This window comes from Tritonibacter sp. SIMBA_163 (assembly GCF_046535935.1).
Taxonomy (GTDB): domain Bacteria; phylum Pseudomonadota; class Alphaproteobacteria; order Rhodobacterales; family Rhodobacteraceae; genus Epibacterium; species Epibacterium scottomollicae.
Genome location: NZ_JAWJBP010000003.1, coordinates 1 through 110868, shown reverse-complemented (window position 1 = coordinate 110868; position 110868 = coordinate 1). Strand labels below are relative to the sequence as shown.

The window sequence follows — 110868 nt, the reverse complement described above, 5'->3', positions numbered from 1 at the left end:
CGTTGGTACGGGGCCGAGATGGTCTCGCGTCTGGCGCGGCACCTGCTGGTCGACCCCGGCGGGCGGGAACAGCGGGCATATTCCACCTTCGCCCCACCCCGTCAGCACGGGGACGCGGCGGTGCTGCTGGCGCAGCGGCATATGGATCAACAGTTTGGCACCGCGCTCACGGTGCCAGTGCTGGCGACTGTGGCCGGCCTGTCGGAACGCTCCTTCGTGCGGCGGTTCACTGCCGCCACCGGCACCCCGCCCGCGAGCTACCTGCAAGCGTTGCGCGTCGAGAAGGCACGCGGCGCGCTGGAGCGCAGCCAGGCCAGCATCGCCCAGATCGCCTGGGACGTGGGCTACCGCGATGTGCCCGCCTTTGCCCGCGCCTTCAAATCCATCACCGGCCTCACCCCCGGGGCGTATCGCAGCCGGTTTCGCACGCCCATGAGCTGAACCGGCCCAATTGGACTGCGTTTGCAGCCTGCATTTGGGCTTTGCCCTTGCCTGCGCGGGGTGGCGCACGTATCTAACAGGGCAGACCTGACATCAGGAGTGATAGGATATGTTCAAAGGCCTAGGTGGCCTCGGCGATATGGCCGGGATGATGAAAAAAGCCCAGGAAATGCAATCCAAGATGGGTGAAATGCAGGACGAGCTGCATAACATCATGGTGGTGGGCGAAGCGGGCGCGGGCCTTGTGAAGGCAACCGCATCCGCAAAGGGCGATCTGAAATCGCTCGACATCGACCCGTCGATCTTCAACGGCGACGACAAGGAAGTGGTCGAGGACCTGATCCTCGCCGCGGTGAAGGACGCGCAGGCCAAGGCGGCCGAACGCGCGCAGGATGAGATGACCAAGCTGTCCGAAGGCCTCGGCCTGCCCAAAGACATGAAGCTGCCGTTCTGATCCGCTGCGCTCAGACGGACGAAAGGCGGCCTTTGGGTCGCCTTTTTTCATGTGATAGGCCCATGTGATCCGCGGGGCGCATGCGACATGGGGCTTGCACTGCGGCGGATGATGCGCACTACTCGAACATAAGAAGAACAGGGCAATTCCATGGCCGAGCATGACGTGAGTGATATCGAGGCGTTGATCGCCCTGATGGCAAAGATGCCGGGGCTGGGGCCGCGTTCCGCCCGGCGCGCGGTACTGCATCTTATCCGCAAGCGCGCGCTGGTGCTGACACCGCTGGCAGACGCCATGAGCCGGGTGGCGGAGACCGCGCGCGAGTGTCTGAACTGCGGCAACGTGGGCACCAGCGACATCTGTGCGCTCTGCGAGGATGAGACCCGCGCCAATGGCGAGCTGTGCGTGGTGGAGGATGTGGCCGATCTCTGGGCGATGGAGCGCGCCGGCGTGTTCAAGGGTCGCTACCACGTGCTTGGCGGCACGCTCTCGGCGCTGGACGCGGTGGGGCCGGAAGATCTGCGCATCCCGCGGCTGGTGGACAGGGTGGCAACCGAAGCGGTGAGCGAGGTGATCCTGGCGCTCAATGCCACCATCGACGGTCAGACCACGGCGCATTACATAGTCGACCAGCTGGAAGGACGGGTGAAGCTGACCTCGCTGGCGCAGGGCGTGCCGATCGGCGGCGAGCTGGACTACCTCGATGACGGAACGATTTCCGCAGCCCTTAGGGCGCGCAAAGAGATCTAGGCAACTGCCCCCGGGCCGTATGTGGCTCAGGCTGAGGAGACGCTCCCGCGCGTTTTCGATCTGGCGATCTCACCTCCTTGGGGGTGGCATCGCGTGCCCAAGGGGCACGCGATGCGCGCCGCGCCACAGGCGCGGCGCCCGGCCCAACGCCGGGCGGGGCAGCTGTGCTGCATCAACCGGGGGCGGGAGACCCTCCCCATCACAGCTCGCACAACCTCAGCTGAGATGCGCCTTGAGCCCTGCAAGAGTGGCGGCAAACCCGTCGTCGGTGACATCCTTGTGCAGCACCATGCGGATTGCCCCCGTGCCCCCGGCGGAGATCACCACGCCCTGTTTGGCCAGCGCCATGCCAAGCGCGGCATTCTCGCCCGTTGCGGGCGTGAAGAACACCATGTTGGTATCCTGCTCCACAGATCCTGCCCCGAGGTCGCGCAGGGCGGAGGCCAGGGCCTCCGCCCGGGCATGGTCTTCGGCCAGTCGCGCCACGTTGTGATCCAACGCATGCAGCCCCGCTGCGGCCAGAACACCCGCCTGCCGCATGCCGCCGCCGACCATCTTGCGCCAGCGGCGGGCCCGGTCGATCAGATCCGCAGGCCCAACTAGAACCGAGCCCACCGGAGCACCCAGCCCTTTGGAGAGACAGATCGAGACCGTATCAAAGCGCCCGGCGATCTCCGTCAGCTCACAGCCCAATGCTGTCGCCGCGTTGAACACCCGCGCACCGTCCAGATGCACCGACAGCCCGGCAGCCCGTGCCGGTGCGATGCACTCATCCAGCCGCGCCAGAGACACCGCCTTGCCGTTGTGGGTGTTTTCCAGCGACAGCAGGCGGGTGATCGGATGATGGGAATCATCCTCTTTCACCGCCGCAGCAATCTCTGCCGGACGCAGGCCGCCATCCTCGGACACTCCAAGAGGATCCAGCACGATCCCGCCCAGCGCCGAGGCGCCGCCGGCCTCGTATTTGTAGACATGATAGCCGCGCCCGGTGAGGATCTCCTCGCCGCGCCCGCAATGGGCCAGCAGGGCGACAAGGTTGCTCTGGGTGCCGGTGGGCAGGAACAGCGCCGCCTCCTTGCCGGAGCGTTCGGCCAGAGCTGCCTCCAGCCGATTGACGTTTGGATCCTCGCCATAAACGTCATCACCGACCTCTGCCGCCGCCATCGCCGCGCGCATGGCAGCATCCGGGCGGGTCACGGTGTCGCTGCGCAGATCACAGATCACCTCTGCAATATTTGCTCCGGGCGTTTGTGAATATTGGCTCATGGTCATCGTCCTTTTGCTCTCGCCCCGACCGTGACCGGTGGCGTATTCCGCTTTGGCCGCATATTGAAACCAAGGCCCGCCAAGGTGCAATGGTTGCCAGCGTTGCAAGTACAATCCAGCCCTGCCTTCACCTGCGCACTTCGCCCTCCCTGCTCAGAGGTCGCACAACGGCCTCACCCTGCTGACAAGGCCCGACCAAGCGCATCTGACAGTTTATCGGTCAATTCGCCGACCTGCGCCTCACTGAGAATGAACGGCGGCGCCAGGAGGATATGATCCCCGTTGCGACCATCCCGCGTGCCAGCCATCGGATAACAGATCAAACCGGCTTCCAGCGCTGCGTGTTTCACTCGCGCGGCCAAGCCCCGCGCAGGATCAAACGGGGTCTTGTCGTCGCGATCCGCCACCAGTTCCAAACCACGGAACAGGCCGCGGCCCCGGATGTCCCCAACATGCGGGTGCTGACCAAACCGGTCGACCAGAGCCGCCTGCAGCACCTCGCCCATGCGGGCGCAGCGGGCAACCAGATCGCGTTCCTGCATCTGGGTCACCACCGCCAGCCCGGCCGCAGTCGCCACCGGATGACCGATATAGGTGTGACCATGCTGGAAGAACCCCGAGCCACTCGCGATGGCATCGTAGATCTCCGCCGAACACAGCATCGCCCCGATGGGCTGGTAGCCCGCGCCAAGCCCCTTGGCGATGCAGAGGATATCTGGCGCGACCCCATCCGCCTCGCAGGCAAACAGATGCCCGGTGCGTCCCATGCCACACATCACCTCATCCAGGATCAGCAACACGCCGTATTGATCGCAGATCTCGCGGACGCGCTTGAAATAGCCGTCGACCGCCGGCACCGCCCCCAGGGTCGCCCCGACCACCGGTTCCGCCATGAAGGCCATGACCGTCTCCGGTCCCAGCCGCAGGATTTCTGCCTCCAGTTCATTGGCCACCCGTTGACCGTAGTCAAAGCGGCTCTCGCCCTCGGTGCGGTCCACATATTCATAACAGGGCGCGATATGCGACACGCCGATCAGCAGCGGATCAAATTGCTGCCGTCGCCACGCATTGCCCCCCGCCGCCAGCGCACCAAGCGTGTTGCCATGATAGCTCTGCCGCCGCGCAATCAGATGACGGCGCTGCGGCTCCCCCCGTTCGAGATGATACTGGCGGGCAAGCTTGATCGCCGCTTCCGTGGCCTCCGACCCGCCGGAGACAAAATAGACCCGGTCCAGCGTGCCGGGCGCTTCGGAGATCAACAGATCCGCCAAAGCCTCTGCCGGCTGCGATGTCATAAATCCAGTGTGAGCGAAGGCCAGCGTCTCAACCTGCGCCTTGACCGCTTCGATCACCGCAGCATCGGAATGCCCCAGACAGGAGACCGCCGCGCCGCCAGAACCATCAAAGTAGCGTTTGCCATTGGCGTCAATGAGGTAGCAACCTTCGCCCGCGACGGCGGTGGGCAGGTCGGATGTGCTGTGACGGGGAAAGACATGGCTCATGAGAAATCTCGCAGGGTTGTGTCCGGGGTAGCAGCCAGTGGAACAAGGCGATGACCCTGCGCCTCTGCCAAGTTGAGGAAAGCCGCGGCCGAAGCTGCATTGTCCGCCCATGGCGCGGCATCCTGTGCGCCAAGGCTGTTTTCAAAGCCGATCCTGACCTGTCCTCCCGCCGTGATGGCGGCCAGCAGGCAGGCATGTTCCTCGGGACCAAAGGCACAGAGGGTCCACCTCAGCTGCAACGGCGCGATCTCCTTTAGAAACGCTGGCAGCATCGCGGCGCGTGCGGGCTGTCTGGTGGCATATTGGCCAAGCACCAGGATCGCGTCACGCATCTGCAGCGGCACAGTTCCGTCCTTGTACCATGCCTTGAGCTGCGCCACGCAGGCGGGTGAATAGAGGATGTGCTGCACCTCAGTGCCCGCCTCGGCACAAAGCGCATAGACCCGCGCCGCCAGTCCGGCATCGCGTGCCATCTCGCGCACCGATACAGACGCTGCCGCCGGGCGCAGCGTCTCGAGGCAGGCCAGTTGTGCGGGCACGTCAAAAAGACCAGCACTCTCTGTGGTGATCTGCACGCCCATGGTGGGTGCGCTCTCTGCGACCGCCGCGATGGCCGCGCGGTAGCGCCCGGCATCCAGCGAATGCACGCCCTCACCGTCCCGCACATGCAGGTGTAGAGCCTGCACGCCAAGCACATGGCAGGCCCGCGCGGTCTCGGCGATCTCAGCCGTCGTCACCGGCAGCGCGGGATGATCCGCCTTGCCCCGTCGTGCCCCATTCGGGGCGACCATCATCGTGAATTCCACCATCGTTCCGGCCCTCTTACCGATCTGCCCCAGCCCGTCATCATCGCCAGAGCCCCTGTGTGTCGCACCGACTGTGACCCTTCGCACGTATGTGCTCAAGCCGCACAGAGCAGCACAAACGTTCTTTCCCACTCATCATCTCTGTCAGAATGGCAACCCGGACCTGTGGCCTCAAACCTCAGGGTCAACTGGACCTATTCCGAATGGCGGAATTGTCCTTTGCTGTTCAAGGACAGAGTGTGTCCGCCAGCCGGACGATTCTCACCGCTTTTCCAGAATGAAAGGAACATGTCATGCACGGCACGTTCACCGATAACGACCTCAGCCATGTGATCGACGCCGACAAGGCGCATGTCTGGCACCATCTGGTACAGCACAAGCCGTTTGAATCCTCCGATCCGCGCATCATTGTCGAGGGCAAGGGCATGCGCGTCTGGGATCAGAACGGCAAGGAATGGCTCGATGCGGTGTCCGGCGCGGTCTGGACCGTCAACGTGGGCTATGGCCGCGAAAGCATCTGCAAGGCGGTCTACGATCAGATGATGAAGATGTGCTATTTCGCACAAGCAGCGGGGTCGGTCCCCGGCGCGCTCTATGCTGAGAAGCTGATCGAAAAGATGCCCGGCATGTCGCGGGTCTATTATTGCAACTCCGGCTCGGAAGCGAACGAGAAAGCCTTCAAGATGGTGCGCCAGATCGCGCACAAGAAGTATGGTGGCAAGAAAACCAAGATCCTCTACCGCGACCGTGATTACCACGGCTCCACTCTGGCGGCAATGTCCGCGGGCGGTCAGGACGAGCGCAACGCGCAATACGGCCCCTTCGCGCCGGACTTTGTGCGCGTGCCGCATTGCATGGAATACCGCAAGCACGAGCTGGGGCTGGAACATCTGTCCGGTGAGGCGTTCGGCATCGCCGCCGCCAACCTGATCGAAGAGGTCATCCTGCGTGAAGGCCCGGACACTGTCGGTGCGCTCTGCCTGGAGCCGGTCACCGCAGGCGGTGGCGTAATCGAGGCGCCCGAGGGCTATTGGCCGCGCGTGCAGGAGATCTGCAAGCAATATGACGTGCTTCTGCACATCGACGAGGTGGTCTGCGGCATCGGTCGCACCGGCACCCATTGGTTCGGCTACCAGCATTACGGCATCAAGCCCGACTTCGTGACCATGGCCAAGGGCGTCGCCTCCGGCTACGCGGCCATCGCCTGCATGGTCGCCACCGAGGAGGTCTTTGACCTGTTCAAGGACGACCCGTCGGACAAGATGAACTATTTCCGCGACATCTCCACCTTTGGCGGCTGCACCGCAGGCCCGGCGGCGGCGCTGGAGAACATGCGCATCATCGAGGACGAGAACCTGCTGGAAAACTGCACCGCCATGGGCGCGCGCATGATGTCCAACCTGCAGGCCTTGCAGGAAAAACACGCGGTCATCGGCGATGTCCGCGGCAAGGGGCTGTTCCTCGGCGTCGAGCTGGTCTCGGATCGCGACAGCAAGGAGCCGGTGGACGAGACGCTGGCCCAAAAAGTGGTGGCCGAATGCGGCAACCACGGGGTGATCATCGGCGTCACCAACCGCTCGGTGCCGGGGCGCAACAACACGCTGTGTTTCTCCCCCGCGCTGATCGCCACCGCCGACGACATCGACCAGATCACCGATGCGGTGGACAAGGCATTGACCACGGTCTTTGGCTGATCTCGCAAATTGGATCGGCAAGAATTGCAAAAGGTGGCCCTTTAGATGGGGCCACCTTTTCTGCATCTGGACGGGAGAGATAATCTTTCGAAAGGCCAGGCCCATGTGGATGACCCCGACCGAACTGCAGAGCGAGACCGCAAGCCTCGTTCCCCTGTCCCACGATCATGCGCCGGATCTGGCCGAGGCCGCAGCCGATGGCGAGCTTCATCGCCTCTGGTACACCGCCGTACCCGCGCCCGACGGGGTCGCGGCCGAAATCCGCCGCCGTCTGGCCTTACAGGAGGCGGGCAGCATGGTCCCCTTCGCCATCCTCGACGCATCAAACCGCGCGGTGGGCATGACCACCTTCATGAACATCGACCAGGCCAATCACCGGGCAGAGATCGGCTCCACCTGGTATCGTAAATCGGTGCAGCGCACCGGCCTCAACACCGCGATCAAACAGCTGATGCTTTCCCATGCGTTTGACACAAAGGACGCCATCGCGGTCGAGTTTCGCACCCATGTGCTGAATCGCCAGAGCCGCGCCGCCATCGAACGCCTTGGCGCAAAGCTCGACGGCATTCTGCGGGCGCATAGCATCCTGCCCAATGGCACCCTCCGCGACACCGCCGTCTATTCGATCACCGCCGCCGAATGGCCCATGGTGCGCGCCAACCTTGCCCATATGGCAGCGCGCTGACAGCACATGCGGGTCAGGGAGGCCGAAAGGCCCCGCCCGTTCGGGCGGCTTGTCCTTGACGCGCTTTCCCATCCCAAAATGGAAAACGGCTCTGACGGGCAGACCTGCCCGTCAGAGCCATCTCAGCAGCTCCTGCGCCGAAGGCGCGCGGCCCAACGACTCATGCTGCACGCGCTAGTGTGCATCGTGAGTCGGCGGGAGTACCCCGCCGAGCCGTCCCGTCAGATCATCTGGAACACCACGCCCGACAGGATCGCGCCGGAGACCCCAAGCCCCAGATACATCGCAAACACCCGCGGTTTCACCAGTGACCAGACCGCCGCCATCGCCGGGATCGAGCTGACCGCGCCCGCCACCATGAAGGCCAGCGCCGCGCCAGCACTCATGCCTTGGGTCATCAGCCCCGCCAGCAGCGGCGGCGCGACATAGGAGTTCAGATAGGCCGGCATGCCCACCAACGCGGCCGTGGCGATCGGCACGATGCCCTCGCCACCCACCAGCGAGGCAATCCACTCGGGGCGAACGTAAGTCACCAGCAGCGCCTCGAGCACATAGGCAAAGGCCAACCATTTCAGCAGGAACAGCCCGTTCTCAATGAACTCCTTGCGGAAGGTCGCACGGCGATCCTCTTCCTGCCAGAACCGCCAGTTGGGCTGCTGCTCAATCTTGGGCGTGCCACTGCCGCAGCAGCTCTTGACCGGCGCTTTTTTCAACGGCTGGACAAACAGCCCACCACTGCGCAGCGCCTTGATGATGAAGCCGCCGAACAGGCCCAGCGCCACCGCGCTCACTGCCTTGGCGATCGCAAAGGGCCAGCCCAGCGCCGCAGCTGTAATCAGCAGCGTCGGCGGGTCGATCAGGGGCGAAGACAGCCAGAACGCCATCACCGCCGCAAGCGGTGCGCCCAGCGCCAGAAGCCCGGCGATGAAGGGAATGACCTCGCAGGAACAGAACGGCGCCAGCCCGCCCAGGAGCGCGGCAAAAAAGATCATCCGTGTTTCGCGCCCGACAAAGGCCCGCGCCACCAGCGCCTCGGCCCCGGTGGCCTTGAGATAGGCCAGCAGTGTCACCGCAAAGAGAATGTACTTCGAGGTCGACAGCAGTGCAGCGGCGGCAAAGCTCAGCACGGGGACAAAATTCGCCATATCCAGCACCGCCACCGCCAACAGGATCAGCGCGCCGATGGTCCAGGGGCTTTGCAGCCAGCTCCAGGCGATGCGTGCCGGACGTTGTGAAACAGATGTATCAGCCATCGTTGGCAACCCTTCCGGCAAGCCCTGCACCCGCATCCTGACAGCATTCGCTGAGGATGAAGCCCGCAAGGCGTTCGAGATGTGTGAAATTGGCGCGGCAAATAGTGCTGCGCCCGGCTTTTTCCTGCGCCACCACATCGGCGGCGGCGAGGAATTTCAGGTGATGCGCCAATGTCGAGGCGGCGATGCCCGTGCGGTCGCGGATCTCTCCGACCGTCAACCCGGCTTCCCCGGCGCGTACCAGGACACGCAGCACCTCCAGGCGGGCCTCGGACCCCATCGCAGAAAATCCCTGCGCGGCAAGTGATGGATCCATGTCGGATCTCCTCATTCGATTCGATAAAACTAGTTTTATGGTTTTATAGGGCATGTCGCAAGCGGCAATCCATACCGCGCAGGTCTGCCCGCCTACCCCGCTGTCTTTGCGGCAAGAATTGGCGCCGACGCAAAAAACTGCCCGCATCCGCACGGTCCAGATTGCTTTGCACATAAGTCCAGAATAGGCTCTGGCGATGGCTATTTCCGTCGAAACCTTTTTCCTCAACCCGGACGCACAGGGCACGCTGCAGGCGCAGATCCAAGAGATGATCGCCGCCGGCATCCTCTCGGGTCGGTTCCGCGCCGAAGAAAAGCTGCCCTCCTCGCGCAAGCTGGCCGCCCATCTCGGGGTCAGCCGCATCACCGTGACGCTGGCCTATACGGAACTGGTGGCCAACGACTACCTGACCGCGCGGGGACGGTCGGGCTTTTTTGTCTCCGGAACCGCTCCGGTGCCGCCCTCCTTTTCGCCGACCGAAAAGGGGCAGGAAACAGTCGATTGGGCCGGCACCATCACCCGCCAGTTCACCGGTGGCGACACCCCGCGCAAGCCCAAGGATTGGCGCAGCTACCGCTATCCGTTCATCTACGGGCAGGCGGATGCCACGCTGTTCGACCATGCCAACTGGCGGCTTTGTGCGCTGCGGGCACTGGGGCAAAAGGATTTTGCCGCCATGACCGGCGACTACTTCGACCAGGACGACCCGCTGCTGATCGAATATATCGCCCGCCACACCCTGCCGCGCCGCGGCATCATCGCCCGCCCGGAGGAGATCCTGATCACGCTGGGGGCGCAAAACGCGCTCTGGATCGTGGTCCAGTTGCTATTGCAGCAGGGGCGCAAGGCGGCGATCGAGGATCCCAGCTACTACACCTTGCGCGACCAGCTGGGCCACACCGGCTGCGCGCTCGATGTGATCGGGGTGGACAGCGACGGCCTGCCGCCGGAACAGATCGCGGCGGACACGGATGTGGTCTTCACCACCCCCAGCCATCAGAGCCCGACCACGGCCACCATGCCGATGGCGCGACGCAAGGCGCTGCTGAGCCGCGCCAAGGAGATCGACGCCATCGTGGTCGAGGATGACTACGAGTTCGAGATGTCCTTTCGCGCGCCGCCCTCGCCCGCGCTCAAGTCGATCGACAGCGACGGGCGGGTGATCTACCTCGGCAGTTTCTCGAAATCGCTGTTTCCGGGGCTGCGGCTGGGCTACCTCGTGGGGTCGGAGCCCTTCATCCGTCAGGCCCGCGCGCTGCGGGCCAATGTGCTGCGCCACCCGCCCGGTCATATCCAGCGCACGGTGGCCTATTTCCTATCACTGGGTCACTACGACGCGCAGATCCGCCGCATGGCGCGGGTGCTGCAGGAACGGCGCGCGGTGCTGGAGGAGGCGATCTCCAGCCACGGCTTAATACCTGCAAACCGCAGCCTCTACGGTGGCTCGTCGCTGTGGATGCAGGCGCCAGCGCATGTCGACATGGGCCGCGCCGCCGAAGACCTGCGCGCCAACAGCGTGATCATCGAACCCGGCGCGCCCTTCTTCTCTACCGAGACCCGGCGACATAATTTCTACCGGCTCGGCTACTCCTCCATCGCCAGCGAGCGCATCCCGCAAGGGGTGGCCCATGTGGCAGAGGCAATCCGCAACGCCCGCCCGTGAGTACCCGGGCAAAGGGGGAGCTCCCGCCCCTTCGACGGCGCATCACAGATGCACCGCTCAGGGTTGGGCCCGGCGCCGCGCAAAGCGCGGCGCCGGGCCCAACGGGACGATATGGTCCGCCAGGACCATGGAGGACGGGCGGGAGCCCCCCGCGATCACGCCTTTGCTCAGCCCCGATCCCGGGCAGACCAGCCGCTGGAGCTACGGCACCGGAGAACTGGCCCTAACGTCACCCTCAAGCGCCGCCTAAACCGGAATAAAGACGATCAGCGCCGGCCGCATCGGACCGCCGGGCAAACGGGAGACCGCATCATGCGCATGACCACCGAAGAAGCCTTTGTCAAAACTCTGCAGATGCATGGCATCGAACACGCCTTTGGCATCATCGGCTCTGCCATGATGCCGATCTCCGACCTGTTCCCCAAAGCCGGGATCACCTTCTGGGATTGCGCCCATGAAGGCAGCGCCGGCATGATGGCGGATGGCTACACGCGGGCGACAGGCAAGATGTCGATGATGATCGCCCAGAACGGCCCCGGCATCACCAACTTCGTCACCGCCGTCAAAACCGCCTATTGGAACCACACGCCGCTCTTGCTGGTCACCCCGCAGGCCGCCAACAAGACCATCGGTCAGGGTGGGTTCCAGGAGGTCGAGCAGATGAAACTGTTCGAGGACATGGTGGCCTATCAGGAAGAGGTTCGCGACCCGTCCCGCGTGTGCGAAGTTCTGAACCGCGTCATTATGCAGGCCAAGCGCGCCTCCGCCCCGGCACAGCTGAACATCCCACGCGATATGTGGACTCAGGTGATCGACGTGGTGATGCCCGCCATCGTCGAGTTCGAACGTCCCGCAGGCGGCGAAAGCGCCCTTGCGCAGGCCGCCGACCTGCTGTCGAACGCCAAAAACCCGGTGATCCTGAACGGCGCCGGTGTGGTGCTGTCCAAGGGCGGCATCGACGCCTCCATGGCGCTGGCGGAACGGCTCGATGCGCCGGTCTGTGTCGGCTACCAGCACAACGACGCCTTCCCCGGCTCGCACCCGCTGTTTGCCGGTCCTCTGGGCTATAACGGCTCCAAGGCGGGCATGGACCTCATCAAGGAGGCCGATGTGGTGCTCTGCCTCGGCACCCGTCTGAACCCGTTCTCGACCCTTCCCGGCTATGGCATGGACTATTGGCCCGCGGCGGCCAAGATCATCCAGGTCGACATCAACCCGGACCGCATCGGCCTGACCAAGACCGTCTCGGTCGGCATCATCGGCGATGCAGCCAAGGTGGCCACCGGCATCCTGGGCCAATTGTCCGACACTGCTGGCGACGCCGGCCGCGACGCCCGCAAGGCCAAGATCGCCGAGACCAAATCCCGCTGGGCACAGCAGCTGGCTTCTATGGATCACGAGGACGACGATCCCGGCACCAGCTGGAACCAGCGCGCCCGCGCCGACAAGCCTGACTGGATGAGCCCGCGCATGGCCTGGCGCGCGATCCAGTCCGCCCTGCCGAAAGAGGCGATCATCTCGTCGGACATCGGAAACAACTGCGCCATTGGCAACGCCTACCCGTCGTTTGAGGCGGGGCGCAAATACCTCGCACCGGGTCTTTTTGGCCCCTGCGGCTACGGCCTGCCCGCCATAATGGGGGCCAAGATCGGCTGCCCGGACACGCCGGTGGTGGGCTTTGCCGGCGACGGTGCATTCGGCATCGCGGTGAACGAGCTGACGGCGATCGGTCGCGAGGAATGGCCCGCGATCACTCAGGTGGTATTCCGCAACTACCAATGGGGGGCGGAGAAACGAAACTCCACCCTGTGGTTCGACGACAACTTTGTCGGCACCGAGCTGGACACCAAGGTCACCTACGCCGGGATCGCCAATGCCTGCGGCCTCAAGGGCGTTGTCGCCCGCAGCATGGACGAGCTGACCTCCGCCCTGCATCACGCCATCGAGGACCAGAAGAACGGCATCACCACCTTGATCGAGGCGCTGATCAACCAGGAGCTGGGCGAGCCGTTCCGTCGCGATGCGATGAAGAACCCGGTTGAGGTCGCGGGCATTTCCGCCGATGACATGCGCCCGCAGGAAGGCGCCTGACGCCAATGACGCTGGCCCTGCCCTTTGATTTGACCACTGGACAGGGCCTGTTCCTTGCGGTCGCGCTGTTTGGCGCGGCGGCGATCCGGGGCTATTCCGGCTTTGGCTTTTCCGCCATCTTCATCGTCTTGGCGGCGCTGACCACCAACCCGCTGCCACTGATCCCGGTGGTGTTTTCCTGCGAAATCGCCATGACTGCATTTCAGGCGCGCGGCATCCGCGCCCATGTGGACTGGCGCCGGGCGGGTGCGCTGTTGTTGGGCGCGGCGCTGGCGGTCGTCCCCGCCGTCGCGATCATGGCGCGACTTGATCCCGTGCAGGCGCGGCTGGCGGTGTCCGCTCTGATCCTGTTGCTCAGCCTGATCCTGCTCAGCGGCTGGCAGCTCAAACGACCCATCGGCGCGCTGGGTCACACCGGGGTCGGCGTGATCTCCGGCACCGCCAATGCCGCCGGGGTCGGCGGCTTGCCAACGGCGGCGTTCCTGTCGGCGCAAGCGATGACGCCCTCCAGCTTTCGTGCCACCATGATCGTGTTTCTGACCGGCATCGACCTGATGGCGCTACCCACCATGTCGGCGCACGGGTTGGTCACCGGCGAGACGGCAGTGGCGGCGTTGATGGCCTTTCCCATTCTCGGCGCAGGGGTCTGGCTTGGCAGCCAGGGGTTTGCCCGCGCTAATCCGGCCGGGTTCCGGCGCAAGGTGGTGATCCTGTTGGCCACGCTTGCAGCGCTGAACATTCTGAAGGTGGCGCTATGACCGCGCCATCGGATATTCTGGTGCTGAACACCGGCTCGTCGTCGGTGAAATTCGCGGTCTTCGATGCGCAGCTGCAAGAACGGCTCAGCGGTGTCGCTGATGGCATCGGCGGTGCCGGCCAGCTGCGCATTGGCGCTGAAGGCGAAGCCGTGGCCCTGCCCGATCATCGCCATGCGCTGTCGGCGGTGCTAGCGCGGCTGGCACACGACGGCATCGGCCCTGAAGCGCTGCGCGCGGTCGCCCACCGCGTGGTCCATGGCGGCACCCAATTGACCGCCCCGACACGTATCACACCCGAGGTCCGCGCGCAGATTGCCGCCTGCGTGCCACTGGCCCCTTTGCACAACCCACATGCGCTGTCCGCGATTGATGCCCTCGACCATCTCGCGCCCAAGCTGCCGCAATATGCCAGCTTCGACACCGCCTTTCACGCCACTGCGCCGGAGGTGGCGCAACGCTACGCCCTGCCGCCCGAGGCCGAGGCGCTGGGGCTGCGCCGTTACGGATTTCACGGGCTGTCCTATGCCGCGCTGTGTCGTCGCCTGCCGGAGATCTCCGGCACGCCACTGCCCACACGACTGTTGGCCTTTCACCTCGGCAATGGCGCCTCCATCTGCGCCATTGAGGGCGGTCAGTCAGTGGCCACCACCATGGGCTATTCCCCACTCGAAGGCCTGACGATGGGCACGCGGGTCGGCACGCTGGACGCCAATGCGACCCTGCGACTGGTGGAGGAGATCGGCCTCACACAGACCAGAAACCTGCTGAACAGAAAATCCGGCCTTGCGGGATTGTCCGGCGGGCTGTCCGACATGCGCGCGCTGGAGGAGGCCGACACCCCGGAGGCACGCTTTGCCATCGCGCATTTCTGCTATTGGGCGATCCGGCATGGACACAGCCTGATCGGAGCCATGGGCGGCTGTGACGCCATCGCCTTTACCGGCGGCATCGGAGAAAACGCCGACGGCATCCGGGCGCGTATCCTTGCCGGGTTCTCATGGCTCGGCTGCATCCCGGACCCGCACCGCAATGCCGAAAACGCCGCCTGCCTGACCTTCGCAGACAGTCAGCCCTCCGCTTGGATCGTGCCCGCAGAAGAGGAACGCCAGATCGCCATGCACGCGTGCGCATTGATCGCTGACACCCAATGAGAGGCGAAACAAATGTCCTCCTCTTTTCAAAAACGCAGAACAGAACTACCACTTATGGCAGGTAAATTAGCCAATTGTTTCACCTTGCGAGGGCGGCGCAAATTGCTACACAAATGATACACCAATTCCCTGCCTGTGCTTGCGCACATCACATCCCGAAGGCCATCCCTTGATCGACACCCTCCTGCCCGCCCGCCTGTCTTCCACGATCCAGACCTTTCGTATCGGCGCGAAGGCGCTTTTTCCCGGCGTTGCAGTTTCGATCATCGTCGCGGTCACCGCACAGTTTCTGGCAGAGCATTACGCGACCCCTGCGATGTTGTTGGCGCTGCTTCTGGGAATCGCGGTCAGCTTCCTGGGCGAGGAGGGGCGCACGGTGCCCGGCGTGGCGTTTTCAGCACGAACGCTGCTTAGGCTCGGCGTGGCGCTACTGGGCGTGCGGGTGTCGATGATGGTGCTGGCGGGCCTTGGCCTGCCGCTGATCCTGCTGACCGCGGGCGGCGTGGTGGCCACCATCGGCTTTGGCCTCCTGATCGCGCGGTTCTTCGGCCACGGCTGGCGTTTTGCCCTGCTGACTGCCGGGTCCGTGGCGATCTGCGGCGCGTCGGCAGCGATGGCGATCGCCGCGATCCTGCCGCGCGACGAACGCAGCGAACAGCGGCTGATCTTCACCGTCATGGGCGTCACCGTCCTGTCGACTGTTGCTATGATCGCCTACCCGATCCTCGCCCGGTTCATGGAGTTCGACCACATCCAGGCCGGGGTCTTCCTCGGCGGCACTATCCACGATGTGGCGCAGGTGGTCGGCGCGGGCTTCTCCATCTCTGAGGAGACCGGCGACACCGCAACGTTGGTCAAGCTGATCCGCGTGTCGATGCTGGCGCCGGTGGTGCTGGTGGCCTCCTTGATGATCCGCAGCCGGTTAGAGGCACCCTCGGATGGCAAGCAACCCCCGCTGCTGCCCGGGTTCGTCATCGCCTTCATCGCGCTGGCCGCACTCAATTCCTTCGGTCTCATTCCGCCCGCGCTGAGCGATTTCCTCAGCGCCTGCTCGCGTTGGCTGTTGCTGATCGCCATTGCCGCCGTCGGCATGAAGAGCAACCTCAAGCAGGTGCTCTCTGTCGGCGGTGCTGCCATCGCGCTCTTGATTGTCGAAACATTGTTTATTGCCGTGGTCATACTGACAGGGATCACGCTTTTGACCTGAGGGACGAAATTTAAGGGAGGCCAGATGACATTCCAGCAACCCGAGGTGGACACCTCGCCGCCGGTCTCGGACGAGATCCGCAAGACGACCTGCTACATGTGCGCCTGCCGCTGTGGCATCAATGTGCACATGAAGGCGGGCAAGGTCGCCTACATCGAGGGCAACCGCGACCATCCGGTCAACAAGGGCGTGCTCTGCGCCAAGGGCTCTGCCGGGATCATGCAGCACAACGCCCCCTCCCGTCTGCGCGCGCCCTTGAAACGTGTGGGCCCGCGCGGGTCCGGCGAATTTGAGGAAATCTCCTGGGACGAAGCACTCGACATCGCGCAGGGCTGGCTGGAGCCGTTGCGCAAGAATCACCCCGAAAAGCTGGCGTTCTTTACGGGGCGTGACCAGTCGCAAAGCTTCACCGGCTTCTGGGCGCAGAACTTTGGCACCTGCAACTACGCGGCGCATGGCGGGTTTTGTTCCGTCAACATGGCCACGGCGGGCATCTACACCATGGGTGGTGCCTTCTGGGAGTTCGGCCAGCCCGACTGGGATCATACCAAACTGTTCCTGCTGTTTGGCGTTGCCGAGGATCACGACAGCAACCCGATCAAGATGGGCATCGGCAAGATCAAGGCACGCGGCGCACGGGTGATCGGCGTCAACCCGATCCGCACCGGCTATAACGCGGTGGCGGATGACTGGGTCGGCATCACCCCCGGCTCCGACGGGCTGTTCATCCTGTCGCTGGTGCATGTGCTGATGAAGGCGGGCAAGATCGACCTCGACTATCTCAGCCGCTACACCAACGCGCCGGTGCTGGTGAACCAGGACAAGGACAGCGCCGACTTTGGCCTGTTCCTGCGCGATGATCACGGCGCACCCCTGGTGATCAACCGCAAGACCGGCCAGCTGGCACCCTTCGACATGCATGGCGTGCGCCCTGACCTCAATGGCAGTTTCCAGATGGGCGATGTCACCCATGTCTCGGTCTTCCGGCTGATGGCGGAGCAATATCTGTCAGACGACTACGCCCCGGAAGCGGTGGCAGAGCGCTGCGGCATCCCCGCCCCGCGTATCCGCGCCATCGCTGCCGAAATTGCCCGCGTCGCCTTTGACGAAGCGTTCGAGCTGGACCGTGAATGGACCGATTTCCGCGGAGAGACCCACAAGACCATGGTAGGCCGTCCGGTCTCCATGCATGCGATGCGCGGCGTCTCCGCCCATGCCAACGGCTTTCAGACCTGCCGGGCGCTGCATGTTCTGCAGATCATCCTCGGCACGGTGGAGGTCCCCGGCGGCTTTCGCTTCAAACCGCCCTATCCCAAACCCGCCACTGCACATCCACCGCCCCACTGCCGCGTCACGCCGGGCAAACCACTGGACGGCCCGCACTTGGGCTTCGTGCAGGGGCCGGAGCATCTGGCGCTGCTCAATGACGGCAGCCCGGCGCGCATCGACAAGGCGTTCACCTGGGAGAACCCGATGTCCAGCCACGGGCTGATGCATATGGTGATCTCCAACGCCCATGCAGGTGACCCCTACAAGATCGACACGCTGTTCCTCTACATGGCAAACATGGCGTGGAACTCCTCGATGAACACCCAGGGTGTCATGGAGATGCTGACCGACACCGACGAGAACGGCGACTATGTCATCCCGCATCTGATCTACTCGGATGCCTATAGCTCAGAAATGGTCGCCTATGCCGATCTGATCCTGCCCGACACCACCTATCTGGAACGCCACGACTGCATCTCGCTGCTTGATCGCCCGATCTGCGAGGCGGACGGCGCGGCTGACGCGATCCGCTGGCCGGTGGTGGAGCCAGACCGCGACGTCCGCGGTTTCCAGTCCGTGCTGGTCGACCTTGCCAACCGGATGAAGCTGCCCGGCTTCACCAACGAGGACGGCAGCGCGAAATACCAAGACTACGCCGATTATATCGTCAACCACCAGCGCAAGCCCGGCATCGGCCCGCTTGCGGGCTTTCGCGGCGACGGCACCGAAACGGGACGCGGCGCGCCCAACCCGGACCAGCTCGACCGCTATATCGAGAACGGCGGCTTTTTCCTCAAGCACATCCCCGAGGACGCCAGCTACTACAAACCTTGGAACATGGCCTATCAGGACTGGGCGGTGGAGCTCGGCCTGTTCGACGCGCCGCAACCCTATCTGTTCCAGCTCTATGTGGAGCCGCTGCGCAAGTTCCAGCTGGCGGCCGAAGGCCACGGCGAGCGCCAGCCCCCCGACCACCTGCGCGACCGCATCCAAGACACCATGGCGCCGCTGCCAATCTGGTACGACACCGACCAACAAGGCAACGCGGGCTTCACCGTCAACGCCCTCACCCAGCGCCCGATGGCGATGTATCATTCCTGGGGCAGCCAGAACGCCTGGCTCCGCCAGCTTCATGGCCACAACCCGCTCTATGTGCCCACCAAACTGATGCGCGACACAGGGCTTGAAGACGGCGACTGGGCCCGCGTCACCTCTCCTCATGGCGAAATCACCGTGCCCGTGATGGAAATGGCAGCCCTCAATGAAAACACCGTCTGGACCTGGAACGCCATCGGCAAGCGCAAGGGCGCCTGGGCCCTCACCGAAGACGCCCCCGAAGCCACCAAAGGCTTCCTGATGAACCACCTGATACACGAGCTGCTGCCGCCCAAGGGCGACGGGCTGCGGTGGGCCAATTCCGATCCCGTTACCGGACAGGCCGCTTGGTTCGACCTCAAGGTCAAACTGGAAAAAGCCGCCCCGCCAAAGGACCTCACCCAAAGCCAGCCCGAGACCCCTCCCCAAGCCTCCCCGGTCGGCGCAGGCCCCGGCACCCTCACATGGAAGGTCGGCAAATGACCTCCAAACCCTTTCATCTTTTTGAAAATACCTCGGGGTCCGGGGCCGCGCCCCGGTCCTGCACCCACCTCACAGACGGAGGCCCGACCCGATGACCGACCTCCCCACCGAAACCACCCGCAAGATGGGTCTGGTGATCGATCTCGACACCTGCGTCGGCTGCCATGCCTGCGTGATCTCCTGCAAGGGCTGGAACACCGAAAACTACGGCGCGCCGCTCTCCGATCAGGACGCCTATGGCGCTGATCCCTCGGGTACCTTCCTCAACCGTGTGCATTCCTACGAGGTGCAGCCAGAGGCCTGCGGCACAGACCCCGCCCCCGCCGCCCAGCTGATCCACTTCCCGAAATCCTGCCTGCACTGCGAAGACGCCCCCTGCGTCACCGTCTGCCCCACCGGCGCCAGCTACAAACGGGGGGAAGACGGCATCGTGCTGGTCAACGAGAGCGACTGCATCGGCTGTGGCCTCTGCGCCTGGTCCTGCCCCTACGGGGCGCGCGAACTCGATCTTGCCGCCGGGGTGATGAAGAAATGCACCCTATGCGTGGATCGGATCTACAACGAAAACCTCCCCGAAGAGGACCGCGTGCCCGCCTGCGTGCGCACCTGCCCCGCCGGTGCACGCCATTTCGGCGACCTCGGCGACCCGACGTCGGATGTCTCGCAATTGGTCGCGGAGCGCGGCGGCATGGACCTGATGCCCGAACAGGGCACCAAGCCGGTGAACAAATACCTGCCGCCCCGCCCCAAGGACACGCTCGCCGCGCAGGGCATGGAACAGGGCGCGGGCGACATCGACCTCCTCGCGCCCCTGCTGGCCCCCGTCACCGAGGAGGCGGGAGGCTTTCTCGGCTGGCTCGACCGTGCCTTGGACAAACTGCCCGGAGGACAGAACTGATGCATCCGGCCCCTTCCGTCATCGCCTTCACCACCCTCTCCGGGCTTGGCTTCGGCCTGTTGTTCTTCCTCGGCCTTGGGCTGCCTGCGGTCACCGGCTGGGTGGCCTTTGTGTTCTACGCCATCGCCTATGCACTGGCAGTCGGCGGGCTCTTGGCCTCCACCTTGCACCTCGGACGTCCAGAACGGGCGTGGAAGGCGTTTTCGCAATGGCGCAGCAGCTGGCTCTCGCGTGAGGGCTGTTGCGCGGTGGCCGCCCTGCTGACCATGGGCCTCTACGCTATTGGGGCGATCTTCCTCGAAACCCACTGGCCGCTCATCGGCGCGCTTGGCGCAGCGCTCAGCATCGGCACCGTCTTCACCACCTCGATGATCTACGCCCAGCTCAGGACGGTGCCGCGCTGGAACATGATCCCACTGACCCCGGCGCTGTTCCTGACCCTGTCGCTTGCCGGCGGCGCCCTGCTGGCCGGGCAAGAGAGCAAGGCAACGGGGCTTCTGGTGCTCGCCGGGCTTACCCTGCTGGCCTATTGGCATCAGGGGGATCGCGCCTTTGACACCTCCGGCACGACGATGGCCAGCGCCACCGGCCTCGGCACCGGTGGTCAGGTGCGCGCGTTTGAGCCGCCCCATACTGGCACCAATTACCTGCTGCGCGAATTTGTGCATCAGCTCGGCCGCAAACATGCCGCCCGGCTGCGGGTGATCGGCTTTGTGCTGGCGATCATGCTGCCGCTCCTGTGCCTGGCGCTGCCGGTTGGTGGACTGGCGCTGAAACACGCCCTCGCGGGCCTTGCCGTGCTGTCCCATATCATCGGTGTCGCCTGCACCCGCTGGCTGTTCTTTGCCGAAGCCGAACATGTGGTCGGGCTTTATTACGGCAAACGCTGAAAAAAATCTCCCCCCGCGTGTCACAGCGCGCGGGGCTGGCTCGTCCTGTTTGCGTCCCCTCTGACTGAGAAAGGAACAGGACCCATGACCCAACGTCTCGACCAGTTTGCCGCTGCCGGTGATCTCTTCAAACCGATGATGGAGCAGGAAGAGCTGCTGAAGGCCTCCGGCCTCGACATGACCATCATCGAACTGGTGAAGCTGCGCGCCAGCCAGATCAACGGCTGTGCCTTCTGCATCCACATGCACACCCATGACGCCCGCAAGATGGGCGAAAGCGAGGACCGCATGCATCTGCTGCCCGCCTGGCGCGAAAGCACTCTTTACTCAGCGCGCGAACAGGCCGCCCTTGCCTGGACCGAGGCGCTGACCCTGGTGGCGGCGACGGCCGCCCCCGATGAAGACTACGCGCTGGTGGAGGCGCAGTTCTCGCCGCGTGAACAGGTGGCTCTGACGCTGCTGATCGGCGCGATCAACGCGTGGAACCGCATTGCCATCGGCTTTCGCACGCCGCATCCTGTGACCAAGGAGACCAACGCCGCGTGAGCCACAAGCCACAGGATATGGGAGCCGATGTGTTCCTGACCGCGCGGCCGCGATTGTTCGCGGTCGCCTACCGCATGCTGGGCAGCGTTGCGGATGCGGAGGACGTGCTGCAGGAGGCCTTCCTGCGCTGGCAGTCCGCGCCGCAGGACGAGGTCCGCGATGCCACCGGCTATCTGGTGCGGGTGGTGACGCGGCTCTGTCTCGATCAGCTGAAATCGGCGCGGGTGAAGCGCGAGTCCTATACCGGCGCCTGGCTGCCGGAACCCTTGCTGACCGAGGATCCGACCGAGCGGCTGGACCATGATGTCTCGGTGGCGCTGCTATTGGCGCTGGAGCGGCTAACGCCGCTGGAACGCGCCGCGTTTCTGCTGCATGACGTGTTTGGCAACAGCCACGACGAGGTGGCCGCGGCGCTTGATCGCAGCCCTGCCGCCTGCCGCCAGCTGGTGTCACGCGCACGCCGCCACGTGCAGGCGGAGCGCCCCCGCACATCTGTCCCGCCCGAAGAGGGCCGCGCCCTGACCGAAGCCTTCTTTCGCGCTTCCAAGACCGGCGACATGGCAGCGCTGACACAGCTTCTGGCGCAGGATGTGGAGCTGGTCAGCGATGGCGGCGGCAAGGTTCTGGCGACCCTGAACCCAATCTACGGGCGCGCCAAGGTGATGCGATTGGCCGAGGGGCTGGCGCGCAAGTCCGGCGCCCATCTGCCGCCGCGCTGGCGCTTTGCCATGCTGAACGGGCTGCCCGCGATCCTCAGCCTGGAACCGGAAGGGTTGGTGCAGGCCACCGCGCTGGAAATTCGCGAGGGGCGGATCACGAAGGTCTATGTGATCCGCAACCCGGAGAAGACCCGACATCTGGCGGCAGCCCTGCAACTGCAAAACTGAGGACAGCGCCCTCCGGGGGAGGCTCAGGCGCTGTCCGGCCTGTCGGCCAGATGGGAGATCTGCCTAAACACCAACAGCCCCGGACGAACCGGGGCTGCTGGTATCAGACGACGAAAGAGAAGAGCTCAGAGCAGACCGGCATGCACCATGGCCGCGTCGATCTTCGCCTTGGTGCTGTCCTCAAGCCCGGTCAGCGGCGAGCGCACTTCCTCGGAACACAGACCCAGCTTCGACATGCCGTATTTCGCACCCACCAGGCCCGGCTCGATAAAGATCGCCTCATGCAGAGGCATCAGCCGGTCCTGATACTCCAACGCGGTCTTGTAGTCGCCCGCCAGCGTCGCCGCCTGGAATTCGGCGCAGAGCTTCGGCGCCACGTTTGCGGTGACCGAGATACAGCCGACGCCACCATGGGCGTTAAAGCCCAGAGCGGTGGCATCCTCGCCGGACAGCTGGATGAAATCCGCACCACAAGAAGCCCGCTGCTGGCTCACCCGCTCCAGCTTGCCGGTGGCATCCTTGACGCCGATGATGCGCGGCAGTTTTGCCAGCTCACCCATGGTGGCAGGGGTCATGTCCACCACCGAGCGCGGCGGGATGTTGTAGATGATGATCGGAATATCGGCGCAGTCATGCAGCGCGGTGAAATGCGCGATCATGCCACGTTGGGTCGGCCTGTTGTAATAGGGGGTCACGACCAATGCGCAGTCCGCACCGACTCGCTCGGCATACTCGACAAAACGAATCGCCTCGACGGTGTTATTGGACCCGGCGCCGGCAATCACCGGCACGCGACCTGCGGCGGTTTCCACCACCACCTTGATCACCAGTTCATGCTCTTCATGGCTCAGGGTGGGGCTTTCGCCAGTGGTGCCGACGGGAATCAGCCCGGTCGAACCTTCGGCAATATGCCATTCCACCAAGTGTTTGAGCGTATCCAGATCCAACTCACCATTGCGAAACGGGGTGACGAGGGCTGGCATAGAGCCTGTGAACATGGGAACGCTCCAATTCGAGATTTTCTTGCGGGCAATTCCTTGCCCGGACGCACGTGCTGGCGGGAAATTGAGTTGCACCCGGGTCCACACGCACTATCGTCACAGGCTGTATCCCCGGAATGCTGGAAAATGCAAGAGATGACACGCAGACTTGCCTGCTCGTTGCTGATTTGTGCGACCCTTTTTGGTGCCCCTGCCCTGGCCCGCGGGCTGGAAACCGCGCTGCCGCTGATGCGCGACGGCCAGTGGCAGGAGGCGCTGATCGACGCTGGCGAGGAAGGCTCCATCCCGCACGACGTGATCCAATGGCACCATTTGCGGGCTGGCAAGGGATCGGCGCGCCAGGTGATGTCCTTTATTGAGCGCCGCGCCGACTGGCCTGGCATGGAATACCTGCGCCGCCAGAGCGAAGAGGTGATCGCCAAGGCTGGACAGGCTACCATTCTGGCGTTTCACGGCGAGGATGGCCAAGCCCAGACCCCCGAAGGCGCGCTGAGCCTCGGGGAAGCGCTCATTGCCTCTGGCCAGACCGAGGCCGGACAGGCCGAGTTGATCCGCGCCTGGCGCAGCATGGCCATGACGGACGAAACCCAGACCGACTTCCTCGCCCGTCACAAATCGCTCCTGGCCAAACATCATGAGGCCCGGCTGACCCGGCTGTTGTGGGACGGGCACAAGGTTTCTTCCCGCCGCATGCTGGATCTGGTCAGCGCAGGTGCCCGCAAGCTGGCCGAGGCGCGCATCGCCCTGCAGGATCAGGCCAATGGCGTCGATGCGGCGATTGCCGCGGTGCCCGACAGCCTGCAGGATGACTCTGGCCTCGCCTATGACCGCTTTGCCTGGCGTGATGCCAAGCGGCGGCAGGATGACGCCATCGCCATGATGCTGGAGCGCTCCACCTCGGCAGAGGCTCTGGGAGAGCCGTCCAAATGGCTGACCCGGCGCCGCGACTTTGCCCGTCAACTGATGCGCGACAATGACAACACCCGCGCCTACAAGCTGGCCGCCTATCATTTTGCCAGCCCCGAGGATGGCTATGGCTACGCCGACAATGAATGGATCGCGGGCTATGTGGCGCTGCGCAAACTCGATGACGCCGAACTGGCGGTCTATCACTTCACCCGCTTCCTTGCGGCAGTCGAAAGCCCGATCTCTGTGGGCCGCGCCGGTTACTGGCTGGGCCGCGCCTATGCGCAGATGGGCGAGATCGACAAGGCGCACGCGGCCTATCGACTGGGGGCGAAATTCCAGAGCTCCTACTACGGTTTATTGTCGGCACAGGCGCTGGGGCGCGGCTTTGACCCGCGTCTGACCACGCCGGACGCACCCGATTGGAAGGGTGCGCCGTTCCTTACCTCCTCGGTCTACAAGGCGGGCATTGCATTGTTGGAGGCGGGCGACCTGTCGCTCGGTGAACGCTTCCTGACCCATCTTGTTGAAACCCTACCGCCGGATGAAGCGCTGCAACTGGGGCAGATGGCGGTGGATCGGGAGCAGCCACATCTGGCAGTGATGATCTCCAAACGTGCGGCCCAAGATGGGCTGGAACTGGCAGGCGCCTACTACCCGCTGCACCCGGTCACCCAGATGAGTCTTCCGATGGCCTCCGAGATGGTATTGGCAATCGCCCGGCGGGAAAGCGAGTTCGACCCGGTGGTCATCAGTCACGTGGGCGCGCGCGGATTGATGCAGGTGATGCCCGCCACCGCAGAACTGGTGGCGCGCGACCTGGACATCATCGACGATCACAAAACCGCACGGTTGACCGAGGACTGGCAATATAATGCCACACTCGGTGCCGCCTATCTGGCGCGACTGGCGGGCGACTTCGACGGCAATGTGGTCCTGATGGCCGCAGGCTATAATGCCGGGCCTCACCGTCCGACCGCCTGGATGGAGCGCTACGGCGATCCGCGCAGCGCGGAGGTCGATGTGATCGACTGGATCGAGCACATCCCCTTCAACGAGACCCGCAACTACGTGATGCGGGTCACCGAGAGCATGCCGGTCTACCGCGCCCGACTGGGGCAGACGCCCCTGCCGGTGCCGTTTACACGCGAGCTAGCGGGCCGAACGCTTCAGGTTTTCGCGCCAAAAAGTGAATAGGCCCGCCGCCACCACCAGCCCGGCGCCGATCACCACATTGGTGCGCATATCCTCGCCAAACACTGTGAGCCCGATCATCGCGGCCCAGGGCAACTGCATGTAGGCAAAGGGCTGCACGGCGCTGGCCTCGGCCATCTCGTAGCATTTGATCAGCAGCCAGTGCCCAAGGGCGCCGGTCACGCAGAGGGTCGCCATCCAGCCCCAGTCCGGCGCGGTCATCGGCTCCCACCACCACAGGCCCAGAGGCGTGATGAACAGCATGCCGTAGACTCCGGTGTAGAAGAAACTGGTGGCAGTGGTGTCGCGCCGCGCCACATAACGCGTCAGCAGTCCGTAAAGCGCAAACATCAGCGCCGCCAGCAGCGGGATCAGGGCCGCCACCTGGAACACGCCCGATCCCGGCTGCAGGATGATCAGCACCCCGAGAAAGCCCACCCCGATCGCCGCCCAGCGCCGCCAGCCCACCTGTTCGCCCAGAATGGGTCCGGAAAGCGCCGCGATCAGCAGCGGGTAGCAGACAAAGACCGCGTGGCTCTCGACCAGCCCCAGTACGGTGAAGGCCAGCACCATGACGCAGATTTCCGCCACCAGCACAAAGGCGCGGAAGATCTGCACCCCCTTCTGGCTGGTCTGCGCGGCGGCCCGGAGGCTGCCCGTCTGCTTCAGCGCCAGCGCGATAACGAAGGCAGCGAAGAACCAATAGCGAATGGTGATCACCATAAAGACGTTGTATTCGCTCGCCAGATGGCGCGAGACCCCGTCCTGCAGGGCAAAGACGATGGTGGCCCCGATCATCAACAGAATGCCCAGTTTGGTGTCGTTCTTGGCCATGACCTGATCCATGGTTCAGCCTTTCAATTCGCGCGTCAAAATTGCCTGCGTCATATGTCGTTTGCGTCCAAATCCCGGTGTGCGTGTCACGGTGAAACCTGCTTCGTCCAGCCCGCGACGGACAAATCCGGCCGCGGTATAGGTCGCCGCTGTGCCGCCGGGACGGGTGTGATCCGCCACCGCCTGCAACAGGTCTTCCTGCCACAGCTCCGGGTTTTTGGCGGGTGAGAACCCGTCCAGAAACCAGGCGTCCGCCTGCTCTGTCCACTCCGGCAGCGACAGGCGTGCGTCGCCGATGACAACCTCCAGCTGCAGGGTGCCAAGATCACAACGCCCGCCGCCGCTCCACCACGCCAGAAACCGCTCCGCCCATGGCGTGATGTCCGGAAAGGCTTCCAGCGCGCGGGCCATGTCTTCGGGCACCATCGGAAAGGCCTCGAAACTGGTGAACCGCAGCGGCGAGGTCTGCCCGCTCTCTTCCCAGGCGCGCCAGGCCGCCAGCATGTTGAGCCCGGTGCCAAACCCCAGCTCGGCAATGTGAAACCCGGGAGCGAACCGCGCCGGCAGATCATTGCCCGCAAGGAACACATGCTCGGTCTCCAGCAGGCCGTTGTGCAACGAGAAATAGGGGTCATCAAACTGGTCGGAGACGGGCAGATCCCCCTCCCGCCAGCTCAGCCGTGCCTGCTGGTCTGCCATCGCGATTTCCTTTAGGTGGAGCGTGGTACGTGGGCGAACCTGACGAAAGGTCACAGAAATGGCAACTGCTGATATCACGGTTGATGTTACGGTGCGCGGGGCCGGGATCTTTGGCCTGTCGATCGCCTGGATCTGCCACCGGCGCGGCGCAAGGGTGCAGGTGATCGACCCCGCCGGACCGGGCGCGGGGTCCAGCGGTGGTGTCGTCGGGGCCCTCGCCCCGCATGTGCCGGAAAACTGGAACCCCAAAAAGGCGTTCCAGCTTGAAAGCCTGCTGATGGCCGAGGCCTTCTGGCAGGATGTAGAGGCGACGGGCGGCGTGTCGGCAGGCTATGGCCGCCTGGGCCGCCTGCAACCGATCGCTGATGCGCGCACGTTGGAGCTGGCCGAGGCACGGTGCCAGACTGCGGCGGATCTATGGCAGGGCAAGGCGACCTGGCAGGTCCGACCGGCCTCGGACTTCGGCGACTGGTGCCCGCCCAGCGCCACGGGTCAGGTGATCCACGACACGCTCTCGGCCCGCATGCATCCCCGCCGCGCCTGCGCCGCGCTGGTGGCCGCGCTGCGTGCCGGAGGCGTTGAGGTCAGCGGCGATGGTCGGGAGGCGGGGCTTGTGCTGCATGCCACCGGCTATCAGGGGCTGTTGGAGCTGATCGCACTATCACCGCGCACCGTGGGGGGCGGCGTCAAGGGGCAAGCCGCGCTCCTGGCCCATGATGCCGGCGCGGTGCCGCAGCTCTACGCGGACGGATTGCACATCATTCCGCATGCGGATGGCACGCTGGCCATCGGCTCCACCAGCGAGCGGGAGTTTGGCCGCCCCGATGAGACCGACAGCCAGCTCGACGACGTGATCGCCCGAGCGGTCGCCGCGATGCCGCAGCTAGCGGGTGTGGACGTGCTGGATCGCTGGGCAGGGGTGCGGCCCCGCGCCCGCTCCCGCGCGCCGATGCTGGGCGCCTACCCCGGGCGCGCCGGGCATTTCATTGCCAATGGTGGTTTCAAGATCGGCTTCGGCATGGCGCCGAAGATCGCCGCGGTGATGGCCGATCTGCTGCTGGAGGGGCGCGACGCCATCCCGGAAGGGTTTCGGGTCACGGACAACCTCTGACCTGTCACACCGCCGCGCCGCCTTCGCCAGAGGGGTTGCGCTGCGCTTCGCGCATCGCGGTGGAGCGGGGGCCGCGCCCTGCGGGCGCGGCCCCCGCTCGGCCCAACGCTTTGTGGGGTCCCGCCAGGGGCACCGTCAAAGGGGCGGGAGCCCCCCCCCCCGCGCTGTTCGCAACCCTATCAGACAGAGGTGGCTGCCGCGCGGAGCTGCGTCATCAGCTCGGTCAGCGTCTTGGTGTAGATCTCGCTGGTCAGTTGCCCGGCGTCATCGAACTCCTTGCTCGACCCGGCCAGATGCACTTCCGGCCCAGGTAGAACCTGTGGGCGAAACGGCACGAGAAAGCTGCGCAGGATCATCTGCGACCGCTCGCCACCGGCGCGCCCTGCCGCCGCTGACATCACCGCCACCGGCTTGTCCTGCCACGGGGTGCCCTCGGTGCGACTGACCCAATCCAGCGCGTTCTTCAACACGCCGGAGGGGCCCTTGTTGTATTCCGGGGTGGAGATCACCACCGCATCCGCCCGCGCGATCTGATCCGCCAGCATCTGCACATCCGCCGGGATGCCAGATGCGGCCTCCACATCACCGTCATAGAGCGGCAGGTTCAGATCGCCCTCGACCACCTCGGCGGGACCGAACAGTCGCGCGGCCTCGCGGGCCAGCTTGCGATTGGTCGCCTCCTTGCGCAGAGAGCCGGACAGAATAAGCAATACGGGGTCGGCCATGGTCGTTCTCCTGTAGTATGTGCTGTGTCACAAACAAAGCTAGGGTGCGCCAGCGTGCAAACCAACACCTGTCACCGCAGACGCCTGTGCGTTGCTCCACAGGGCACGGATCTTAAGGCGCCAAAAGAAAAGAGGCCGCGCACAACGCGCAGCCTCTTTCCCGTGTCTGAATGGATGGCGTCAGGTTGCCTGCGGAATAATCACGATTTCCACGCGGCGGTTGCGGGCCTTGCCCTCGCCGGTCAGGTTGCTCGCCACCGGCTGCTCCTCACCGCGACCGATGATGCGCATACGGCTGTAGGACACGCCGCCAGCAGCCATCTCGTCCGCAACCGCATTGGCGCGGCGCTCGGACAAGGAATAGTTGTAGGAGGCCGCGCCGTCGCTGTCGGTGTGACCGATCACCTGCACCACGCTGCCAGGGTAACGCTGCAAGCTGCCCGCCACCTTGCGCAGATCGCTGCGCACCAGGGAAGAGATCGCCGAGCTGTCGGTGGCAAAGGTCAGATCATTGGGCAGCGACACGATCAGACGGTCGCCGGTATTGACGATGGAAATCGAGTCATTGTCGAGATTTTGACGCAGTTCCGCTTCCTGCTTGTCCAGTTGGCGCCCGATCAGACCACCTGCGAGCGCCCCCACCGCAGCCGTACCGATGATGGTTTCAGCCTTGTCGTCATCCGACGTCGCTGCACCGAGCCCAGCGCCGATCAAACCACCAATGATGGCCCCGTTCTGAGAGCGGTTCGTTCCGCCGGGAGCGCCATAGGAGGCGGGATCGTCACAGGCGCTCAGCGCCACGGCAGCGGCCAGAACGCCAAGGGCGGGGAGTTTTGCAAAAGACATTACAGTCTACCTTTTCTTCCTCAAACCTGTCTCGCAACGTATCCGGGGTCAGCCCCAGAGTGAGACGTTACGTGTAGATATTGTATGCATCGACCGGCACAGCAAGCGGTCCCCCCGCGCGTTCGGCGGATTGCCGCGCACCTCTCGCCCCGCTCGGCCAAGCCACATTACAGGTTATAAACAAACGTATCGCGTTCTTGTTCCTGCCAGAGTTTTCTCAAGAGCGGCGCTTCTTCGACAAAATGGGCATCCTGCAGATCCGCAGCCAGCATCCGATCCGTGCGGAAATGGCGAAATCCATGGCGCAATTCGCACCACGCGGCCAGCAGCGTGCAGTCCACGTGATAGATCAGTGCCAGCGGTCGCAGGATCCGTTCGCTCTGTTCCTCGGCTTCATTGACATAGACCAGACGCAACTTCTGTGCGCTGCGGACCGCCTGTCGCAGGATCGCCTTGGACACGCAGCCATTGTCGGGATCATCCTGCGGCGCGCCATAGGGGGCCACCTGCAGCCATTCGGCGCTGGCATGTACGTCGCAGATCTTGCGCCCGACCCGCGCGGCGGCCTGCTGCAGGGCACCGTCGCCGGTGCGCATCAGCATCGCCAATCCCACATGCAGCGCCTCGATCTCTTCCTCGTCAAAGTTCAGCGGCGGCAGATCATAGCCCTTGCGCAGCATATACCCGATGCCCGCCTCGCCCTCGACCGGGGTGCGCATCGCCTGCAGCGCAGCAATATCGCGATAGATCGTGCGTTTGGAGACTTCGAGCTGCGCCGCCAGATCTTCGGCCCGCATCGGCGTCGCGGCGGCGCGCAGGATCTGGATCAATTCGAACAGCCGGTTGCTGCGGGTCATGGGAACCTCCGGTGGCGTGGCGGGTGGCATGTCGAGTGACATCCTGCTGCCACTCTAGCACGCACCACTGACAACAGGGTGTCAGCAGTACTCTGCTTTTGATGGGGCATCACACAGCCCGCAAAGGAGATTTCCCATGCTGTCCTATGACTGGATCGTCCTTGTCACCCTCGGCCTCGACCGCTGGGACACGCCACGCCGCCCGCGCACCACTTATGAGATCGAGCGGGAGGAGGCCTGGCAGGCCACCGCCGAGCATCAGACCGCGCTGCGACAGGCCCGCCGCAAGGCGCTGCTGTTGCCACTGCGGACCCTGATCGCGCGGATGTTCACGCGGCGCTCTCATGTGCGGCATCTGCGCGCGCGGCCTCGAACGCCAGCATCGCGCGTTTGACCGGCAGCCCCCAGTGGTAGCCCCCCATCGCACCGCCCTTGCGCAACACGCGGTGGCAGGGGATGAGCCAGCTCAGCGGGTTCTTCCCCACCGCGGTGCCCACGGCGCGCACCGCGCGGGGGCTGTCGATCACCTCGGCAATCTCGCCATAGGTGGTGGCGCTGCCCTCGGGGATGGTCAGCAGCGCTTCCCAAACCTTGATCTGCAGCGGCGCGCCGATCAGATGCAACCGCGCCTCTCCCTTGCGGGCAAAGGCCGCTTCCACCGGCGCGCGCAAGGCGCCCCCATCCTCGACAAAGGCCGCGTTGGGCCAGCGCGCCCGCATGTCCGCCAACGCCTGATCCGCGCCCACTTCGGCGGCAAAGGCCAGACCGCAGAGCCCCTTTTCGGTGCCCATCGCCAGCGCCGCACCAAAGGGGCTGTCGAACCAGCCCCAGCGCACCGTCAGACCCTCGCCCCGACGGGCATATTCACCCGGGCTCATCGCTTCCCAGCGCAGGAACAGATCGTGCAGCCGCCCGGAGCCGGACAGACCCACCGCATGCGCGGTCTCCAGCAGGGGCAGATCCTCGCGCAGCAGGGACTTGGCGTGGCCCAGCCGCAGATACTGCTGGTAGCGCTTGGGCGAGACCCCAGCCCAGGCGGAAAACACCCGCTGGAAATGCGCCGGGCTCATGCCCATCTGCGCCGACAGCTCCTCCAGCGACAGGTTTGCGCCACCGGCATCGATCAACTCGATGGCGCGGCGGATCACCCCGTAGTGATAGGCCTGTTCATCCCGTTGCATGGTTGCTGTCCTCGATCATCCGTCATCTTGTTTCCTCCACCGTAGCGAGCCCCCCGCCCCGGCGCGACCCGGAACCTGCGATTTCAGGGGATCACGGGCATTGCCGGGCTGGCTCCGACATGATGGGACAAGACACTTGCCAAGATTTTCAAGGCCTCCTACTCTGGGGGCAAAGGTCACATGCAACAACGGGAGGGCATCAGCTGAACATGCGTATCATCCGCCGACTTCAGCATGGTCCCCGTTTCGCCCTGTAAATCCGTTTGCAGGGCCGACCGCGAGAACACTCTCATCACAGGTCTGCCCATAGCCGCGCTGCGGCCATACCCTTTTGATCCGAGTTTCAGATGTCCCTTCTCAATACAAACGCTTTGGGCGTGACCCTTGGTGAGCCGCTGTTTGCCGACCTCACCCTGACGATTTCCAAATCCGACCGCATCGGTCTGGTGGCTGCCAACGGGCGCGGCAAATCCACTCTGCTGGCCTGCCTGTCCGGCGAACGGGAGCAGACCAGCGGCGAGATCACCCGCGCCCGTGGCCTGCGGGTCGGCCATGTCAAACAGGATGTCCCGCCCGAGGCCCTGTCGCACAGTTTATATGACTGGGTTCTGGCCGCGCTTCCGGCCGAGCAGGCCGAATACGAAGGCTGGCGCGTGGATGTCGTGTTGGACACGCTGCAAATCCCTTACGCGCATTTTCACACCCCGCTGGCAGACCTCAGCGGCGGCTGGCAGCGCAGTGCGATGCTGGCGGCGACCTGGGTTTGTGAGCCGGATCTGCTGCTGCTGGACGAGCCCACTAACCACCTGGACCTCCACCGCATTTCCCTTCTCGAGGCCTGGCTGGCGGCGCTGCCCCGCGACGTGCCGGTGGTGATCACCTCACATGATCGCGCGTTTCTGGATGCCACGACCAACCGCACCCTGTTCCTGCGAGCGGAGGCCTCCCGCGTGTTCCAACTGCCTTTTTCAGCCGCTCGCGCGGCTTTGGACGAGGCGGATGCGGCGGATGCCCGACGTCTGACCAATGATCTGAACAAGGCCAAACAATTGCGCCGTCAGGCGGCCAAGCTGAAGAACGTCGGCCTCAACTCCGGCTCCGACCTGTTGCTGACCAAGACCCGCCAGTTGAGCGACCGCGCCGACAGGCTGGAGGAGGCGGCAAAACCGGCGCACAGGGAGCGATCAGCGGGCGACATCAAGCTGGCGAACAGTGGCACCCACGCGCGGGCCCTGATCACATTGGACGACATCGCGGTGGAAACACCGGACGGGCGAATGTTGTACAAAACCGGGCAGAAATGGCTGTGTCGGGGCGACAGGGTCGTGCTGCTGGGCCAGAACGGGGCAGGCAAGACGCAGCTGATCCGGATGATCGCAGACGCTCTGAGTGGCGTGGATGACCGGGTGAAATGCGCCGCCTCGTTGGTTCCGGCCTATTCGGATCAGCAGCTGAGCCAACTGCCCGGCTCCGACACGCCGCTTGCCATGGTGACGGCACACAGCGCCATTGGCGACCAGCGCGCCCGTGGGGTCCTGGCCGGGGCCGGCATCGACATCCAGATGCAGGAACGGCGCATCGACAGCCTGTCAGGCGGCCAGAAAGCCCGGCTGGCCATGCTGCTGCTGCGGCTGAGGGAGCCCAATTTCTATCTGCTGGACGAGCCGACCAACCATCTGGACATCGAGGGACAGGAGGCGCTGGAAGCCGAACTGGTCGCACATGACGCCTCCTGCCTGCTGGTGAGCCATGACCGGCAGTTCCTGCGCAACGTCGGCAATCGCTTCTGGTGGATCAAGGGTCGCAAGCTGCAGGAGGTAGACGATCCCGAAGCCTTCCTGAGCGACCACAGCGCGGGCTTGGGGACACTATAGCCTCCTGCGGTGGCCGCTGTTGCGTCGCAGCCAGATTTATGCGGTCGCTGCACCGGCAACGCCCATAAAAAGTGGCGCCTGTCCTGACCCATTGTTTCGCGCGCGAAACATTAGGGCAGCTGTGCTGTCCTAATGTCTTGCCACACGACCGTAGCCCTCCCGCCCCTTTGACCTGTGGCAAAGCCACCGTCCAAAGCGTTGGGCCGGGCGGGGGCCGCGCCTGCAAGGCGCGGCCCCCGCCCCCCGCGATGCGCAAGGCGCAGCGCAACCCCTCCGGCGTTCCCCTCAGCGGCACGTGAAACCGCGACTTTTGCACCGCACCCGCAAAGGCCGGACAAATGCCCGGTGTTTTTGATTTGCGCCCCCGCGCCCCAGCAGGCACAACAGCGCCCGATGGCCAAGCAACTCGATTATCATACCCTCCGCGAGATCTTCACGCGGTTTCAGGATGCCGATGCAGCCCCCGTGGGCGAGCTGGATCACGTCAATGTCTACACGCTTGTCGTGGCCGTGGCGCTGTCGGCGCAGGCCACCGATGCCGGTGTGAACCGCGCCACCAAGGAGCTGTTCAGGATTGCCGACACGCCGCAAAAGATGCTGGATCTGGGCGAAGAGGGCGTAATCGCGCACATCAAGACCATCGGCCTCTACCGCAACAAGGCCAAGAACGTCATCAAGCTTTCGCGCATTCTGGTCGAGCAATACGGTGGCGAGGTGCCCTGTTCCCGCGCCGCGCTCGAAAGCCTGCCCGGCGTCGGCCGCAAGACCGCCAATGTGGTGTTGAACATGTGGTGGCGCCATCCGGCGCAGGCTGTGGACACCCATATCTTTCGCGTCGGCAATCGCTCCGGCATCGCGCCGGGCAAGACCGTGGACGCGGTGGAGCGTGCCATCGAGGACAACATTCCGGTCGATTTCCAGCTCCACGCCCATCACTGGCTGATCCTGCACGGCCGCTATCACTGCAAGGCGCGCAAACCCATGTGCCCCACCTGCATCATCCGAGACCTCTGTCAGTACGAGGACAAAACTTTATGACCAAGACCTATCAACTCGTGGGCATCGGCAACGCCGTTGTCGATGTGATCTCGCAATGCGATGACAGCTTTCTCGACCATATGGGGATCGAAAAGGGCATCATGCAGCTCATCGAGCGGGATCGCAGCGAAGTGCTGTTTGCCGCGATGAAGGACCGGGTGCAAACGCCCGGCGGCTCGGTCGCCAATACCATCGCCGGGGCCGGGGCGCTTGGCCTCACCTCCGCCTTCATCGGCCGGGTGCATGACGACGCCATCGGCCGGTTCTACGCCAGCGCAATGCAGGACGAGGGTGTCGATTTCGTCAATGCCCCCGTCGCAGGCGGCGAGCTGCCGACCTCGCGCACGATGATCTTCGTCTCGCCCGACGGCGAACGCTCCATGAATACCTACCTCGGGATTTCCTCGGAACTCAGCTCCGACGACGTGCCCAGTGAGGTGGCCGGACAGGCGCAGATCATGTTCCTCGAGGGCTATCTCTTCGACAAGGACAAGGGCAAAACAGCCTTCATGGAGGCCGCACGGGACTGCAAGGCCGGCGGCGGCAAGCCCGGCATCGCGATATCCGATCCCTTCTGCGTCGAACGTCATCGCGCGGATTTCCTGAAGCTGATCGAAAGCGAGCTGAGCTTCGTGATCGGCAATGAGGCTGAGATCAAATCCCTGTTCGAGACCGATGACCTCGAAGAGGCGCTGCAAAAGACCTCGGCCATCTGCCCCTTGGTGGTCTGCACCCGCTCTGGCGACGGGGTGACAGTGGTCAGCGAGGAAGGCCGCATCGACATCCCCGTGACCAAGGTCGTGCCTGTGGACGCCACCGGCGCAGGGGATCAATTTGCAGCCGGGTTCTTGTTCGGCCTTGCGTCGGGCCGTGACCTTGAGACCTGCGCACGCATCGGCAACACCTGCGCCGCAGAGGTGATAAGTCATATCGGGCCGCGTCCCAAGACCGATATGCGTAGCCTGCTGCAAGCCCAAGGCCTGATCAACGCCTGATCCGTTTTTGGCTATTTCAAATGGCGGGGGCGGGCTTTGAGCGCGCCCGCCCCTCCCGCTTCGATCCACTACACCCTCGCCTGCATTCAAAAAATCAATTCAACCCACGGCAATGTAAATTCGAGAGACTGAGGAGGGACGAGATCTCACCCACCGAAACGAATCACCCAACCCATTGAAAAAACAATAAATTGCGAAAACCGGCCAACACTGGCGGGTAAGACGCACAAAAAACTGCCGCAAAAGCCAGGTTGTGCCCAAAAGACATGCAGCCTCCCACATATTTGCGAAATCTTAAATGGTGCCAGCGCCTTCTATCCTGCAGGTTACGCCACTCCGACAGGATCGCACCATGTTTCGCACCAACACCATAAAGATTTCTCGCAAGCTGCCCCTCTTCTTCGCAGGCTTTTGTGCTGTTACCGGCGCTCTACTGATCGCGGCTTCGCTCTTGGCATTCAGGGGGTTTGCCAAAGACACCACAGAGCGCCAAATGGCGTCCTTGCTGGCGGACAGAAGTGCATCAATCCGTCGAATGATGAGCGGGATAGAGGCGGACCTAGTGTCGCTTGCGCGCTCTCCTGCCACAACCTCAGCCCTGGTTGCCTTTGAAGAGAGCTGGGCCGCGTTGGGATCTGACGCGGACACCACGCTGCAACGCGCTTATATCGCGGACAACAGCCACCCGTCCGGCGAGAAGCATAGATTACTGCGAGCGGACGGGGACGCGACCTATCATGATGCCCATGAAACCTTTCATACCGGGCTTCGCACGCTGATCGAGACCAAGGGCTACTATGATGCTTTTCTGATCAGCCCAGCGGGCGACATTGTCTACTCCGTTTTCAAAGAAAAGGACTACGCCACGAATCTGATAGATGGCAGCTATGCGAATTCCAACCTGGCAGAGGCGTTCCGTTCGGCGAATGCAGCAGAGGTCGGCGAGGTGATCTTTGCCGATATGCAACCCTATGCCCCCAGCAACGGAGCAGCGGCCGCCTTTCTGGCCACCCCGGTTTCGGCCCAGGATGGCACGCCACTTGGTGTGGTTGCATTGCAGGTGCCGGTTGATCTTTTGGGTCTGATCACCAACAACGCCGACGGCCTTGGCGAAACCGCGCAGGTCTACCTTCTGGGCGCAGACCGGAAAACGCGGACCACGTCCCGGTTTGAAGACGGTTTCCAAGTTCTCGAGGCGCTGCCGGACAATGAACAGGTGGCGCTGGCGCTCGATGGCGAGCGCCACTTTCTGGACGCTGCAACCGGGATCTCGGGTCATCCGGTTTATGCCTATTCGCAGCCTCTTGGTCTGGACGTCGCCAACTGGGCCTTGGTTGTGGAACAAGACGTCACTGACATCATGGCGCCATTGCGCCAGCAAGCCTGGATGCTGGCTCTGATCGGGCTGGCAATATGTGGGGTCATGTCCGTTTTCGGCTGGCGTATCGCGCGCTCGATCACCCAACCGCTGCATCATATTTCCACGGGTATGAACACAGTGGCTGCTGGCGATCTCTCAACCGAAGTTGCCGAGGCTCAGCGCGGCGACGAGATTGGCGACATCGGCAAGGCGCTGCTGTCGCTGCAGGATGACTTGCGCGTGGCGCGCACCGCCGAAGAGGGCCGCGCCGAACAGCAGCGCGAGCAGGAGGTCGTCGTGGAAAATCTCAGCACAGGTCTTCTGCGCCTGTCGCAGGGGGATTTCTCGGCCACGATAGATACGCCCTTCTCCGGAGAGCACGAGAAACTGCGTACCGATTTCAACACGACCGTGACCAAGCTCAACGATACACTTGGTCAGGTGGTGACCGCGATCGAGCGCATTCGCAACGGCGCGGCGGAGATCAATCAGTCATCGGATGATCTGTCGCATCGCACCGAAAGTCAGGCTGCCACACTGGAAGAAACAGCCGCTGCGCTGGAAGAGATCACCGCCAGCGTCAAATCGGCAGCCGACGGCGCGCGCAGCGTCGAACAGATCACAGGAGAGGCCAAGCAAGAGGCCGAAGTGAGCGGTCAGGTGGTGCAGAATGCGGTCACCGCCATGACCGAGATCGAGCAGTCCTCCAAGAAGATCGAACAGATCATTTCTGTGATCGACGACATCGCCTTTCAGACCAATCTGCTGGCGCTCAACGCCGGGGTCGAGGCGGCCCGGGCGGGCGAGGCGGGGCGCGGCTTTGCCGTGGTCGCGAGCGAAGTGCGCGGTCTGGCACAGCGGTCTTCCGACGCCGCGATGGAGATCAAGGCGCTGATCGGTGAAAGCTCCAAGCAGGTCGATCAAGGCGTCGATCTGGTCGGTAAGGCCGGCGAGGCGCTGGAGACGATCACAAAGCGGGTGAACCATATCTCGCAGCTGATTTCTGGCATTGCCGAGGGCGCGGCGGAGCAGTCAAACGGCATCGAAGAGATCAACACAGGCATGGTGCAGCTGGATCAGGTGACGCAGCAGAATGCCGCCATGGTCGAAGAAGCCTCCGCCGCCTGCCAGATGCTGGACAGCGACGCATCCGAACTGGGCGGCGTGGTGGCGAACTTCCGGCTTGCGGGCAAACCAACGGCCCCCACTGCGCGTACGTCCCCCCCGGCCCCAACCGCCCATGCCGACGACAGCTGGGACGTTGACGAGGGCTGGGACACCTCGGACAACAGCAGTGATGCAACGCCCAGCAAACCGACGGCCCACGGCAGCGAGGGCAGCGCGGCGCTCAATTACTACGAAGACTTCTAGGGCTCCGGGCTGGGCCACCCCCTCCCCTCAAGACATCAGGAGAGCAGCTGCCCCTCAGCTGCTCTCCAATGCGTTCAGGGCCTTGGCCAACAGCGCGCTGAGCTGCGCGACTTCCTCCGCCGAAAGCCCCTCGATCAGGTCGGCCTGGGTGGCCACATGTGCCTCCACCACCTGATCGATCAGCGCGCGCCCTTCGGGCGTCAAGGCGATCAGAAAGCTGCGGCTGTCTTCGGGGTTGGTGGTGCGACTGACCAACCCGTCCACCTCAAGGCGGTCAATCCGGTTGGTCATGGTACCAGAAGCCACCATCGTCGCCTTCATCAATGCGCCAGCAGACAAGCAATGCGGCGTCCCGGCCCGCCGCAGAGTGGCAAGCACGTCGAACTTGGCCGCGTTGAGGCCAAAGCGGGCGAAGGTCTTCTCCATCGGTTTCAGATAGGCGAGGCTCAATCTGCCCACCCGACCGACCACTCCCATCGCCGTCACATCGAGGTCCGGGCGTTCGCGTCGCCACTGATCCAATATAAATTCCACATGATCCATGCCGCAGTAATGTGACCTGGTGGGGCAGAGGTCAATCTATGAGGTTATCTTGACGTCGAAGCATTATCGCATTACTTCGACGTCAAGATATATAGGAGCGCACCATGATTCCCTCGAAAGACTTGGCCCTGGCGGCGCTTGCGCCCGCGATATGGGGCAGCAGCTATATCGTGACCACCACCTTCCTGCCCGGCGAGTCCCCTTATCTGGTGGCGCTGCTGCGCGCCCTGCCAGCGGGCCTTTTACTCTTGCTGTTCGTTCGGCAATTGCCACCTCTGGCCTTGCTGCCAAAGATCTTCGTGCTGGGCGCGCTCAATTTCTCGGTATTCTGGGCGCTGCTGTTCCTCTCAGCCTATCGCCTGCCCGGCGGGGTGGCGGCGACGCTTGGCGCGGTGCAGCCGCTGTTTGTGCTCGGCTTGTCCGGAGCACTGCTGGGCACCCGGATCCATGGCAAGGGAGTGGCAGCGGCGCTCTTCGGCATTGTCGGCGTCGGGCTGCTGGTACTGGGGCCGGAAGCAACGCTCGATCCGCTTGGCGTGGTGGCGGGTCTGGGCGGCGCACTGTCGATGGCCACCGGCGTGGTTCTGACGCGCAAATGGCAGCCCGGTGTGCCGGCGCTGACCTTTACCGCCTGGCAGCTGACCGCCGGGGGGCTGCTGCTGATCCCGGTGGCAATCATCGCCCTGCCAGCCTGGCCGACCCTGACCGTGGGCAACCTGCTGGGGCTGGCCTACATGAGCCTGATCGGCGGCGCCCTGACTTATATCCTGTGGTTCCGCGGCATTGGACGCATCGCCCCGGCGCAGATCTCGCTCCTTGGGGTGTTCAGCCCGATGACGGCTGTAACCCTTGGGGCGTTGTTTGCAGGAGAGAGCTTCACCGCGCTGCAAGCCGCCGGGGCACTGGTGGCGCTGTTCAGTGTCTGGCTGGGGCAACAGAAATCCCAGCACCCTGCGCAAGCGTCCGCTGCGCACACTGCGCCGAATATCGCGGCCCGCTAGACTCTAATCGAGGGCGGGCACCTGCTGCGCGCCCTCCAGGGTATCGGGCAATTTCGACGGGCAGGCCCGGCCCCGATGGCATTGCAGCACCGTATCGCCGGCACTGCCATCTTCCGCATCAAAGAAGAACCCGCCGCAGGGTTCGACCACCGCCACCACCCGGCCCTCCTGCTGGCGGGCAAAGAACAGGTAGCGCGCGTCTGAGACCAACGCCCCACACCAGGGGCCCAGGCAATGCGCCTCCAGGGTGATTTCGCCCTCAACCGGCTGGTCAAACATGCGATCTCCCAGCATCAGCCCGGAAACCTGCGCCGGAATTTCGACCGGCTGTTTGGTCGCCTGCGGGGCCGCCTCGGAATATGTCGGCAAAAGCGCCTCGTCGAACGTGACACGACCCTCGATGATCACGAAGGGGTCCTCGCTCTTGGAGACGATCCGGTAGACGTCCCCGGGCCCCATCGGCAGACAACTGAGCGCCTGTGCCTGCGTGGCACAGAACAGGGCCAGCGCACCCGACAGCAGCGCCTCAGAGATGCGCTTTGAATTCCTCGACCACACGGGCATAGACCTCTCGCTTGAAGGGGACGACCTTTTCAACCAGCTCGGCGACCGGCTGCCAGCACCAAGCGGAGAATTCGGGATCGTCGGTTTGAATGTTGATCTGCGCGTCCTGCCCGACAAAGCGCATCAGGTACCATTTCTGTTCCTGACCACGGTATTTGCCGCCCCAAAAATGCGGCACCACCTCTTGCGGCAGATCATAGGGCAACCAGCCGTCGCTTTCGGCGATGATCTCCACCAGATCGGGCGTGACGCCGGTTTCTTCTTCCAGCTCGCGCAGGGCGGCGGCGCGGGCATCTTCGCCCTTGTCGATGCCCCCCTGAGGCATTTGCCAAGCCTCCTTGTGCCGGTCCATGCGTTGCCCGACCCAAACATCGCCCGCGCCATTGATCAGCATCACGCCGACATTGGGGCGATAGGGCAGCGCGGCAATTTGCGCGGCGCTGAAGGCTTTAGGGGGCGTCTTGCTCATCAGATGCGGGCTCCGCGTTGATCCAGGTGTCGCCACCTTAGACCGTGTGCCGCCGGGGCACGCAAGGGGGTGACGCCGCGTTGACGGGTGACAATCCGCTGCAGCCGCGCGATCTTGTCGCCCAAAGGGGCCGCCGTGCGGTGGCCCGACGGATATGGAGGGAGAGTGTCATGGCTGCGTACCCACATTTGCTGGCCCCGCTGGATCTGGGCTTCACGACGCTGAAGAACCGGGTGCTGATGGGCTCCATGCACACCGGGCTGGAGGAGACCCGCGACTGGCCAAGGGTGGCGGAATTCTACGCGGCGCGCGCCCGTGGTGGCGTGGCGTTGATGGTCACTGGCGGCATCGGTCCGAACCTCGAAGGATCAGTGCTGCCGGGGGCGGCGATGATGACCACGAAAAAGGATGTCGCCAACCATGCGGTGGTCACAGCTGCGGTGCATGAGGCGGGCGGCAAGATCGCGATGCAAATCCTGCACGCGGGCCGGTATTCCTATGGGCCGAAATGCGTCGCGCCCAGCCCGGTGAAATCGCCGATCTCGCCCTTTCCGCCGGCGGAGTTGGACGAGGAGGGTATCGAGAAGCAGATCTCCGATATCGTGAACGCCGCCCGTCTGGCGCAGGAGGCGGGCTATGACGGCGTCGAGATCATGGGTTCCGAAGGATATTTCCTGAACCAGTTCCTCGTCACCCACACCAACAAGCGCGAGGATCGCTGGGGCGGGTCGTATGAAAACCGCATGCGCCTGCCAATCGAGGTGGTGCGCCGGGTGCGTGAGGCCGTGGGGCGCGAATTCATCCTGATCTACCGCCTGTCGATGATTGACCTTGTGCCAAATGGCTCGACCTTCGAGGAGGTTGTGCAGCTGGCCAAGGCGGTGGAGACTGCGGGTGCCACCATCATCAACACCGGCATCGGCTGGCACGAGGCGCGCATTCCGACCATTGCCACCTCGGTGCCGCGCGCAGCCTTTGCCTGGGTCACGCAAAAGCTGATGGGTCATGTGTCGATCCCTGTGATCACCTCGAACCGTATCAATACGCCGGAGGTGGCCGAGGACGTGCTGTCGCAGGGCTGCGCCGACATGGTGTCGATGGCGCGCCCCATGCTGGCGGATGCAGATTTCGTGGCCAAGGCCGCAGAGGAGCGCGGGACCGAGATCGCGCCCTGCATCGCCTGCAATCAGGCCTGCCTGGATCATACCTTCGGTGGCAAACTGACCTCCTGTCTGGTCAATCCCCGCGCCTGCCATGAAACCGAGCTGGTGTTGAACAAGGCCGAGGTGACAAAATCCGTCGCCATCGTCGGCGCCGGACCTGCGGGCCTGTCGACCGCGCTGGCGGCGGCGGAACGGGGGCATGCGGTGACGCTCTTTGACGCCGCCGAGGAGATCGGTGGCCAGCTGAACATGGCCAAGCAGATCCCCGGCAAGGAAGAGTTCTGGGGGCTGGTGGATTGGTACCGCACCATGGTCGCCAAGGCCGAAATCACCTTGCAGCTGGGCCGCCGGGTCGGTGCCGAGGACCTGAGCGGGTTCGACGAGGTGATCATCGCCACCGGTGTCCTGCCGCGCGATCCGGGCATTCCGGGACAGGACCACGCGTCCGTGGTGAGCTATATCGACGTGCTGCGCCACAAGGTACCCGTGGGCGATAAGGTGGCCGTGATCGGCGCTGGCGGCATCGGGTTTGATGTCTCCGAATACCTGCTGCACGAGGGCGAGAGCCCTACCGAAAGCCTGCCGCTGTGGATGCGCGAATGGGGGGTCACGGACCCTGCGGAGCATCGCTCCGGCCTGGCCCCGGAAGGCCCCCAGCCCGAAGCCCCCGCCCGTCAGGTCACCCTGCTGCAGCGCAAGGCCGAACGCCATGGCAAGCGGCTCGGCAAGACCACCGGCTGGATCCACAGAGCCGCGCTCAAGATGAAGGAGGTCGAGTTTGTCGGCGGCGTGAACTACGAACGCATCGACGACGCGGGCCTGCATGTGAGCTTTGGCGAGACGCGGGACAATCCCACCGTGATCGCCGCCGATACCATCGTGCTCTGTGCAGGGCAGGTCAGCGAACGCTCTCTGGCGGATGCGCTGGAGGCCAAGGGCATCACGCCCCATGTGATTGGGGGGGCTGATGTGGCCTCCGAGCTGGACGCCAAACGCGCCATCAACCAGGGCACCCGGCTGGCGGCGACACTCTAGTCGCTTCACGTCGCGTCAGCCGATCTAAGATCGACCCCGTCCGGAACAATCTGGGCGGGGCTTCGTTTTCCGGGTGACGAGACCGCGGTGACGCGATCTCAACGCAGATAGGAAAGGACACGACATGCCAAAGATTTCCGACGCAAAAATCCTCATCATTTCGACGCATGGTTTTGAGAAATCCGAGCTTGAAGTGCCGCGCGACCAGCTGCGCGCCAAGGGTGCCACGGTCCATGTCGCCACCTTGGACGGCAAGCCGGTCAAGGGCTGGGAAGGCCCGGACTGGAAGGGTGAGGCCGAAGCCGACCTGAAGATCGCGGACGCCAATACCTTCGACTACGACGCGCTGGTCATTCCAGGTGGCCAGATCAATCCCGACCTGTTGCGGGTCGAGGCGGATGTGATCAAGCGGGTCAAGGATTTCCACAACGAAGGTAAAGTGATCGCCGCGGTCTGCCATGCGCCTTGGGTGCTGGCCGAAGCCGGGATCGTCAAAGGGCGCGATATGACCTCTTACGGGTCGATCAAGACCGATATCGTCAACGCAGGCGCCAAATGGCAGGATGCCGAAGTCGTGGCGGACGCAGGTATTGTAACCAGCCGTCAACCCGACGACCTCGACGCCTTTGTGGCGAAGATTGTCGAAGAGGTCGAAGAAGGTCGTCACGAGCGAAAGGCCGCCTGAGCCGGAAAGATCGCAGCAATACGGCCGGTGGGGCTCCCGCCCCCGCGCCTGCCCCGGCTTTGCCGGGACCGGCTGGCGGCGTTGGGCCGGGCATCGCTGCGCGATGCAGGAAAACCCACTGAGAGGCGCTTCAGGGGCAGATCTGCTCCTGAAGCGCCTTTTGCAGTTTACGAGACCTCTCCCGCCTCAAGGATAAACCGTGCCGGGTCAAGGGCCGCAGATGCGGCCCTTGACCCGGCGCCGGTCAGGTCAGCCGCACCGTTGGCGTGACCCGCGACCGCAGCGCGCCGCGGGCGCGCTGCGCGGCCCAACAGGAGGTTGGCATTTGAATGCAACCCCGACTGGCGGGAGGGCTGCCGACCACGTTTCAGCTGTCATGCAGGGCGCGACTGTCTGCCGGAGCCTGCGCGCGCTCCGTCATGCCATAGTCACGCATCACGCCGGCAACCCGCAGGCGGTAGTCGGCAAAATAGCCCTCGCGCCCGTTGCTCTGTGCGGCGCGATGCTTCTCCAGCTGCCGCCAGCGCGCCAATGCGTCCTCATCTTCCCAGAACGACAGCGACAGCAGCTTGCCCGGTGTGGTCAGGCTCTGGAACCGCTCCACCGAAATGAACCCTTCCATACCCTCGAACAGCGGCCTGAGCGCGGCGGCGTGTTCCAGATAGGCGTCCTGTTTGCCCTCCGCCGGGATGACTTCGAATATGACTGCGATCACTGTGCCTCTCCTGTGGTGCCATGGGGTGCCGAGGCCAGTGTGAGCCAGCTGCGGTCTTCACGCAAAATGAACTTTTCCGCCTGTGCAAATTCATAGTTCTGCCGTCCCAGCGGATCGGCTGCCAAACGCGCGCGATAGGCTTCATAGTCGGCCAGAGACGGTATCGAATAGATGCCATAGGCCAGTGTCGAGGAGCCCTCATGCGGGGCGAAATAGCCGATCAGGTCTGCACCATTGCGGGGAATGGCCTGCCCCCAGGTCTGCGCATACTGGCGGAACTGCGCCTGTTTCGTGGGGTCGATCTGGTAGCGGATGATGCAGGTCAGCATGGCAGGAGTCCTCGTGTTTTCAATGACCTCTCCTGATACCCCGCCCGCATCGCACAAGGCTTCGGTGTGGAGCGAACTGTTGCACATCGCTTGTTTCCCCAGCCTGAACGATCCGGCGAAAACCCTGCAATTATCCCAAGCCCGCCCCGTTCTTGCCCGAATTCCCCCGCAGGAAGGACGCAAGACAGAATGTGCGACGAGGATTGTGAAATGGACCGACTGACCGAGATGGAAGCCTTTGCCAATGTGGTGGATCAAGGTGGCTTCACCGACGCCGCCAAGAGGATGGGCATCTCCAAGTCGGCGGTTTCCAAACATGTGTCCAGCCTCGAGGCCCGCCTCGGCGCCCGTCTCCTGAACCGGACCACGCGCCGCGTGTCGCCCACCGAAATCGGTCTGGCCTATTACGACCGCGCCCGTCGGGTGCTGAACGATGCCGGCGAGGCGGATGCCCTGGTGACCTCCATGCAGACCGCGCCCTCGGGACTGTTGCGGATCTCGGTCGCCACCGATTTCGGCGTCAACCACCTGTCGCCGGTGCTGTCAGAGTTTCTCGGTGATTATCCCGACATCACCGTCAACATGGTGCTGAACAACCGTTTTGTGGAGCTGATCTCCGAAGGGTTCGACATGGCGCTGCGCATTGGCGAGCTGGAAGACAGCTCCCTGCGGGCCCGCAAGCTAACCGAGACCACCAAGCGGATGGTGGCCTCGCCCGGATACCTTGAGAAATACGGCCGCCCGCAGAAGATCGACGACCTCAACGAGCACAAGCTCCTGCATTACTCCAACCAGTCCAGCGGCAACGTCTGGAAACTGACCGCCCCGTCCGGCGAGAAGCGCCAGGTGCGCTCCACCGGCTGGCTGTCGGTCAACGACGGGCAATCGCTGCTGAACGCGGCGATCTCGGGTCTCGGGATCGCCTATCTGCCGAGCTATCTTTATGCCGAGGCCAAGGCCGAAGGGCTGATCGAAGATGTCATGCCCGCGCTGCCGGTCGAAACCCTTGGCGTCTATGCCGTCTACCCGCCGGGCCGTTTCACCCAACCGAAGGTGCGCGCCTTTATCGACTTCCTCGTCCATGCCTTTGCTCAGAAAGGCATGGAAACCTGGTAGGGCGCGCCCCGCCTCTGCCCCCGACTGCAAAGCCATTCACGGCCCTGCCCGACGTTCTGCCCCTTGCGCCTTCCGCGAGGGGCTTTTTCGTCTGTCGGGAGCCTCCAATGCGCAGGTTTCGGGTCGCGATAGAAGTGAATTGCCGGGCATCTCTAAGGCTCACATCCTGCCCCCCGAGGAGAGCCATCATGATACTTGCCTTGCTGATGTTCTTGTTCCCGCTGGCCTATAGCCCCGGTCCCGGAAACCTGTATTTTGCCGCAGCGGGGGCACGGTTTGGGGCGAGTGGCACCTTGGCGGCTTCGGCCGGATATCACCTTGCAACATGGGGCATCACACTGATGATCGGCTTTGGCAGCCTGACGATCATCGCGCAGGCGCCAGCGGTGTTTGGCACTCTGAAACTGTTGGGTGGCCTCTATATACTGTGGATCGCCTGGCGGTTCCTGAAGGCCAGCCACACCGGTGTGACCACAACGGCGTCCTCGGCCCGGTTCAGTGATGGGGTGATGCTGCTGCTTCTCAATCCAAAGGCCTATGTCGTCATCGCCCTGATGTTCACCCAGTTCCTGCCGCCTTTGGATCGGGAGAACGCTGGGCTGGTCATCCTGATCACCACCGTCTTCACACTCAATAACTTGCTGGCATTTACAGTCTGGACGCTGGTCGGCGATCGGCTTGGCACCGCCTTCTCAAGCCCCGGACAAGCGCGACTGCTGAACAAAGGGTTCGCCCTGATGCTGTTTGGTGTCGCGGTCTGGATCCTGTTGGCGTGAGGCCGAGGGCGTTCAGGGCTGAACCAGGACCGCCTCTACCCGGCGATTGATTTCGCGCCCAGCCTCGGTGGTATTGGGTGCCAGCGGGGCCATAAAGCCAGCCCCGGCGACTTGAATGCGATCCCCAGAAATCTCATACTTGGAGACCAGCCGCGCGCGCACACTGGCGGCCCGTTGGCGTGAGATCGCGATGTTTCCATCCAACGCACCAACCGTATCGGTATGACCCACCAGCAGGATCACGGCGCTCTGGTTGCTGCGCATGAATGTGGCCAGCTGTTCCAGCGTATCAAACGGCCCTTCCCCCATCTGGGTCGAGCCGGTGTCGAACTCCAGATCCAGAAGCGGCACATGTCCCTGCAACACCAGCAGGTCCTTGATCGCACCGGTAGACAGGCTGCCGCCCTTCTTCACGGCGTCTATCAGCAGGGCCTGCTCTGCTGATGCCGAAAGGGCGGTATTGCCATCTGTCACATCGTCAGAACTCTCGGCATCTGGCGACGACAACGCCTCAGGAAGCGAGGGGGGACGCACGCGATGTGCCGGGTCATACCGCTCCAACAGCTGCACATAGACCGATCCGGCGGTGCGGGAGGCCAGTAACGACACCGCCGCGCCTGTCTCCGGGTGCTGGGCTGACAGGAATTCATAATCCGAGAGGTTCACCGCCATGTCCGGTGCCGGGATCACCTCGATTCCAAACCGAAATCCGAACCCGCCGCAGGCGCGCGCCGTGCAGCTGTAGATGGTCTCAAATCCCTGTTCGTGCAGCGCGCTCCGGATCGGCGCAAGAACCTGCAGCGTGCTCCAATTGCCACTGACCCGCCAGCTGCGCCGGTAAACGCGCCCTTCCAGCGCGCGGGCCGGCACGTCATCCCCGGCAACCGGGCCGGTGGGAATAAGCAGCGTATCAAGTGGCGTTTCCTGCTCGCGCAGCAGCTCCTCGCCGTCAGGCAGCGGAATCTGGATCGGCGCAGCAAGTGCCGCATGCCCACCAAGTCCAAGCGCCAGCGCAACAGGGAGAAGCCGCCGCAGGCTCAACGGAACTGCCCGTGGTATTCAGCGTTGGGCACCATTGCGGTGGCACTGGCGACACGGTTGGTCATGTTGAAAAAACCCGTCACATTGGCGATATCCCAGATGTCACGATCATCGAAACCGTTGACGCGCAAATCCTCGCGATCAGCCTCTTCGATCTCGGCACTGGCGCGCGTCATCTTTGCGGCGAAATCCAGCATCGCGCGCTGCCGTGCATCCAGCGGCGCCACGCGGTAGTTCATCACCAGCATCTCGCCCAGCTGCGGATCGCCTGACAATTGTCGCACCGCGGCCCCATGCGCGACGAGACAGTAGAAGCACTTGTTGATGGAGGAGACGACGACGGCAATCATTTCCCGCTCCAGCTTCGTCAGCTTGCTGTCGCCCAGCATCAGGTCGTTGTACATGGCGGTAAAGGCATTGAGCTTTTCAACGTCAAACGCATGCGCCTTCAGCACATTGGGCACCATGCCCAGCTTATCCTGACAGATGTCAAAATACTTCTGCGTTTCAGGTGGCAGCGGGTCCGTCATTGGCAGGTCGAGCGCGGTGGGTTCTTTTATCTGTGTCATGCGGGCGCCCTCCTCCGGCGACTGCTGGTCAATGTTTGATCCGATAGTGATAGCCTCCGGCCTCCGTCATGCCGAGGCCACTGTATAACGCGTTGGCAGCGACATTGGCGCGCGTGCAGAGAACAGAAAGTTCCGCCGCTCCGTGCTGTTCTGCCCAGACGGCGGCCTGACGCATCATCCAGACGCCCATGCCCTTGCGGCGCTGATGCGGCAGGATCTCAAGCGCATGCAGCATGGCAATGTCACCGTGCAGCCCGACATAGGCCACCCCCGCAGGTTTGTCGTCCCAGCGTCCCAGCAAGGCCGTCTTTGCCCCCGCGGCCCGATGCATCACCGCCAGCCGCGCGGGGCCGATGCCGCCGGTCTCCCAGATTTCGCGCTGGATCGCCAAAGGCTCCCAAACATCAAACGTGGTGACACGCGGAATCGGCACATCCGTCAGCAAAGAAGGCGCACAGGTCCAAAGCACCACCGGATCCATCACCACATAACCGAGACGATCCAGCTGAGCGTCAAGATCGACCTGCCCGTCGCGGATCATGAACAGGCGCGGCTGGTCGAGCGCCTGCATGGCGGCCTCTGCCTCGGCGATCTGGTCGTCGCTGACCTCGGCCTCGGCAGTTGCGGCCGAAACGCGGCTGCCACCGCCTGCCCCCACGCGCAGGGTGATGGCGCCCAGCTCTTCCTTGCGCAGACACGGCCATGTCGCCTCCACCACGTCATAATACTTCGGATCGGTCACCGCAGTGGTGCTCACAGGCCAAGATCCCGTGCCAGTTCAGTCATCGCCGCATCCAAACGCGCCCCCTCCGTGCCGCGCACCACCACATTGGCGCCAAAAGCCCCGTTTATCTGGAACGGATAACAGCCGATCGACAGGTCGCTGTATTTCTCGGCCAGCGCGGACAGGATCGCCGCGATCTCGCCCTCGCCCCGGTCCACGCGGAGGGTTTGGCTCAGAAGCGGCTGCCCCCCTGCCAGTGTCGCCAGGACCGTGGCCACCATGGCCTGAAATACCGCAGGCACCCCTGCCATCACATGCACGTTGTTCAGTGTGAAGCCGGGCGCGCGGGACACCGGATTGTCGATCAGCGTCGCACCATCAGGGATACGGGCCATGCGCAGACGCGCCTCGTTCAGCTCCGCACCGGTCTTGGCATAATGCTCCTCGAGAATGGCACGGGCATCTGCTCGCACGTCGATCGCAGCCCCGAAGGCACGGGCGATACAATCGGCTGTGATGTCATCATGGGTGGGGCCGATACCACCGGATGTGAACACATGGTCATAGCCGTTCGACAGATCCGTAACCGCGGCCACGATGGCATCGGCCTCATCGCTCACCACGCGCACTTCCTTCAGGTCGACGCCGAGCTTGTTCAATTCTCCGGCGAGAAAATACATGTTGGAGTCGCGCGTGCGCCCCGACAGAATTTCATCCCCGATCACAAGCATTGCAGCGGTGGGATTGGGCATGGCGCGTCTCCTGAATTTCGTGCGGATGTGTTTTTCGAGGCTCCGCCAGAGGATAGCTTCCCCGACAGCCGGTGCAACCACGTTCGCGCGCCCGGCACGGTCCCGGCTTTGACAGGCGGCGCTTTCTGGCGCATGACCGGTGGCATGCAGTTTCCAACACCCCTGATCCCCGCCACGCTGATCAAACGCTACAAACGCTTCCTGGCTGATTGCCGACTGGAGGATGGGCGCGAAGTGACCGCCCATTGCGCCAACCCCGGCTCGATGATGGGGCTGGCAGAACCCGGCATGCGGATCTGGCTGGAACCCAATGACGACCCGAAGAAAAAGCTGAAATACGGCTGGCGGCTGGTGGAACATGCGGACGGGCATTTCACCGGTGTCGATACGTCGGTGCCGAACCGTGCCCTCAAGGCCGCGTTGGAAGCCGGCAAGATTGCGGAATTCGCCGCCTATTCCACCCTGCGGGCCGAAGTGAAATATGGCGAGAACAGCCGCATCGATTTCCTACTGAGTGGCGACGGCCTGCCCGATGCCTATGTCGAGGTCAAAAGCGTGACGCTCTCGCGCCAACCCGGGCTGGCCGAGTTCCCCGACAGTGTCACCGCACGCGGAGCAAAACATCTGCGAGAGCTTGCCAACATGGCAGACGCCGGTCATCGGGCGGTGATGCTCTATCTGGTGCAACGTACGGATTGCACAGGTTTCCAGCTGGCCTCCGACATTGACCCGACCTACGCAGCTGAATTCGATGCAGCGCAGGCACGGGGCGTCGAACGGCTGGTCATCGGAACCCAGATCACCCCCGATGGTGTGGAAGTCGGCCACCCCTTCGCGGGATGACCGAATAACATTATGCCGCGTCGCGCTCTTCGTCTTGCGGGTTGTCGGGCTGCACGAGAGTACGTGTCGGGAAAGGAATATCCACACCTGCGCCGTCCAAGGCTTCCTTCACCTTGCGCTTCATATCCGCCTGATATTGAAAATAATCCGCCGAATTGACCCAGACCCGAACGAGAAAATCGACAGAGCTGTCGTTCAGATTATTGACCTGGATAAACGGCTCCGGATCACTGAGCGAGCGGTCATCAGCCATGATGGTGTCGCGGATTGTGCGTTCGGCCAGCGCAAGATTTGCGCCGTAGCCCACGCCAAAGCTCCACTCGGCGCGACGTGTATCGTAGACGGAATAGTTGGAGATCGTATTGCCCCAGACCTCGGCATTGGGAATGATCACCTTCACGTTGGACAGGCTGGCGATGACGGTATTGTTCAGGCTGATCTCCTTCACCGTACCCATCTCGCCGTTCACGTCGATGAAATCACCCAGCTTGAAGGGGCGGAACAGGATGATCATGACGCCCGCCGCCACATTCGACAGCGCGCCCTGCATGGCAAGACCGATGGCCAGGCCCGCCGCACCGATGGCAGCGATGATGGAGGTGGTCTGAACGCCGAATGTGTTCAGCACGAACAGGAGAGCAAAGCCCAGAATGATGTAACGAACCACATTGCCGAGGAAGTGGAACAGAGTATTGTCGAGACGCATATGGCTGTCACTGAGGGCAACAACACGCCGCTTTGCCCAACTCGCAACAATGAAGCCGACAATGAGGATAAACGCAGCCGCCAGCACATTGCCGAGGAGCTGGGCCAGAAATTCCAGCGTGACCAGATCCGTCAGCGCCTTGCCGTCGTAGATCTCGGTCTGCATAAGTGTGTTTAAACTTTCCATTGCGCGTCCCTTTTGGCGTTTCTTTATGTATTTCTCGCCCTAAAACGCGCGACCCTGGCGAAGGTTCCGACAAAGACCCCTGCCGCCTCTGGCCCTTTGCGGTGGAAACCCCTAAATAGCTGGCAAACGACACGCGACGGAGCATGCCCCGATGAGATCCAAGAACGGCCGCACCAACAAAGACGGTATCCGCATCTACGATCAGTCCGATTTTGCGGGCATGCACGCAGCCGGTGCGCTTGCGGCGAAGATTCTTGATGAGATCGCCCAGCATGTCTTCCCCGGCCAGACCACGGGCGAGATTGACCGCATCATCACCCAGATGGTGGAGGACGCGGGCGCGACCTCGGCCACCATCGGCTACAAGGGCTATCAGCACGCCAGCTGCATCTCGATCAACCATGTGGTCTGCCACGGCATCCCCGGCGACAAGAAGCTGAAGGATGGCGATATCCTCAACATCGACGTAACCGTGATCGTCGATGGCTGGTTCGGCGACACCAGTCGCATGTATGTGGCGGGCAAGCTGCCCCGCAAAGCCGAACGGCTGATCCAGATCACCCATGATGCGCTGATGAAGGGCATCGAGGTGGTGAAGCCCGGCAATACCTTTGGCGACATCGGCCATGCGATCCAGTCCTATGCCGAGAGCCAGCGGGTGAGCGTGGTGCGCGATTTCTGCGGCCATGGGCTGGGGCAGGTGTTCCACGCACCGCCCAACGTGCTGCACTATGGTCGTCCGGGCACCGGGCCGGTGCTGGAAGAAGGTATGTTCTTCACCATCGAACCGATGCTGAACCTGGGCCGCGCCGAAACCAAGGTGCTGGCAGATGACTGGACCGCCGTGACCCGCGACAAATCGCTGTCGGCGCAGTTCGAGCATTCTGTCGGTGTGACGGCGGATGGGGTGGATATCTTCACCCTGTCGCCTGCCGGGCTGTTCCACCCGACCTATAAGAACGACTGATCAAGGCGGAGGGCGAGGCCCCTCCTGCCCCTGTCTGCCGTCTGTCCGACAGTCGGCTCAGCCACCTCCCTCAGATGCCCCCGCGCGTCAGCTCAGGCCGAGACGGCGCGTCAGATCCGTCATGTCGTGGAAGACTTCTGCCGCCTCGGCGACAAGTGCGGCACCGTTGTCATGCGCGGCATAGCCGAAGCACTGCATACCCGCCCTGGCTGCCCCACGCGCACCCGTGGCGCTGTCCTCGATCACAACGCAATCCCGCGCCTGCACATCGAAATGGGCGGCCGCCGCAAGGAAAATGCCCGGATCAGGTTTAGCAACCTTCAGCGTATGGGCCGAAAACATGGCGTTGGGGTGGAACCGATCCCAGAGACCATGCGGCGTGAGTGTAATCCGCATCTTCTCCTCGCTCCCGTTGGAAACGACACAGCAGGGGATACCTTCGTGATCGAGACGGGCGATGACCTCCATGACGCCGGGGATCAGCGGCACGCCGTCGCGCAAGGTCTGATAGGCCTCACCATAGACTTCGTCGATCCAATCCTGCGGTAAGGTGGCCCCCATCTGGGTTGCACTGGCTGCAACCTCTGGCATGGCAAGACCCGCAAATGTGGTCATGCTCTGATCTGTGTCGAGGGTCAGACCATGGCCCGTCAGGTTGCGCGCGAGCACCGCGTTGAACACCCGCTCGCTGTCCACCAAAACTCCGTCACAATCAAAGATCACCAGCGCAGGTCTGGGATAGGTCGTGGGCATGCGGATCCTCCATGCAGACTGCGGCGCCGGGTCGATTGTCACCGCAGGCGCATCTGAGATTTATCTAAGAGCGCGCCTCATGCTGCGCCCAAAGCAACGTGATATGCGTGTCGCCATATTTGCGCACATCCTCCAGCGTGAAGCCTTCGGGCGCATCCATCGGCGCGTTTTCTTCCCAGACCACAAGCGCGCCCGGAGCAATCCAACCGCCCAGACTGAGCGCGGTCAACGCCTTTTGCCCAAGTGACTTGCCATATGGGGGATCGACGAAGATCAAATCAAATGCCGGGTCAGGATTGTCGCCAAGCTTGAGCGCTGACCGGCGGTGCATGTGGCAGTGCGGTTTGGCGCGGCAGATGTCGATGTTCTTCTGGATCAACCCTTGCGCCACGCGCCCATCATCCACAAACGCCACTGCAGCCGCGCCGCGCGACAGAGCTTCGAGCCCCAGCGCGCCGGTGCCAGCAAAAACGTCCAGCACACGCGCCTCCTCGAACTCGACCCGATGAGACAGCACGTTGAACAGGCTTTCGCGCACCCGATCAGTGGTCGGGCGCAGATGGGCAGCTGCATCGCCTTTGCCCAAGGCCGCAAGAGCGCGACCGCGGAAATCGCCAGCGATAATCCTCACGCTTTCAACAGCGGCTTCAGATCCGCATCCGGGTTGGCCACCACGGTCTTGTCTGCGGTTTTGCCCGCTTCGATCAGACGTTTCGCCACCATATAGGCACGGGGGTCATTCATCGCGTCGACCGCCACCAGCTGGTCGCCGGTGTAGTACCAGAAGGAGGTCGTAGCGCCCTCGCCCTGACGGGTGACCACATTGTCGTAGCCAGAATTCAACCCGGCGATCTGCAACTTCACATCATACTGGTCAGACCAGAACCAAGGCGTGGCGACGTAGGTTTTTTCCGCACCCAGCATGTTTTCGGCCACCACTTCCGCCTGATCGATGGCATTGGGCACGCTTTCCAACCGGATGCGGTGATCCTTATAGGGAAAAGAGGCGCAATCGCCAGCAGCCCAGATTGACGCATCAGACGTACGGCCATGTGCGTCAGTGCGAATGCCGTTCTCGATCTCAAGATCTGCCGTTTCTGCCAGTTCGTAGGCCGGAGCGATGCCGACGCCAACCACCACGAAATCCACATCCAACGTACTGCCATCGCTCAGCACCGCGCGCGTCACCGTGCCGTCCTCGCCTTCAAGGTGGTTGAGGCCGACACCTTCGCGGATGTCGACGCCGTGGCCGGTGTGAAGCGTGCGAAAGTAATCCGAGGTCTCGGGGGCTGCGACTCGTTGCAAGATGCGGTCTGCCATCTCAACCAAAGTGACCGACACCCCGCGTTTGGCGCAGACTGCTGCCGCCTCCAGTCCGATATATCCTCCACCGACAATCAACGCGCGAGCGCCGTCGGTCACCGCCGGGGCCATGGCATCAACATCAGTGAGGTCGCGCACGACATGCACGCCTCCCAGATCCCCCCCAATGGAGACCGGCAGGCGGCGCGGATGCGAGCCGGTGGTCAGAGCCAACTGGTCATAGGCGACGATCTCCTCGCCGATGCGAATGGTCTTTGCCGCCGGGTCGATCACGTCTACCTTGGCGCCAAGGCGGAGTGTGATGTTGTTCTCCGCATAAAAGCTCTCGGGGCGCAGGAACAAGCGCTCCACCTCCATCTCTCCCAAGAGATAGGCCTTGGACAGCGGCGGGCGCTGATAGGGCAATGCCTCCTCGGCCCCGATCAGGGTAATATCACCGTCAAACCCGCTCTTGCGCAGCTTTGCCACCAGGGACGCCCCTGCCTGGCCCGCGCCAATCACCGCGATATGAGTCATGTGCCCTCTTGTCTCCTGATGCAGTTCTTATACCGTCTGCGCGGGACACTACATGCAGGGGCTGTCGTGACGCAATTGCCCAAACCCGTCGTGAGCCCGTTCGAAAACCACAGAGAGGACCGCCCGATGATATCCGTTGGAGACAAGCTGCCCGCCGCCACACTGACCCGGATCGGAGAGGAAGGCCCTGAACCGGTCGCACTCCAGGATCTGACATCCGGGCGCACGGTGGCGATTTTTGCCGTACCTGGCGCGTTCACCCCCACCTGCCACTCTGCGCATGTGCCGAGCTTCATCCGCACCAAGGATCAGCTCGCGGCCAAGGGCGTCGACGAAATCATCTGTATCGCAGGCAATGACCCGTTCGTGATGAAAGCATGGGGCGAGGCCACCGGCGCTGCGGACGCAGGCATCACCATGCTGGCAGACGCGGAATGCACATTTACCGACGCCATCGGCATGCGGTTTGACGCACCACCCGCGGGCCTGATCGGTCGGTCCAAACGCTATGCCATGGTTGCAAAAGATGGTGAGGTAAAAATCCTGCACCTCGAAGAAAGTCCGGGCACCTGTGAAGTGTCTGCTGGCGAAGGGCTGCTGGATGCGCTGTAATCTGTCACAGTGCACTTCTGCCCATACAGCCAAGGCCTTGAACACAGACGAATGACTGATCCGCATAGCCCTGCGAACCACCCCGCCAGCATCATGGCGGAGGTCATGGAAGAAATCGACACCGCTCGCGCCTTTGTGGCGCGAGACGATGCCTTTGACAGCGCGCAGGCCTTGCGCGTTGCGCTCAGGCGGTTGCGCAGCGGGTTGACCCTGTTCCGACCGCTGCTGCCCCCCGATCACAACAAGGCGCTGTTGGACGACGCGCGATGGCTCAGCGCGGAGGTCACCCGCCTGCGCGATCTGTACCTGCTGTGGCAGGATACGCTGACCCCTGCACGGGTGGCATTGCCCGACAATACAGCGCTGCAGTCGCTGGAGGTGCGGGCGCTGGAACGGATTAACAGCGAGCGTGCTGCCCTGCGTGAGCTCCTTGAAGGGGAGCGGGTCGTCGAAATGATGGCGCGAGGCCGTGATATGAGCGATCCCGAGTTCTGGCGCCCGGCTGCGGGAAGTCAGGAGAAGCTGGAAGCTCTCTGCCATGAAACGCTGGAACTGCGCCTGAACCAGGCCCTGAAACATGGTGAGACGCTGAAACGCCTGGACAGTCAGGCCCGCGACAGTTTCCGCAAGAGCCTGCGCAAACTGCGGGCAACCGCAGAGTTCACACAGGTGATGTTCTCATCCAAGAAAACCAAAGCGTTTCTCAAGCAGTTGAAAAAACTACTGGATTCCATGGTTGCCGCACGCGATGCAAGCGCTGTGCGGGATCGGCTTGAAGATCTGATGAAAGACATGGATGCCGCTTCGCCAGAGCATCATATCGCGAATGAGCTGATCAAGGCCAAAGAGGCCGGCGTCGGTCTTGACCACAAGCGGCTACAGAAGATGTGGCGTGCGACGGAGACGTTGCCGCTCTATTGACCGCCGTTGTGCTCAACATGCGTTGCCATATGGCGAGCTGTCCCAAAGCGCCGCGGCCCGTGTCGGCCGCAACCGGGGGCTGCTGCAACAAATGAGCTGAGGCGGGCCCTGCCAATGGCCCGCCTCAGCTTTATTGTCTCGACTTACACCGCTCAGACCAAACCATCCATCTTGCGGGCAAGTTTGGCGTCCAAGGTGCTCAACCCGTCCACGTCATGAGTGGTCAACACCACGGTCACAGTATTGTAGACGTTGCTCCATTCCGGGTGATGGTCCCATTTCTCGGCCCAGATCGCCGCCTTGGTCATGAAGGCAAAGGCTTCGACAAAGTTGGAGAACTTGAACGTCTTGCGGATCGCGTCCCGTCCGTCCTCCATCTCCCATCCGGTATCAAACAACGGCTTCAGAAGTGGTCCACGGGTCTCTTCGGAGAGCTTTTCTGTCATTCTTGTTCCTCCACTTGGGTTTTCTTGAAAGGGCCATAGCTGGTGAGGATTTCGATTTCCTCGTCCACGGCGGCGCCTTCCGCGTCCAGATACTGTTCGATCGCAGTGCGAAATCCTGGGTCTGCCACCCAGTGCAGACTTGAAGTCTCGGTCGGCAGATAGCCCCGGGCCAGCTTGTGTTCGCCCTGCGCGCCTGCCTCGACACGCGCGAGGCCCATCTCGATGGCGAGGTCGATCGCCTGATAGTAACACAGCTCAAAATGCAGGCAGGGGTGATGCTCGGTGCACCCCCAGTATCGGCCATAAAGCGCAGAATGTCCGATGAAGTTCAGCGCCCCCGCCACCGGAGCACCGTCGCGTTCAGCCAACACCAGAGCCATATCATCCGCCATCGTGTGATGTACGATGTCGAAGAACTCACGGGTCAGATAGGGCGTGCCCCATTTGCGGCTGCCCGTGTCCTGATAGAACCGCCAGAAGGCATCCCAATGCTCCGGCCGCAAATCCGCGCCCGTATAGGTTTCGATGGTCCCGCCAAAACCCTGCGCCTGGCGTCGTTCCTTGCGGATGTTCTTACGCTTGCGCGAGGAAAGCGCCGCAAGAAAATCGTCAAATCTCTCATAGCTGTCATTCAGCCAGTGAAACTGCTGGGTGCTGCGCGGCATCAGGCCAAGCGCGCGGCCGATCTCTGCCTCCCGTTTCGTGCAAAAGGTCACGTGCATCGAGGACAACTGATTATCCGTCGCCAATTGCACCGCTCCCTGCACCAGGGCCGACACGCCGATTTCCTCGTAGCCCGGTCGCACAAGAAAGCGCCGCCCCGTCGCCGGAGTGAAGGGCACAGCAATCTGCAGCTTTGGATAGTAACGGCCGCCTGCCCGCTCATAGGCATGCGCCCAGTTGTGGTCGAAGATATATTCGCCCTGACTGTTGCCCTTCGCATAGAGCGGCGCACAGGCAATGATCTGCCCGTCGAGGTAACAGACCAGGTATTGTGGCTGCCAGCCGGTGCCCGGCCCGACAGAGCCACTCACCTCCAGCGCGCTCAGAAACCGGTGGGTGGTAAAGGGATCATCGGGGCGTCTGCCCTCAGCCGCTTCGGGGCAGGCGCAGGCGTCCCAGTCCGACGCATCGATTTGCGTCAGGCTGCCAAGCACCTGAATTTCAATTTGCGCCTGATCCATTCCGCCTCTCACTGCCTCCCCCTTATTTGGGCGCAGGTTACGCCCGATCAAGCGCCTAGAGCAGAAAGATAATTTTCAAACGTCACGTTGTCGGCGAAGCGGCGCACATCAGCCTCTTCAACGGGTGAGCGGATGGTCCAGCTGAGGATCGGCACACCATCTGCCCGCAGGGCCTGCACCCGGGCACGGGTGATATCGCGCGCCTCGTGGCTGATGAAACAGGCGCCGACACGGTCGAAATCGGAGATCGCGCGCAGGGCGTCACACTCCTCAGCAGCAAGCGGCGCCCACTCCTGCGGATCATAGGCGCAGGTGGTAAGACCGCGCGGCAAATGCGGCGCAAGCCGGGCAACCTCGGCGATGCTGTGCGGGTTGAACGACATCAGGGCCACCGGCCCCTCATAACCGGCCAAGTCAGCAACGGCAGCGGCCTCCAACGGGCCAACATCGGGCCCCATCCCACCGTCTTGATCCTTGATTTCCACCAAGAGCGCGACACGCCCGGCGACAATATCCAGCACTTCTCGAAACGTTGGAATGCACTCGCCATCGCCGTTCTTGAGCGGGATCGCCTCTAACTCAGCTGACGTGCGCGCGCGCACCGGCCCCGCCGCGTCGGTCAAACGCTCCAGTTGTTCGTCATGAAAAACCATCGCCCGACCGTCCGCCGAAAGCTGAAGGTCAATCTCAATCCCATAGCCTGCCTCGACCGCCGCGCGGATCGCAGCGCGGCTGTTCTCGGGGCAGTGTTCCTGTTGTCCATGCAACGCACGGTGAGCGATTGGGCGCTGCAGAAATGCTGCAGGCAGAGCCGGTGTGGACATCAGATCAGCTCTCGATTTCGAAAACGCCGTCGATCTCGACCGCGACTCCCATTGGAAGCGAAGGCGCGCTGACAGCCGAGCGTGCATGACGTCCAGCGTCACCGAGGATTTCGACCAGAACGTCGGAGGCCCCGTTCACGACCTGCGGCTGCTGGGTGAAATCGGCTGTGGAATTCACGAAGGCCCCCAGTTTGACCACCCGCTTCAGCTTGCCAAGGTCGCCACCACAGGCGGCTTTGACCTGAGCCAGCAAAGACAAGGCACAGCGCTTGGCCGCCGCCTGCCCCGCGTCCACGTCAAGATCATCGCCCAAGGTGCCGGTGATCAGACCATTCTCATCCGCCGAGATCTGACCGGAGACATAGACCATGTTACCCGAGACCACGAAGGGCACATAATTTGCCGCAGGCGCCGGGGCGTCGGGAAGTGTCAGGCCGAGGGATTGAAGTTTCGCGTCAACGCTCATGGTCGGGCTCCTTTGCCAGTGTCCGTCTGTCTTTGCGGCGGACGCTACAGCGGAAGGTTCCTTCGGGAAAGAGGCAATTGCGGCGCCTCGGCCATGGTTTGCGCGCCGCCCTCAGCGCTCGCGGAAGGCCTTGACGAAATAGTCGGCCAGCGGCTTCACCAAATAGGCCAGCGGCGAACGGTCTGCAGTGCGGATATAGCTCTCGACCGGCATGCCCGGGATCAGCACTGTGCCGCCGGGCAGACGGTCCATTTCGCCTTCGTTCAGTTCGATTTCAGCACGGTAGTAGGATCGTCCCGTCGCCTCATCACGGAACGCATCCGCCGAAAACAGAGTGACCGCGCCGAAGAGTTCCGGCGTCTGCCGCTGATCGAGTGCGGGCAGTCGGATGGACACGGATTGCCCCACATGAAGCTGGTCGATGTCCGTGGGGGCCACCTGCGCCGCGATCACCAGCGGGCGATCCTGCGGCACGAGGTAGAGCACAGGGTCGGCCGGCCGGATCACGGATCGCGGCGTTCGAACCGTCATGCCATAGACAATGCCGGACACCGGCGCGGTGATCTCAAGACGACTGAGCCGATCCCGCAAAGAGCGCCGCGTCTCTATCAGTTCCAGTTCCTGGTAGCGCAGATCGCGCACACGGGTGATGGCCTCTTCGCGGCGCTGGGTGTTCAGCTTCAGGGTTTCGATCTCCAGCTCTGTGATCCGCCCTTCGGCCTGCGCCTCCGACGCAATCAGCTCGCCCAGCGTTCCCTGCAGATTGGCTTCGTTGCGGCGTAGGTTCAAGACGACCGAAGCCTGCGCCAACCCGCGATCAAACAACGATTGCTGGTTGCCCAGCTCCTCTTTGATCAGCTGCAACTGCTCGCGGGTGGCCGCCTGTTGCGCCTTAATCCCGACAATCTGATTTTCGATCTGCGAGGCGCGTTTCTCAAGCTGCTCGACTTCCCGACGTACCGATTCGCGCCGGGCCTCGAACAGACGGCTTTGCCCCTCTACCAGCTCCGCGACCTCTGGCCGGGTCTGGGCCAGCTGCAACAGTTCCTGCGAGAACGTGATGTCGTCCACTTCGTCACGCTCCGCCTCCAACCGCCCGCGACGGGCCATCAGCTCAAACAGCTGACCTTCCGTGATGGTCAGTTCCGACCGCAAATCGGCAGGGTCCAAACGCAACAAGGTCTGCCCCTCTGCCACCAGATCGCCCTCATCCACCAGAATGTCAGCCACCACACCGCCGTCGATGTGCTGAACAATCTGTCGATTGCGATCCACCTCGATCTGACCGGAGGCCACAACCGCACCGGCAATGTTGGAAAACGCCGCCCAGGTGCCAAACCCGCCGAGAAGCACAGCGATCCCCAGTACTCCAACCAACAGAGCGCCGCGCACCGGCCAACTGCTGTCTTTCGCCTCGATCATCGCGTCGCTCCTCCGCCACCGGCTGCACCCTGCTGCTGAATGTCGCGGTGATTGGTCACCATCTTGCGCAGGACCTCATCCTTGGGGCCAAAGGCGGTCATGGTGCCCTGATCGATAACCAATAGCTTGTCGCACTCTTGGATGGCCGCCGGACGGTGCGCCATGATGAGCACCGATTTCCCCTGCGCCTTCAGCCGTTTGATTGCATTGTTGAGCGCAACAGACCCTTCATTGTCGAGGTTAGAGTTGGGCTCATCCAGAATCACGATGGCCGGTTTGCCAAACAAGGCCCGCGCCAGACCGATACGCTGCATCTGACCACCGGAGAGACGTCCGCCACCAGCGCGCACACGGGTGTCGTAGCCGTCTGGCAACTTGACGATCATATCATGCGCAGCCGCAGATTTGGCCGCCTCCACCACCGCGGCCGCATCGGGCGTTTCGGCAAGGCGCGCGATATTTTGCGCAATCGTACCGTCAAAGAGCTGCACCCGCTGCGGCAGGTATCCAATGTGATCGCCCAGCACTGCGGGATCGTATTGCGACAGCGCCGCCCCATCGAGGCGCACGGTTCCAGCCGCCGTGCGCCAGGCCCCGGTGAGAACCCGCGCCAGAGTGGATTTGCCGGAGCCCGACGGGCCGATCACTCCGATCGCTTCGCCGGGTTCGACCCGAAAGGTGACATTGCGCAGCAGAGGGCGCGACTCGCCCGGCGCCGTGGCGGCAATCGCCTCCACTTCGAGCAGTGCGCGCGGTTCCGGCAGCGCTGTGCGCGCGGCTTCGGGCGGTGTCTTGCCCAGAAGCTCTTCGAGGTTCTGCCAGCCCTTCCGAGCCCGTTGTACCAGCGGCCATTGTCCCAGCCCGACCTCGATCGGGGACAGCGCGCGCCCCAGAAGGATAGACCCGGCGATCATGGCACCGGGACTGACCTCGCCCTGCAGTGTCAGATAGGCCCCCAAACCGAGCATCGCGGATTGCAGGAACAGGCGCAGCGTTTTTGTCAAAGTGCCAAAGGTGCCGGTGACATCGGACGCGGATACACTGTCGGCCAACGCCTTGTCGCGCGCCACGCGCCAGCGTTGAAAGGCCGCCTGCCGCATTCCCATGGCCTGGATCATTTCGGCTTCGGTGCGGATTTCCTCGGACTGCACCATGGCTTGATGTCCGCTGACCATGGCAGCCTTGCCAGGCGCCGTGCTGAGAATCTGATTGATCACCGCAATCGCAATCAGCACGCCACCGCCACAAATCGCCAATATCCCAAGCCAGGGGTGAAAAAGTGCGATGCCCGCCAGAAAGATCGGCGTCCAGGGCAGATCGAACCCCGCCATGACGACAGGCGAGGCAATCAGCTTCTGGATACTTTCAAGATCACTGAGCCCGGTCTGCGCCTCGGGATCACCGGACACCGCCGAACGTCGGATCATTGCATCAAAGACGCGACGGTCCAGACCAGCCTGAAACCGGGCCGCAACCCGCCGCATGATCCGACCGCGCACCGCGTCCAGCAGTCCCATCATGCCGTAGAGAAAGACCACCAACAGAGTCAGCGCCAACAATGTGGCTTCGGACCGGCTGCCCAATACCCGGTCATAGACCTGCATCATATAGAGCGGCCCCGTGAGCATCAGCATGTTCACGAAAGCGCTCAGCAGCGCGACCGCCCAAAAAAGGCCTCGGCTCCGGCGGCGGATCGCCAGAAGTTCGTCCCGGCCAGCATTTGCAAATGTATTCTTCATATCGTCCTAGTAGAGCGTGCCCTGATCCCCTTATAAAGCCCCGAAGCCCTTTTCAAAGAGTGACTGGCATATGTTCCAAATCTGTCACATAATTTGGTCTTGCTGTGGTTATGGGCTGGGAAGAACCGCAGAGATTGCTAAGTGACCCCTAGGTGACGGGGGGCCGTGCGCCGACCGCAACTGAAGAATTGGTAGACATGATTGCTTTGTTGAAAAAATCCGCAACTGCGTTGGTCCTTTCCACTGCGGTACTGACCTCCGCCTGCGCCACGCAGGATCCGGCCGCGAAAGCTGCGGGAGAGATCTTCGATCCCTACGAAAATACCAATCGTTCGGTTCACCAGTTCAACAAGGGGCTGGACCGATATGCATTCCGTCCGGCGTCAAAAGGATATGTCGCGGTCGTCCCTCCGGACATGGTGACGGCCTTCGGAAATTTCGCGGAAAACCTGTCAAAGCCCGGCGATGCAGTGAATTACCTGCTGCAAGGCAACATCAAGGGCGCGGGGCAGGCGCTTGGTCGGTTTGCGGTGAATACGGTGCTGGGCATCGGGGGCCTTGGCGACCCGGCGTCTGACTTCAAGATGGCGGAAGCTCGCACCGACTTTGGAGAAACCCTGCATGTCTGGGGTGCCGGCGAAGGCGCATATGTGGAATTGCCCGCCTATGGGCCCTCCACCACCCGCGATGCCGTGGGCATTGTTGTTGATTTTTTCACCAATCCGCTCAGCCAGCTTGAGAACAATCCCGCCGAAGACCTGCAAATTCCGGCAGAGGTCGTGGACCAGCTGGGAAATCGCGGTACATATTCCGACACGATCGACTCGATTCTCTACGAGAGCGCTGACAGTTATGCGCAGGGTCGCCAGATCTACCTGCAAAACCGGCGGTTCGAGCTGGGCCAGGAAGATGCCGGCTCTGAAATCGATCCGTTCGAACTAGATACCGGAGGGTTCTAAACCATGCTTCGCCGTAAATTCCTTGCTTCGCTGGGTGCCATAGGGGCGTCCTTTGCTGCGCTTCCGGCCTTTGCGCTCAATGAAAGCTCCGCATCCAATCTGATCACGCGCCTCGTCACCGACATCAACAAGGTGATCGCATCCGGCAAGAGCGAGCGGTCGATGTATGGCGACTTCGAGCGCATTTTCCAGCGCTACAGCGACACCTCCTACATTGCGGCCTACGCCATGGGCGTCGATGCGCGCCGGGCAAGCTCGGCCCAAAAACGCGCCTTCTCCGATGCTTTCCAGGGCTACATCGCCAAGAAATATGGCAGCCGGTTCCGTGAGTTCATCGGTGGCCGCCTGGAAGTGACCGGCGTGAAAAAAGTTAAGAAGTGGTACGAGGTTTCCTGCGTCGCCTATCTGCGGGGACAATCGCCCTTCGAGGTGACGTTCCATGTGTCGAACCGCTCCGGCAAGGACCTGTTCTTCAACATGTTCATCGAAGGCGTGAACCTGCTACTGACAGAGCGCACGGAAATCGGTGCAATTATCGACCGCAACGGCGGAGATATCGACAAGATGATCGCGGATTTGCGGGCGATGACCTGAACGGTCTCCTCGTCGGAAAGATCGGTTTCAAACAGAACAAAGGCCCCAAACGGGGCCTTTTCTTCGTCAAGAGCGTCCCGAACTTCGCGGATCGGCCTCAGCCGTGATCCTTCAGCAGGCGTTGCTTCTGCCGCGACCAGTCGCGCTTGGCTGCCGCTTCGCGCTTGTCGTGGTTCTTCTTGCCCTTGGCGATACCGATCTTGATCTTCGCCATGCCGCGGTGGTTGAAATACAGCACCAGCGGCACCAGCGTCATGCCCTTGCGCTGGGTGGCGTTCCACAGGTTCGCCATTTCCTTGCGCGAGACCAGGAGCTTGCGACGGCGGCGTTCCTCATGCTTGAAGGATTTCGCCTGCGCGTAGGGGGCGATGTAGGAGTTCACCAGCCACAGTTCGCCCTCCTCCACCGCCGCATAGGATTCGGCGATGTTGGAGCCACCGGCCCGCAGGGATTTGACTTCCGACCCTTCAAGCATGATGCCGCATTCGAGATCTTCCTCGATCGCGTAATCAAACCGCGCACGGCGGTTTTCGGCAATAACTTTGTAGTTCGGGTCTGTCTTTGCTTGGGCCATGGGGCGCAGATGTAAGTCGCCATGCAGGCGGGCGCAAGATCACCTGCGACACAAATCACGGGACCTGTGCCGCCTGCGCCCCTCCCAGCTGCCCTCTCAGGCCGTTTTCTGGCTGCGCAACAGGGTGAAGATGCCGCTTGCCACGACGACCACCGACCCGAGGATGGTCATCAGGTCGGGTTGTTCGCCAAAGACCAGCACCCCAAGCGCCATCGCGAAGACCAACCGCGAGTAGCGAAACGGCGCCACGACAGAGATCTCCCCGGTGCGCATCGCGCCGGTGAGCGCCATATAGGCCAGCACACCCACCGCGATCGCAACTGCCAGCGCGCCGCTTTGCTGACCCGTGGGCCAAACCGCGCCCCCCGTCCAGGCCAGCAGGATGACACCCGCGATCACCAGCATGGCAAAGCCAAAGATCCCAAGCTGGGCGTTGCTCATGGTTTTGGGCGCCGCCCGGGTGGCCAGGTCACGCCCGGCAAAGCCCAGCATGCCCGCCACCGCCAGAAGCGAGGTCGCCTCAAAGCCGCTCATACCCGGACGCAGAATCATCAGCACACCGACAAAGCCGACGCAAATCGCCAGCCAGCGCCGCCAGCCAACCTTTTCACCAAAGAACACTACTGCGCCTGCGGTCACCACCAGCGGCGTGGCCTGCAGAATGGCCGAGGCCAGCGACAGCGGTGCCAAAACGATCGCCAGGGTGAAGAACAGCCGCCCCGACACCTCCGCGACGCAGCGCCACAGCAGCGGGCGCGTGCAAAAGCCCGGGTGCCACAAGGAAGACCCCTGCGCACGCGCCATGACGGCAAAGATCGCCATGCCGCCCAGGCCAAAGACGATCAGCACCTGCCCCGTGGGCATCGCGCCCGCTACCGATTTGATGATCATGTCCTCGATCGCAAAAGCGGCCATGGCCAGAGCCATCAGCAGGCTGCCGCGCAGGGTGTCTTTATCCATATTTCAAATGTCCCGGATCAAATTGCCTTGCCGCCAGTGGTACGCTCTGCGGTAGGGGCAGGACAAGCCGGTGGCGTCAATCGGCCGCGCGCAACCCTGCCGCGTGGCGATAGTGGTGCATGTTCAGGAACGCCGCGCCGCTGTGCAGGCTGCGATAGCCATGTGGCTGGTCGGCGGCAAAGCGCAGCCCCTGCCCCGGCTCCAGCGCCACCCAATCACCGTCACGCAGCACCTCCATCGCCCCCTCCAGCACAAAGACCTCTTCGGTGACGCCGCTGTCATGTGGCTGCGATTCGTGGCTTTGCCCTGGCTTCAGGCTGACGTGAAAGGTCTCCGCCCCCAAGTTGGGGTCAAAGGGAAAGACGATCTTCACGGTGATGCTGCCGGGAAACTGCACGGTCCGATAGACCTCGCCCCCGATGCCAGAGGGACGGGAGCCTTCGTCGATCAGCGCAGTGAGCGGCAGGTGAAACCCCTTGGCGATCTTCCACAGGGTGGCGATCGTCGGGCTTGATTCGCCCCGTTCGATCTGACCCAACATGGCCTTACTGACGCCGGTAACCTCGGCGGCGCGCGACAGGCTCAACCCCGAGGCCGCGCGGATTTCCCGCAAATTCAAGGTGATACTGTCGTCGCTCATACCGTAGCCATCCCGTCTTCCCGAACCTTTGCTGCCCGCTGGGCATCCCCAAAATGAGGGCTTGTGCGTTATAGCGCACAACCTGTATCGTGCGCTATAACGCACAACACCTATCCCAGCCATCGCCCGAGGAAAACCCGCATGCTGAGCCGACTGAAACTCTCCCATCTGGCGGCGGGCGCGATCGTGGTGCTGGTGGGCTATACCAGCTCTGTCGCCATCATCTTTCAGGCCATCGAGGCGGTGGGCGCGACGCAGGCGCAGGCCAACAGCTGGCTGGTGGTGCTGGGTTTGGGCATGGGGCTGACCAGCCTGATCCTGTCACTGTGGTTCCGCATGCCGATCCTCACCGCCTGGTCCACGCCGGGGGCCGCGCTGCTGGCCACGGGCCTCAACGGCGTGCCGCTGTCACAGGCCATCGGTGCCTTCCTGTTTTGCGGCGCGCTCCTGACCCTCACTGGTCTCACCGGCTGGTTTGCAAAGCTGGCCCGGTTGATCCCGGATGCGCTGGCCAATGCGCTACTGGCCGGAATCCTGTTCCAGTTCGGCCTCTCGGCCTTCACCGCTCTTGGCAGCGATGTGGCCCTGGTGGGTCTCATGGGGGCGACCTTCCTGGCCGGGCGGATCTGGTTTGCGCGCTACACCATTCCCGCCGTGCTGCTGGTCGGCTGCCTCTGGGCCGCCTGGGCCGGATCGTTTGGCGATCTCGAAGCGCTGAACCTGAGCCTTGCCCTGCCAGAGTTCGTGGCGCCCGCGTTCTCGCTGCCGGTTCTGATCGGCGTTGGCCTGCCGCTCTATATCGTGACCATGTGCTCGCAGAACATGCCCGGCGTCGTCACCCTGCGCGGGGCGGGCTACACGCCGCCTGTCTCCGCCAGCCTGACCGTCACCGGCCTTGCCTCGCTGATCCTCGCGCCCTTTGGTGGCTTTGCCTTCAACCTCGCCGCCATCACCGCCGCCATCTGCGCCGGACCAGAGGCGGACGAGGACCCAAAAAGCCGCTATCTCTCCAGCGTGGTTGCCGGTGTGCTATACTGCCTAGTGGGACTTGGCGGCGCGACGGTGATCAGCCTGTTCCTGATCGCACCCAAGGCGCTGATTGCCACCGTGGCCGGGCTGGCGCTGCTGTCAACCATCGGCAACAGCCTCTCGGCTGCATTGGCCGACAGCCGGGGGCGCGAGGCGGCGCTGATCACCTTCATGATGACCGTCTCCGGTGTCAGCTTCCTTGGGATCGGCGCCCCCTTCTGGGCGCTCTTGATGGGACTGGCCGTGACCCACCTGCTGCGCCCGGCAACACCAAGGGCCGCAGAGCCCGATCCACACCCGGTTTCGCAATAGCCACGCGAGACCCGCCGCAAGAGTAATTTCGTGACCTCGAACCGCCCCGACATGTTGCCTTTACTGCGCGAATAGTGTCCCTGTGGGCAAAAATATAGGGAACCAGCATAATGCCGATGTACCGATCCAGAACCTCCACCCACGGTCGCAACATGGCCGGCGCCCGCGGCCTGTGGCGCGCCACCGGCATGACCGAAAGCGATTTCGGCAAGCCGATCATCGCCATCGTCAACTCCTTCACCCAATTTGTGCCCGGCCACGTCCACCTCAAGGATCTGGGCCAGATGGTGGCCCGCGAGGTGGAAAACGCTGGCGGTGTGGCCAAGGAATTCAACACCATCGCGGTGGATGACGGCATCGCCATGGGCCATGACGGCATGCTCTACTCCCTGCCCTCGCGCGAGGTGATTGCCGACAGCGTCGAATATATGGTCAACGCCCATTGCGCCGACGCGATGGTCTGCATCTCCAACTGCGACAAGATCACTCCCGGCATGATGATGGCCGCAATGCGGCTCAACATCCCCGTGATCTTCGTCTCCGGCGGACCGATGGAAGCGGGCAAGATCGACATCGAATCCCTTGATGCCAAAAAGGTCGATTTGGTCGATGCGATGGTGGCCGCGGCCAGCGACAAGCTGACCGACGAGGAAGTGTTGCACATCGAGGAAAACGCCTGCCCCACCTGCGGGTCGTGTTCGGGCATGTTCACCGCCAACTCGATGAACTGCCTCGCGGAGGCGCTGGGTCTGGCGCTGCCGGGCAATGGCTCCACCCTGGCAACCCACGCGGACCGCAAGCACCTGTTCCTTGAGGCCGGGCGCAAGATCGTCGAGATCACCAAGCGCCATTACGAGGGCGAGGAAAAAGGCCTGCTGCCGCGCGAAGTCGCCACCTTCGAAGCGTTTGAAAACGCCATGAGCCTCGACATCGCCATGGGTGGCTCCACCAACACAGTGCTGCACCTGCTGGCGATCGCCCATGAGGGCAAGATCGATTTCACCATGCAGGACATCGACCGGCTCAGCCGCAGGGTGCCGTGCCTGTGCAAGGTCGCGCCCAATACCGAGAACGTCCACATGGAAGACGTGCACCGCGCCGGCGGCATCTTCTCCATTCTGGGCGAGCTGTCCCGCGCAGACCTGCTGCACACCGATGTGCCGACGGTCCACACCGCGTCGATGGGCGAGGCGATTGCCAAGTGGGACATCACCGTCGCCAACAACCCCGAAGCGGTCTCACTGTTCAAGGCCGCCCCCGGCGGCGTGCGCACCACCCAGGCCTTCTCGACCGAGAACCGGTTCAAGGAGCTGGACACCGACCGCGCCGGCGGCGTGATCCGCGCTAAGGAACACGCCTTCAGTCAGGACGGCGGCCTTGCGGTGCTGTTCGGCAATATCGCGCTCGATGGCTGCATCGTGAAAACGGCCGGTGTGGATGCCTCGATCCTGAAGTTCACCGGCAAAGCCTACGTCTGCGAAAGCCAGGATCAGGCGGTGAATGACATCCTGACCGGCAAGGTCAGCGCCGGCGATGTGGTGGTGATCCGCTACGAAGGCCCGCGCGGCGGCCCCGGCATGCAGGAAATGCTCTACCCGACCTCCTACCTGAAATCCAAAGGTCTTGGCAAAGACTGCGCGCTCCTGACCGATGGCCGTTTCTCGGGCGGCACATCCGGTCTGTCGATTGGCCATGTCTCGCCCGAGGCTGCCGAGGGCGGCACCATCGGCCTGGTGGAACAGGGCGACACCATCGAGATCGACATCCCCAACCGCACGATCAACCTGGCAGTGGATGAGGCGACCCTGGCCGCCCGCCGCGCCGCGATGGACGAGAAGGGCTGGAAACCGGTCGCCAAACGCAAGCGCAAGGTCTCCACCGCTTTGAAGGCCTATGCCATGCTCGCCACTTCGGCGGCCAAGGGCGCGGTGCGCCAGGTGCCTGAGGACGAATAATCCCGGCCCAAAAGGTCAAAGGCTCCTGTCATGTCGCAGGGGCCTTTTTTTTGTCCGACGTCTTGCCATCGATACCTTGGGAGCCGCAACAGCAGTGACACGGGTCAAGGGCGGCCCTGCCGCCGCGCGCAGGCGCGGTTCACCCTTGACGCGCCCACCTTTCACTAAACTGGACAAGGCGCGTTCCGGGCAGACCCGCCCCTGAACCGCTTCTCAGCAGATCCCGCTCTTCCCACCTGCCCCAAACGCAGGCCTCTACACTGGCACCGCAACAGATGCCTCAAGCACCGCGCCGGGCGCCAGCCCGGCGCCCGGCCCAACCGGGTCAGATCATTTCCAATGATCGCAAGCCGGGCGGGAGCCTCCCCCCGCGCCCTGGTCTCATAGTTCCGTCAGTCGCCAAGCTTGGCGTGGATCTCGTCGAGATCAATCTCGCCGATGGGCAGCTTGTTGCCCGGGTTCTCGACGTCATATTTGAACAATTCGAAATCGCGTTTGTAGATCTCGTAGACCAGATGCATCGACAGATCGTCGAAATAGTCCTCGACCGGATGCGCGCGCTTCGGGCCATGGCCTTCGCTCTCGTTGAAGCGCGGCATCGAGGCCAGATCCACCACATGCGGCGTTTCGATGGCATCCAGCACCTCCTGCATGCCGTCGTTGAATTTCTCGGTCCAGACCACCTTGTCGTAGCGCCCGCCGTTCACGATGAAGGTCGACACATGCCCCGAAGCCGCCGACCAGTGAATGTCCGGATCCATCGGGCGCCGCCAGCGGATGGTGTCGCGGGCAAACAGCAGAAACCGACGGAAGCTCTTGATCTGGTCAAACTCCTGCTTGCCATCCTCGCCGCCAACCTCGATGCCATATTCATACATCAGCTTGGGCACCAGGTTGCCACGGTAGCGCCGTCCGTTGCGCTGAATGCCGCAGATCTTGTCGAAAAACGAACTGAGTATTCGAGTGTACGGGTTACGCACGCAAGTGAAGGCATAAGCGCCGTGCGATGTCACATTGGCCTCAATCAGCGGCTTGCTGTCCTCCTGCGCCCACTTGTGCAGCCCGGCGGTGGAATCGTGGATATCGCCGTCAAAAAAGCGCCCATGATCGGAATAGAACATGATCTGGCCAATGGTGGAGCAGGCGCATTTGGGCACCACGCGATAGACCACGCTTTCGCTCTCCGTCATCCAGGTGCCGGGAAATCCCATCTTTCGCTGTCCTTCGCTCTTCATTCGGCGCCAGAATGCCCGCTCTGGCCGCAATTGCAAAACAATCTGGTTTATTCACGCCAGTTTCCTCTTTATCAAGGAAACAATCCTATAAAACAGGGTATTGCATCCCGAAGATGGCAAAAATCGCCTATATTCTGCTCTGCCACAAAGACCCGGCTGCGATCATCGAGCAGGCCGAGCGGCTCACTGCGACCGGCGACTACATGGCAATTCATTTCGACGCGCGCGCCCGAACTCAGGACTATAGCGCCATCCAAACCGCGCTGGCGGACAACCCCAACGTCACCTTTGCCCGACGCAGGGTCAAATGCGGCTGGGGGGAATGGTCGCTGGTGCGCGCCACACTGAACACCCTGCAGGCCGCGGTCGAGACGTTCCCGCGCGCCACTCATTTCTACATGCTCTCAGGCGACTGCATGGCGATCAAGACCGCCGAATATGCGCGTGATTTTCTGGATCGCAATGACAAGGATTTCGTGGAGAGCTTTGATTTTTTCGAAAGCGACTGGATCAAAACCGGCATGAAAGATGACCGATTGATCTATCGACACTATTTCAACGAGCGCAGCCAGCCGCGCCTGTTCTACCTTGCCTATGAACTGCAGAAAAAGCTCGGGCTGACCCGAGACGTGCCTGCCGACATCGAGGTCCAGATTGGCAGCCAATGGTGGTGCCTGCGCCGCCGCACCGTCGAAGCGATCCTGAAAATGGTGCGCAAGCGACGTGACGTGACGCGCTTCTTCGCCTCAACCTGGATCCCGGACGAGACTTTTTTTCAGACGCTCGTACGTCACTTGATCCCCGAAGATGAAATCGAATGCCGCACTCTGACATTTCTGATGTTCAGCGACTACGGCATGCCTGTGAACTTTCACAACGACCACTACGACCTTCTGCTGCGTCAGGACTTCTTGTTCGCCCGCAAGATCAGTTCAGATGCGCAGGAGTTGAAAACCCGCTTGGGACGGCTGTATGCGGCCCGTGATGTGGAATTTCAGATCTCAAACGAAGGCGCGAACCTCTACAAGTTCCTGTCGGCACGGGGCCGCACCGGACAACGGTTTGCGCCCCGTTTCTGGGAAACCGAAAGCAGCCTGGGCCGCGAGCGAGAGCTGTTGATCCTGACCTGCAAAAAATGGCATGTGGCCAAGCGCATGCTGGACCAGATCCGCAAACTGACCAATACACCGGCGATCGAGTATCTGTTTCACGAAGAGACCACGCCGTTGCCGGATCTGGGCGGGATACAACGCACGCTGGAGAAGCGCACGCGCCATCGCCGGGCGCTCACGCGGATGCTCTTTGACTACTACGAGACGGATCGCCTGATCATCTGCATGGATCCATCAGCGTTGGATCTCATGCATGACTTCTTTTCAGACCGGTCTCATGCGCGGCTACTCAGAATAGACTGCAGTTTTTCCGATGACTATCTGATCGGCCACGCCCATCGGGTCGGCCTCGCTGGACAGCACGCCCCAAAGGCGATGTTGGAGCGGCTGCTACCGACAATACGCAATGACATCGCCAGCGAAATCGACCAGATCCGCGATGCAGGGTTCGCGCGACATTGGGCGGTCATGGAGCGCGCGTCTGAGAGTGAAAACGCCACCGCAGTAGCGCATTTCCTCGACGTGCCTTATGAGACCGCGCTGGAAGTCGCACGCACGCCGCACCTGTTCGCGGACTGAGGCAGAGGCACGTAGTGCCTCGCCAACGCTCCCGTGCAGCATACGCCGCCGCAGAGTGGCAGGCCTCAGTTCAGCCCGTGTTTCGCCTTCAGCTCCGCGATAACCTCGGGGTTGGCATCCATCCAAACATCAAAGGCAGCTACGACATCTGAATGCGTGCTGGTGGAGAGGTGATAGTTCGACACGGAATGCGGCAGGCTTTCGTCAAAGACGAGAGCCTCGGGTGCGTGCCCCAGCTCCACAAGCACGTGACGCACGACGTCAAGATTGGCATAGGCACCATCAATACGACCCGCGAGCGCCTGACGCACCATTCCGGTGAGGCTGGAATTTTTCGTCAGAGCGACGCTACCGCTTTCGATCCGATCCAACCAAGCAAAGGCGGTGAACCCCAAAACGATACCCAAGCGTTTGATCTGCTCGCCCCCCGCTCCCTTGTTTGCGGGTTCGACCATCACACCGTCGATCGCTTCGACCACAGGTTCGGAGTAGACCAAGTCGGTGCCCTCCTTAAGGTCAGCCGACCAATAGGCATTGTCAGGGTATTTCAGGTCCACATCACCGTTTATCACCGCCTGCATCAAGCGAGAAACTGGCAGCGCGCGGAAGGTCAGTTCGTACCCCTCATCTGCGGCAAATCGGTTCAGAATATCCGCGCCAAAGCCGGAATAAGTCTCTCCATCCCAATTGTAGTGCGGCAGATATTCGGTGTCTTCCACACCGACCACAAGCGGTTCCGCCGCCTGAGCCATAGGTGTCCAGGACAGAGTTACGAGGCCAAGAGTGGCCAGCAGCGTCTTCATGGTTTCTCTCCGAAATTAGGTGCGTTTCACACCTACGGAGTGTAGCCCCCTGCCCTTACCAGAGGTTTATGTCACGCAGGTTGCCAGCCGATAAGTCCTCAATAAAATTCGGTTGGACCTTCAACAATTTTGAGCAAATCGTACTGCAACATTCGCGTTTCGGGTGCGCTGTGGTCGCCGTGTCAGGGTTTACGCCGGAACCAGCGACGCACGCCACGCGTGCGGTCGTCAATGGCATCTCCGGCCGCGTAGAACCCGTCCTCGACGTTGTCGAACAACGGGTCGAGACGGTTCCGCTTGAACCTGCGCAGGCGCACAAAAATTGCCCAGAAAATCGCAGCCAGCAGCACCAGTATGATGATGGAGATCCAATTGACTGGCTTGTCATCAGGCCCTGCCGCTGGCGAAATGGAAACTGCGTTGGGAAAGGAGGACAAAAGCTCACTGCGCCACCCGTAGTGCATGATACGCACCCACTCGGGGTTATCCTTCGTTGAGATCGCGTCGTTTGCCTCAGTGTAGAGATTGGCCGTATCGAATTTAAAATAGGGCGGCCAGCTCCAGCCCGTATCCTCATTCCGATAGACGATCGCGCGACCATTCGGGCGCACCGCCTGAATAAACTGCACATCCCGGTTTGACAGGCCGGCGCTCTGCGTATCGGGCGTCGACCAGAACATGCGGGTCCAATCGCCGAGCTCCTTGCGCTCCTCATAGGTGTTGACGATGCGCACCACGTCATTTTGCGGCAGGGTGTAGTGCAGGAAACCACCGACAAAAAGCCAGAAGGTCAGAAAGAAAATCCACTTCACATAGGCCATGTCGCCCCCTTCACACTCCGTACACCTGAGCACAATGTCGGACGTCTTGCGCCCAAAAACAATGACCTAGGCCAAAATTCCAACGCGACCCGAGGAGCGTCACAGCTCCAAGCACCGGCACGCGTTGGATGCAGGTCCCGCGCGTGCCGGTCAAGCTGTTTCAGGAGCCGCGACGTCAGCCAACCACGTTGAACTCCGGCCCGTAGGGGTACTTTGTGATGTTCTCGTTGCCATCCTCAGTGACGATCAGAATGTCATGCTCGCGGTAACCTCCGGCACCCGGCTGGCCCTCTGCGAGGGTCAACATCGGCTCCATAGAGATCACCATGCCCGGCTCCAGCACCGTGTCGATATCCTCGCGCAGTTCCAGCCCAGCCTCGCGCCCATAATAATGCGACAGCACGCCGAAGGAGTGACCATAGCCGAAGGTGCGATATTGCAGAAGGTCGCGTTCCTCAAAGAAGGCGTTGATCTTGTTGGTGATCTCGGCGCAGCTGGCCCCCGGTTGCAGCAGCGACATGCCATATTCATGCGCGGCGACGTTGGCCTGCCATATCTTCAGGCTCTCGGCGTCAACCTCCTCGACAAACATCGTCCGCTCGAGCGCGGTGTAATAGCCCGAGATCATCGGAAATGTGTTGAGCGACAGGATATCGCCGCGCTGCAGCTGGCGCGCCGTCACCGGGTTGTGAGCACCATCGGTGTTGAGACCGGACTGGAACCAAACCCAGCTGTCTCGGTATTCCGCATCCGGAAAGCGCGTGGCGATGTCCAGTTCCATCGCGTCCCGGCCCGCCATGGCCACGTCGATCTCGCGCGCGCCCGCTTTGACCGCATCACGGATGGCGTAGCCGCCGACATCGGCCACCGCCGCGCCCGCGCGGATCAGCTCCAGTTCGGCGGCGGATTTGTGCATCCGCTGCACCATGGTGGGCTCATAAAGATCCACCACGAATGACGGCTTGAGGAAATGCTCCAGCTTGCCCTTTTGCAGCAGGGTCAGATGGTCGCTCTCGTAGCCGATGGTGGCCCCGGCACCGGTCACCGACAGGATCGCGCGCCAGAAGTTGTCGCGCTGCCAGTCGGTATAGGTAATGTTGTCGCAGAAGGAACGGCGCCAGGGCTGGCCCGCGTCGATGCCAGCGCTGATGGTGACCGCCTGTTCCGCTGTCACCACCAAACCGTAGGGTCGGCCAAAGGCGCAATAGGTGAAGCCGGAGTAGTAAGAGATGTTGTGCATGGAGGTGAAGACCGCGGCCCCCACCCCAAGATCAGACATGATGCGACGCAGCCCGGCGATGCGAGCCTCATATTCGGCCACGGCAAATTGCAGCGGCGCCTTCTCACCGTTGTGAAAGCGGTAGAATTCAGGACGAGCAGTCATGCTGGACCCTCCTTTTCAAAAAAGAAGATCCCGGCGTTCAGGATGTTTTGGGATGTGGAACCCGTGGGTGTTCCCACGCGCGACGCCATCGCAGGTTCCGCCCGGAAGATGAGGCGGAATCAGCGCTGAGGCAAGCATATTTTGTCGGCATTCCGCGCGGAGCCGTCCTCCGGCACCGCGCGGCGGGCGACCTAGCCGGTGATGACCGCGACCAGATCGCTGTCGGGATCGGCCAGCGGCTCGATCACGTTGAAATGGTGCTTATCAAAGGCGATAACGTGATCCGCCTCCCAGGCTTCCACCAACCAGATCGCCTGATCGAGAAAAGCCGGACGCTCCGATCCGCCGACCCAGACCGTTACTTCGGCCGCGTGACGGTCCTGCATTTCCACCGGGCTTTCGGCTGCGGCCTCCTCGGCCGTCATGCCGAATTTCTGGTTCATCGAGGTCCGCAGCAAGGGGCGCAGATCCGACAGGGGTGAGATCGGCACCACGGTCCGGATGCGCGCGCCGATGTCATCGGGCAGCACCGACCTGTCGAGCATCCGCGCCACCAGATGGCCGCCGGCGGAATGACCGGCCAGCGCGATGGGCCCCTCGACCTCCTGCGCAATGGCCTGCACCGCCTGCGCCACTTGCTGTGTGATCTCGGCAATCGTGGCATCCGGACAAAGGTCATAAGACGGCATCGCGACCGCCCAGCCCTTGGCCAGCGCCCCCACAGCGAGATGTGACCAGCTCGATTTATCGAAGTTCAGCCAGTAGCCCCCGTGCACAAAGACAAACACGCCTTTGGGGTGCTCTTCCGGCAGGAACAAATCAAAGCGATGCCGCGTTCCATCGCCATATGCTAGGTCCAGACGGGCGCGCTCGTGCAGGCTGTTGCGGAAGTCCTCGGCAGAAGCCGCCCAGCGCGGCGGGTAATCTGAAGCCCCTTCGATATAGGCTCCGTTTGCGTAGGCATCGTCGAGTTCCATGCTAATCTCTTAATGTGTTAAGTTTCTGGACTTATCGCTGTCACTGGACAACATTAGGCGCAAGTGCTTTGCATTTGCGAGACACGAATTTGCGGAGGATAAGATGCTCGATGCAACGACGGACCTGAAATCGCTCCTGAAGGATCCCTCCCTTCTGGAAACCCGCGCCTATGTGAACGGCGCTTTTGTCGATGGCGAGGGCACGTTTGAGGTGACCAACCCGGCGCGCGGCGATGTGATCGCCCAGGTCGCAGACGTCAGCCGCATGCAGGCGCGCGAGGCAATCAAGGCGGCCAATACCGCGCAGAAGGACTGGGCCAAGTGGACCGGCAAAGAGCGCGCGGGCGTGCTGCGCAAATGGTTCGACCTGATGATGGCGAACCAGGAGGATCTGGCAGTGATCCTGACCGCCGAAATGGGCAAACCCCTGGCGGAATCGCGCGGCGAGATTGCCTATGGTGCGTCCTTCATCGAGTTCTTCGCCGAGGAGGCCAAGCGCATCTATGGCGAGACCATTCCCGGCCATCAGCGGGACAAGCGGATCACCGTGATCAAGCAACCGATCGGCGTTGCCGCCTCGATCACGCCGTGGAACTTCCCCAATGCGATGATCACCCGCAAGGCAGGCCCCGCGCTGGCGGCAGGCTGTGCCTTTGTGGCGCGCCCAGCTTCCGAAACACCGCTGTCGGCCACCGCATTGGCGGTTCTGGCCGAGCGCGCTGGCCTGCCCGCAGGCGTGTTCAGCGTCCTTCCGGCCTCGGATGCGGCGGGCATCGGCAAGGAGTTCTGCGAGAACCCCATCGTGAAGAAGCTGACCTTCACCGGCTCCACAAACGTCGGGCGCATCCTGCTGCGGCAGGCGGCGGATCAGGTGATGAAATGCTCCATGGAGCTGGGAGGCAACGCGCCTTTCATCGTGTTTGATGACGCCGATCTCGACGCAGCGGTCGAAGGCGCGATCATGTGCAAATTCCGCAACAACGGCCAGACCTGCGTTTGCGCCAACCGGATCTACGTGCAGGCCGGCATCTACGACGCCTTCGCCGCCAAGCTGAAAGAGGCGGTTGCGGCGATGAAGGTGGGCGACGGTCTGGACGACGGCACCCAGTTCGGCCCGCTGATCAGCACCGCGGCGGTGAAAAAGGTCGAGGACCATATCGCCGACGCCAAAGACAAGGGCGCGGAGGTCATCCTCGGCGGCAACCCGTCCGAGCTGGGCGGCACCTTCTTTGAGCCCACAATCGTCACCGGCGCGACACGCGAGATGGCCTTTGCCCAGGACGAGACCTTTGGCCCTCTGGCGCCTTTGTTCAAGTTCGAGAGCGAGGACGAGGTGATCGCGATGGCAAATGACACCATCTTTGGCCTTGCGTCATACTTCTATGCCAAGGACCTGAGCCGCGTCTACAAGGTGGCCGAGGCGCTGGAATATGGCATCGTCGGCATCAACACCGGCATCATCTCCACCGAGGTTGCGCCCTTTGGTGGTGTGAAACAATCCGGTCTGGGCCGCGAAGGCAGCCACCATGGCATCGAGGATTATCTCGAGATGAAATACCTCTGCATGGCGGTCTGAGGACGCAATTTCAGGTGGCGGGGGTCTCGATCCCTGCCGCCAAACTCTGGCACAGGCGCCGCAGGGCCGCATTCCAGGCCGAGAGTTCCGCAGCCGTCAGCTCATCGCGCAGCACCTTGCGAAAGGCCATCAACAAGGCTCGCTGCGCCATGTACATGTGTCCAGCGGTCAGGCCGAGATGCCTGTGTTGTAGCAGTAGCCTGTCCACCAACGAAGCCAGATCACTGCCGTCGCCGAGGCTTTTCATAGCAGAGGCCAGCACCTGTGCGAACATGTCCTTTTGATGCGAGGAACCCTTGGTGAACAGGGCGCGTGCATCCGGTATCTCCAGAAAAAGACACTCGTAGAACTTGTCCATCAACGCCGCTTTTCGGGCGAAAACCGTGCCAAAGCTGCCTTTTACGAGCTGGCCGTCGATCTGGTGCAAAATCGCCATGCCCATCGCGGCGCCCCCCTTACCGATACGCGGATTTCATGCGGAATACTGGACATAGTCTAGGCGCAACTGGTGAAGCGCTCCTTACCGGGAGATCACCAAATCTATAAAAATCTGTCACAAATGTTTTGTGACTCGTCGGCAATGCCAAGGCACTGATATTCAAATTCCAGGAGCTGCCGATGTCCATGCGCCTTGTGTGCCTCACATCTGCTCTCGCGCTGACCGCCGGTTTTGCGCAGGCAGATCAATCCTTCAATCGCATTGCCTCCTTCCCCGTCGTCAAGAACATGGCCGAGGGCGAAGACACCACACGCGAAAGCTCACCCGAGATCATCGACGTCACCGCCGATGGCATGACGCTGGTCTATACCGACAGCCCATTGGGCGCGCTTGGCCTGATCGACATCTCCGACGCGGCCAACCCGGCCCCCAAGGGCAACATCGCGCTACCCGGTGAGCCGACCTCGGTCGCGATCATCGGCGCCATCGCCTATGTTGGCGTCAACACCTCGGAGAGCTACACCCAGCCCTCCGGCCGTTTGATGGCCTTTGACACCGCCACCGGCGCAGAGGTCGGCGCCTGCGACATCGGCGGCCAGCCCGACTCGCTTGCCAAATCCAAGGACGGCGCTTTCCTCTCAGTCGCGATCGAGAACGAGCGTGACGAAGACCTGAACGACGGCGTGATTCCACAACTGCCCGCCGGCAACCTCGTGATGGTCAACACAACGGACGGCGGTCTCGACTGTGCATCGATGAAGATGGTCGACCTGACCGGTCTGGCCGAGATCGCCGGGTCTGATCCCGAGCCGGAATATGTCTCCATCAATGGCCTTGGCGAAACCGTCATCACCCTGCAGGAAAACAACCACATGGTTGTGGTCTCCAAGGAAGGCGAAGTGCTCAACCACTTCTCCGCGGGGGCTGTTGATCTCGACGGCATTGACGCCACCGACGAGCGCGGCGCGATGATCTTCACCGAGAGCCAGAAAGGCCGCCTGCGCGAGCCCGACGCGGTGACGTGGATCGACGACACTCATTTTGCCACCGCCAACGAAGGGGACTACAACGGCGGGTCGCGCGGTTGGACGATCTTCAACAAGGATGGCACCGTGGTCTATGACTCCGGCGTCGATTTCGAACACGCGATCATCCAGATCGGCCACTACCCGGACAAACGCTCCGATGCCAAGGGTGTCGAGCCGGAATCGGTGACCTTTGGCGAGTTTGACGGCACGCCCTATGTCTTTGTCGGCGCCGAGCGCGCGTCTGTTGTTGGGGTCTATGATGTCACCGATCCGGCCAACCCGGTCCTGACCCAGTTGCTGCCCTCCGGCACCGGTCCCGAAGGCTATGTGACCATCCCAGAACGGGGGCTGTTGGTCTCTGCCAATGAAAAAGACCTGATCGAGGACGGTGGCGCCCGCGCCCATGTCATGTTGTTTGAACAGCAGGACGCGCCCGCGGTCTACCCGCACCTGACCTCCGAAGGCATGGACGAGCTGACCGGCTGGGGCGCGATCTCCGGCATGGTGGCGGATTCTGACGGCATGATCTATGCGGTGAACGACAGTTTTTATGGCTTCCAGCCTTCGATCTTCAAGATCGACCCGTCGCAGACCCCTGCCCGTATCATCGATGTGATCCGCATCCACCGCGCCAACGGTGACGCGGCGCAGAAACTGGACCTAGAAGGCATCACGCTGGACGGCAACGGCGGCTTCTACGTCGCCTCCGAAGGACGCACCGAGCGCGCCATTCCGCATGCGATCTACCACGTCACCAAGGACGGTCTGATCAAGACCAACAAGGGCGAGATCACCATCCCGCCGGCCCTGATGAACGTCGAGAAGCGGTTTGGCTTTGAAGGCATCACCAAGGTGGGCGACACCCTGTGGATGGCCGTTCAGCGCGAATGGAAGGATGACCCCAAGAACCTCGTGAAACTGGTCTCCTACAATATCGAGACCAAGGAATGGGGCGCGGTGCACTACCCCAAGGCCGAGCCGGACACCGGCTGGGTGGGTCTGTCGGAAATTACGGCACATGGTGACTACGTCTACATCATCGAACGCGACAACCAGAACGATCACCGTGCGGTCACCAAGAAGATCTACCGCGTCGCCCTCTCCGAGATGGTACCTGCTCCGCTCGGCGGCGAGCTGCCGATTGTGACCAAAGAAGAGGTTCGCGACCTGCTGCCGGATCTGAAATCCACCGGCGGTTATGTGCTCGACAAGGTCGAAGGTCTCGCGATCCTGGAAGACGGCACAGCCTGGGTCTCCACCGACAACGACGGCGTCGACGACAGCTCTGGCGAAACCATGTTCTGGTCCTTCAAGGTCGAATAACACCTCGATCACGATCTGACATTGGAGGGGCCCGGACGGGCCCCTCTTTTTGTGTCAAACGTGCTTCTCAAGGGCCTTGCCCCTCTGACCCTGCGGGCCATTCACCCCAGGATATTTGTGGTCAGAAGAAGGATCGGTCGGAAAACACCGGCGAACGGGCGCGAAGGGGCTTTGTTTTGCGCGCTGGCAAGGGTACGAAGCCCTATTCTCAGGGCAGGGTGAAACTCCCTACCGGTGGTTACAGCCCACGAGCGGCCTTTGCCCATGGCGAAGGTGTCAGCAGACCCGGCGCAATTCCGGGGCCGACGGTCACAGTCCGGATGGAAGAGAATGGAGAGACCCGTGCCGCCGCCTGTGAACAGGGGGAGTCTGGGTCTGTTCGTCTGCCTTGGGTCACATGCGTGCTGAGGAAAGGACGAAACGCAGATGACTCAAACCCTCCCCACCCCGCTCAAGGCGGCTGGCCTGATGGTCCTCGCCGGAGCCTGTTTTGCGCTAGTCAACATTGGACTGCAATCGGCCACCATGCTGCATGGCGCATCGGCCCCCACGGTGACCTTCTGGCAATATCTGATCGCGCTGCTGTTCTACATCCCGTGGATCTGGCGCAACCGGCTGGCTGTTCTGACCACGCGGCAAATCCTTGCCCATGTCCTGCGTGTGGCGCTGGCGGTTGGCGGCGTGCAGCTCTGGACACTGGGGCTCGCGCATGTGCCGATCTGGCAGGCCATCGCCCTGATCCTGCTGTCGCCCTTCTTTGTCACCATCGGCGCGGGGCTGGTCCTGCGCGAGGAGGTCTCGCTTCAGCGCTGGGGCGCGGTGATTGTCGGCATCATCGGCGGCATGGTGATCCTGTCGCCCTGGTCGGATCATTTTCAGATCGCGGCACTTCTGCCGGTGGCGGCAGCTGCCCTCTGGGCTGCCAGTTCGGTGGTGACCAAGCAGTTGACCCATCGCGACAGCACCGAGACTGTGACGATCTACCTGCTGCTTCTACTAAGCCCCGCCAATGCGCTGCTTGCGGTCGGCAGCGGTTTTACTCTGCCCGAGGGCACGCTCTGGCTGGTGATCGGGGCAGGGTTGCTGACGGCGCTGGCGCAGCATACGTTGGTGCGGGCCTATACGCTGGCGGATGCGGCCTTCCTTCAGCCCTTCGACCATCTGAAACTTCTGTTCAATGTCGGTCTTGGGGCGCTTGTGTTTGGCTTCCTGCCGGACGGCAACATGTGGCTCGGCACCGCGCTGATCCTGGTGGCCAGCGCCTATCTGCTGTCGCATGAGGTGCGGACGAGGCCCGGTTCAGCCGCGCAGGGTGCCTGAGACAAGCTCAGCCAGCATCACCGCATTCTGGTCGCGCGCGCCATCGTGGGCGGCGCGGCCAAACATTACCTCCAGCGAGGTGCTGGTGGTCTCCATGAGGGAGGCGGCCCCCAGAAGCTGCGTCACCACAACCAACGCGCGCGGCATGCCTGCATCCTGCCAGCGTTGCGTGGCCTGCACCGTCGCCACCAGCCCCTCGAACAGTGTATGAAGCGATGGTCCCGCCTTGGCGGTTGGCAGCGCGGCGTGATCCAGCATCGCGCGGATCAGCAGACGGGTCGGCGCCGGGTCGGCCTGCATCTGCGCCATGAAGGCGGCAAAGAACGCCTCCAGCTGGTCCTCGGGCGGACGGTCATCCTGCATCGCGTCGAACAGAAGTTGCACCATCTCCGCCGCCGTCTGCTCCACCGCCAATGCATACAGCGCGTCCTTGCTGCCGAAATGATGCAGCAGCGCCTGTTTGCTCAGGCCCAGCTCGCGCGCGATCGCCGAAACCGACGCCCCGGCATAGCCATGCGCGGCAAACAGGCGACAAGCGCTGCGGATCAACTGGAACCGGGTGGTCTGAGGGGGAGATGTGTTCATGCCGCCATTAAGGCAGGCGTCGTGCCGCCGCACAACCTACCGCGTGGTAAGGACGCGCAAGCCCAACAATAAAATCGCCCCCGGCAAAGGCACCGGGGGCGGGACAACAGGGCGCAAGCGCCCCGGGAGGGATCAGTTCACGGTCGAGGCGATTTCCTTCGGCCGCGATCCATTGGCCGAGGCGATCTCGATCCGGCGTGGTTTCAGGGCTTCGGGCACTTCACGCACCAAGTCGATGTGCAGCATTCCATCGGCGTGGCTGGCGCCTTCGACGCGCACGTGATCGGCGAGGGTAAAGCGGCGCTCGAATGCGCGGGTCGCGATGCCACGGTGAAGATAGCTGCGCACTTCGCTCTCCTCACCCTTGCGGGCGGAAACGATCAGCGCGTGCTCCTTCACCTCGACGTTCAGTTCCTCTTCCGAGAATCCGGCCACGGCGATGGAGATGCGATAGGCATCATCCGCGGTCTTTTCGATGTTGTAAGGGGGGTAGCTGGGCTGCTGGATATCCGAGCTCATGACCCGGTCCATCAGGTCGGCAATCTGGTCGAAACCAACGGTTGCGCGGTGCAGCGGAGCAAAATCAAACGTACGCATGGTTCATCCTCATCTTTGAGCGATAACTGCTATGAAGCCCTCCCAAACGGGACGGGCGGTTCTGCGCCGGGACCCAATCAGTGGCGCCCCGGACACCCTCCGATTTATGAAGGGGCTCCGCAGTTTCAAGAGGCTGCCCCCTCAGTTTGAGATGAATTTTGCGCCCATGTCACGGCGGCGGGGTTCACCCACCTGCACCCGGCTGACCCCTTGCGGCAATTGGCTGCCCACATGGGTGCCAGTCAGCTGGGCTTCCAGCAGTGCCAGCTCATCGGCCAGTGACGCGCCGAGCGAGACCGGATTGCCCTCCACCCTGGCCTTGGCCGACACCACGGAAACAATGCGCGGCCGCTCGCCATCGAAAGAGAAAACGGGCGCGCCGGAGGAGCCGAAATCCACATCGCAGGACATCACCAGTACGCCGTCCTGCCGTGCCATCACGGTGCAGACCTCCTGCAACGACGGCGCTTCGGATCGGTCCTGCGCGTAAGACACCACCCCGACCCGCGCGCCCTTGCGGGGGCGCACATCGGTTTCAAACGGGGTCACAGTGGTGTTGCGGATCGGGCGCTGCAGTTGCAGCAAGGCGATATCGTTGCGCACCCGCGTCGCCGAAAGCGTGCCATCGTAAACGTAGGAAGGATGCAGCACCGCCCGTTTGACGGAGCGATAGGCCGAGGCCCGCCCGTTGCGCCAGCCGGCCAAAAACTCGATCGAGGTCGCGTCGATCTGCTCCAACGTGTCGCGATCATAGAGACAATGCGCCGCCGTCAGCACCAGATCGGGCGCGATCAACGCCCCGGTGCAAAACCCCTCACCACGGCGATCCAGCCGTCCGACTGCCTCCCAGTCGCGGCCCGCATCTGTGGTCTCCAGGCTCTTGAGACGGCTGTCATCGGCGCGCAGATCCGGTCCGGCTTGCGCAAGGCCGGACATCGCGCAGAACAAAGCGCTTGAAATCAATTGCTTGAAAGGCAGCACAGGCACACTCCACATCCCACATGCAGCAGAGTAGCCAGCACCTGGGGCAAAATTTGGGCGCGCGGCGGCGATTCCATGCGCCCCTTTGTGATGCAGGTTGCAGCGGCTCAGCGCAAGATCGGAACCGAAGGCGCGCTGCGATCCGCCTGCAGCGCCGGCGGTTTCGGGCCACCGGTCGCCCAGTCCAAAAGCTCCACCGTATGCACGATTGGCAGTGAGGTGCCGGAGCCGATCTGCATCATGCAGCCGATGTTGCCCGCCGCGATGAGATCGGGCGATTTGGCCTCAAGCGTGCGCACCTTGCGGGCCTTCAACTGGGCCGAGATTTCGGGTTGCAGCAGGTTGTAGGTGCCGGCGGAGCCACAGCACAGATGGCTGTCGGCGGGTTCGACCACCGTAAAACCGGCACGTTTCAGCAAGGTCTTTGGGTGGGTCTTGATCTGCTGGCCGTGTTGCAGCGAACAGGCCGCGTGATAGGCGACCGTGAGCTCTTGGTCCGCGCCTTCTGGCAGGTCGAGCTGCATCAGAAGTTCTGAGATATCCATCGCAAGACCCGAGACGGTCGCGGCGTCCGCCGCCAGCGCATCGTTGCGGAACATATGACCGTAGTCCTTCACCGTGGTGCCGCAGCCGGAGGTGTTGATGACGATCGCATCCAGCCCCTTGCCCGTCTTCTCCGTCATCCAGGCGTGGATGTTCTTGGCCGCAGTCGCGTGGCTTTCGTCCTCGCGCCCCATGTGATGGGTGAGCGCGCCGCAACAGCCCGCGCCTTTTGCCACCACCACCTCACAGCCCAATCGGCGCAGCAGGCGGATGGTGGCGTCGTTGATATCGGTGTTGAGCGCCTTTTGCGCGCAGCCCGTCATCAGCGCCACGCGCTTTACCGGGTTGCCTTCGGCGGCAAAGCTCTGCGGATCATCGTTGCGACTGACCGGCGGGATCACTTTTGGCGCCATCTCCAGCATCGCCCGCAGACGGGCATCCGGCATGAGCCCCTTGAAGGGGCGCGCCAGTTTCGCCCCCAGCAAGGCCAGCCGGAAGCGCCCCGGATAAGGCAGGATGCGCGCGAGTACCCAGCGCAGCGCACGGTCACTGAAAGGTCGCTTGTAGTGTTTGTCGATATACGCGCGCGCATGATCCACCAGATGCATGTAATGCACACCAGACGGGCAAGTGGTCATGCAGGCCAGACAGGACAGGCAGCGGTCGATGTGCCTGACCGTCTTTTCATCCGGAACCCGCTCGTTTTCCAGCATGTCCTTGATCAGGTAGATGCGCCCGCGCGGGCTGTCCAACTCATCGCCCAGCACCTGGTAGGTCGGACAGGTGGCGGTGCAGAACCCGCAATGCACGCAGGAGCGCAGGATTTCATTGGCACGTTGAGTGCCCGGATCGCGGAGCTGGTCTTCGGTGAACGTGGTTTGCATCTTGTTATCCCATCAGCCCCTGATTGAGGATCCCTTTTGGATCAAACTGCGCCCTGAGCCCGGCAGAGATCGCGGCCAGTGGCGCAGGCTCGGGGTGAAAGCGCGGCAGGCTCGCGCGCTCTCCAGCCCGCACCAGCGTGGCATGGCCGGGCACCGTCATCATGGACCGCACATCGCGGCCCGCAGGCATCAGCGCCCAGATCAACCCGCCGCCCCAGTCACACAGGGTGCGGGTTGCGCCCAGCGCCGGGATCAGATCCACCGCATCAGTGGGTTTGACCGAGATCCGCCAGACATCGCCCGCCGCATCGGCAAAGGGTCTGACATCGCGAATATCCCGCCACAGCGCCGCGCTGTCGGGGAGCGTTTCGACCGCGCCCAATGTCCCCAGCGTGCGGGCCAGCCCCCCGGCGCGATAGGCGACTGAGGCCTCAAACCCCTGCAGCCGCACATATGCGGTCTGCACCTCGGGGTCATAGGCAGCCCCTGTGACGTCAAAGGGCGATCCGAGCGCCGCAGACATCGACTTGATACCTTTCGCAAGGTCCACATCGCGCAGGGCAAGCGTCGCAGTCACCTCTGGCACCGGCAGCACCTTCAGAGACACCTCGGTCAGCACCCCCAGCGTGCCATGCGCCCCCGCCATCAACTTCACCAGATCATAGCCGGTGACGTTCTTCATCACCCGACCACCATTGGACAGGACTGCCCCCTGCCCGTCGACAAACCGCACCCCCAGCAGGAAATCCCGCGCGGCCCCGGCCTGAATGCGCCGAGGACCAGAGATATTGGCCGCAAAAACACCACCCACCGTTGGTTCGCCCGACGTGCCCATCAGGGCACGATGGTCCATCGGCTCAAACGCCAGTTGCTGGCCCTCAGTGGCCAACAGCGCCTCGACCTCCGCAACCGGCGTCCCCGCCTGCACCACCAGCGTCAGGGCCTCCGGCTCGTAGAGCGTCACCCCGGACAAGCCGCGCGTGCTCAGCACCGCGCCATCTTCATGAATCCCCCGGGTGCCGCCACCCTGAATGCACAGAGGCCCAGTCGCGCCTCCAATGATCTCGGCCAGTTCAGCCTCGCTCTGCGGTGTCATCATTTCATCTTTTTCCAAATATCCTTGGGGGTCTGGGGGCAAAGCCCCCAGCTCGGAGATGAGGGACGCCTCACTCCGTGGCCAGATCAACACTTCGACGCCCGGCCGTCGTTGACAGCGGGAACACCTTCGCCGGGTTGAGCAGCCACTTGGGATCGAACACGTCCTTGACCCAAAGCTGCGCCTCGATGTCCGCGGCCTCATACTGATGCAGCATCAGGTCGCGTTTCTCGATGCCCACGCCATGTTCGCCGGTCAGGCATCCGCCCACCTCGACGCAGAGCTTCAGGATCTCGGCCCCAAGCGCCTCGCACAGCTCCAGATCGCCGGGTTTGTTGGCGTCAAACAGGATGAGCGGGTGCATATTGCCATCCCCCGCATGAAAGACGTTCGCAACTTTCAGGCCAAATTCCGCGCTCATCTCTTCGATCCGGCGCAGCACCAGCGGCAGGGAGGACACCGGGATGGTCCCGTCGAGGCACATGTAGTCGTTGATCTGTCCCATGGCGCCAAAGGCGGATTTGCGTCCCAGCCAGATCCGCGCGGCCTCATCGGCATCACCTGCCTCGCGCAGCTCCACCGGATTGTGGCGGCGAGCAATCTCGGTGATCAATCCCAGCTGATGGGTAATCTCGGCCTCGGAGCCTTCGACCTCCACAATCAAAAGCGCCTCGCACATCGGATAGCCCGCCTTGGCAAAGGCCTCGCAGGCCTCAATGCAGGGACGGTCCATGAACTCAATGGCGACGGGCAGGACACCGGCCTTGATGATGTCGGAGACACAGGCGCCCGCCACCTCGTTGCTGTCAAAGGCGATCAAAACGGGGCGCGCGCCTTCGGGTTTGCGCAGGATGCGCAGGGTGGCCTCGGTCACCACACCCAACTGTCCCTCGCTGCCGCAGATCACGCCAAGAAGATCCAGCCCCCCCGCATCCAGATGCGCACCGCCGATCTCCACCACGGTGCCGTCCATCATCACCAGTGTGACGCCCAGCAGGTTGTTGGTGGTGACGCCATATTTCAGACAATGCGCCCCGCCGGAGTTCATGGCGATATTGCCGGCAATCGCACAGGCCAGCTGCGACGAGGGGTCAGGCGCATAGAAGAAATCCTCTTCCTCCACCGCGCCGGAGACGCTGAGGTTGGTCCGGCCGCTCTGCACCCGGATGATGCGGTTGTCGTAGTCGGTCTCCAGCACCTCGTTCATCCGGGCCACCCCGAGGATCACGCAATCGGCCGTTGGCAGCGCGCCACCGGCCAGCGACGTGCCCGCGCCGCGCGGCACCACCGGCACCCCCATCGCGTGACAGATGCGCAAGACTTCCGCGACCTCTTGTGTGGAGCGCGGCAGTACCGCCAGCATCGGCGGGCATTTGTAGGCCGTCAGCGCGTCACACTCATACGCACGGGTCTCCGCCACATCCGAGATGATGGCATCGGCGGGCAGCACGCGCTGCAACTGGCGCAAAAGCTCGTCCTTGCGGGCCAGGATGGCGGCATTGGGGGATGGCATCTCCATGCGGGCTCTCCTCTTTGGTAATATAATATTACCAATTTTTGACCGCTGGCAAGGACGAACTGACTGGGCTAGGGTCTCAGCATGATATGGTTAGACCGCCTCGAGTTGTTTTCAACGTGGGATTTCATAGCCCTGACCTGTTTTGCGGCAGGTTGGTTCTGGATTGGCTGGCGGATCGAAAACCCCAATCCCAAGCGGCCATCTGTCTCTGCTCTCATGGCGGACTTCCGACGCGAGTGGATGAAAGAGATGGTCACCCGCTCGCCACGGATATTTGATTCTCAGGTGATTTCGTCGCTGAGACAGGCCACCGCATTCTTTGCCTCCGCGACGATGCTGGCTCTCGGCGCCGGGCTTGCTTTGATTGGCAACACCGAACAGCTCGCGGGTGTGGCGCAGGATCTGGCGCTGGAGCAAACGCCGGTGTTTGTCTGGGAGATCAAAATCATTCTGGTACTGGCCAGCCTGACAAATGCCTTCCTCGCCTTTGTCTGGTCACACCGCCTGTTTGGATATTGCTCCGTGTTGATGGCAGCGGTGCCAAACGAAGCCAGCGACCCGCGTGCCTATCCGCGCTCGCGGCAGGCTGCCGAGATCAATATTACCGCCGCGCGCAGCTTCAATCGCGGATTGCGCGCGACGTATTTCTCGCTGGCTGCCCTGGCCTGGCTGGTTGGAGCAGAGGCACTCATAATCGCCACCATCGTCACGCTCGGCGTGCTCTACCGGCGGGAGTTCATCTCGCGCTCTCGACGCATCCTGATGCAGTCAGAGCCCAAGACCGTCGCCCCCACCAAATTGTGACGACAGCCACCGGAAACTCCGGCTAAGCTTGCTGCATGTTGAGATATGCCCTGATCCCGCTGTTGTGCCTGATCGTGCCGCAGGCTGCATTCGCAGATGACCCCGTCATCGAAGACGTTACCGCCCGCCAGAACGGTGGCAGCTGGAGCTTCTCCGTCACCCTGTCGCATCCCGACAGCGGCTGGGACCATTATGCCGATGGCTGGCGGGTGCTGGACATGGACGGCAACGAGCTGGGTCTTCGGGTCCTGGCGCATCCTCATGTTGATGAGCAGCCCTTCACCCGCGCCCTGAGCGGCGTCGCCCTTCCGGACGGCACCATGCAGGTGCAGATCCAGGCCCGTTGCAATCTGGATGGCTGGGCCGCGGAGGCGGTGGTATTCGATCTGCCTTGAACAGAAGCAGTCGGGTTCCAGCGGTTTAGACCCGGTGATACGGGCTTCCGGAGAGAATGGTGGCCGCGCGATAGATCTGTTCGGCCAGCATCAGCCGCACCATCATATGCGGCCAGACCATCTTGCCGAAGGACAGCGCAAAATCCGCCTCTGCCCGCAGACTGGGGTCGATGCCGTCCGCACCGCCAATGATCAGCGCCAGATCCTGCCGTCCCATGTCGCGCCAGCCCGCCAGTCGGTCGGCAAAATCAGGCGAGGAGATCACCTTGCCGCGCTCGTCCAGCGTGCAGATCAGCGCCCCCTTGGGTAGAGCCTTGCGCAGCAGGTCCGCCTCGGCGCCCATGCCGGCGTTCTTCTTGTCCTCGACCTCGATCACCCGCGCAGGGCCAAGGCCCAATGCCCGCCCGCTGCGGTCAAAGCGCTGCAGGTAGTCTTCGATCAGCGTCTTTTCCGGCCCAGCGCGCAAACGCCCGACCGCGCAGATGTGCACGCGCATGCAGATATGTCCTGACGTTGGAAAACTGGAAAGGCAGGATGCCGGGGCTTTAGGCTATCGGAATACCGGGCTTTGCCCAACCTGCCCCGCGAACAGGGGCAGTTGCGGCAAAACCGGCAACCAAAAGCCCGATAGGGGTCAGGCAATGCCCGACCCGCAACGGGCCTCGGTGTCGACCGTCTTAACTGGCGACTGCACCTGCGGGCAGCCACATCTTCTCGATCTGGTAGAACTCGCGCACTTCCGGACGGAAGATATGCACGATCACATCACCGGTATCGATCAGAACCCAGTCACCAGTATCCTTGCCCTCGACCTTGCAGCCAATGCCGAATTCATGCTTCAGCTTGTCTGCCAGCTTTGCCGACATGGAGGCGACCTGACGCGTTGATCGGCCAGAGGCCACGATCATATAATCGCCAATTGACGTCTTGCCGCGAAGATCAATCTTCGTGACATCTTCGGCCTTGTCTTCATCAAGCGAGGAAAGGATGCGTTCCAGCAGATCTTCGCTGGAATATTGCGGTGCGGACGCGGCCATCACGGCTGCTCCGGACGGGGCGGCAACTGCCGCCTGAGGTTGGGGTGCCAGGACATTGTCCTCCTTGCTGCGCGCCGACAGACCCCCGGCGCTGGGGTCCCTTTAAATGTAGCAACTGTGCAGCGGCTTTTCAATCAAGCTTCGCCGCATCGCCGCGCGACTGTGACTCTGCGCCCGTCGCGCCCATATCTTCGGGGGGTGCTTCGTCCATTTGCACCGGCAAACGATCATTGAGCAGACGCAGTTCGCGCTGCGGGAAGGGGATCGAAATGTCTTCGGCCTTGAATGCATCCCAGAGCGCCAGAAACACATTGCCACGAATGTTGGTCAGCCCCCCTGTCGGATCGGTAATCCAGAACCGCAGGACATAATCCACGCTGCTATCGCCGAAGCCGACGATATGGCACACAGGCTTCATCCCGTCGCGTGCCAGCACCCGGTCAACGGTCATTGTGGCAGCAATCGCCACCTTGCGGACCAGATGCGGATCATCGTCATAGCTGGTGCCGAAATTGATATCGAGCCGCACGAAGCGGTTTGAATGTGACCAGTTCACCACCTGCGAGGTAATCAGATCCTCGTTAGGAATCAGGTATTCCTTGCCATCACGGGTCACGACCGACACGTAACGAGCGCCCAACGAGTTGATCCAGCCGAAGGTTTCCCCCAGCGAGATCACATCGCCCGGCTTGATGGAGCGATCCATCAGGATGATGATCCCGGACACGAGGTTGGAGACCACTTTCTGCAGGCCAAACCCAATGCCGACACCAACCGCACCGGACAGAACCGCAAGCCCCGTCAGGTCAAAACCGATGGAGCGGATCACGATGACAAAGGCGACCCCGTACAGCAGGACCTGCACGGCCTTCCCTGCCAGAACCTGCATCGACGGAGAGATGTCATCATTGCCGCGCAACCCACGCTCCGCCAAACCAGAGCCCATGCGCGCCATCATCAGCATCACAGTCGCCAACACGATCGCCTTCAGCACAACAAGCAGAGACAGATGCACGGAGCCCAGCTCGAACGCGATGGAATCGAGCACCTGCGCCGCGTCGTCCACAAGATTGAAGACAGCCAAAGTTGCGTAGATCCAAAGCAGCCAGGTGGCGAGCCTGCGCAAGGTTGGGTTGGCAATAAAACGCGAGACCAAGGCAATGACCAACCAGGCGGCCGCAAGTTTCGCCGCGGCTCCGATCAGGTAACTGCGCGATGGCCAGGTTACCTCTCGCATCACGGTGTAGACACCCCAGGACATGACCGTGAAATAGATCAACGACAATCGCCGCAGAACCTGAACCAGCAGCCGCAAACGCCACTTCGGCCAGCCTTCCCGTGACCGCGCCCAGCTTTCCCAACGGGCATGGGTCACGCCACGCAGCAGCATCGCGGCAACAATGAGCCCCAGAACAATCAGCACCTGATTCTGGCGCCACCCCGGAGTCACCGCCAATTCCCAGTATGCCTGCGCCTGCGCGATCAGATATTGCAGCGTGCCTTGAATCGCCTCGGGCAGTACGTCTTGGTCCATTCCGACCCTCCTTCCCGGCCAGCATGTCCCGCGCGCGCGGCTTGATGCAAGGAAAAGCACCCCGCCACGTCCCGCGTGCATGCGAACGAATCTTGATTGTCGGAAGGTGCGTCTATATTCAACTCACCATGACTCACGTATTGGCTCAGACAATTGCCCTTCAGGACCGCGCGCGCTTGCGCGAACGGTTCTTCGGTGCCGCCCGCACGGTTCTCGCGCGCCTATAAGGCTGCGTTGCCAGACCAGTTACGCCAGCACATTTACCGAACATACGGGAGAGGACCTCATGTCCCCCAAAACACTCTATGACAAGATCTGGGATGCGCATGTGGCGCATGAAGCCGAGGACGGCACCAGCCTGCTCTATATCGACCGCCATCTGGTGCACGAAGTGACCAGCCCGCAGGCCTTTGAGGGTCTGCGCCTGGCGGGCCGCAAGGTGCACGCGCCTGACAAGACCATCGCGGTGCCGGACCACAACGTCCCCACCACCGCCGGGCGCGACAATCCCGATCAGATGCCCGAAGACAGCCGCATCCAAGTCGCGGCGCTGGACACCAACGCCCGCGAATTCGGCGTGCATTACTACCCGGTCAGCGACATCCGTCAGGGCATCGTGCATATCGTCGGCCCTGAGCAGGGCTGGACTCTTCCGGGCATGACCGTGGTCTGCGGCGACAGCCACACCGCGACCCATGGCGCATTCGGCGCGCTGGCGCATGGCATCGGCACCTCCGAGGTGGAGCACGTGCTGGCCACCCAGACGCTGATCCAGAAGAAATCCAAGAACATGAAGGTCGAGATCACCGGCACCCTCAGCCCCGGCGTGACCGCCAAGGACATCGTTCTGACCATCATCGGCGAGACCGGCACCGGTGGCGGCACTGGCTATGTGATCGAATATTGTGGCGACGCGATCCGCGAACTGTCGATGGAAGGTCGCATGACCATCTGCAACATGGCTATCGAGGGCGGCGCACGCGCCGGTCTGATTGCCCCGGACGAGACCACGTTCAACTACGTCAAGGGCCGCCCACACGCGCCGAAGGGCGCCCAGTGGGAAGCCGCTCTCGCCTGGTGGAAGACGCTCTATTCCGACGATGACGCCCATTTCGACAAGGTGCTGACCATCCGCGGCGAAGACATCGCGCCAACCGTCACCTGGGGCACCTCGCCCGAGGATGCGCTGCCGATCACCGCAAATGTGCCCGCACCCGAAGATTTTGCCGGTGGCAAGGTCGAGGCCGCAAAACGCGCGCTGGACTACATGGGCCTGACCCCGGGCATGAAGTTGACCGATATCGAGATCGACACGGTCTTCATCGGCTCCTGCACCAATGGCCGCATCGAGGATCTCCGTGCCGCGGCCGATGTGCTGAAGGGCAAGAAGGTCAAGGACGGCATGCGCGCCATGGTGGTTCCGGGCTCCGGTCTCGTCCGCGCCCAGGCCGAGGAAGAAGGCCTTGCCGAGATCTTTACCGAAGCCGGCTTTGAGTGGCGTCTGGCAGGCTGCTCCATGTGCCTGGCGATGAACCCGGACCAGCTGAGCGAAGGCGAACGCTGCGCCTCCACATCCAACCGCAACTTCGAGGGCCGTCAGGGCTACAAGGGCCGCACCCATCTGGTGTCCCCTGCCATGGCCGCAGCCGCTGCTGTCACCGGCAAGCTGACCGACATCCGCGAGCTCTGAAGGACAACACAAATGAACAAGTTCGAAACCTTCACCGGGATTGCGGCGCCGATGCCGCTGGTCAACATCGACACCGATATGATCATCCCCAAGCAGTTCCTGAAGACCATCAAACGCTCCGGCCTTGGCGTGCACGCCTTTGACGAGATGCGCTACGACCGGCAGGGCAACGAAAACCCAGAGTTCGTACTGAACCTACCCAAGTACCGCGAAACCTCGATCCTGGTGGCAGGCGACAACTTCGGTTGCGGCTCCTCGCGCGAGCACGCGCCCTGGGCACTGGCAGATTTCGGCATCAAGGTGGTGGTCTCCACCTCCTTTGCCGACATCTTCTTCAACAACTGCTTCAAGAACGGCATGCTGCCCATCGTGCTGCCGCAGGAGCAGGTCGACCTGCTGATGTCGGACTCTGAGCGCGGCGAAAACGCCCGCATGACCGTCGACCTCGACGCGCAGGAGATCACCACCTCCGATGGCGACGTGATCAAGTTCGACGTCGACCCCTTCCGCAAGCATTGCCTGCTGAACGGTCTCGACGACATCGGCCTGACGCTGGAAAAGGCGGATTCGATCCAGTCTTTTGAGGCCAAGGCCGCGCAGGAACGTCCCTGGGTCTGATTGCCGGAGCAGCATCAACATGTTCAAAGGTCGCCTTCGGGCGGCCTTTTTTTGACTTTCACGAGCGCGGCGCCGAGACCCGGTGCACATTTCCGCCCAATTGCCTAACACGCGACCTTGCGCATTTTTTACGCTCCATGCGAGCAGGCGCCCGCCCCCTGCGCGCCGATAAGTCGATGATTTGACGAATTAAGATTGATGCATGTCAGCACCACTTGAGTGCCGGTCATTCAAATTTGATGCATTTCCTTAACCCTGCGCTTGAGAAAACAGGCGACGCCGTGCAGGATTGGGGCAAAAATGAGGCAGAGCAGCCTGGCAGGTTCCGGGGTGCTTCATACCGGGTCATTCCACCAAAAAACCGGAAGACCCCAGGGTGAAGGGAACGAACAGTGCTTGCACGCATGACAAGCGCGGCAATTCGCGGATTATTGGTGGCGCTTCTCGTGGCGTTGCCGTCGTTGCTGTTGCCGGTCACAGCGACGCAATCTCCGGAAATCGTGGCGTTCATGGCCCTGCTGGCTGGTGGCCTGATTTTTGCCGAGTACTCTTCACACAGCCCCAGCATTGTAGAGTTCCGCGATGCGCCTCCACTGAACCGCAGCCGCTTTGTCTTCGCAGCGCTCTGCATGATCCTGTTGAGCATTCTGGCTGGCCATCCGTTCCAGCCCACCGGCTTTAGCGCCCTGGTACACAAGCTTGCATTCACGGTCGGCGACGCTCTGGATTTCGCCTATTCGCCTGTGCAGCTGACCCGGTTGATGATGCCCTCTGACGTGCCGCAATATACGGTAGATCTGGTGCGGGCCGCGGCTGGGCTTGCGCATCTGATCTCTCTGCTTTGCGTTGCCTATTTCGCGATCGTGATCCGCTTGCTGAACTGGCCACTGTCCAGCGGCGCCTTTAACGTTTGGGTCAATCTGCCGCTGTTTGACCCCACCACCGGCGGCGATGTGGTCACACGATTGCAACGTGATGCAAAGCTACACATCATAGGCGGGGTGCTCCTGCCCTTCCTGCTTCCGGCGCTCATTCAGATGGGGGCAAGCGTGTTTGACCCCGCCCTCCTTGGCAATCCGCAACTGCTGATCTGGTGCGTGACCGGCTGGGCCATGATCCCGGCCAGCATGATAACACGCGGCATGGCCCGCCTGCGCGTGGCAGATCTGATCGAGCAGAAGCGCAGATCCTTTGATCACGACAAGAACCTACAAGCCGTATGAAATGGTCGGCAGCCCTCCTGCTGCTGCTTCTGCTCTCGGGGCTACCCGGAACTCTCACCGCCGAGACCATCCGCCTTGCCACCTTCAATACAGACCTGAGCCGAAAGGGGCCGGGGCTGCTGCTGCGGGATCTGCAACGCGACAATGCACAGATTGATGCGGTCATCGACACGATCCGCAGGGCAGACGCCGACATACTGGCCCTGCAGAGCATCGACTGGGACTATGACACCGCGGCGCTTGCGGCCCTGCAACTCCGGCTGGCCGAGGCTGGCCAGCACTACCCATATCGCTTTGCACCAAAACCCAATGCGGGGATCGCCTCTGGCCAAGACCTCGACGGTGACGGTCGCCTGGGCGAGCCGGAAGATGCCTGGGGCTGGGGACGCTTCACCGGGCAAAGCGGCATCGCGCTGCTGTCGAAGTACCCGATCACGACTGAACAGGCGATCGACCTCACAGGGCTGCTGTGGCACGAGGTGCCCGATCATCGCATGCCGGTGACCAAAGACGGGCTGCCCTACCCTGATGCGGAAACGGCAACGATGTTGCGCCTTTCATCAACAAGCCACTGGGCCGTGCCTGTCATGCTGCCTGATGACATGCCTCTCTGGGTCATGAGCTTTCACGCCGCACCACCGGTCTTTGATGGGCCAGAGGACCGCAACGGCCGACGCAACGCCGATGAGCTTCTGATCTGGCTGCACCTGTTGGATGGCACCTTGGGCGCCCGTCTCACCCCGCCCTTTGTTCTGCTGGGCGATGCCAACAACGACCCGGCGCGCGGCGAGGGGCACAAGGACGCCCTGTCCCGCCTCCTGACCGATCCGCGCCTACAGGACACGCTTCCCACCGATGAAAACGGCTTGCAGCACACCGTCACCTGGGACAGCACCGGCCCGATGCGGGTGGATTATGCGCTGCCGTCGGCAGAGCTTCAGGTGGCCGCGTCTGGCATCATACACGGCAAAGGCAGTCGCCACGGGTTGGTCTGGATCGACATCCGCCGCTGATCCACCCTGATACCCAGCATAATTGCGCCCGGATTATTGACCCGGCGACAGCAGCCCGCTACGCCCTTTGGCGATACGTCAAAGGAGTTTTGAGATGTCCAACCCATCGATTCTGATTTTGCCTGGTGACGGGATCGGCCCCGAGGTCATGGCCGAGGTCAAGAAAGTCATCACCTGGTATGGCGCAAAGCGCGACCTTCAGTTCGATGTGAGCGACGATCTGGTCGGCGGCGCGGCCTATGACGCCCACGGCACCCCGCTGCATGACGACACCATGGCCAAGGCTCAAGAAGTCGACGCTGTCCTGCTGGGTGCCGTCGGTGGCCCGAAATACGACGCGCTCGATTTTTCGGTGAAACCCGAACGCGGCCTGCTGCGCCTGCGCAAGGAAATGGATCTGTTTTCCAACCTGCGCCCGGCCCAGTGTTTTGACGCGCTGGCGGATTTCTCCTCGCTGAAAAAGGACGTGGTCGCCGGCCTCGACATCATGATCGTGCGCGAGCTGACTTCCGGCATCTACTTCGGAGAGCCGCGCGGCATCATCGAGGAAGGCAACGAACGCGTCGGCATCAACACCCAGCGCTACACCGAGAGCGAGATCGACCGTGTGGCGCGCTCCGCGTTTGAACTGGCGATGCGTCGCGGCAAGAAACTGTGCTCGATGGAAAAAGCCAACGTGATGGAGTCCGGCATCCTGTGGCGCGAAGTCGTCACCGAGGTGGCCAAGGACTACCCTGAGGTCGAGCTGTCGCATATGTATGCCGACGCCGGCGCCATGCAGCTCTGCCGCTGGCCCAAGCAGTTCGACGTGATCGTCACCGACAACCTGTTCGGCGACCTGTTGTCCGACGCCGCCGCAATGCTGACCGGCTCGCTTGGCATGCTGCCCTCCGCCTCGCTTGGCGCACCGATGGGGAATGGCCGCCCGAAGGCACTGTATGAACCCGTACACGGCTCCGCACCGGACATTGCCGGTCAGGGCAAGGCCAACCCCATCGCCTGCGTGCTGTCGTTTGCGATGGCGCTGCGCTACAGCTTTGATCTGGGCGAAGAGGCTGACCGCCTGGAGAAAGCCGTCGAGAAAGTTCTCGCCGATGGCGTGCGCACCGCGGACCTTCTGGGCGAAGAGGGCGTGACCCCGGTCACCACCTCGGAAATGGGCGATGCAATTCTGAGCGCCCTCGACGCAAGCCTCTGATTAACTTGCTATTTTACTTCTTCAGGCCGGGATCATTCCCGGCCTGATGCATTTTCAGACGTTCACAAAACCCGGTCGGCCCCGTGCAAGCCCCTTGCAAGATGCCCCTCCTCGGCGTTAGCGCTATAGGAATGGCGCTTTGACGCCGCTTTCAGCCATCTCGGTGACAGAATGAATATTAAAGCAGCTATCTTGGCCCTGCTGGCCTACGTGATTTTCTCCACTCACGACGTGATCGTAAAATACGTCAGCGCTGAAATATCTGCCTTTCAGATTGTCTTCTTCTCGAGCCTTCTGTCTTTTCCTCTGCTGACCATGATGATGGTCCGCGACGCCACCCCTGGCACCTTGCGCCCAAAGCACCCAGGCTGGATTGCGCTGCGGTCGCTATCGATGTCAGTGGTGCCTGCCGCAGCCTTTTACGCGTTCTCGGTGCTGCCCTTGGCACAAACCTATGCATTGCTGTTCGCGACCCCATTGCTCATCACCATTCTCTCCATTCCCATCCTGGGCGAAAAGGTCGGTCTGCCACGCATGGCAGCCGTCGTTGTGGGGTTTGCTGGCGTTATGGTCGTATTGCGCCCCGGAGAAACGGAACTTGGCTTCGGACATGCCGCCGCATTGCTGGCGGCATTTGGCAACGCCTTTCAGTCAGTGATCCTGCGCAAACTGAGCAACGTGGAACGACGTGTGGTGCTGATGCTTTTCCCCATGCTGACGACAGTGGTCATCATGGGGCTGACATTGCCATTTGTATATGTCCCGCTCAGCGGTGCTGAGTTGGCTGGGCTTGCCGTCATTTCTGTTTTTGGATTTTGCGCGACGCTCTTGCTGGTCTACGCGTATTCCTTTGGCGAAGCGGCCGTTGTTGCTCCGATGCAGTATTCACAGATCATCTGGGCGACGATCTTTGGCGTCATGCTCTTTGACGAGAACATGGATCTTCTTACCTTGGTTGGTGCTGGTATCATCATTGCAAGCGGCGTTTTCATTGTCCTGCGCGAGGCCCGTGGCGGACGGTCTTCCAACACACCGGTTTTGCAAACGCGCAGCCGCGCGGTCCTGAGCAGCGGTCTCAATGTTTCATTTTTCATGAAGCGAACATCTGGCGACAATACGCCCGAATAGGGCTTGCAAAAGCCCGGGACCAAGTATAATCCACGCGCCACGGTCGGAGCGTAGCTCAGCCTGGTAGAGCACTGTCTTCGGGAGGCAGGGGCCGGAGGTTCGAATCCTCTCGCTCCGACCAATAAAACAAGGCGCCTTCGGGCGCCTTTGTTGTTTTTCACACAATGCTCTGAGGTTCGTCGAACCTAAGGCTAGTCAAACTTCAAAGCGTCTGCTGCTGCCTGCAAGTGTTCCGGGCTGTATCCAGCATAGACTGATGCTGTGATCCGCGCATCCGAGCATCCCAGAAATTGCGCGGCCATCGCAGCCTGTCGCGGGGTCACATGTCGTACTCCGAACGTTTCGTCTCATACCAAGATAAAGTCTGCGCCTCATCAAATCAGGTCATCCGATGAGTGAACGGCATTTTTGCGTGCAGCTGGTTGCTTAACCGTTCGAACCCTCCAGCTTCGGTATGCAGATGAAGCTGAATTTCAGGCAAGCACTTTGACAAGCTCACTCCATTGGGACCGGGCGATTGCATCCGACCCTGCGATTGCCCAATAGCTTTCGTGATGATCCATCGTTTCGTCGCTTAGCCGGACGAGCCGCCCCTCCCGAATGTCCCTTTCACAAAGTGGCAATGATGCAAGAATAACTCCCATACCGGCTCGTGCGGCACCAAGGGCAGACAGGAATGTGTCGAACCGCAGATGCGGCACCGGAGTTGTTGCAATACCAAAGCGCGTGGCCCAGCTGTTCCAGCCTGGGCGTGACCCAGAACAGGCGATACGGGGCCAGTCCGTCCAATGGCCCTCGCGCCCCGCCAATTCAGGCGAGGCGAGCGGGGCTATCTTCTCCGAGAACAATTTCAACTTGTGATCATGCGGCCAGTCGCCCGCGCCGTACCTAATGCGGATGACATCGTCGACATCCGCTTCATGAGCCCCCAGCACCATGGTTTGGATGCTCAATTGCCCCTCAGCAATACGGCCCAACCTCTCAAGACGTGGCAGAAGCCACAGCTCAATGATCGATTGGCTCGCCGAGATGGCCATCTGCCCGCGCCCCGAGCCAAACAATGCTTCTGAACTATCGCGCAGAGTTGTGAGCGCCAATCGCACATGGGGTAACCAGGCCTCGCCATCCACCGTCAGTTCGATGGCGCGTGCGCGCCTGAAGAACAGGCTGGTGCCAAGTTGCTTTTCAAGCTGACCAATTCGCTGACTGATGGCGGATTGGGTTAATCCGGTTTCAGCCGCCGCCGCCGTAAAGCTGCCGCAGCGGGCAGCCGCTTCGAATGCACGTATCCACTCCAGCGGGGGTGTTTTGAAAGGGCTAACTGACATTAGGAGATCGCCGCCTCAGGGCTATTATTGTTAATTTGATCTTATGCCATGCAGACGCGATGGTGTCGCCATAAATACGCCATCACAAGGACAGCCCCATAATGTCAGTCACTGTCGCCTCAGCGGGCACTCACCTAACACTCACCTCTGGCCAGTCTGAAAAACGTTTTCATGCGATCTGGCTGCGCGATAACGCAAGTGACGCTGAGACGCGCGCCGCCGCCAATGGCCAGCGTCTGATTTCGCTGCGGGACATTCCCGCGGATACCACCATTCGCTCTGCCGACCTGCAGGGCCAGACCCTAATGGTCACGTTTACCCCCGAAAACAAAGAGGTCGCTTACGACCTTGGCTGGCTCGATGCCCATGCCTATGACGTCGAACAAAGTCATGAGCGCGGATGGACGCCCCCCACAACTGAAACATGGGATTCAGGCTTGATGGGGAATGTTCCCACTGGGGATTTTGAACAGTTGTCTCAGAACGATGCCGCGCTGCGCGACTGGCTGGGCCTAGTGAGCAGGTTTGGGTTTGGCAAAGTGGTGAATGGCCCGGCGAAAGACGGCGCCCTGTTCGATTTGGTCGCTTTGTTCGGATTTGTGCGGGAAACCAATTACGGACGGCACTTTGAGGTTCGCACTGAAGTCAATCCAACCAACCTCGCCTTTACCGGGCTTGGGTTGCAAGCGCATACAGACAACCCCTACCGTGATCCAGTTCCCACGGTGCAGGTGCTTTATTGTCTCGAAAGCTCGGCTGCGGGCGGAGAGAACATGGTGGTGGATGGCTTTGCCGCCGCACAGCGCCTGCGGGATGAAAACGAGGCATATTTCAACGTGCTGGCAGATCACTGCGCCCGTTTCGAGTATGCCGGTGAAGCAGGCGTTTGCCTGACATCACGCCGTCCAATGATCGAACTTGCCCCCGATGGAGAGATGATCGGAGTGCGGTTCAACAACCGGTCCCTTGCTGCCGTAACAGATGTCCCCTTTGAGAAGATGGACACCTACTACGCAGCATATCGCCGCCTTGGCGAAATCATCGACGACACCGCGATGGAAGTCACCTTCCGCCTGAACCCCGGTGAGGCATTCATTGTCGACAACACCCGGGTTCTCCATGCCCGCAAGGGCTATTCCGGCGAGGGTACGCGCTGGCTGCAGGGGTGTTACGCAGACAAGGACGGGCTGAGGTCCACCTATGACGCACTGTGCCGCAAACCCGATCTGGAGGCCGCAGAATGAAGCCGGACATCAACAACCTGAGCCGTGACACCATCGTGGAATTCATCGGGTCCATTTTTGATCGGCGCGGGGATGAAGAGTATCTGGGCGAACCGGTGAACATGGGGCAGCACATGTTGCAGGGGGCAACGATTGCCGAACAGAACGACCAGCCCGAGGAGATCATCGTCGGTGCGCTGCTGCATGACATTGGGCATTTCACCAGTGAATTCGGGACATTCACCATGGATGACACCGAAGACCGCCACCACGAAGACGCGGGCGCAGAGGTACTGGAGCGATTTTTCCCCAGCGTGATTACAGATTGCGTACGCTATCATGTCGCCGCCAAACGATACCTTTGTACGACACGGCCTGAGTATTTCCGCCGCCTGTCAGATGCCTCCGTTCATTCGCTCAACCTTCAGGGCGGCCCGATGGATGCCAAAGAAGTCGCTGTATTCGAGCAGAATGAGAATTTGGAGCAGATCATTGCCGTCCGCTATCTAGATGACGCAGGAAAGCGACCGGATATGGTAACACCAGATTTTTGGCATTTTGCGCCTATGGTTCAGCGAATGGTCGACAGGCATTGCACGACCCAGACTTAGTCGGGCCAGCCTGAAACTCTTGTACGCTAAATAAATTCATGTGGTACCAGAGCGTCTCAGAAATTTTGAATTGCGGCCAACGGAATAGTTTGGCCGCATTCGGCTGCCGACAGTCATAGCTGTAAAGCCTCTTTTGAGAGCTGCCAGCTTGTAACACTTTGACCCACATTAAGTTGCAGCTGAAACGGTGGGTAGGTTACGCCATCAACAAAGCTCATCAACGACGCGAAACGCAACTCGGGTCATGACCATCAGCCTCCGAACACGACGGCATCGGGAATCTCATAGCGCTCCTCATCCAGCTCGATCACGGTGAGGTCTCCACGACGTTCAACCTCGATCCCGCCAACCGCTGGGATACCTTCGCGGAACGCCAGTTGCCGCCCGCTGCCTCCGGGCCAGAAAATCGTGATGTCGGCGTCGCCTCCGCCCATCCGCGTGACGCCGAAATCGCACTGGAACGTGGGCTGGCCGTAGCGCAAAGAGCAGGGAAGTCGGCCGGTGGCGTCATAGTTCGGCTCTGGGGCGGGGATCGCATCCGGGCCCATGCCCTCGCGCAGGTACCGCGCGGCGGCCCAGCCCGCGCTGCCGTCGGGAAGTTCCACCTGACACCAATCGCTGCGGCAGCCGAGGTTGCGCAGCACGGTGCCATTTTCAACCGCGCCCAGATGGGATGCCGTGGCCGAAGGCGCAGTGCGAATGTGCAGCCGGGTGGTGATATCCGTGACCTCCAGCCAGTCCGGCCCGTGCCCGGCACCCTCCGCCGCTACGGGCGCGAGGGGCAAGGCAATCATCGCAATCAATGCGAGGGTCGGACACAGGGCTGAACGGGGCATGACGAAGGTCTCCGGTGGCGAGGGCTAGGGACTACCGTAGCGGAGCGCGCCGGTCTGGCAACGGGGTGGCACGGGCGATGGCGGAGGCCCGCCGGTGACATCCGGCGGTCGCAACGAGTTCAACCGGAACTCAACAGGCGGCGGTGACGATGATCTCCACCTTCAGCTCCGGACGGGCCAGTTTTGCTTCGCCGCAGGCGCGGGCGGGGGCGTGGCCCTCGGGCACCCAAGCATCCCAGACTGCGTTCATCTCCGCAAAATCCGCCATGTCGGCGACCCAGATGATAGCCTGCAAGATCTGTTCGGGTGAGGAGCCCGCGGTCTCCAGCAGTGCCTCGACCCGCGACAGGCACTCGCGAGTCTGTTCCGCGACGGTAGCACCATCGCCCACCTGTCCGCAGAGATAGGCAACACCATTGTGCTTGACGATCTTACTCATGCGCTGGCCGGTTTCGATACGTTCGATCATTGGTCTGTCCTCAGTTTTTCCCGGTGGCGGGTGGGGTCTTCAGTGATGCCAACTCACCCAGGGTCACGGGCTTCAGTGGCGGGCGAATGCGATAGTAGCCGGTCTGGTCCGGCGTCTGCCCAGTTGCCTCGGCCAGAAGGGCGGTGACTGTCAATCCGCAATAGCGCCCTTGGCAGGGCCCCATGCCGACGCGACCAAAGGCCTTGGTCTGATTGGGGCCAAGGCATCCGGCGCGCGCATGGTCGCGGACCGTACCGGCGGTCACCTCTTCGCACCGGCAGACCAACGTCTCATCCCTTGGCGACAGCGCCTGCGCGCAGGGCGGATAGGCGGTATCCAGAAAGGGGCGCGGGGCCTGTTCGCGGGCGCGCGCGGATCTGAGCGGTCTGGCTCGCCGGTCCCGCTCATCCGGCGTAAGGCGCGCCGCGTCGCAGGCGATGGCCAGCGCGGCAAGACGGCCCGACAGAGCGGCGGCCTTGGCCCCGCCGATGCCCGCGCCGTCCCCGGCGACAAAGACTCCGGGCACATCGCTGCGCCCCCAACAATCCAGCGTCGGGACGAAACATTGCTGCTGCGTACTCCAGTGATGGGCGACGCCAAGTGCGCGCGCAGCCTGCGTATTTGGTACCACTCCGTGATGCAGGAATACGGTCTCGCACGCCAGACGCCGGGTCCGGCCACGATGGCTGAAACACAGCACCTCGGCGCGGGTGTCGCCTTCGATCCGGATGTCCTGAGCGCCGGTGTAGCGTGGCACGCCTCCGCGTTTCAGCTCCGCCAGCATCCGCAGCCCCTTGGCCATGTAGGGCCAGCCGCGCAGGGCGCCGCCCAGATGGCGCAGGGCGGCACGGCGGTTGCGGCCGGTCTGTGTCTCGACAAGCGCGAGGGGCGGCTGGCCGGCGCGCAGCATTTGAACCGCGATCAGGTACAACAGTGGCCCCGCCCCTACCAGCACCGCGGAACGGGCCAGCACGCCGGATTGCTTCAACAGGATCTGCCCCGCCCCGGCCGTCATCACTCCGGGCAGGGTCCAGCCCGGCAGCGGCATGGGTCGTTCCAGCGCGCCGGTGGCCAGAAGCACCCGGTCGGCAGTCAGCTGCGCACCGCGCCCGTCCCGCGAGTAGGACAGGCAAAATCCCGGCTCGATCGACCAGACCACTGCTCCGGTTACATGTTCGACCGGGCTGCGCCGAAGCGCGACAGTGAGGAAGCGACCGGCTGTATAGTCGGGCCCAAGCAGCGCGGCCCGGTGATCCGGCACATGATCCACATCGCGGTAGATCTGCCCCCCGGCGCGGGGCTGCTCATCCAGCAATGTCACGCTGAGGCCCGCGTTGGCGGCCTCGGTGGCGGCGGCCATGCCGGCGGGACCGGCCCCGATGACGACAAGATCACGATGCGACATGACGGACCTCCGGGCTACCGGCTCGGGTAATCTGAAGTCCTTCGGCAACCTCGATCATACAGGCCTGTCGCTGCACGCCGTCGATCTCCACCAGACAGTCGAAACAGGCGCCCATCATGCAAAAGGGCGCACGCGGGGCGCCAGACACGGGCGTGTCACGAAAGCGCTCAATTCCGGCGGCCAGCAGTGCAGCGGCCAGGTTTGCCCCCAGCGGCAACAGCAAGGGGGCGCCATCAAAGCGAACCTCCACCCGAGGGGCGCTGCTGGCCTCGATCTCAAGAAACGGCAAAACGGGATTCACTGAACACCTCCAGGTCGGGAGCCGCCGCGGTGCCCTCCAGCCAGTCCGGCAGGAGCATCGCATGGGCGGCAGCAAGGGTGATGCCACTGTGGCAGGTGACAAGGCTGGCGCCGGGCATTTCGGCGCTGCGCTGGTAGATCGGCAGCCCGTCGGGTGACAGCACCCGCAGCGCGCCCCAGCTGCGCACCAACTGTGCCCGCGCCAGCGCCGGGTATGCAGCGATCGCCTCGGCTGCAAGGCCGGAGAGGCCGGACTGGGTGACGCCATCGTCGTGGCCGACCTCCTCGTTGGTGGCGCCAATCTGGATGCCGCCCTCATCGACCTGCCGGGCAATCAGGGAGGGGCGGTTGATCAGCTTTGGCAGCTTCTCGGTGATCAGCACCTGCCCGCGTTGCGGGCGGATCGGTGCCTTGAACCCCATCTGCGGCCCAAGGCGCGCGGCCCCAAGCCCCGCAGCCAGCACGACCTTGGCAGCGCGGACCCGCGTGCCATCGGCGCAGGCAAGTTCAAAGCCATCCGGCTGGGTCACCTCGGTCACGGTCTTGCCGGTCAGGACCCGCCCGCCTCGGCGCCGCACGTCGCGAGCGAGCGCCAGCAGCAGCTTCAGCGGATTGGCGTGGCCGTCCTGGTGATGCAGGATCGCGCCGACCACCTTGGGTCCGATATGCGGCTCTTCCTTGCGCAGGGCGTTGTGGCCAAGCACATCATAGGGGTAGTCGCCATCCAGCTCCGCCTTCAGGATTTCGTATTTCTCCACAGTCGCCTGCAGCGTGTCTTCGGAAAAATGCAGGTCATACCCGCCGTTCTGCTCAAGCGGCACCGCGTTGCCGGTGTTCTGTTCCAGCTCGGCGGCAAACTCGGCCCAAAGCCGCGCCGAACTCTGCGACCAGCGGGCGTAGCGGGGTTGTTTCATCCCCTTTGACTGAACCCAGACCAGACCAAAATTGCCGCGACTGGCCCGAAATGAACCGTCATCGCCGTCCAGCACCGTGACCGTCAGCCCGCGCCGCAACAGGCCCCAGGCCACCGCAAGGCCGACTATGCCGCCGCCGATGATCGCGTAATCGCTGTCCATGCTCGTTTTCCAGGTCTTGGGGTAAGAGGGGGAGGCCGGGCGGGGACGCTCTCTCCCCGCCCGAACTGTGGCTCTGCGTCTCCTGTCCCCTGCGGGTCAGGAGCGGGCAGCGCAGATCACTCGGCGGCCGCGGCCACCTTGTCGAGGATCGCGCGGCCCCAGTCGGCGCCCACATCCTCCAGCACTGCCGGCCAGACATCGCTACGCACCTTGGCCGCCATTGCCGCCAGCTCCGCGTCGCTGAGGCTGATCACGGTGGCACCCAGCTCGTCCACGAGGCGCTGTTCGCTGCGCTGCTGGTCGGCCTCGGCCACATCCCATCGGGTCGCCTCAAAGGCCTGAGCCTGCTCGACCAACGCGGACTGATCTTCATCCGACAGGCTGGCGAGGCTCTCGTTTGAGATGATCATGTACCAGACCTCGAAATGGGTATTAGCGGGGATGTAGGTCTTGGTCACATCCCGGAAGGAGGCGTAATAGCCTTCGGCGCCGGAGCCGATGACCCCGTCCACAACCCCGGTCTGCACCGCGGTGAAGGCCTCGGAGAAGGGGATCGGCGCGGGGATGTAGCCAAGCGCCTCGCCGGTCAGCTGAAAGCTTTTGATGCCCGGCACGCGCACCTTGATGCCGTTTGGATCGACTGAGCCGGCGGCGGGGTTTTCAACGTTGAGGGAAATACCGCCGAAATAGACCGGATAGGCGGCGAGCATGGTAATCTCCTGCTCGGCGTAAAGCTCCGCCATTACCTCACGCACGGCCCCACCGGGGCCATAGATCGCGCGTGCCTGTTCCCAGTTGCCCGCAAGATAGGGGAAGGAAGAGATCTGCATACGGCGGTCGGCAGCGGTAGCAGCCGGTTGCGTCGCCATGTCGATGGCACCGACGCTGATGCGCTCCTGCACAGTGGTGTAGTCCCCCAGGGCGGAGGCCGGGAACAGCTTTACGCTCAGGTCACCGCCGGTGGCGTCGGAAACAGCGGCGGCGAAGGCGCGCAGTTCGGTGTCGATGGTGGTGTCCTGCGGGCGCACATGGCTCATCTTGAGGGTTTCGGCGCTCGTGTGGGTGCCGATCGCCATCAGCGCTGCCGCGGCAGTGGTCAGGAATGCATGTTTCATAGGGTGTCCTCCGTGTTGATTTCTGAATGTCGGGTTGCGTGCGATTTGAGGGATCAGGGGGTGATGTCGTAGCCGAACAGGCGCGGCAGAAAGAGCGACAGATCGGGCCAGAGCGAGGTCAGGAAGACCACTGGAACATAACCGAACAGGATCAGCTTCATCGCCGGGGGGATCACCTTTGTGACCTTCACCTTGCCGATGCGTGCCCCGAGATAGAGGATCGAGGCATAGGGCGGCGTAACCCCGCCCATGGCGGTGTTGACGCCCATGATGGCGGCGAACTGCACCGGGCTGATGCCGATCGCCTGCATCAGCGGCAACAGCAGCGGTGCGATCAGGATGATGGCGGTCACGTCATTCACCACCATGCCCACCAGGAACAGCAGGATGTTGATGAGGATCAGCAGCAGTACCTTGTTTTCGGTGATCGCAAAGATGCCCTGCACCAGCTGTTGCGGGATGCTTTCGTAGACAAACATCTGGCTCAGGATCATCGAGAACAGGATCATCATCATGATCGCGCCCACGGCAGTGGCGGCTTCCTTGCCGGCAGAGAAGAAATTGTCCCAGCGCAGGCCCTTGTAGATCAGGAACCCCACCGGCACCGCATAGATCACGGCCACGGCGGCGGCCTCTGTCGGGGTCATGATGCCGCCGTAGATGCCACCAAGGATGATCACCGGCATCAACAGCGCCGGGAAGGCGTGAAACCCGCGCCGGGCGACCTCGCCGGAGAGTTCGGTAAAGCTCGGCTTGTCATCCAGCACCAGATCGAAGTTGCGCGACATCACCAGGTTGATGATCGAGAAGGCGGTCATGATCAGCAGGCCGGGACCAAGCGTGGCGAGGAAGCAGGCCAGGATCGACGTGTCGGTGACCCAACCGTAGACGATCATCGTGACCGAGGGCGGGATGAGCAGACCGAGAATGGAGGAATTGGCAATCAGGGCGGTGGCATAGGCCCGCGGGTAGCCACGCTTCTCCATCTCCGGGATCAGCAGTGGGCCGATCGCCGCAATCCCGGTAAGGCCGGAGCCGGAGATTGCCCCGATGACGGCGCAGGACACCGCCGCCACCACACCGAGGCCACCGCGCACATGGCCGATGAACGCATTGACGAAACGCAGCAGCGAGGCGGCAATGCCGCTTTCGGACATGATCGTTCCGGCCAGCACGAAGAGCGGGATCGCGAGCAGCACCGGATTGCCCATCTGCTGGAATCCCCAGAGCATCATGCCCTTCATGGTGACGTCGCCGATCAGATACATCACCATCAGCGCCGCGCCGAAACAATAGGGCAGCGGCACCCCCAGGGTCAGCGTGATCACCAAAAGGGCAATGGCCAGTAGCGCGATCTCGATCATGCTGTGTCTCCGGACTTGAGGCTGCGAATGTGGCCCCAGAGGTGCCAGGCGGTGTAGACCATCATCAGCGCAAGACCGGCCAGCAGGGCCACGTCGGAATAGAAGGTCGGGATGTAGAGGGTTGGGCTCTCACGCCATACGCGCCAGGCGTAGCGGGTGTACTCCCAGGCCCAGGACAGCAGCCACAGACCTACGATGAGGCTGATCACCTCGCCGATAATGGCGAGAATGGTGTGGCCGCGCTGCGAGGTGACAAAGATCTCGAGCACGTTGGCGCGGATATGGGTGTTCTCGCGCGAGGCGTTCACCGAGCCGAGGATATAGAGCCACAGGGTCGGATAGAGCATGGTTTCCTCCAGCCCCATCACCGGCACCTGCAGCACATAGCGGGTGATGACCTGCACGAATTGCCCCAGTGCCACGAGGCAGATCAATGCGGTCAGCAGATATTTGGCAAATGTGTCCATGTGTCCCCCGGTTGCTGCGCCGTCTGTGCGGTTTCGGGACATCACACTGGACAGCGTGCATAAAATCAATTTGATAATATCTTTAGGTCCATCAATTGAGTTTATGCCAAATGCCCCTCTCTCTGCGCCAGTTGACGACGTTTCGCGAGGTCATGCGCTCCGGTTCCATCAGCCAAGCGGCGCGCACCGTCGGGCGCACCCAGCCGGCGGTCTCCACCATGGTGCAGACGCTGGAAGACCAGTTGGGGTTTGCGCTGTTTGTGCGCACCCATGGCAAGCTGACACCGACGCCGGAGGCCTATTTCTTTCTGGAAGAATGCGAGGATATCCTGAGCCGGGTCGAGCGCACCGAACGCACGCTAGAACGGGTCAGCGCGCTCCAGTCCGGCAAACTGAAGATTGCCTGTCATCCGGCAGCCTCCAGCGTGTTCCTGCCGCGCCTGCTGACCCGTTTTCTAGTTGGCAAGGACGATCTGCAGGTGTCGCTCATCATGCGGTCGTCGGACGTAATCGAGGATCTGATCGCCTCGCAGCAGTTCGACATGGGCTTTGCCGAAACGCCTGCGCCAAGGGCCTCGATCAACCAGGTGGACTATGAGCTGGAATGCGTCTGCATCCTGCCTGCGGATGATCCCTTGCGCAGCGCCGAGGTGATCACACCAGCGGATCTGGACGGCCGCCCGATGGCGGCGCTGTTCGACCATCACGGCACTGCCCTGCGCACCGAGACCGTATTCCGCGAGGCGGGCGTGCGCTTCAACAAGCGGTTCGAACTGCGCACGTTTCTGCCGGGGTTGACCTTCGTAGCCGCGGGAGCCTGCTGGATGATCTGCGACATGATCACCGCCTACAGCCACATCTTGCAGACTCCGGAGGCAGACCAGTTGGTGATCCGCCGTTTCCGGCCAAGGGTATCAGCCGGGGTTTCGATCCTGACACCCGGCTATGCCACCCCTTCGATGGTCAGCCGCGCCTTCATCAGCGACCTGCAGGAGGAGGTCGGGCAGATGATGACCTATATGGATCAGGTCCTGGCGCGCGGCTGACACGGATCAACCCACCGGGCGAGCGCGGCACCTCTTGAATGGCCAAGTCTCTGTTTCGGCGCCCCCTTTTGCGCCTGCGGCCTGATGATGGGCGCGGATCAAAGTGCTTTCGATCATTTGAAGAGCGGCCGGCAAGGCCCCACTTTGGTGCAGTGCTGACACTATCTCATCCCTTAGCCCCGCCAGTGTCCAGCGTCGGAACTGGCGATAAACGCTCGACCACTTGCCTAACACTTCGGACAGCTCGCGTCATGCCGGAATCGCGCGGAGACGCCCTTGTGTCAATACAGGCTAACCGGCTGGGGGAAGCATCCGGTATGGGCCTTTAGGTCATGTTGACAAAAGGCGCACCCAAAGGCGGATGGACGTGATGTCTATGAAGCCAAGGAAGCTCTCAGCGGTCTTGTCGTAGCGTGTGGCGATGCGGCGCGCATTCTTGAGCTTGTTGAAGCACCGCTCGACGAGGTTGCGCAGGGAATACAGCGAATGATCGACACCGACGCGCATCTTGCGTGATTTTCGCATCGGGATTTGGGTCAGCACATCCCGCCTATCCATCTTTTTGCGAATGCTGTCAGCATCATAACCCCTGTCAGCCAACAGAACGCTCGGCTCAGGCAGGTTGTCGGCCATGACCAGATCGAACCCCAGATAGTCCGATTTCTGGCCCGGCGTG

The 110868-nt window shown here is 62.5% G+C and carries 109 protein-coding genes, 1 tRNA gene and 1 riboswitch (1 of these 111 only partly in view); of the genes, 51 read left to right on the top strand and 59 right to left on the bottom strand.

Annotated elements, in window-relative coordinates; translation table 11 throughout:
• The 3 genes from R0J92_RS07440 to recR all read left to right on the top strand — a co-directional run.
• Positions 1 to 441 carry the 3' end of a GlxA family transcriptional regulator gene (locus R0J92_RS07440; RefSeq protein WP_411051239.1) on the top strand. The gene continues 483 nt to the left of window position 1, outside the view, so 441 of the gene's 924 nt are visible here — the last part of the coding sequence; the start codon falls outside the window, past its left edge; it ends in the stop codon at positions 439 to 441.
• 109 nt (positions 442 to 550) lie between these two features.
• Positions 551 to 895 (top strand): YbaB/EbfC family nucleoid-associated protein, encoded by a 345-nt coding sequence (locus R0J92_RS07435; protein WP_106161491.1) that lies wholly within the window; start codon positions 551 to 553, stop codon positions 893 to 895.
• Positions 896 to 1045: 150 nt separating this feature from the next.
• Entirely contained in the window at positions 1046 to 1645 is a 600-nt protein-coding gene (recR, locus tag R0J92_RS07430; RefSeq protein ID WP_106161489.1) for a recombination mediator RecR, read from the top strand.
• Positions 1646 to 1861: 216 nt separating this feature from the next.
• Here recR and ltaE read toward each other — a convergent pair whose 3' ends face one another.
• The 3 genes from ltaE to R0J92_RS07415 all read right to left on the bottom strand — a co-directional run bounded on the left by ltaE (position 1862) and on the right by R0J92_RS07415 (position 5222).
• Positions 1862 to 2911, bottom strand: a complete 1050-nt coding sequence (gene ltaE, locus R0J92_RS07425) for a low-specificity L-threonine aldolase (protein WP_411051238.1) — start codon at positions 2909 to 2911, stop codon at positions 1862 to 1864.
• 173 nt (positions 2912 to 3084) lie between these two features.
• On the bottom strand, positions 3085 to 4413 hold the full coding sequence (locus R0J92_RS07420) for an aspartate aminotransferase family protein (protein ID WP_411051237.1): 1329 nt from the start codon (positions 4411 to 4413) through the stop codon (positions 3085 to 3087).
• On the bottom strand, positions 4410 to 5222 hold the full coding sequence (locus R0J92_RS07415; protein ID WP_411051236.1) for a 3-keto-5-aminohexanoate cleavage protein: 813 nt from the start codon (positions 5220 to 5222) through the stop codon (positions 4410 to 4412). The genes R0J92_RS07420 and R0J92_RS07415 overlap by 4 nt, the downstream gene beginning before the upstream one ends.
• 290 nt (positions 5223 to 5512) lie before the next feature.
• Here R0J92_RS07415 and R0J92_RS07410 point away from each other — a divergent pair, with 290 nt between their 5' ends.
• Positions 5513 to 6913, top strand: a complete 1401-nt coding sequence (locus R0J92_RS07410) for an aspartate aminotransferase family protein (RefSeq protein ID WP_106161483.1) — start codon at positions 5513 to 5515, stop codon at positions 6911 to 6913.
• A 103-nt stretch (positions 6914 to 7016) separates the two neighbouring features.
• Positions 7017 to 7598, top strand: a complete 582-nt coding sequence (locus R0J92_RS07405; protein WP_411051235.1) for a GNAT family N-acetyltransferase — start codon at positions 7017 to 7019, stop codon at positions 7596 to 7598.
• A gap of 221 nt (positions 7599 to 7819) precedes the next feature.
• Here R0J92_RS07405 and R0J92_RS07400 read toward each other — a convergent pair whose 3' ends face one another.
• Positions 7820 to 8851 (bottom strand): permease, encoded by a 1032-nt coding sequence (locus tag R0J92_RS07400; RefSeq protein WP_411051234.1) that lies wholly within the window; start codon positions 8849 to 8851, stop codon positions 7820 to 7822.
• Positions 8844 to 9167, bottom strand: coding sequence for an ArsR/SmtB family transcription factor (locus R0J92_RS07395; RefSeq protein ID WP_411051233.1), 324 nt, complete (start codon positions 9165 to 9167; stop codon positions 8844 to 8846). Before R0J92_RS07395 ends, R0J92_RS07400 begins: the two co-directional genes overlap by 8 nt.
• A 196-nt stretch (positions 9168 to 9363) precedes the next feature.
• Here R0J92_RS07395 and R0J92_RS07390 point away from each other — a divergent pair, with 196 nt between their 5' ends.
• The 10 genes from R0J92_RS07390 to R0J92_RS07345 all read left to right on the top strand — a co-directional run bounded on the left by R0J92_RS07390 (position 9364) and on the right by R0J92_RS07345 (position 22105).
• Complete coding sequence (locus tag R0J92_RS07390) at positions 9364 to 10830, top strand: PLP-dependent aminotransferase family protein (protein WP_106161475.1); 1467 nt, start codon at positions 9364 to 9366, stop codon at positions 10828 to 10830.
• 312 nt (positions 10831 to 11142) lie between these two features.
• Positions 11143 to 12921, top strand: coding sequence for a sulfoacetaldehyde acetyltransferase (xsc, locus tag R0J92_RS07385; RefSeq protein WP_411051232.1), 1779 nt, complete (start codon positions 11143 to 11145; stop codon positions 12919 to 12921).
• Between the two features lie 5 nt (positions 12922 to 12926).
• On the top strand, positions 12927 to 13679 hold the full coding sequence (locus R0J92_RS07380; RefSeq protein WP_411051231.1) for a TSUP family transporter: 753 nt from the start codon (positions 12927 to 12929) through the stop codon (positions 13677 to 13679).
• On the top strand, positions 13676 to 14830 hold the full coding sequence (locus R0J92_RS07375; RefSeq protein ID WP_411051230.1) for an acetate/propionate family kinase: 1155 nt from the start codon (positions 13676 to 13678) through the stop codon (positions 14828 to 14830). The genes R0J92_RS07380 and R0J92_RS07375 overlap by 4 nt, the downstream gene beginning before the upstream one ends.
• Before the next feature lie 196 nt (positions 14831 to 15026).
• Entirely contained in the window at positions 15027 to 16037 is a 1011-nt protein-coding gene (locus R0J92_RS07370; RefSeq protein WP_411051410.1) for a YeiH family protein, read from the top strand.
• A gap of 24 nt (positions 16038 to 16061) precedes the next feature.
• Positions 16062 to 18884: a molybdopterin oxidoreductase family protein gene (locus R0J92_RS07365; RefSeq protein ID WP_411051229.1), complete on the top strand. Its 2823-nt coding sequence runs from the start codon at positions 16062 to 16064 to the stop codon at positions 18882 to 18884.
• Between the two features lie 91 nt (positions 18885 to 18975).
• Positions 18976 to 19782 carry a 4Fe-4S dicluster domain-containing protein gene (locus tag R0J92_RS07360; RefSeq protein ID WP_411051228.1) on the top strand — a complete coding sequence of 269 codons (807 nt, stop codon included), beginning with the start codon at positions 18976 to 18978 and terminating at the stop codon, positions 19780 to 19782.
• On the top strand, positions 19782 to 20672 hold the full coding sequence (locus tag R0J92_RS07355) for a dimethyl sulfoxide reductase anchor subunit family protein (protein ID WP_411051227.1): 891 nt from the start codon (positions 19782 to 19784) through the stop codon (positions 20670 to 20672). Before R0J92_RS07360 ends, R0J92_RS07355 begins: the two co-directional genes overlap by 1 nt.
• 84 nt (positions 20673 to 20756) lie before the next feature.
• Positions 20757 to 21218, top strand: coding sequence for a carboxymuconolactone decarboxylase family protein (locus R0J92_RS07350; protein WP_411051226.1), 462 nt, complete (start codon positions 20757 to 20759; stop codon positions 21216 to 21218).
• Positions 21215 to 22105: a sigma-70 family RNA polymerase sigma factor gene (locus R0J92_RS07345; RefSeq protein ID WP_411051225.1), complete on the top strand. Its 891-nt coding sequence runs from the start codon at positions 21215 to 21217 to the stop codon at positions 22103 to 22105. Before R0J92_RS07350 ends, R0J92_RS07345 begins: the two co-directional genes overlap by 4 nt.
• Before the next feature lie 125 nt (positions 22106 to 22230).
• Here R0J92_RS07345 and dapA read toward each other — a convergent pair whose 3' ends face one another.
• Entirely contained in the window at positions 22231 to 23103 is an 873-nt protein-coding gene (dapA, locus tag R0J92_RS07340; protein ID WP_106161458.1) for a 4-hydroxy-tetrahydrodipicolinate synthase, read from the bottom strand.
• A 138-nt stretch (positions 23104 to 23241) separates the two neighbouring features.
• Here dapA and R0J92_RS07335 point away from each other — a divergent pair, with 138 nt between their 5' ends.
• Positions 23242 to 25209, top strand: a complete 1968-nt coding sequence (locus tag R0J92_RS07335; protein WP_411051224.1) for a lytic transglycosylase domain-containing protein — start codon at positions 23242 to 23244, stop codon at positions 25207 to 25209.
• On the opposite strand, the gene R0J92_RS07330 is transcribed toward R0J92_RS07335, so the two are convergent.
• Positions 25165 to 26040, bottom strand: a complete 876-nt coding sequence (locus tag R0J92_RS07330; RefSeq protein ID WP_243394898.1) for a DMT family transporter — start codon at positions 26038 to 26040, stop codon at positions 25165 to 25167. The genes R0J92_RS07335 and R0J92_RS07330 overlap by 45 nt on opposite strands.
• Positions 26041 to 26055: 15 nt before the next feature.
• Positions 26056 to 26739 carry a tRNA (5-methylaminomethyl-2-thiouridine)(34)-methyltransferase MnmD gene (gene mnmD, locus R0J92_RS07325; protein ID WP_411051223.1) on the bottom strand — a complete coding sequence of 228 codons (684 nt, stop codon included), beginning with the start codon at positions 26737 to 26739 and terminating at the stop codon, positions 26056 to 26058.
• A gap of 58 nt (positions 26740 to 26797) precedes the next feature.
• Here mnmD and R0J92_RS07320 point away from each other — a divergent pair, with 58 nt between their 5' ends.
• A complete protein-coding gene (locus R0J92_RS07320; protein WP_411051222.1) occupies positions 26798 to 27850 on the top strand; it encodes an NAD(P)/FAD-dependent oxidoreductase in 1053 nt (350 codons plus the stop codon).
• 179 nt (positions 27851 to 28029) lie between these two features.
• Here the strand turns inward: R0J92_RS07320 and R0J92_RS07315 are convergent, their stop codons facing one another.
• From R0J92_RS07315 to R0J92_RS07305, 3 genes are all read right to left on the bottom strand, one after another.
• A complete protein-coding gene (locus R0J92_RS07315) occupies positions 28030 to 28575 on the bottom strand; it encodes an NADPH-dependent FMN reductase (RefSeq protein ID WP_411051221.1) in 546 nt (181 codons plus the stop codon).
• A 180-nt stretch (positions 28576 to 28755) separates the two neighbouring features.
• Positions 28756 to 29421 carry an OmpA family protein gene (locus R0J92_RS07310; protein ID WP_106161448.1) on the bottom strand — a complete coding sequence of 222 codons (666 nt, stop codon included), beginning with the start codon at positions 29419 to 29421 and terminating at the stop codon, positions 28756 to 28758.
• A 167-nt stretch (positions 29422 to 29588) separates the two neighbouring features.
• Positions 29589 to 30278, bottom strand: coding sequence for a helix-turn-helix transcriptional regulator (locus R0J92_RS07305; protein ID WP_411051219.1), 690 nt, complete (start codon positions 30276 to 30278; stop codon positions 29589 to 29591).
• Between the two features lie 136 nt (positions 30279 to 30414).
• On the opposite strand from R0J92_RS07305, the gene R0J92_RS07300 reads away from it, so the two are divergent.
• The gene (locus R0J92_RS07300) at positions 30415 to 30672 is read left to right on the top strand and encodes a hypothetical protein (RefSeq protein ID WP_106161444.1); all 258 of its coding nucleotides are present in this window, start codon (positions 30415 to 30417) and stop codon (positions 30670 to 30672) included.
• On the opposite strand, the gene R0J92_RS07295 is transcribed toward R0J92_RS07300, so the two are convergent.
• Positions 30608 to 31459 carry a methylated-DNA--[protein]-cysteine S-methyltransferase gene (locus tag R0J92_RS07295; RefSeq protein ID WP_411051218.1) on the bottom strand — a complete coding sequence of 284 codons (852 nt, stop codon included), beginning with the start codon at positions 31457 to 31459 and terminating at the stop codon, positions 30608 to 30610. The two genes, R0J92_RS07300 and R0J92_RS07295, sit on opposite strands and share 65 nt — an antisense overlap.
• Positions 31460 to 31806: 347 nt before the next feature.
• On the opposite strand from R0J92_RS07295, the gene R0J92_RS07290 reads away from it, so the two are divergent.
• The 4 genes from R0J92_RS07290 to R0J92_RS07275 all read left to right on the top strand — a co-directional run bounded on the left by R0J92_RS07290 (position 31807) and on the right by R0J92_RS07275 (position 38097).
• Positions 31807 to 33333, top strand: coding sequence for an ABC-F family ATP-binding cassette domain-containing protein (locus R0J92_RS07290; protein ID WP_411051217.1), 1527 nt, complete (start codon positions 31807 to 31809; stop codon positions 33331 to 33333).
• Positions 33334 to 33726: 393 nt separating this feature from the next.
• The gene (gene nth / locus R0J92_RS07285; RefSeq protein WP_317384486.1) at positions 33727 to 34371 is read left to right on the top strand and encodes an endonuclease III; all 645 of its coding nucleotides are present in this window, start codon (positions 33727 to 33729) and stop codon (positions 34369 to 34371) included.
• The gene (locus R0J92_RS07280; protein ID WP_411051216.1) at positions 34368 to 35366 is read left to right on the top strand and encodes an adenosine kinase; all 999 of its coding nucleotides are present in this window, start codon (positions 34368 to 34370) and stop codon (positions 35364 to 35366) included. Before nth ends, R0J92_RS07280 begins: the two co-directional genes overlap by 4 nt.
• A gap of 352 nt (positions 35367 to 35718) precedes the next feature.
• Entirely contained in the window at positions 35719 to 38097 is a 2379-nt protein-coding gene (locus tag R0J92_RS07275; RefSeq protein ID WP_411051215.1) for a methyl-accepting chemotaxis protein, read from the top strand.
• A gap of 54 nt (positions 38098 to 38151) precedes the next feature.
• On the opposite strand, the gene R0J92_RS07270 is transcribed toward R0J92_RS07275, so the two are convergent.
• Positions 38152 to 38640: a MarR family winged helix-turn-helix transcriptional regulator gene (locus tag R0J92_RS07270; protein WP_411051214.1), complete on the bottom strand. Its 489-nt coding sequence runs from the start codon at positions 38638 to 38640 to the stop codon at positions 38152 to 38154.
• A 104-nt stretch (positions 38641 to 38744) separates the two neighbouring features.
• Between R0J92_RS07270 and R0J92_RS07265 the strand changes: the two genes are divergently transcribed.
• Entirely contained in the window at positions 38745 to 39641 is an 897-nt protein-coding gene (locus R0J92_RS07265) for a DMT family transporter (RefSeq protein WP_411051213.1), read from the top strand.
• Positions 39642 to 39644: 3 nt separating this feature from the next.
• Here the strand turns inward: R0J92_RS07265 and R0J92_RS07260 are convergent, their stop codons facing one another.
• Together R0J92_RS07260 and R0J92_RS07255 are read right to left on the bottom strand one after the other, a co-directional pair.
• Positions 39645 to 40205 carry a hypothetical protein gene (locus R0J92_RS07260; protein ID WP_411051212.1) on the bottom strand — a complete coding sequence of 187 codons (561 nt, stop codon included), beginning with the start codon at positions 40203 to 40205 and terminating at the stop codon, positions 39645 to 39647.
• Positions 40168 to 40674, bottom strand: a complete 507-nt coding sequence (locus tag R0J92_RS07255; protein WP_106161429.1) for an RNA pyrophosphohydrolase — start codon at positions 40672 to 40674, stop codon at positions 40168 to 40170. Before R0J92_RS07255 ends, R0J92_RS07260 begins: the two co-directional genes overlap by 38 nt.
• Positions 40675 to 40844: 170 nt before the next feature.
• Here R0J92_RS07255 and R0J92_RS07250 point away from each other — a divergent pair, with 170 nt between their 5' ends.
• Together R0J92_RS07250 and R0J92_RS07245 are read left to right on the top strand one after the other, a co-directional pair.
• The gene (locus tag R0J92_RS07250) at positions 40845 to 42872 is read left to right on the top strand and encodes an FAD-dependent oxidoreductase (protein WP_411051211.1); all 2028 of its coding nucleotides are present in this window, start codon (positions 40845 to 40847) and stop codon (positions 42870 to 42872) included.
• Between the two features lie 124 nt (positions 42873 to 42996).
• On the top strand, positions 42997 to 43557 hold the full coding sequence (locus tag R0J92_RS07245) for a type 1 glutamine amidotransferase domain-containing protein (RefSeq protein ID WP_411051210.1): 561 nt from the start codon (positions 42997 to 42999) through the stop codon (positions 43555 to 43557).
• 367 nt (positions 43558 to 43924) lie between these two features.
• Here R0J92_RS07245 and R0J92_RS07240 read toward each other — a convergent pair whose 3' ends face one another.
• Both R0J92_RS07240 and R0J92_RS07235 read right to left on the bottom strand, forming a co-directional pair.
• Entirely contained in the window at positions 43925 to 44272 is a 348-nt protein-coding gene (locus R0J92_RS07240; protein WP_411051209.1) for an antibiotic biosynthesis monooxygenase family protein, read from the bottom strand.
• Positions 44269 to 44601: an NIPSNAP family protein gene (locus R0J92_RS07235; RefSeq protein WP_411051207.1), complete on the bottom strand. Its 333-nt coding sequence runs from the start codon at positions 44599 to 44601 to the stop codon at positions 44269 to 44271. Before R0J92_RS07235 ends, R0J92_RS07240 begins: the two co-directional genes overlap by 4 nt.
• Before the next feature lie 210 nt (positions 44602 to 44811).
• Here R0J92_RS07235 and R0J92_RS07230 point away from each other — a divergent pair, with 210 nt between their 5' ends.
• Both R0J92_RS07230 and R0J92_RS07225 read left to right on the top strand, forming a co-directional pair.
• Positions 44812 to 45717, top strand: coding sequence for a LysR family transcriptional regulator (locus R0J92_RS07230; protein ID WP_317384497.1), 906 nt, complete (start codon positions 44812 to 44814; stop codon positions 45715 to 45717).
• Between the two features lie 188 nt (positions 45718 to 45905).
• Positions 45906 to 46493: a LysE family translocator gene (locus tag R0J92_RS07225; protein WP_411051206.1), complete on the top strand. Its 588-nt coding sequence runs from the start codon at positions 45906 to 45908 to the stop codon at positions 46491 to 46493.
• A 12-nt stretch (positions 46494 to 46505) separates the two neighbouring features.
• Here the strand turns inward: R0J92_RS07225 and R0J92_RS07220 are convergent, their stop codons facing one another.
• Genes R0J92_RS07220 through R0J92_RS07205 form a run of 4 tightly spaced genes read right to left on the bottom strand, consistent with a single transcriptional unit; the run spans position 46506 to position 49579 of the window.
• Positions 46506 to 47534 carry an OmpA family protein gene (locus tag R0J92_RS07220; RefSeq protein WP_411051205.1) on the bottom strand — a complete coding sequence of 343 codons (1029 nt, stop codon included), beginning with the start codon at positions 47532 to 47534 and terminating at the stop codon, positions 46506 to 46508.
• Positions 47531 to 48103: a peroxidase-related enzyme gene (locus tag R0J92_RS07215; protein WP_411051204.1), complete on the bottom strand. Its 573-nt coding sequence runs from the start codon at positions 48101 to 48103 to the stop codon at positions 47531 to 47533. The genes R0J92_RS07220 and R0J92_RS07215 overlap by 4 nt, the downstream gene beginning before the upstream one ends.
• Before the next feature lie 28 nt (positions 48104 to 48131).
• Positions 48132 to 48860, bottom strand: a complete 729-nt coding sequence (locus R0J92_RS07210; protein ID WP_411051203.1) for a GNAT family N-acetyltransferase — start codon at positions 48858 to 48860, stop codon at positions 48132 to 48134.
• Positions 48857 to 49579, bottom strand: a complete 723-nt coding sequence (locus tag R0J92_RS07205) for a competence/damage-inducible protein A (RefSeq protein ID WP_411051202.1) — start codon at positions 49577 to 49579, stop codon at positions 48857 to 48859. The genes R0J92_RS07210 and R0J92_RS07205 overlap by 4 nt, the downstream gene beginning before the upstream one ends.
• 144 nt (positions 49580 to 49723) lie before the next feature.
• On the opposite strand from R0J92_RS07205, the gene sfsA reads away from it, so the two are divergent.
• Positions 49724 to 50422: a DNA/RNA nuclease SfsA gene (gene sfsA / locus R0J92_RS07200; protein ID WP_411051201.1), complete on the top strand. Its 699-nt coding sequence runs from the start codon at positions 49724 to 49726 to the stop codon at positions 50420 to 50422.
• A 10-nt stretch (positions 50423 to 50432) separates the two neighbouring features.
• On the opposite strand, the gene R0J92_RS07195 is transcribed toward sfsA, so the two are convergent.
• Positions 50433 to 51314, bottom strand: a complete 882-nt coding sequence (locus R0J92_RS07195) for a mechanosensitive ion channel family protein (protein WP_106161409.1) — start codon at positions 51312 to 51314, stop codon at positions 50433 to 50435.
• A 151-nt stretch (positions 51315 to 51465) separates the two neighbouring features.
• Here R0J92_RS07195 and map point away from each other — a divergent pair, with 151 nt between their 5' ends.
• Positions 51466 to 52281, top strand: coding sequence for a type I methionyl aminopeptidase (map, locus tag R0J92_RS07190; RefSeq protein WP_411051200.1), 816 nt, complete (start codon positions 51466 to 51468; stop codon positions 52279 to 52281).
• 87 nt (positions 52282 to 52368) lie between these two features.
• On the opposite strand, the gene R0J92_RS07185 is transcribed toward map, so the two are convergent.
• From R0J92_RS07185 to R0J92_RS07175, 3 genes are all read right to left on the bottom strand, one after another.
• A complete protein-coding gene (locus tag R0J92_RS07185; protein ID WP_411051199.1) occupies positions 52369 to 53034 on the bottom strand; it encodes an HAD family hydrolase in 666 nt (221 codons plus the stop codon).
• 64 nt (positions 53035 to 53098) lie between these two features.
• Entirely contained in the window at positions 53099 to 53665 is a 567-nt protein-coding gene (gene rsmD, locus R0J92_RS07180; RefSeq protein WP_411051198.1) for a 16S rRNA (guanine(966)-N(2))-methyltransferase RsmD, read from the bottom strand.
• Entirely contained in the window at positions 53662 to 54873 is a 1212-nt protein-coding gene (locus R0J92_RS07175) for an NAD(P)/FAD-dependent oxidoreductase (RefSeq protein ID WP_411051197.1), read from the bottom strand. Before R0J92_RS07175 ends, rsmD begins: the two co-directional genes overlap by 4 nt.
• Before the next feature lie 126 nt (positions 54874 to 54999).
• On the opposite strand from R0J92_RS07175, the gene R0J92_RS07170 reads away from it, so the two are divergent.
• Entirely contained in the window at positions 55000 to 55485 is a 486-nt protein-coding gene (locus R0J92_RS07170; RefSeq protein ID WP_411051196.1) for a peroxiredoxin, read from the top strand.
• A 51-nt stretch (positions 55486 to 55536) separates the two neighbouring features.
• Entirely contained in the window at positions 55537 to 56406 is an 870-nt protein-coding gene (locus tag R0J92_RS07165) for a CHAD domain-containing protein (RefSeq protein WP_317384508.1), read from the top strand.
• 152 nt (positions 56407 to 56558) lie between these two features.
• Here R0J92_RS07165 and R0J92_RS07160 read toward each other — a convergent pair whose 3' ends face one another.
• From R0J92_RS07160 to R0J92_RS07135, 6 genes are all read right to left on the bottom strand, one after another.
• Positions 56559 to 56852: a 4a-hydroxytetrahydrobiopterin dehydratase gene (locus R0J92_RS07160; protein ID WP_106161397.1), complete on the bottom strand. Its 294-nt coding sequence runs from the start codon at positions 56850 to 56852 to the stop codon at positions 56559 to 56561.
• On the bottom strand, positions 56849 to 58036 hold the full coding sequence (locus R0J92_RS07155; RefSeq protein WP_411051195.1) for a GNAT family N-acetyltransferase: 1188 nt from the start codon (positions 58034 to 58036) through the stop codon (positions 56849 to 56851). Before R0J92_RS07155 ends, R0J92_RS07160 begins: the two co-directional genes overlap by 4 nt.
• Before the next feature lie 47 nt (positions 58037 to 58083).
• Positions 58084 to 58860: a glycerophosphodiester phosphodiesterase family protein gene (locus tag R0J92_RS07150; protein ID WP_411051194.1), complete on the bottom strand. Its 777-nt coding sequence runs from the start codon at positions 58858 to 58860 to the stop codon at positions 58084 to 58086.
• Positions 58861 to 58864: 4 nt separating this feature from the next.
• Positions 58865 to 59326, bottom strand: a complete 462-nt coding sequence (locus R0J92_RS07145; protein WP_411051193.1) for a RidA family protein — start codon at positions 59324 to 59326, stop codon at positions 58865 to 58867.
• 111 nt (positions 59327 to 59437) lie between these two features.
• Positions 59438 to 60748 (bottom strand): HlyD family type I secretion periplasmic adaptor subunit, encoded by a 1311-nt coding sequence (locus R0J92_RS07140; protein WP_411051192.1) that lies wholly within the window; start codon positions 60746 to 60748, stop codon positions 59438 to 59440.
• Positions 60745 to 62487 carry a type I secretion system permease/ATPase gene (locus R0J92_RS07135; protein WP_411051191.1) on the bottom strand — a complete coding sequence of 581 codons (1743 nt, stop codon included), beginning with the start codon at positions 62485 to 62487 and terminating at the stop codon, positions 60745 to 60747. Before R0J92_RS07135 ends, R0J92_RS07140 begins: the two co-directional genes overlap by 4 nt.
• A gap of 197 nt (positions 62488 to 62684) precedes the next feature.
• On the opposite strand from R0J92_RS07135, the gene R0J92_RS07130 reads away from it, so the two are divergent.
• On the top strand, positions 62685 to 63446 hold the full coding sequence (locus tag R0J92_RS07130) for a VacJ family lipoprotein (protein ID WP_106161385.1): 762 nt from the start codon (positions 62685 to 62687) through the stop codon (positions 63444 to 63446).
• A 3-nt stretch (positions 63447 to 63449) separates the two neighbouring features.
• Positions 63450 to 64040: a phospholipid-binding protein MlaC gene (locus R0J92_RS07125; RefSeq protein ID WP_106161383.1), complete on the top strand. Its 591-nt coding sequence runs from the start codon at positions 63450 to 63452 to the stop codon at positions 64038 to 64040.
• 97 nt (positions 64041 to 64137) lie between these two features.
• Here the strand turns inward: R0J92_RS07125 and smpB are convergent, their stop codons facing one another.
• The 3 genes from smpB to R0J92_RS07110 all read right to left on the bottom strand — a co-directional run bounded on the left by smpB (position 64138) and on the right by R0J92_RS07110 (position 66214).
• Entirely contained in the window at positions 64138 to 64614 is a 477-nt protein-coding gene (gene smpB, locus R0J92_RS07120; protein ID WP_106161381.1) for an SsrA-binding protein SmpB, read from the bottom strand.
• Positions 64615 to 64710: 96 nt separating this feature from the next.
• Entirely contained in the window at positions 64711 to 65574 is an 864-nt protein-coding gene (locus tag R0J92_RS07115) for a DMT family transporter (protein ID WP_106161379.1), read from the bottom strand.
• Positions 65575 to 65650: 76 nt separating this feature from the next.
• Positions 65651 to 66214, bottom strand: coding sequence for a helix-turn-helix domain-containing protein (locus R0J92_RS07110; protein ID WP_106161377.1), 564 nt, complete (start codon positions 66212 to 66214; stop codon positions 65651 to 65653).
• A 141-nt stretch (positions 66215 to 66355) separates the two neighbouring features.
• Here R0J92_RS07110 and R0J92_RS07105 point away from each other — a divergent pair, with 141 nt between their 5' ends.
• The gene (locus R0J92_RS07105) at positions 66356 to 67555 is read left to right on the top strand and encodes a benzoate/H(+) symporter BenE family transporter (protein WP_411051190.1); all 1200 of its coding nucleotides are present in this window, start codon (positions 66356 to 66358) and stop codon (positions 67553 to 67555) included.
• A 110-nt stretch (positions 67556 to 67665) separates the two neighbouring features.
• Entirely contained in the window at positions 67666 to 69510 is a 1845-nt protein-coding gene (gene ilvD / locus R0J92_RS07100; protein ID WP_411051189.1) for a dihydroxy-acid dehydratase, read from the top strand.
• A 392-nt stretch (positions 69511 to 69902) separates the two neighbouring features.
• Here the strand turns inward: ilvD and R0J92_RS07095 are convergent, their stop codons facing one another.
• A complete protein-coding gene (locus R0J92_RS07095) occupies positions 69903 to 70721 on the bottom strand; it encodes a sulfotransferase family protein (protein ID WP_411051188.1) in 819 nt (272 codons plus the stop codon).
• Positions 70722 to 70858: 137 nt separating this feature from the next.
• On the opposite strand from R0J92_RS07095, the gene R0J92_RS07090 reads away from it, so the two are divergent.
• Complete coding sequence (locus R0J92_RS07090) at positions 70859 to 72436, top strand: DUF5928 domain-containing protein (RefSeq protein ID WP_106161369.1); 1578 nt, start codon at positions 70859 to 70861, stop codon at positions 72434 to 72436.
• A gap of 65 nt (positions 72437 to 72501) precedes the next feature.
• Here R0J92_RS07090 and R0J92_RS07085 read toward each other — a convergent pair whose 3' ends face one another.
• From R0J92_RS07085 to R0J92_RS07070, 4 genes are all read right to left on the bottom strand, one after another.
• The gene (locus R0J92_RS07085; protein ID WP_411051187.1) at positions 72502 to 73239 is read right to left on the bottom strand and encodes a substrate-binding periplasmic protein; all 738 of its coding nucleotides are present in this window, start codon (positions 73237 to 73239) and stop codon (positions 72502 to 72504) included.
• Between the two features lie 182 nt (positions 73240 to 73421).
• The gene (locus R0J92_RS07080) at positions 73422 to 74060 is read right to left on the bottom strand and encodes a DUF1523 family protein (RefSeq protein ID WP_411051186.1); all 639 of its coding nucleotides are present in this window, start codon (positions 74058 to 74060) and stop codon (positions 73422 to 73424) included.
• Positions 74061 to 74235: 175 nt separating this feature from the next.
• Positions 74236 to 75444: an aminopeptidase P family protein gene (locus tag R0J92_RS07075; protein WP_411051185.1), complete on the bottom strand. Its 1209-nt coding sequence runs from the start codon at positions 75442 to 75444 to the stop codon at positions 74236 to 74238.
• Positions 75445 to 75635: 191 nt separating this feature from the next.
• Complete coding sequence (locus R0J92_RS07070) at positions 75636 to 76421, bottom strand: alpha/beta hydrolase (RefSeq protein WP_411051184.1); 786 nt, start codon at positions 76419 to 76421, stop codon at positions 75636 to 75638.
• A 103-nt stretch (positions 76422 to 76524) separates the two neighbouring features.
• Here R0J92_RS07070 and R0J92_RS07065 point away from each other — a divergent pair, with 103 nt between their 5' ends.
• A complete protein-coding gene (locus tag R0J92_RS07065) occupies positions 76525 to 77997 on the top strand; it encodes an NAD-dependent succinate-semialdehyde dehydrogenase (protein ID WP_411051183.1) in 1473 nt (490 codons plus the stop codon).
• Positions 77998 to 78007: 10 nt separating this feature from the next.
• Here R0J92_RS07065 and R0J92_RS07060 read toward each other — a convergent pair whose 3' ends face one another.
• Complete coding sequence (locus tag R0J92_RS07060; RefSeq protein ID WP_411051182.1) at positions 78008 to 78439, bottom strand: globin domain-containing protein; 432 nt, start codon at positions 78437 to 78439, stop codon at positions 78008 to 78010.
• Between the two features lie 176 nt (positions 78440 to 78615).
• On the opposite strand from R0J92_RS07060, the gene R0J92_RS07055 reads away from it, so the two are divergent.
• Together R0J92_RS07055 and R0J92_RS07050 are read left to right on the top strand one after the other, a co-directional pair.
• Positions 78616 to 80787 (top strand): esterase-like activity of phytase family protein, encoded by a 2172-nt coding sequence (locus R0J92_RS07055; protein ID WP_411051181.1) that lies wholly within the window; start codon positions 78616 to 78618, stop codon positions 80785 to 80787.
• A 200-nt stretch (positions 80788 to 80987) separates the two neighbouring features.
• A riboswitch (FMN riboswitch) is annotated at positions 80988 to 81123 on the top strand.
• Between the two features lie 90 nt (positions 81124 to 81213).
• The gene (locus tag R0J92_RS07050; RefSeq protein ID WP_411051180.1) at positions 81214 to 82107 is read left to right on the top strand and encodes a DMT family transporter; all 894 of its coding nucleotides are present in this window, start codon (positions 81214 to 81216) and stop codon (positions 82105 to 82107) included.
• Here R0J92_RS07050 and R0J92_RS07045 read toward each other — a convergent pair.
• From R0J92_RS07045 to R0J92_RS07020, 6 genes are all read right to left on the bottom strand, one after another.
• Positions 82087 to 82692, bottom strand: coding sequence for a TetR/AcrR family transcriptional regulator (locus tag R0J92_RS07045; protein WP_411051179.1), 606 nt, complete (start codon positions 82690 to 82692; stop codon positions 82087 to 82089). The genes R0J92_RS07050 and R0J92_RS07045 overlap by 21 nt on opposite strands.
• A gap of 132 nt (positions 82693 to 82824) precedes the next feature.
• A complete protein-coding gene (locus R0J92_RS07040; protein ID WP_411051178.1) occupies positions 82825 to 83289 on the bottom strand; it encodes an Hsp20 family protein in 465 nt (154 codons plus the stop codon).
• Between the two features lie 141 nt (positions 83290 to 83430).
• Entirely contained in the window at positions 83431 to 84225 is a 795-nt protein-coding gene (locus R0J92_RS07035) for a trypsin-like serine peptidase (protein WP_165798068.1), read from the bottom strand.
• 152 nt (positions 84226 to 84377) lie between these two features.
• Complete coding sequence (gene glcF, locus R0J92_RS07030) at positions 84378 to 85697, bottom strand: glycolate oxidase subunit GlcF (RefSeq protein WP_411051177.1); 1320 nt, start codon at positions 85695 to 85697, stop codon at positions 84378 to 84380.
• Positions 85698 to 85701: 4 nt separating this feature from the next.
• Positions 85702 to 86793, bottom strand: coding sequence for an FAD-binding protein (locus R0J92_RS07025; RefSeq protein WP_411051176.1), 1092 nt, complete (start codon positions 86791 to 86793; stop codon positions 85702 to 85704).
• A gap of 70 nt (positions 86794 to 86863) precedes the next feature.
• Positions 86864 to 88312 (bottom strand): FAD-linked oxidase C-terminal domain-containing protein, encoded by a 1449-nt coding sequence (locus tag R0J92_RS07020; RefSeq protein ID WP_411051175.1) that lies wholly within the window; start codon positions 88310 to 88312, stop codon positions 86864 to 86866.
• A gap of 81 nt (positions 88313 to 88393) precedes the next feature.
• On the opposite strand from R0J92_RS07020, the gene R0J92_RS07015 reads away from it, so the two are divergent.
• Both R0J92_RS07015 and R0J92_RS07010 read left to right on the top strand, forming a co-directional pair.
• A complete protein-coding gene (locus R0J92_RS07015) occupies positions 88394 to 89116 on the top strand; it encodes a DUF599 domain-containing protein (RefSeq protein WP_106161339.1) in 723 nt (240 codons plus the stop codon).
• 35 nt (positions 89117 to 89151) lie between these two features.
• A complete protein-coding gene (locus R0J92_RS07010; protein WP_411051174.1) occupies positions 89152 to 89511 on the top strand; it encodes a hypothetical protein in 360 nt (119 codons plus the stop codon).
• A gap of 25 nt (positions 89512 to 89536) precedes the next feature.
• Here R0J92_RS07010 and rlmH read toward each other — a convergent pair whose 3' ends face one another.
• The 3 genes from rlmH to R0J92_RS06995 all read right to left on the bottom strand — a co-directional run bounded on the left by rlmH (position 89537) and on the right by R0J92_RS06995 (position 92082).
• A complete protein-coding gene (gene rlmH, locus R0J92_RS07005) occupies positions 89537 to 90007 on the bottom strand; it encodes a 23S rRNA (pseudouridine(1915)-N(3))-methyltransferase RlmH (protein WP_411051173.1) in 471 nt (156 codons plus the stop codon).
• A 181-nt stretch (positions 90008 to 90188) separates the two neighbouring features.
• Complete coding sequence (rsfS, locus tag R0J92_RS07000) at positions 90189 to 90548, bottom strand: ribosome silencing factor (protein ID WP_106161333.1); 360 nt, start codon at positions 90546 to 90548, stop codon at positions 90189 to 90191.
• Positions 90549 to 90678: 130 nt separating this feature from the next.
• On the bottom strand, positions 90679 to 92082 hold the full coding sequence (locus R0J92_RS06995; protein WP_411051172.1) for a mechanosensitive ion channel family protein: 1404 nt from the start codon (positions 92080 to 92082) through the stop codon (positions 90679 to 90681).
• A 286-nt stretch (positions 92083 to 92368) separates the two neighbouring features.
• Between R0J92_RS06995 and leuC the strand changes: the two genes are divergently transcribed.
• The 7 genes from leuC (at position 92369) to R0J92_RS06960 (ending at position 99073) form a co-directional block, all read left to right on the top strand.
• Positions 92369 to 93772: a 3-isopropylmalate dehydratase large subunit gene (gene leuC / locus R0J92_RS06990; protein ID WP_106161329.1), complete on the top strand. Its 1404-nt coding sequence runs from the start codon at positions 92369 to 92371 to the stop codon at positions 93770 to 93772.
• A 12-nt stretch (positions 93773 to 93784) separates the two neighbouring features.
• The gene (leuD, locus tag R0J92_RS06985) at positions 93785 to 94390 is read left to right on the top strand and encodes a 3-isopropylmalate dehydratase small subunit (RefSeq protein WP_411051171.1); all 606 of its coding nucleotides are present in this window, start codon (positions 93785 to 93787) and stop codon (positions 94388 to 94390) included.
• A 392-nt stretch (positions 94391 to 94782) separates the two neighbouring features.
• Positions 94783 to 95613, top strand: a complete 831-nt coding sequence (locus R0J92_RS06980) for a hypothetical protein (protein ID WP_106161325.1) — start codon at positions 94783 to 94785, stop codon at positions 95611 to 95613.
• The gene (locus tag R0J92_RS06975) at positions 95610 to 96626 is read left to right on the top strand and encodes an endonuclease/exonuclease/phosphatase family protein (RefSeq protein WP_411051170.1); all 1017 of its coding nucleotides are present in this window, start codon (positions 95610 to 95612) and stop codon (positions 96624 to 96626) included. Before R0J92_RS06980 ends, R0J92_RS06975 begins: the two co-directional genes overlap by 4 nt.
• 94 nt (positions 96627 to 96720) lie before the next feature.
• Positions 96721 to 97824 (top strand): 3-isopropylmalate dehydrogenase, encoded by a 1104-nt coding sequence (leuB, locus tag R0J92_RS06970; protein WP_106161321.1) that lies wholly within the window; start codon positions 96721 to 96723, stop codon positions 97822 to 97824.
• A 171-nt stretch (positions 97825 to 97995) separates the two neighbouring features.
• Complete coding sequence (locus R0J92_RS06965; RefSeq protein ID WP_106161319.1) at positions 97996 to 98952, top strand: DMT family transporter; 957 nt, start codon at positions 97996 to 97998, stop codon at positions 98950 to 98952.
• A gap of 44 nt (positions 98953 to 98996) precedes the next feature.
• A tRNA-Pro gene (locus R0J92_RS06960) sits at positions 98997 to 99073 on the top strand.
• A 352-nt stretch (positions 99074 to 99425) separates the two neighbouring features.
• Here the strand turns inward: R0J92_RS06960 and R0J92_RS06955 are convergent.
• Positions 99426 to 100280, bottom strand: a complete 855-nt coding sequence (locus R0J92_RS06955; RefSeq protein ID WP_411051169.1) for a LysR family transcriptional regulator — start codon at positions 100278 to 100280, stop codon at positions 99426 to 99428.
• A 98-nt stretch (positions 100281 to 100378) separates the two neighbouring features.
• On the opposite strand from R0J92_RS06955, the gene R0J92_RS06950 reads away from it, so the two are divergent.
• Both R0J92_RS06950 and R0J92_RS06945 read left to right on the top strand, forming a co-directional pair.
• Entirely contained in the window at positions 100379 to 101524 is a 1146-nt protein-coding gene (locus R0J92_RS06950) for a TauD/TfdA family dioxygenase (protein ID WP_411051409.1), read from the top strand.
• A complete protein-coding gene (locus R0J92_RS06945) occupies positions 101521 to 102114 on the top strand; it encodes an HD domain-containing protein (RefSeq protein WP_411051168.1) in 594 nt (197 codons plus the stop codon). Before R0J92_RS06950 ends, R0J92_RS06945 begins: the two co-directional genes overlap by 4 nt.
• A gap of 251 nt (positions 102115 to 102365) precedes the next feature.
• Here R0J92_RS06945 and R0J92_RS06940 read toward each other — a convergent pair whose 3' ends face one another.
• The 8 genes from R0J92_RS06940 to R0J92_RS06905 form a co-directional block, all read right to left on the bottom strand.
• Positions 102366 to 102950, bottom strand: a complete 585-nt coding sequence (locus R0J92_RS06940; RefSeq protein WP_411051167.1) for an SH3 domain-containing protein — start codon at positions 102948 to 102950, stop codon at positions 102366 to 102368.
• A gap of 130 nt (positions 102951 to 103080) precedes the next feature.
• Positions 103081 to 103419, bottom strand: coding sequence for a RidA family protein (locus R0J92_RS06935; RefSeq protein WP_317384538.1), 339 nt, complete (start codon positions 103417 to 103419; stop codon positions 103081 to 103083).
• Between the two features lie 10 nt (positions 103420 to 103429).
• Positions 103430 to 104824, bottom strand: coding sequence for an NAD(P)/FAD-dependent oxidoreductase (locus R0J92_RS06930; protein ID WP_411051166.1), 1395 nt, complete (start codon positions 104822 to 104824; stop codon positions 103430 to 103432).
• Positions 104811 to 105125 carry a (2Fe-2S)-binding protein gene (locus R0J92_RS06925; RefSeq protein ID WP_411051165.1) on the bottom strand — a complete coding sequence of 105 codons (315 nt, stop codon included), beginning with the start codon at positions 105123 to 105125 and terminating at the stop codon, positions 104811 to 104813. The genes R0J92_RS06930 and R0J92_RS06925 overlap by 14 nt, the downstream gene beginning before the upstream one ends.
• Positions 105100 to 106200, bottom strand: coding sequence for an NAD(P)/FAD-dependent oxidoreductase (locus R0J92_RS06920; protein ID WP_411051164.1), 1101 nt, complete (start codon positions 106198 to 106200; stop codon positions 105100 to 105102). The genes R0J92_RS06925 and R0J92_RS06920 overlap by 26 nt, the downstream gene beginning before the upstream one ends.
• A 116-nt stretch (positions 106201 to 106316) precedes the next feature.
• Positions 106317 to 107315: a TRAP transporter substrate-binding protein DctP gene (gene dctP, locus R0J92_RS06915; RefSeq protein WP_411051163.1), complete on the bottom strand. Its 999-nt coding sequence runs from the start codon at positions 107313 to 107315 to the stop codon at positions 106317 to 106319.
• A 53-nt stretch (positions 107316 to 107368) separates the two neighbouring features.
• Positions 107369 to 108679: a TRAP transporter large permease gene (locus R0J92_RS06910; protein ID WP_106161300.1), complete on the bottom strand. Its 1311-nt coding sequence runs from the start codon at positions 108677 to 108679 to the stop codon at positions 107369 to 107371.
• Positions 108676 to 109146, bottom strand: a complete 471-nt coding sequence (locus R0J92_RS06905) for a TRAP transporter small permease (protein ID WP_317384543.1) — start codon at positions 109144 to 109146, stop codon at positions 108676 to 108678. The genes R0J92_RS06910 and R0J92_RS06905 overlap by 4 nt, the downstream gene beginning before the upstream one ends.
• A gap of 110 nt (positions 109147 to 109256) precedes the next feature.
• Between R0J92_RS06905 and R0J92_RS06900 the strand changes: the two genes are divergently transcribed.
• Positions 109257 to 110192, top strand: coding sequence for a LysR family transcriptional regulator (locus tag R0J92_RS06900; protein ID WP_411051162.1), 936 nt, complete (start codon positions 109257 to 109259; stop codon positions 110190 to 110192).
• A 330-nt stretch (positions 110193 to 110522) separates the two neighbouring features.
• Here R0J92_RS06900 and R0J92_RS06895 read toward each other — a convergent pair.
• The coding region (locus tag R0J92_RS06895) for a transposase (protein ID WP_411051161.1) at positions 110523 to 110868 on the bottom strand (346 nt) is incomplete at its 5' end.

What these genes read in the sequence shown, in the direction of transcription:
- R0J92_RS07300 (WP_106161444.1), top strand. Translation starts at nt 30,415, where the DNA reads ATGCTGTCCTATGACTGGATCGTCCTTGTCACCCTCGGCCTCGACCGC.
- R0J92_RS07295 (WP_411051218.1), bottom strand. Translation starts at nt 31,459, where the DNA reads ATGCAACGGGATGAACAGGCCTATCACTACGGGGTGATCCGCCGCGCC.
- glcF (WP_411051177.1), bottom strand. Translation starts at nt 85,697, where the DNA reads ATGCAAACCACGTTCACCGAAGACCAGCTCCGCGATCCGGGCACTCAA.
- R0J92_RS07235 (WP_411051207.1), bottom strand. Translation starts at nt 44,601, where the DNA reads ATGCTGACCTGCATCATCCGCTACCAGATCGACCCCACGAAACAGGCG.
- R0J92_RS07255 (WP_106161429.1), bottom strand. Translation starts at nt 40,674, where the DNA reads ATGAGCAAGACGCCCCCTAAAGCCTTCAGCGCCGCGCAAATTGCCGCG.
- R0J92_RS07045 (WP_411051179.1), bottom strand. Translation starts at nt 82,692, where the DNA reads ATGAACACATCTCCCCCTCAGACCACCCGGTTCCAGTTGATCCGCAGC.
- R0J92_RS07010 (WP_411051174.1), top strand. Translation starts at nt 89,152, where the DNA reads ATGTTGAGATATGCCCTGATCCCGCTGTTGTGCCTGATCGTGCCGCAG.
- R0J92_RS07195 (WP_106161409.1), bottom strand. Translation starts at nt 51,314, where the DNA reads ATGGAAAGTTTAAACACACTTATGCAGACCGAGATCTACGACGGCAAG.
- R0J92_RS07265 (WP_411051213.1), top strand. Translation starts at nt 38,745, where the DNA reads ATGATTCCCTCGAAAGACTTGGCCCTGGCGGCGCTTGCGCCCGCGATA.
- R0J92_RS07050 (WP_411051180.1), top strand. Translation starts at nt 81,214, where the DNA reads ATGACTCAAACCCTCCCCACCCCGCTCAAGGCGGCTGGCCTGATGGTC.
- R0J92_RS07305 (WP_411051219.1), bottom strand. Translation starts at nt 30,278, where the DNA reads ATGACCCGCAGCAACCGGCTGTTCGAATTGATCCAGATCCTGCGCGCC.
- R0J92_RS07020 (WP_411051175.1), bottom strand. Translation starts at nt 88,312, where the DNA reads ATGGAGATGCCATCCCCCAATGCCGCCATCCTGGCCCGCAAGGACGAG.
- R0J92_RS07140 (WP_411051192.1), bottom strand. Translation starts at nt 60,748, where the DNA reads ATGATCGAGGCGAAAGACAGCAGTTGGCCGGTGCGCGGCGCTCTGTTG.
- leuB (WP_106161321.1), top strand. Translation starts at nt 96,721, where the DNA reads ATGTCCAACCCATCGATTCTGATTTTGCCTGGTGACGGGATCGGCCCC.
- R0J92_RS07420 (WP_411051237.1), bottom strand. Translation starts at nt 4,413, where the DNA reads ATGAGCCATGTCTTTCCCCGTCACAGCACATCCGACCTGCCCACCGCC.
- R0J92_RS07275 (WP_411051215.1), top strand. Translation starts at nt 35,719, where the DNA reads ATGTTTCGCACCAACACCATAAAGATTTCTCGCAAGCTGCCCCTCTTC.
- R0J92_RS07290 (WP_411051217.1), top strand. Translation starts at nt 31,807, where the DNA reads ATGTCCCTTCTCAATACAAACGCTTTGGGCGTGACCCTTGGTGAGCCG.
- R0J92_RS07350 (WP_411051226.1), top strand. Translation starts at nt 20,757, where the DNA reads ATGACCCAACGTCTCGACCAGTTTGCCGCTGCCGGTGATCTCTTCAAA.
- R0J92_RS07360 (WP_411051228.1), top strand. Translation starts at nt 18,976, where the DNA reads ATGACCGACCTCCCCACCGAAACCACCCGCAAGATGGGTCTGGTGATC.
- R0J92_RS06930 (WP_411051166.1), bottom strand. Translation starts at nt 104,824, where the DNA reads ATGTCGCATCGTGATCTTGTCGTCATCGGGGCCGGTCCCGCCGGCATG.
- R0J92_RS07410 (WP_106161483.1), top strand. Translation starts at nt 5,513, where the DNA reads ATGCACGGCACGTTCACCGATAACGACCTCAGCCATGTGATCGACGCC.
- dctP (WP_411051163.1), bottom strand. Translation starts at nt 107,315, where the DNA reads ATGAAACATGCATTCCTGACCACTGCCGCGGCAGCGCTGATGGCGATC.
- R0J92_RS06905 (WP_317384543.1), bottom strand. Translation starts at nt 109,146, where the DNA reads ATGGACACATTTGCCAAATATCTGCTGACCGCATTGATCTGCCTCGTG.
- R0J92_RS07380 (WP_411051231.1), top strand. Translation starts at nt 12,927, where the DNA reads ATGACGCTGGCCCTGCCCTTTGATTTGACCACTGGACAGGGCCTGTTC.
- R0J92_RS07095 (WP_411051188.1), bottom strand. Translation starts at nt 70,721, where the DNA reads ATGGGATTTCCCGGCACCTGGATGACGGAGAGCGAAAGCGTGGTCTAT.
- R0J92_RS07015 (WP_106161339.1), top strand. Translation starts at nt 88,394, where the DNA reads ATGATATGGTTAGACCGCCTCGAGTTGTTTTCAACGTGGGATTTCATA.
- R0J92_RS07070 (WP_411051184.1), bottom strand. Translation starts at nt 76,421, where the DNA reads ATGGAACTCGACGATGCCTACGCAAACGGAGCCTATATCGAAGGGGCT.
- R0J92_RS07315 (WP_411051221.1), bottom strand. Translation starts at nt 28,575, where the DNA reads ATGGCCGACCCCGTATTGCTTATTCTGTCCGGCTCTCTGCGCAAGGAG.
- R0J92_RS07145 (WP_411051193.1), bottom strand. Translation starts at nt 59,326, where the DNA reads ATGAGCGTTGACGCGAAACTTCAATCCCTCGGCCTGACACTTCCCGAC.
- R0J92_RS07035 (WP_165798068.1), bottom strand. Translation starts at nt 84,225, where the DNA reads ATGTCCGGCCTTGCGCAAGCCGGACCGGATCTGCGCGCCGATGACAGC.
- R0J92_RS07055 (WP_411051181.1), top strand. Translation starts at nt 78,616, where the DNA reads ATGTCCATGCGCCTTGTGTGCCTCACATCTGCTCTCGCGCTGACCGCC.
- ltaE (WP_411051238.1), bottom strand. Translation starts at nt 2,911, where the DNA reads ATGAGCCAATATTCACAAACGCCCGGAGCAAATATTGCAGAGGTGATC.
- R0J92_RS07330 (WP_243394898.1), bottom strand. Translation starts at nt 26,040, where the DNA reads ATGGCCAAGAACGACACCAAACTGGGCATTCTGTTGATGATCGGGGCC.
- R0J92_RS07090 (WP_106161369.1), top strand. Translation starts at nt 70,859, where the DNA reads ATGGCAAAAATCGCCTATATTCTGCTCTGCCACAAAGACCCGGCTGCG.
- leuD (WP_411051171.1), top strand. Translation starts at nt 93,785, where the DNA reads ATGAACAAGTTCGAAACCTTCACCGGGATTGCGGCGCCGATGCCGCTG.
- R0J92_RS07310 (WP_106161448.1), bottom strand. Translation starts at nt 29,421, where the DNA reads ATGTCTTTTGCAAAACTCCCCGCCCTTGGCGTTCTGGCCGCTGCCGTG.
- recR (WP_106161489.1), top strand. Translation starts at nt 1,046, where the DNA reads ATGGCCGAGCATGACGTGAGTGATATCGAGGCGTTGATCGCCCTGATG.
- R0J92_RS06910 (WP_106161300.1), bottom strand. Translation starts at nt 108,679, where the DNA reads ATGATCGAGATCGCGCTACTGGCCATTGCCCTTTTGGTGATCACGCTG.
- R0J92_RS07075 (WP_411051185.1), bottom strand. Translation starts at nt 75,444, where the DNA reads ATGACTGCTCGTCCTGAATTCTACCGCTTTCACAACGGTGAGAAGGCG.
- leuC (WP_106161329.1), top strand. Translation starts at nt 92,369, where the DNA reads ATGTCCCCCAAAACACTCTATGACAAGATCTGGGATGCGCATGTGGCG.
- R0J92_RS07280 (WP_411051216.1), top strand. Translation starts at nt 34,368, where the DNA reads ATGACCAAGACCTATCAACTCGTGGGCATCGGCAACGCCGTTGTCGAT.
- R0J92_RS07025 (WP_411051176.1), bottom strand. Translation starts at nt 86,793, where the DNA reads ATGACACCGCAGAGCGAGGCTGAACTGGCCGAGATCATTGGAGGCGCG.
- R0J92_RS07390 (WP_106161475.1), top strand. Translation starts at nt 9,364, where the DNA reads ATGGCTATTTCCGTCGAAACCTTTTTCCTCAACCCGGACGCACAGGGC.
- R0J92_RS07230 (WP_317384497.1), top strand. Translation starts at nt 44,812, where the DNA reads ATGGACCGACTGACCGAGATGGAAGCCTTTGCCAATGTGGTGGATCAA.
- R0J92_RS07415 (WP_411051236.1), bottom strand. Translation starts at nt 5,222, where the DNA reads ATGGTGGAATTCACGATGATGGTCGCCCCGAATGGGGCACGACGGGGC.
- R0J92_RS07170 (WP_411051196.1), top strand. Translation starts at nt 55,000, where the DNA reads ATGATATCCGTTGGAGACAAGCTGCCCGCCGCCACACTGACCCGGATC.
- R0J92_RS07165 (WP_317384508.1), top strand. Translation starts at nt 55,537, where the DNA reads ATGACTGATCCGCATAGCCCTGCGAACCACCCCGCCAGCATCATGGCG.
- R0J92_RS07105 (WP_411051190.1), top strand. Translation starts at nt 66,356, where the DNA reads ATGCTGAGCCGACTGAAACTCTCCCATCTGGCGGCGGGCGCGATCGTG.
- dapA (WP_106161458.1), bottom strand. Translation starts at nt 23,103, where the DNA reads ATGTTCACAGGCTCTATGCCAGCCCTCGTCACCCCGTTTCGCAATGGT.
- nth (WP_317384486.1), top strand. Translation starts at nt 33,727, where the DNA reads ATGGCCAAGCAACTCGATTATCATACCCTCCGCGAGATCTTCACGCGG.
- R0J92_RS07175 (WP_411051197.1), bottom strand. Translation starts at nt 54,873, where the DNA reads ATGACTCATATCGCGGTGATTGGCGCGGGCCAGGCAGGGGCGTCCCTG.
- R0J92_RS06995 (WP_411051172.1), bottom strand. Translation starts at nt 92,082, where the DNA reads ATGGACCAAGACGTACTGCCCGAGGCGATTCAAGGCACGCTGCAATAT.
- rsfS (WP_106161333.1), bottom strand. Translation starts at nt 90,548, where the DNA reads ATGGCCGCGTCCGCACCGCAATATTCCAGCGAAGATCTGCTGGAACGC.
- R0J92_RS07335 (WP_411051224.1), top strand. Translation starts at nt 23,242, where the DNA reads ATGACACGCAGACTTGCCTGCTCGTTGCTGATTTGTGCGACCCTTTTT.
- R0J92_RS07355 (WP_411051227.1), top strand. Translation starts at nt 19,782, where the DNA reads ATGCATCCGGCCCCTTCCGTCATCGCCTTCACCACCCTCTCCGGGCTT.
- R0J92_RS07375 (WP_411051230.1), top strand. Translation starts at nt 13,676, where the DNA reads ATGACCGCGCCATCGGATATTCTGGTGCTGAACACCGGCTCGTCGTCG.
- sfsA (WP_411051201.1), top strand. Translation starts at nt 49,724, where the DNA reads ATGCAGTTTCCAACACCCCTGATCCCCGCCACGCTGATCAAACGCTAC.
- map (WP_411051200.1), top strand. Translation starts at nt 51,466, where the DNA reads ATGAGATCCAAGAACGGCCGCACCAACAAAGACGGTATCCGCATCTAC.
- R0J92_RS06935 (WP_317384538.1), bottom strand. Translation starts at nt 103,419, where the DNA reads ATGATCGAACGTATCGAAACCGGCCAGCGCATGAGTAAGATCGTCAAG.
- ilvD (WP_411051189.1), top strand. Translation starts at nt 67,666, where the DNA reads ATGCCGATGTACCGATCCAGAACCTCCACCCACGGTCGCAACATGGCC.
- R0J92_RS07130 (WP_106161385.1), top strand. Translation starts at nt 62,685, where the DNA reads ATGATTGCTTTGTTGAAAAAATCCGCAACTGCGTTGGTCCTTTCCACT.
- R0J92_RS07400 (WP_411051234.1), bottom strand. Translation starts at nt 8,851, where the DNA reads ATGGCTGATACATCTGTTTCACAACGTCCGGCACGCATCGCCTGGAGC.
- R0J92_RS07215 (WP_411051204.1), bottom strand. Translation starts at nt 48,103, where the DNA reads ATGACACAGATAAAAGAACCCACCGCGCTCGACCTGCCAATGACGGAC.
- R0J92_RS06965 (WP_106161319.1), top strand. Translation starts at nt 97,996, where the DNA reads ATGAATATTAAAGCAGCTATCTTGGCCCTGCTGGCCTACGTGATTTTC.
- R0J92_RS07040 (WP_411051178.1), bottom strand. Translation starts at nt 83,289, where the DNA reads ATGCGTACGTTTGATTTTGCTCCGCTGCACCGCGCAACCGTTGGTTTC.
- R0J92_RS06920 (WP_411051164.1), bottom strand. Translation starts at nt 106,200, where the DNA reads ATGGACAGCGATTACGCGATCATCGGCGGCGGCATAGTCGGCCTTGCG.
- R0J92_RS07155 (WP_411051195.1), bottom strand. Translation starts at nt 58,036, where the DNA reads ATGGATCAGGCGCAAATTGAAATTCAGGTGCTTGGCAGCCTGACGCAA.
- R0J92_RS07185 (WP_411051199.1), bottom strand. Translation starts at nt 53,034, where the DNA reads ATGCCCACGACCTATCCCAGACCTGCGCTGGTGATCTTTGATTGTGAC.
- R0J92_RS07080 (WP_411051186.1), bottom strand. Translation starts at nt 74,060, where the DNA reads ATGGCCTATGTGAAGTGGATTTTCTTTCTGACCTTCTGGCTTTTTGTC.
- R0J92_RS07405 (WP_411051235.1), top strand. Translation starts at nt 7,017, where the DNA reads ATGTGGATGACCCCGACCGAACTGCAGAGCGAGACCGCAAGCCTCGTT.
- R0J92_RS07260 (WP_411051212.1), bottom strand. Translation starts at nt 40,205, where the DNA reads ATGCCCGTGTGGTCGAGGAATTCAAAGCGCATCTCTGAGGCGCTGCTG.
- R0J92_RS07250 (WP_411051211.1), top strand. Translation starts at nt 40,845, where the DNA reads ATGGCTGCGTACCCACATTTGCTGGCCCCGCTGGATCTGGGCTTCACG.
- R0J92_RS07435 (WP_106161491.1), top strand. Translation starts at nt 551, where the DNA reads ATGTTCAAAGGCCTAGGTGGCCTCGGCGATATGGCCGGGATGATGAAA.
- R0J92_RS07060 (WP_411051182.1), bottom strand. Translation starts at nt 78,439, where the DNA reads ATGGGCATGGCGATTTTGCACCAGATCGACGGCCAGCTCGTAAAAGGC.
- R0J92_RS06955 (WP_411051169.1), bottom strand. Translation starts at nt 100,280, where the DNA reads ATGTCAGTTAGCCCTTTCAAAACACCCCCGCTGGAGTGGATACGTGCA.
- R0J92_RS06940 (WP_411051167.1), bottom strand. Translation starts at nt 102,950, where the DNA reads ATGCCCCGTTCAGCCCTGTGTCCGACCCTCGCATTGATTGCGATGATT.
- R0J92_RS07205 (WP_411051202.1), bottom strand. Translation starts at nt 49,579, where the DNA reads ATGCCCAATCCCACCGCTGCAATGCTTGTGATCGGGGATGAAATTCTG.
- R0J92_RS07245 (WP_411051210.1), top strand. Translation starts at nt 42,997, where the DNA reads ATGCCAAAGATTTCCGACGCAAAAATCCTCATCATTTCGACGCATGGT.
- R0J92_RS07115 (WP_106161379.1), bottom strand. Translation starts at nt 65,574, where the DNA reads ATGGATAAAGACACCCTGCGCGGCAGCCTGCTGATGGCTCTGGCCATG.
- R0J92_RS07225 (WP_411051206.1), top strand. Translation starts at nt 45,906, where the DNA reads ATGATACTTGCCTTGCTGATGTTCTTGTTCCCGCTGGCCTATAGCCCC.
- rlmH (WP_411051173.1), bottom strand. Translation starts at nt 90,007, where the DNA reads ATGCGCGTGCACATCTGCGCGGTCGGGCGTTTGCGCGCTGGGCCGGAA.
- R0J92_RS07160 (WP_106161397.1), bottom strand. Translation starts at nt 56,852, where the DNA reads ATGACAGAAAAGCTCTCCGAAGAGACCCGTGGACCACTTCTGAAGCCG.
- R0J92_RS07135 (WP_411051191.1), bottom strand. Translation starts at nt 62,487, where the DNA reads ATGAAGAATACATTTGCAAATGCTGGCCGGGACGAACTTCTGGCGATC.
- R0J92_RS07065 (WP_411051183.1), top strand. Translation starts at nt 76,525, where the DNA reads ATGCTCGATGCAACGACGGACCTGAAATCGCTCCTGAAGGATCCCTCC.
- R0J92_RS06900 (WP_411051162.1), top strand. Translation starts at nt 109,257, where the DNA reads ATGCCCCTCTCTCTGCGCCAGTTGACGACGTTTCGCGAGGTCATGCGC.
- R0J92_RS07125 (WP_106161383.1), top strand. Translation starts at nt 63,450, where the DNA reads ATGCTTCGCCGTAAATTCCTTGCTTCGCTGGGTGCCATAGGGGCGTCC.
- R0J92_RS06945 (WP_411051168.1), top strand. Translation starts at nt 101,521, where the DNA reads ATGAAGCCGGACATCAACAACCTGAGCCGTGACACCATCGTGGAATTC.
- R0J92_RS07085 (WP_411051187.1), bottom strand. Translation starts at nt 73,239, where the DNA reads ATGAAGACGCTGCTGGCCACTCTTGGCCTCGTAACTCTGTCCTGGACA.
- R0J92_RS07365 (WP_411051229.1), top strand. Translation starts at nt 16,062, where the DNA reads ATGACATTCCAGCAACCCGAGGTGGACACCTCGCCGCCGGTCTCGGAC.
- R0J92_RS07395 (WP_411051233.1), bottom strand. Translation starts at nt 9,167, where the DNA reads ATGGATCCATCACTTGCCGCGCAGGGATTTTCTGCGATGGGGTCCGAG.
- R0J92_RS07270 (WP_411051214.1), bottom strand. Translation starts at nt 38,640, where the DNA reads ATGGATCATGTGGAATTTATATTGGATCAGTGGCGACGCGAACGCCCG.
- mnmD (WP_411051223.1), bottom strand. Translation starts at nt 26,739, where the DNA reads ATGGCAGACCAGCAGGCACGGCTGAGCTGGCGGGAGGGGGATCTGCCC.
- smpB (WP_106161381.1), bottom strand. Translation starts at nt 64,614, where the DNA reads ATGGCCCAAGCAAAGACAGACCCGAACTACAAAGTTATTGCCGAAAAC.
- R0J92_RS07110 (WP_106161377.1), bottom strand. Translation starts at nt 66,214, where the DNA reads ATGAGCGACGACAGTATCACCTTGAATTTGCGGGAAATCCGCGCGGCC.
- xsc (WP_411051232.1), top strand. Translation starts at nt 11,143, where the DNA reads ATGCGCATGACCACCGAAGAAGCCTTTGTCAAAACTCTGCAGATGCAT.
- R0J92_RS06975 (WP_411051170.1), top strand. Translation starts at nt 95,610, where the DNA reads ATGAAATGGTCGGCAGCCCTCCTGCTGCTGCTTCTGCTCTCGGGGCTA.
- R0J92_RS07150 (WP_411051194.1), bottom strand. Translation starts at nt 58,860, where the DNA reads ATGTCCACACCGGCTCTGCCTGCAGCATTTCTGCAGCGCCCAATCGCT.
- R0J92_RS07320 (WP_411051222.1), top strand. Translation starts at nt 26,798, where the DNA reads ATGGCAACTGCTGATATCACGGTTGATGTTACGGTGCGCGGGGCCGGG.